The sequence below is a fragment of the Ochrobactrum sp. AN78 genome (assembly GCF_029909885.1).
GTDB lineage: Bacteria > Pseudomonadota > Alphaproteobacteria > Rhizobiales > Rhizobiaceae > Brucella > Brucella quorumnocens.
The window spans coordinates 1-115343 of record NZ_JASAMU010000014.1 but is presented as its reverse complement, the minus strand read 5'-3'; the positions used below and the strand labels follow the sequence as shown (position 1 = coordinate 115343).

Sequence of the window (115343 nt, the reverse complement as noted above, 5' to 3'; positions counted from 1 at the left end):
CTTTCGCCTGTGACAGTCGCCGCAATTTCAATGCGTGAGCCATCGGTGCGCTCAAAAAAACCGGTATCGCCCGGCTGACCGCCAGAAGTCGCATAGAAATTGGTCTTATCGAGAATAATTCCGCCCGTTTCGGTCAGGGCAACGACTGAACCCTCCGCGGTTTTAAGATATGCATCTTCGCGGAACAGAGCTTCAGTCTCGTATGCCATGATTATCCCTCGTACGGTATGTCGATCTCGGTTTTCGCTTCCAGCCAGCCCGGCACCGGTAAATCTTTGCCACGCAGGAAAGTCGGATTGAACAGCTTGGACTGGTAACGATTACCATAGTCGCACAGCACGGTCACGATGGTGTGGCCCGGCCCGAGATCTTTTGCAAGGCGGATTGCACCAGCAATATTGATGCCTGATGAGCCACCGAGGCAAAGCCCCTCCTCTTCGACCAGGTCAAACAGGATATCGAGTGCTTCGGCATCGGAAACGCGATAGGAAAAGTCTGGTGAGAAACCATCCAGATTGGCCGTTATGCGCCCTTGTCCGATGCCTTCAGTGATGGAATCACCTTCGGATATCAGCTCACCTGTCGTGTAAAACGAATGAAGTGCAGCGCCGTGCGGATCAGCAAGAGCGATTTTGATGCTCGTATTCTTCTCTTTTAGTCCGAAAGCTGTGCCTGCAAGCGTGCCACCGGAACCGACAGCCGATACAAAGCCATCAACCTTACCGCCGGTATCATGCCAGATTTCCTGCGCAGTGGTTTCGACATGCGCCAAGCGATTGGCGATATTGTCGAACTGATTGGCCCATATGGCACCATTCGGCTCGGTTTTGGCGAGCTGTTCTGCAAGGCGACCTGAGAGGCGCACGTAGTTGTTGGGATTGCGATAAGGAGCGGCGGGAACTTCGATCAGTTCCGCACCCAGAAGGCGCAAAGCGTCCTTCTTTTCCTGACTTTGCGTTTCCGGGATGACGATCACCGTTCGGTAGCCTAGCGCCTTGGCAACCATTGTAAGACCAATGCCTGTATTGCCCGCAGTGCCTTCGACGATTACGCCACCGAGCTTTAAAAGCCCGCGTTTCTCAGCATCGCGGATAATGTAAAGCGCCGCACGATCCTTAACCGATTGGCCGGGATTCAGAAATTCAGCTTTGCCGTAGATTTCGCAACCAGTGACTTCTGAAGCTTTCTTCAAACGGATCAGTGGCGTGTTGCCGATAGCGTCGAGTACCGAATTGAGCATAGCTTCTATCCCCTATGGTTGAGAGGAAACTATGAGGAAGCATGCTTATCTTCAAGCAAGTCTGAAATAATTTTCCATCAAGTTTTGCAACTGCAAACTCATAAACATGCCCATAACGAAAAAACCGCCCCGTTAAGGGCGGTTTTAAAGAAAAGTCGTACTTAGAGCGGTTGAAATTTCTCTAAATCAGGGAAAACGCTCCAACTATTTGTTCTTGAGCGCATCTTGTCCGAAAACCGATTCACACTTTTCGGGATGCGCTCTAAAAATTAAGCTACGCGCTGGCCACCACCGCCATCGCGACGCTTGCGATGGAATGGACGTTTTGGCTTTGCAGCGCCTTCACCAGCGGCTGGCTTGGCAGCAGGATTTGCACGATGTTCACCGGACTTTTGCGCCATCTTGCTTGCTGGACGACGGTGCTTCTGCGGCACGCTATGCGAACCGGGTCTGCGGTTCTGCTGTGGCTTCTGGTCGTCGTCAGCTCTTGCTGCCGGTGCTGGTGCAAGCTTAACCGGAGCTTCCTTGATCGTCAGCTTGTTACGCGTGACGCGTTCAACAGCACGGAGCTTCGAATCTTCCGTTGCCTGATCGTAAAGCGTGATCGAAGCGCCGCTTGCGCCGTTACGGCCAGTACGACCAATACGGTGCACATAGGTTTCCGGTTCGTCTGGCAGGTCGTAATTGACGACATGGCTGATACCCGGAACGTCGATGCCGCGTGCTGCAATGTCGGTTGCAACCAGAATGCGCAATGAGCCATCGCGGAAGCCATTCAGCGCACGCTGGCGGGCATTCTGCGATTTGTTGCCGTGAATAGCTGCGACATTAAAACCATCGCGTTCCAGATGGCGAACAACAGCATCGGCACCATGTTTGGTGCGTGTGAAGACGATAACCGACTTCAGAGTCTGATCCGACAACAGACCTGAGAGAAGACGACGCTTGTCCTTGGTAGGCACCGGATGCACGACCTGCGTGATTTCAGCAGCAGTTGTACCCTGTGGTGCAACTTCAACCCGTACAGGATCGCGCAGAAGGCTCTGTGCGAGCGTTGCGATTTCCTTTGGCATGGTTGCCGAGAACAGAGCTGTCTGGCGGTTCTTATGCGTGCCTTTGGCAATGCGCTTCACATCATTGATGAAGCCCATGTCGAGCATACGGTCGGCTTCATCGAGAACCAGCCAGCGGGTTTCTGACAGATCAACGCAATTTTCGCGTACGAGATCTGTCAAACGGCCTGGCGTTGCGATGAGAACGTCAACACCGCCCTGCATACGCTTGATCTGGCTCAGTCGCGACACACCGCCGAGAATAAGTGCAGTTGAAACATGCGCCTGCTTGGCAACCGTGCGGATCGTTTCTTCGATCTGCACAGCGAGTTCGCGTGTCGGTGCAAGGATCAGCGCGCGCGCAGTCTTGCCTTTGCGCTTGTCGCCAAGTGCAATGATCTTCTGGAGAATAGGCAGGCTGAATGCAGCGGTTTTGCCCGAGCCGGTCTGAGCAATACCCAGAATATCGCGGCCTTCCAGCTGATGCGGAATGGCCTGTGTCTGAATAGGCTTTGGTTCGGTCATGCCAGCGGCTTCAACGCCCTTAAGCAAAACGCCCGTGACACCCAGAGCGGCAAAGCCGCCGGTGTTTTCGCCAATAGTTTCGATAGTCAATTCAATCTCTTTCGGCGGCACCGCTTAATAGCAGTCCGCTTTAAAATTTCGGACAAGCGCAACTTGCCGAAGGGTAATTTTGTGATGATACGACGGGACGCCGGAAAACACCGGTCGACTTGCGCTGCCGTGCCCGAAACCAGCCGGGTCTCCCCTGCTCTCAGACCATTCTGATTGCAAGAGGCGAGACGCAACGAGTCCGATTCCGGGAGAGCTGAAATAGTTCAGCCCATGCGCCTAGGCCGCCATATGGGGTGCTTTTCCCAAAAAAGCAAATGATTTCTGTTTGAACACCAATCAGATGATGAAATCAGCAAGCACCTGATTGTCTGTAATATCCTGATAAGCCCAGCCTGCTTCTGCAAACTTCTTTTCCAAAATCTTGAAGTTGCCAGCGTCTTTGGTTTCGATGCCAATCAGCACTGAACCAAAATTGCGCGCAGACTTTTTCAAATATTCAAAGCGTGCAACGTCATCTTCAGGGCCAAGCAGATCGAGGAACGAACGAAGCGCACCCGGACGCTGCGGGAAGCGGAAAATGAAGTATTTCTTCAGGCCTTCATAGCGAAGTGCCCGTTCTTTAACATCTGGCAGGCGTTCAAAATCAAAATTTCCGCCCGACACGACAATGACAATACGCTTGCCTTTGAGTTCGCTTTTCTTGAAATCCTTCAGTGCATCAATTCCGAGCGCACCAGCAGGCTCCAGCACAACACCCTCGATGTTGAGCATCTCGATGATCGTTGAACACAAACGGTTTTCCGGAACTGTAATGACAACGTTTTTATCGAACTCTTTGAGAAGCTTGAAGTTTTCTTTTCCAAGTTCTGCAACAGCTGCACCATCGACGAAATTATCGACCTCAGTAAGCTTGATCCGTTTGCCAGCTTCAAGACTGCCTTTCAGGCTAGCCGCACCCTGTGGTTCGACAAAGCGATAAGCAGTCTTCCAGCCAAGCGCTGAAAAATATTGGGTTACGCCTGCAGACAGCCCCCCGCCACCAACGGGTAAGAATACAAAATCCGGCTTCTTATTGTCTGGCAGCTGTCGTTCGATTTCGAGTGCTACAGTCGCCTGCCCTTCGATGATGCCTGTATGGTCGAAGGGCGGCACCATCACGCCCTTATGGGCTTCAGCAAACTCTTGCGAGGCCGCATAGCAGACATCGAAAATATCGCCGATAAGCTTGATTTCGATAAACTCCGCACCGAATGCGCGGGTTTTGTCGATTTTCTGCTGTGGCGTTGTGACAGGCATGAAAACCACGCCCTTGCGGCCAAAATGGCGGCAGGCAAAGGCAAAGCCTTGCGCATGGTTGCCGGCCGAGGCGCATACGAACACAGCTTTTTCATCAGCTGTCTTTACGGCACGCGAAATGAAGTTGAAGGCTCCACGTATCTTATAAGAACGGACAGGTGTGAGGTCTTCGCGCTTGAGCCAAATTTCCGCACCGTACTTTCGCGAAAGATAGTCATTGAGCTGCAAAGGCGTCTCTGGAAAGAGCGCACGCATTGCACTTTCAGCTTGAGCTACGGCTTTAACGAAGGCGGTCATTGTTCAGCTTTCTGCATTTCCTGCGGTATTTGCGCATGGCTACATGGCTTTAACGCTGCAAACAAGCTTGAAACGCAAAACATGAGTAAAATAGTAGTGTTTTATACTCAAATGTATATACCGATAGGAATGGTGGTGCGGTCGGCGGGACTTGAACCCGCAAGCCTAAAAGGCGACGGATTTTAAGTCCGTTGCGTATACCAATTTCGCCACGACCGCAGCATGAGAGTTTCTATGTCATGATTTGTGAAGCAAATTCAAGCCGTTTCCAGCACTTGTAACAACTGGTTTTGATGACAGTGAAATTTATGAAAGAGCGTTCCCGAAAAATTCAACAAATCGCTGGCAACGAATTCGGCTCAAATAAGTTATTGCAAAACGAATAATCGCGCATCTCGCCTTGCAAGAGGATTCCAGCTTGAAACGCAGAGAAAATCAGTTGCAGCATGTGTCTGCCGGGGATTAACTGTGAAGACACAGAATGGAGTCCGGGCATGACGAATACCCCGCAGCGAGCCGTTACGGCTGCAATGCTTGCAATTGGCGATGAACTTCTCTCAGGACGCACGAAAGATAAGAATATTGGACATCTGGCTGATGTGCTGACTGCTGCTGGCATTGATCTCAAAGAAGTTCGCATTGTTCCAGACGATGAAGACGCCATAGTTACGGCTCTTAATGCTTTGCGCCCCGGTTTCGATTATGTTTTCACATCAGGCGGCATTGGCCCAACTCACGACGACATAACTGCAGACGCGGTGTCACGCGCTTTTGAAGTGCCTTGCATTTATGATGAAAAGGCAATGGAAATGCTTGCCGCGAATTACGCCAAGCGTGAGCTGGAGTTCACCGATTCACGCAAGCGTATGGCTCGCATGCCGCAAGGCTCCGAACATATTGATAACCCTGTCTCGACAGCTCCCGGTTTCCATATCGGCAATGTCTATGTCATGGCTGGCGTACCTTCAGTATTTCAGGCGATGCTCGATAATGTTCTGCCGACGCTTAAAACAGGGCGCAAACTTTTGTCGAAGGCTGTTCCCTGCCCGTTTGGCGAAGGCGTGATTGGTGCGCCGCTTACGGCGATCCAGAAGGAAAATCCTGAAACGATCATTGGTTCTTATCCGAAATTCGAGAACGGTAGATTTAGCACCGAGCTGGTTGTTCGGGGCAGCGATGAGACAAAAATCGATCTTGCTGTAAGTGCAATCGAAGCGATGATCATCACCTTGCAAACGCAGGGAGCAGCCTGAATTAAAACGGAGACCATGGAGCAGCTCTAACTATTTGTTTCTAGGCATTATCCAATGCAAAACCGCGAAACACTTTTGCCGGAAATGCTCTATATGATAAAATGGAAATATAGCCGGAAGGAGAACTGATATGTCCTACAAGACGGTGGTCGCCTATTCCCGCAGTGAAGCCGAGTTGAAGCGGGTTTTGTCAGCAGTTGCGCTTTTGATGCGCAGAATGCCTGACATGCACGTCATCGGACTTTACTCTGTTCCCTCTCCTGTTGTGTATGCCGATCCCAACGGATTCATTGATCCGGGCATGTTTGAGCTGCATGACAAGCAGCATAAGGAAATATCGGAGCGTCTAAAGCACCTTTTCGAAGAAGAGATGCGTCGTCAGGGTGCCAATCACGAATTTCGCGTTACCCGTTCCGAAACAGGGACCGCAGCTGATGGTGTTCTGACGTCATGTCTGGGTGCGGAATTGCTCGTGGCGGGTCAACCTGACCCAGACGATCCCGCAACCAACGATGAAACTGCCGATACACTGGTGTTTAACTCCAGCTGTCCAGTATTGTTGGTGCCCTATGCACCAGTTCACACGATGGAGGCGCTGGATCGCATCGTTGTGGCGTTTAATGGCAAGCGTGAGGCGGCGCGTGCGACTTTTGATGCTCTCCCTCTGATGAAGCATGCAAGGCGGACTGAAATTATCTGGGTCGATCCGCCAGAACGCGAAGGCGAAGACGAAGCACTTGCTGGAAGCGAGCTTGCCGAGGCTCTGTCGCGTCATGGGCTGGACATCAGTATAACTCCGCTTCCGTCGCATAATCGTTATGCACAGGATGTAGTGCGTGAGCATATTATTGCAGAACGTGCAGACCTTTTAGTCATGGGGGCTTATAGCCACTCCAGGCTCCGTGAACTCGTTTTTGGTGGCGTGACCCGTGCGATGCTTAATGATTTGCCGATCCTGACGCTTTTTTCGCGTTAAATCATTTTCTCGAAACGTCGGCCTGTTCCCGCAGGCCGACGTTTAGTTTCCAGCAATTATTTAGTTCAATTTTAGTTATTAGCGGGGGCTGCGATCACACGCCGCTCTTGCAAGATAGGCTTATTTGCGGTTATCAGCATTTCCCGGCGCTGAAATTGCCGGGCGGAAAGCCTTTCTATACTTGTGCTGCATGCATTTAGAGTGCTGTGCGCGCATGAAGGAAAGCTGCAGATCCAGACAGTTCAGCGCGACTGGCAACAGCCATCGCGCATTTTTGGTTTGACAGGTCCGGAGTGAAACTCCCGGATTTTCCATGGAGCGTTTCGATGTCGTTGCCCGATAAAGCCTTTCCCGTTTCCTGGGATCAGTTCCACCGTGATGCCCGCGCCCTCGCCTGGCGCATCGCCGATATGGACCGCGAATGGCGTGCCATTGTCGCGATCACGCGTGGTGGATTGGTCCCAGCCGCTATTGTTTGCCGCGAGCTTGGCATCCGTTTGATCGAAACGGTCTGCGTTGCATCTTATCATGATTATACATCGCAGGGCGAGATGGAGGTTCTCAAGGGAATCAGTGCTCCACTTCTCGAAAATGATGGTGAAGGCGTGATTGTCGTCGATGATCTGACGGACACAGGCAAGACCGCGGCTATCGTCCGAGAAATGATGCCAAAGGCGCATTTTGCGACTGTTTATGCGAAGCCAAAGGGTCGCCCGCTTGTCGATACATTCGTGACCGAAGTTTCGCAGGATACCTGGATTTATTTCCCATGGGATATGGGCTTTACCTATCAGGAACCAATTGCTGGCGGAAAACGCGGGTAAACGAAAACAAATGAAAGCGGATTGCGGTGGTAAAACCGCCGCAATCACACTATATTGAAAGTCTGCCGAAATCAGATGGAGGCGGACTGCACGGTACTGATTTGAAGCCGTGCGACCGTTAATTTCAGCAAGCCCTTAAAAATAAAAGCATTTTTCGCTTTTTATTGTGAGGCGTTGTCGAACAAATTCATTGTCATTTTGGCGAATCAATCCATTCTGTTTGGAAAATGGTGGGACTTTCGCAGTGAAAACACAGGCCAAAAAATTTGTTGCAACGGAAAAGCGTATTCTGACGCCTTCCGGTCGTTTGCAGCAAGTTGCGGCACTTGTGTACCGCTACGAAGCGCATGAATTGCAGGTTCTTGTCATTACCAGTCGCGGAACCGGCCGTTGGGTGATCCCTAAGGGATGGCCTCAAGTCGGTCGCACGCTGGCAGAAACAGCTGCTCGTGAGGCGTTCGAGGAAGCTGGCATACGCGGCGAGATAACATCTCAGCCTATTGGTAGCTTCGATTACTGCAAGAATGATCTACCGCCGGAATGCATCAACCAGTTTACGGTTGCTGTCTACGCCCTGCATTTTGCTGAGCGCGCTAAAGACTGGCCGGAACGTGATCAACGTGTTTGCGAGTGGGTTTCGCCGCGTGAGGCGGCTGAACGGGTGGATGAAGTTGATCTTAAGCGTATTCTGCTGGATTTTGATGGTTCGCGTATGGCCATTGCCGCTGAATAATACTCGCTATGCGGGGCTTGGACCGCTCTAATGATTATTCCAGACTATTCCCAAAACATATATTGGCGTTCCGGTGAGGTGTTTCTTACAGCGGTTCCAGTTAAGACTGAACCGCTGTAATTATTTATTTTGACGCATTATCCTACGCAAAACCGCTTCGCACTTTTTTGCTGGAAATGCTTTAAAACCAGAAAATAGAGCGCCGATTTGTTTCAATCAGATCGAAACTCGCTCCAGTGTTGCGGATCAGCATGTGTCTCCCAATAAACTGAGCTGTCTTTCATATAACTGTCATTCTCCCCGTTATCCACATTTCCCCGCAAAGCTTTCTCACAATATCTAGCGTCTGCCGCCTTATAGTAAACCAATGCTTGACGCTCATGGCCGAGTCGTTTTTTATGAAAGTGTCGTTGCGTAAGTAGCGTGGCCGAGCGTAAAGATTCAGTCGGTCTTTTCTTGAAATTTGTCGAGTTCAGAGCGGGCGTTGCGTCGAAGAGACGTGTATCGCGCGAGATTTTTTGCGTCGGAAATTCAGGACGTTAGCTCTGCAATAGGAATGAGTTTTGTTGGTGTCGATGTCGTATTAATACTAGATTTAGTATTTCCAATCATGATAACATACCAGATAGTGAAAACTTATCCGCAAGCTCATACAAGTTTGAATAAGCTGGCCAAATGGCTGGAATGTCAGACATGCTTCTCTCGAGGTATTATGTCTGAGTGAATTTTCGGGGAGCATATGCTCCTCAACCTGATTGCCCTCCCGCATGGGAGGACGTTCGAAACAAATATGCGAGACACATACCGTGGCTGGCGCGCCAGGGCTGAAATTTATCAGTCCAGCTACTATATATAGAACGTTTGGATGGGACAGATGAAGATCGAACGCCGTTTCACAAAAGAAAACCAGTCGGCCTATGCGGAGATCGAATTCCGCACGGCGACGAGTGAGATCAAGAATCCCGATGGCTCTGTCGTATTTCGCCTTGAGAACATCAATGTTCCGGCGCAGTTCAGTCAGGTGGCTGCAGACATTCTTGCCCAGAAATATTTCCGCAAAGCCGGTGTCCCTGCCCGTCTGAAAAAGGTTGAAGAGAACGATGTTCCATCGTGGCTCTGGCGCTCTGTTCCGGATGAAGACGCCCTGTCCAAGCTTCCTGAGAATGAGCGTTTCGGTTCTGAAATGGATGCGTGTCAGGTTTTCGATCGCTTGGCCGGCACCTGGACCTATTGGGGCTGGAAGGGCGGTTATTTCAATTCCGAAGAAGATGCGAACGCTTTCCGCGACGAGCTCGCTTATATGCTGGCAACGCAGCGTGTGGCACCAAACAGCCCGCAATGGTTCAATACGGGTCTGCATTGGGCTTATGGCATTGATGGCCCGGGTCAGGGGCACTTCTATGTTGACTGGCAGACCGGCAAGCTGACGAAATCGAAGTCCGCTTACGAACATCCACAGCCACATGCCTGCTTTATTCAGTCGGTTGGTGATGATCTCGTCAATGAAGGCGGCATCATGGATCTCTGGGTTCGAGAAGCACGTCTGTTCAAATATGGTTCCGGCACGGGTTCCAATTTCTCCCATCTGCGTGGCGAGGGCGAAAAGCTTTCAGGCGGCGGGAAGTCGTCGGGTCTTATGAGCTTCCTCAAGATCGGCGACCGCGCAGCGGGCGCGATCAAATCAGGCGGCACAACCCGCCGCGCCGCCAAGATGGTGGTTGTTGATGTCGACCATCCTGATATTGAAGACTATATCGACTGGAAGGTGAAGGAAGAGCAGAAGGTTGCTGCCCTCGTAACCGGTTCCAAGATCGTCAAGCTGCATCTGGCTGCGATCATGAAGGCTTGTGTCAATTGCGAAGCCGACAATGACGACTGCTTTGATGCTTCTAAGAACCCGGCTCTCAAGCGCGAAATCAAGGCTGCAAAGAAGAATCAGGTTCCTGAAAACTATGTGAAGCGTGTTATTCAGTTCGCGCGTCAGGGTTATACGGATATTCAGTTCAAGACCTACGACACAGACTGGGATTCAGAAGCCTATCTGACTGTTTCAGGCCAGAACTCGAACAACTCGGTATCGCTCAAGGATGAGTTCCTGCGCGCCGTTGAAAATGACAGCGATTGGAACCTGACCGCACGTCGCGATGGCCGCGTCATGAAGACCCTCAAGGCGCGCGATCTTTGGGAAAAGATTGGTTATGCCGCCTGGGCTTCGGCTGATCCGGGGCTTCACTTCAACACCACGATGAACGATTGGCACACTTGCCCTGCGGCTGGTCCAATCCGTGCGTCCAATCCGTGCTCGGAATATATGTTCCTTGATGACACGGCTTGTAATCTGGCGTCAATCAACCTGCTGACCTATCGCAACAAGGACGGCTCGTTCGACATTGCAGCGTATGAACACACTGCACGTCTCTGGACAATGGTTCTCGAAATTTCGGTGATGATGGCGCAGTTTCCTTCCAAGGAAATTGCTCGTCTCTCTTACGAATACCGCACGCTCGGCCTTGGCTATGCCAATATCGGCGGTTTGCTGATGACGTCTGGTATTCCTTACGACTCCGATGAAGGTCGTGCGATCTGCGGTGCCCTCACCGCTATCATGACTGGTGTGGCCTATGCCACTTCGGCTGAAATGGCCAAGGAACTGGGAACCTTCCCGAGCTATGAGCCAAATGCCGAAAGCATGTTGCGCGTCATTCGCAATCACCGCCGCGCGGCCTACGGCGAGAACGACGGTTATGAAGGTCTTGCTGTTAATCCGGTTGGCTTGATTGCTGAAGATTGTCCTGATCAGGACATGATCGCTCATGCACGCGCTGCATGGGACAAAGCGCTGGAACTTGGACAGCAACACGGCTACCGCAATGCACAGGCAACTGTTATCGCGCCAACTGGCACCATCGGCCTTGTCATGGATTGCGATACCACTGGTATTGAACCTGACTTTGCACTGGTGAAGTTCAAGAAGCTCGCTGGCGGCGGTTACTTCAAGATCATCAATCGTGCAGTTCCTGAAGCGCTACGCACGCTCGGCTATTCGGAAAGCCAGATTGCTGAAATCGAAGCTTATGCAGTTGGTCACGGCAACCTTAATCAGGCACCGGGCGTCAATCCTTCGACACTGAAGGCCAAGGGCTTTACTGACGAAAAGATTGAGACACTCAACGCAGCCCTCAAGAGTGCGTTCGACATCAAGTTCGCTTTCAATAAGTGGACGCTTGGCGAAGATTTCTGCAAGGACGTGTTGAAGCTTACCGATGAGCAGCTCAATGATTTCTCGTTTGAAATGCTTCCGGCACTCGGTTTTGCGAAGAAGGAAATCGAAGCAGCAAACGTTCATGTTTGCGGTGCGATGACGCTTGAAGGTGCCCCTTTCCTCAAGCAAGAGCATTATGCTGTGTTTGATTGCGCCAATCCTTGCGGCAAGATCGGCAAGCGCTATCTTTCGGTTGAAAGCCACATCTGGATGATGGCCGCAGCACAGCCGTTCATTTCCGGTGCGATTTCGAAGACGATCAACATGCCGAATGAAGCGACTGTTGAAGACTGCAAGAGCGCTTACATGCTCTCGTGGAAGCTCGCGCTCAAGGCCAATGCACTTTATCGCGACGGCTCCAAGCTTTCACAGCCGCTCAATGCATCGCTTATCGCTGACGACGAGGACGAAGATGATGCGGTTGAAGCACTGATCGAAGCACCTGCAGCTGCTCGTGCTGTTCAGATCACAGAGCGCGTTGTTGAAAAGGTTATCGAAAAAATCGTTCACGAGCGTGACAAGCTGCCGAACCGTCGTCAGGGTTATACGCAGAAGGCCGTTGTTGGTGGCCACAAGGTTTACCTGCGCACCGGTGAGTTTGGTGACGGTCGTCTTGGCGAAATCTTCATCGATATGCATAAGGAAGGCGCCGCTTTCCGTGCAATGATGAACAATTTTGCTATCGCCGTATCGCTCGGTCTTCAATATGGCGTGCCGCTCGAAGAATATGTCGAGGCATTTACCTTCACGAAGTTTGAGCCTGCTGGCATGGTCATCGGCAACGACGCGATCAAGACGGCAACGTCGATCATCGACTATGTCTTCCGCGAACTGGCTGTATCCTATCTTGGCCGAAACGATCTCGCTCATGTCGATACGAGTGATTTCTCCAACACGGCGCTTGGTAAGGGCATCCAGGAAGGTAAGACCAACCTCGTTTCAACTGGCTGGACGCGTGGCTACAAGCCGACCTTGGTATCAAACACTCAGCCGGGAAATGAATCGAAGGGGTCGGTTACATCTGCGCCACAAGGTTCGAATGTGACGACGTTGAAGTCCTCTTCTCCTCGCGCGGGCACTGTTGGTCTGGTGACAGACGGTGCAACGGCATTCAAGCGTGAGTTTGAAGAGCAGCCAACCCCAGCGGCCCAGCCAGAAAATCAGGCAGCGACTGAGCTGTTTTCTGACAAGGCGGCAGCTGATGCGGCATCTGCTCGCGCAGAAACGACAAACGCGGCCAAGAAGATTGAAGCTGATCGCCGTATTAAATCGATGATGCAGGGCTATACGGGTGACAGCTGCACGGAGTGCCAGAACTTCACAATGGTTCGTAACGGCACTTGCCTCAAGTGTGATACATGTGGTGCTACAAGTGGCTGCAGTTAATCTTCAGTTAGATTAAATATAAAAGGCAGGCCGGGTAAAACCGGCCTGTTTTGTTTCTATAGTATATTCTTTGCTGATTTATATTTCTCATCAACATCCCAATTTTTCATAAAATTTATAAAAATTTCGGAACTCAATGCACATCTCTACGTTCAACTAATGCAACCGAGCGTATAAAGGAGATGGTTATGCTTAGAACAACACTTCTGACAACGACGTGTGCACTGTTTATCGGTGGATCAGCTTTTGCACAGACTGCAACTCCGGCGCCGACAGAAGCAGCGCCTGCAGCAGCAGAGCTTCCTGTTTCATCTCAGAACATGTTTGGCAGTCCGCCTTCTGAAGGTGCCGATAAGGTCGGCTTTGTTGAGCCGAAGGATGGACAACTCCTTGTATCAAGCTTTATCGGTCAAACCGTTTATGAGAGCGACGCAGCCGATGCTGCCTCTGTTGGCAAGCTCAACGATTTGATCACCAGCCCTGAAGGTGAAATTCAGGCAGCTGTGATTGGTGTCGGTGGCTTCCTTGGTGTCGGCGAGAAGGACGTTGCCGTGAGCCCTGATCAGTTGCAGCTTGCAACGCGAAGCGACGGCAAAAAGTGGTTGGTTATCAAGGCCACGAAGGAGCAGCTGACCGAGGCACCGACTTTTGATCGTTCGGCACTCTTTGCCGACGGTGTAGCGGATAAAGCCGCAACAGGTGAGACAGAGACTCCGGCGACAGACGCGCCGACGGCTGATCCTGCTCCAGCGCCAGCAACACCTGCTCCTGCGCAGTAAAGCTATATCCTTGAGTACTGTATGGGTAAAAGTCCTGGCCTCTGGCCGGGGCTTTTATTTGAAATGAGGTACAAAGGTTGATTTCAGAAGTTCATCCAATTACCACTGTTTCACAATCACCAGATCATTTGGTTTAGCTCGTTCGGGAAAATCTATTGTCGGAATTCTTTATTGCCCATCCCTGGGCGCAGACGGTTGCGTCACTTGGCGGTCTTTTTCTTGCGGCGTTTGTCGCAAACTTCCTTATCAAAGCGATACTATTGAAGGTTCTAGATAGGATCGTTCAACGAACACCTTTCGGTCAGGACGAAGAACTCAAGAAAAACGGCGTGATTGGGCATCTGGCCAATATCGTTCCTGCGTTGATCATTTCGTCGGGCATCGCAGCTGTACCTGAATTGCCTCAAACTGCGCTGACGGTAATCAGCAATGTAGCGACTGCATTTATTATTCTGACGCTGGCTTTCACGGTAAGCGCTGTTCTGAGTGTGGTTGATACGCTTTATAGCCGCCGGGAAGAGTCTAAAGACCGACCGATCAAGGGCTATATTCAGGTTAGCAAGCTCGTAATCTACATTATTGCGATCGTGTTGATCATCGCGACGCTTCTTGATCGATCGCCTGTGATCCTGCTGTCTGGTGTGGGTGCCATGGCTGCGGTTCTTATTCTCGTGTTTCAGGATACGCTGCTCTCACTGGTTGCCAGTATGCAGATTGCTTCATCGAACATGGTTCGCGTCGGAGATTGGATTGAGATGAAAAATCTCGACGCCAATGGCGATGTGGTCGAGATCGCACTTTATACGGTGAAGGTGCAGAACTTCGATAAGACAATCACTACTATTCCCATCCGTAAACTCATCACTGAGCCGATGAAAAACTATCGCGGAATGCAGCAGTCTGGTGGCCGCCGTATCAAACGAGCGTTGTTTATCGATCAGGCAACCATACGCTTTCTAAGCGAAGGTGAACTTCAAAGCCTTACCTCCATCGATCAGCTCACAGGCTACCTGTCGAAGAAGGAAAAGGAAATTGCCGACTGGAATGCGAAGCTTGGCGACAAGGCAAAGAACCCGGTCAATACACGTCGCTTCACCAATATTGGCACGTTCCGCGCTTATGTAGAGACCTATCTGCGGAACCATCCCGGCGTTCACAACGGCATGACCCTGCTCGTGCGCCAGATGGACCCGACGCCGGATGGTTTGCCGCTCGAAATCTACTGTTTCACCAATACGACCGTCTGGGCATCTTACGAACAGATCCAGTCCGATATTTTCGACCATCTCTATGCAGTGATGCCGGAATTCGGCCTCTATCCGTTCCAGAATCCAAGCGGCGGCGATTTCCGCAAGCTCAGTCTTGCGGATTTGCCTGCAGTCACTGCAAAGCCTTCATGATAGCGGCCTGAAGTTCGGGAACCTTGTAACCCGTGCGCGACGGTGTGAGACCAAGGCGAATGATGGCCAGGTTCATCGAAGGTACAATGATCAGGCTCTGGCCATCATGGCCCGACATCCAGAAGGCATCTGCCGGGATGCCTTCTGTACCCGCTTGAATGCCAGCGCTTTGCAGCCATGTCTGAGCCGATCCGTAACGCCCCTGCGATGCTGGGGCTGGCGTCTGCATCAGGCGGACAAAATCCTCGCTCAAGAGCTGCTTGTCGCCGACTTTGCCCTTATCAAGCAGAAGGCGGGCGATGGAGAGCCAGTCACGCGCATTGGCATAAAGATAGGATGAGCCAACGAAGATACCGCTCGCATCCGCTTCCAGTGTAGCACTTGCAATACCCAATGGTTCAAAGAGTACTTTCTGCGCGTAGTTAAATGCTTCTTCAGGCGTGTCGAAGCTTTCCATATAGAGCTTTGACAGGATGTTCGCCGTGCCGCTCGAATAGTTGAACTTGGTTCCAGGTTGCGCTTCAAGCGGTAAAGAGGCAGCAAATTCTGTCATATTATTTTCGAGGAAAAGCATACGTGTTACGTCGGTAACGTTGCCATAGTCTTCATCGAATTTAAGGCCGCTCTGCATCCCAAGAAGATCGGCAAGCTTGATATTCGAACGGTCGTCACCTTCCCACTCTGGCAGAAGATGGTCGCGCTGAAGGTCCATTTTGGCTTCCGAAATGCGCATACCAATCAGTGTTGCCATAACGGATTTCGTCATGGACCAGCCCAAGAGAGGCGTATCGGCATCAAAGCCCTGCGCATAGGTTTCGGCGACGATCTGGCCGTCTTTCAGCACAGCGATGGCACGCATACCGGGGCCTGCAAATGCCGGGTTTTCGATGATGCTTTGAACTGCCGGGTTGATATTGATGTCGGCTATGAGAGCGGCCGCATCCATGGGCGCTGTCAGTTGAGGACGCAGATCCGTACCATGTACGTTGGCGCAGCCAAGGCCCGGACGATAGACGGCCTTGTTTGGCGCGAAGAAGCCAAAGATATGTGCAGTTACTGTCTCGCCGGCGTTATCGACCGAAACATCGACAAACTTCAGAAGCGGATGGCCGGGCGCCTGTACATCAAGTGCAAGCACTTCCTGCGGGTTGCGGTTTGCCAGAAACACATTGGAGCAGACGATTTTTGCGGCATAGCCGGTGCCGACTTTAAGAAGCTCCGGTGGCCGAAAGCCGAGCCATAAGACGACACCCAGCAGGCTTAAGAGGACAATGGAACCGGCAATCTTCAAAAAGCGTATCATATTCCCTCCCATGAGCCTGAATAGTGAGGCGTCTAACTGCCTCTTGAGAGCCAGTTATCCATGCCTTCTGCTGCGGCCTTCGCAATCGCAAAACATGCGGTGAGAAGATAGCCGCCCGTCGGTGCTTCCCAGTCGATCATCTCGCCAGCAACAAACATGCTGGGCAGTTTTTTGAGCATATAATGCTCATTGATTTCGCTCCATTCTATGCCGCCCGCAGAAGATATGGCTTCCTCAATGGGGCGTGGACGAAGGAGTGGCACTTCCAGTGACTTGATAGTCTGCGCCAGTTTGGCGGGGTCTTTTTCGCGCTGAAACTCAAGCACAAGTGCAGCTTTGACACCCTTAAGGCCAGCGCCCTTTCGCAATATATTACTAATACTTAGCTTCTTATCCTGGCGCGAAATATCAAGTGTCAGCCGTTCAAGCGTACGGCCCGGCGCAAGATCGAGAATGAGGTTGGCATGGCCGTCGCGTTCAAGGTCATCGCGCAAAGCAGCTGAATGTGTATAGACAAGGCTGCCTTCCACGCCGCCGCGCGTAATCACAAACTCGCCTTGTGTTATTCCTGCCTTGCTGGTGATCATCACCGACTTGACAGGCTCGCCTGCGAAGCGCTCGGAAAAGACGCCACTCCAGGCAACATCGAAACCGCAATTGGCCGGACGCATCGGCGTAATCCGGATGCCCTGCCCCTCGAATATTCCACTCCATGCGCCATTGGAACCCAGTTTGGGCCAGCTTGCGCCTCCGAAGGCAAACAGTGCGGCATCGCACGAAACAAGTTCAATTCCATTTGGCGTTTGCACGAGAGGCCTACCAGAATCGAAGCCTATCCATTTTTGCCGGGTCAGGATTTTAACGCCTTGTGCTTCCAATCGACGTACCCACGCGCGCAGCAAAGGCGAAGCTTTCATGGCTTTGGGAAATATGCGGCCGGAGGAGCCGACAAAAGTTTCTGCGCCGAGCGCATCGGCCCAGTCGCGTAAATTCTCCGGTGTGAACTGTTGTAAAGCTGGCAACAGGTGATCGTTGCTCATGCCGTAGCGCTGCGCGAATTGCGCAAATTCTTCGGAATGCGTGATGTTCAGACCGGATTTGCCTGCCAGCAAAAACTTGCGCCCAACGGTTGGCATCTGCTCATAAACCGTTACGGAATGTCCAAGTGCCGACAAGCGTTCGGCGGCGAATAACCCTGCAGGTCCGCCACCGAAAATCGCAATTATGCGTTCACGCATCGCTGTCCGCACCGCGCTCAAGCATCAATCTTCTTTCTCCAGCATTTCTTTAACAGCAGTTGCTAACTGTTTGAGAGAGAATGGCTTTGGCAAGAAGCCAAACTTGGCATCGGCTGGCAGATTGCGCGCAAATGCGTCTTCTGCATAACCTGAAACAAAGATGAACTTGATGTCCGGATGCGTCTTACGCAATTCGCGTAATAGCGTCGGTCCATCCATTTCAGGCATGACAACGTCGGAAACAACGATATCGACCTGTCCATTCAGTTCTTCAAGAACTTCAAGCGCTTCGACGCCTGATGCCGCTTCGTGGACTGTATAGCCACGCGACTGCAACGCGCGCACACCACCCATGCGAACCGCGTCTTCGTCCTCAACGAGCAGAACGGTCGCGGAGCCGGAAAGGTCAGTTGCCTTTTCGACCTTCTTCTCCTTGACCGCAATCGGTGCGTTATCTGCGCCCTTTTCTTCGATATGGCGCGGAAGGAAGATCTTGAAGGTTGTGCCCTTGCCGACTTCGGAATCGCAATAGATGAAGCCGCCGGTCTGCTTGATGATGCCATAGACCATAGAAAGGCCAAGACCGGTGCCTTTGCCGACTTCCTTGGTGGTGAAGAATGGTTCGAAGATTTTCTCAAGCACATCGGCAGGAATGCCAGTGCCATTGTCTGCAACTTCAAAGACGACATAATCGGCTTCAGGCAAGTCTCGATAGTTGAGCTTTGCGGCTTCTGAGGCTTTGACATTGCGCGTTCGCAAAGTGATCTCGCCACCTTCAGGCATGGCGTCACGAGCATTTACGGCCAGATTGACAGCAACCTGCTCGAACTGGCCCAGATCGGCCTTAACCGGCCAGACGTCGCGTCCATGTTCAATCTTAAGTCCAATATCCTTGCCAACGAGGCGTGCCAGAAGCATGCGCAAATCGGCCAACACATCGGTAAGGTCAAGAACTTCTGGGCGTAGCGTCTGACGGCGTGAGAATGCCAGTAGCTGACGCACGAGAGAAGCCGCACGATTTGCGTTCTGCTTGATGTTCATGATGTCCGGGAAGGACGGATCGGAAGCGCGATAATTGCTCAACAGCAAATCCGATGACATGATAATCGCGGTCAACACGTTGTTGAAGTCGTGGGCGATACCGCCTGCCAGTTGCCCCACTGCCTGCATCTTCTGGCTTTGCGCCATCTGATTTTCGAGCGCTTTCTGCTCGGTGGTTTCCACTGCAGAAATGATGGCAGCTTCTTCGCTGGTCTCGCGCAGATCGGTGACAGCACTTAAATAGAAACGAATATGACGCTCTTCATTACCCGGAAGAACAGTATCGACCGGCGAAATGCTGGCCTGACCCGCAAAAGCTGCGGCGAGTGCTTTGTTGAAAGTCTCGCGGTCACGTTCGTGAACGACATTCTCAAGCTTCATGCGGTTGTCGATGGCATCGCGATCAACCACAGGTGCAAAAATGTCAAGGAAGCGCGCATTGGTGCGCAGCGTATGCCCTTCAGCATCTACAGCAGCAATCGCCATCGGTGCCGAATTGAAGAAGCGCGTGAACCGCACTTCGGCAGAACGCAATGCTGCCGATGAATCTTCACCCTCGGCGCGATCAAGCACGATTGTGCGACTTGTGCCACGTGTTCCGTCGCGTGCAGCTTGAACGCGATGATAGAAGCGAACAGCAAGACTCTGGCCGTTACGCTTGATCAGATCAAGGTCGATGACCGTATTGCGACTGGTGCCCGGCTCCGCCTTGACGGCCTTGATGAGCGCCATCCCGCTACCCGCAACAATATCATTGAGTGTGAGTGAACCCGGGGTGAATTGGGTGAGGTCGACGCCAAGCCATTCGGCGAGCGTAGCATTGAGATAGATGATGCGACCCGACGGATCAGCCGAGAAAAATCCGGCAGGTGCATGATCAAGATGGTTGATCGCTTCCTGAAGTTCCTGAAAGAAGCGTTCCTGTTCGGCGCGTTCATCGGAAATATCCGCAATCTGCCAAGCAACCAACTGTCCCTTGAAGTCTGGCCCGCCATCAACCGGACGAGCCTTGATACGATACCAGACGGGGGCGGCAGAGCCGTGACCATCACGTGAAAGACCGCCAGATATGCGTACTTCTTCCTGTCCCGACAGGCCGTCACGGACCGCATTTGTCAGGCGATAGATGGCGTCGGAAGCAGCCGGTTCATTCGTCAGAATATTGTCGAGTGAGCGCACGCCGTCGGCAGTCGCAACGCCGGTCATGCCTGCATAGGAATTATTGGCGTAAACGATCTGGCCACGGGAATCCGAAATTACCGTTCCTTCGGGCAGCGTATCCATGAAGGTATGGGCCAGGTCCTGCCCGCCATGGCGCTGGCTGAACTGGATCAGACCTGTGGCAGCACCGAAAAGATAGAACACGCCGATCATGGACAGGATGCCCATCAGGACGATAGCAAAACCGTCACCTAGCTTGTCTCGAAACAGGAAATAGACAAGGGCTGCAACTGTCAGCACTATGCCGATGATCAGGAGCCTCAGTGCTGAGCTTGAGCCACGCTTCGGCATGACGAGCGGTTTCGGATAATTATTGTCCGTCTGTCGCGACATCAGGCCCACTGCCCTTTCATGCTGTTTGGCTGAACTGCATGGACGACAAATCGTCCGTTTGCTGTTACTTCCAGCTCAAGCGCTATCTTATTCATCAAGCAAAACCAATCACGTTCCCTGCATCGTTTTCCAGCTTCATGTCTTGTGCCAGATTTTGTCGCATATTGCAGGGTATATACGATTCGCAGAATGCGTTAATTGCCCGGCAGCACAAGCTTGCCGACCTCAAAACAGCATCAACTAAGCTGTTTTGCACTGTTTTGGCTGGGGATCATATGTTTCTCACAAATTGATGGAACATTCCCAAGCAGGGTAAATTGAACTAGTGTTCTATAGGACATGTGTTGTCACGTTGATTTGAAGCGCGGGGATTTGTGGTTTCCGTCAACCGGACATTATTCGTTTTAGTATGAGAGGGTTACCCGCATGAAGGAATGGCTCAGCGGTCTTGTTGGAGAAAGCGCGGCAAATATTGTCGGCTTCATCCTTATTTTTGCGATCATTTTAGGCGGAATTTTTGTTGTTCTGAGTATTATTCGTCGCTTCAGCGGTGGAACTTTTGCCACGAACGGTCGAACTGGACGCCAGCCAAGACTTTCAGTTATGGATGCAGCAGCAGTCGATAGCCGCCGCAAGCTGGTTCTGATCCGCCGTGACGACGTTGAACATCTGTTGCTGATCGGCGGCCCTACTGACGTTGTCGTTGAACAGAATATTGTCATGGAATCACGCGCGAATTCGCGTTCACAAAGCGTTCGTATCGAAGCAGAACATATCGAGCGTTTCCGGCAGCATGAGGCGAGCATTACGTCCGAGGTGACAGACCGCCCGGCTCTCACGCAACACACGACGCAGTCGGTGGAAAAAGGTGAAGCCATTCAGCTGAATTCCCCGATTGAAACACCGGTTCAGCGCAAACCTGAACCAGTACGGGAAACGCCAGCTCAGCAGGTGAGCCCTGAAACGCCGCAGTTTCGCGCTCCTCCACGCCCACCTGTCACGCCAGTTGCCCCTCAGGCACCAAAAACGGTTGAGGCACCTGCCTTTCAGGCGCGTACTCAGCCGCCACGCCCAGCTCCCAACTATCCGCCGCAGCCGCGCACTGTGCTTCCTGCTGAACGTCCGGCGGAACAGCCCCAGTCACCACGCCTGCATCCTGCCTACCCTCTCAGCCAGGTTTCTCGCGGAGTTCTGAGTTCAACCTCAGGCCTGGGTGCCAGTGCCGCTGCAGCAGCTGCAGCAACAGTTGCAGTATCCGATCTTGGTAGTGTTACGCCAGAACGTGAAGTGACGACGAGTGCAAAAGCACCTGCACCTGAAATCGGTGACATCTTGCAAAGCCCAGCGGTAACGACGTCATCGGCACCAGATTTCACGCCACCTGCCCTCAAGGCAGAGCAAGTTTCAGCTCCGTCAAATCCAGAGCCAGAAACTATAGATGATGATCTTGGTGATCTTGGTGGTGCTTTCCACGATGCCATCATGGCCAATCTTGAAACAGAAAGCCCGGCAGGCTCTACCAATAACGAACCTGAAATGCTGGAAGTTGATATTTTTGAAGAAGAGCTTCTGGGCTCACTCGATATCTCTCCAAATGGCGGGAAGCCGGATGACAGTATCGAGGATGAAATGGAAAAGCTTCTCGGTGAGCTTACCAAGAACGAGACCCGCAACTTTTAGGTAATTCTCATTGCGTGAAAGCGACGGTTACAGCGATTCCAGTTAATACCGGTTCCCACTTTTGCTGGAAGTGCTTTTAAATCAAGGGTATCAGTCAAACAGGCTGATACCCTTCTTTTCGCCTGATCAAAACATAAAGAAAAAAGGCTGCGGGAGCCGCAGCCTTTAAAGAATTTTCTAATCGACTTACCGCATAATTCCTTAAACCTTTAACAGTTTAAGGTAAAATTACGCAGCAAATTTAATCTGTTAGAGCTTCATTTGTGCGTCCAAATGGACGCATGGCGCTCTAATTAAGATCAATCGTCGCGATAGACCTTTTCGCGGCGCTCATGGCGCTCTTGTGCTTCAATAGAAAGCGTTGCGATTGGTCGTGCATCAAGTCGTTTCAAACTGATTGGATCGCCGGTTTCTTCACAGAAACCATAGGTTCCTTCGTCAATACGGCTTAAAGCTGCATCGATTTTGGAAATCAGTTTGCGCTGCCTGTCACGAGCGCGAAGTTCAATTGCCCGGTCCGTTTCGGAGGATGCCCTATCCGCCAGGTCCGGGTGATTTGCATTTTCCTGCTGCAGCGCTTCGAGCGTTTCGCGCGCTTCGCGCAGAATATCATTCCTCCATGCAACAAGTTTTGCACGAAAGTAAGACTTCTGCCGTTCATTCATGAACGGCTCGTCTTCAGTGGGCCTATAGTCAAGGTCGATCAATTCACTCATTCTGAATCACCCCACATCTAGGAGACGCGAGCGGTTATATAAGTCCATAGCAACAAGGACACAACATCAAACACACGCGTCTCGCTACTTTTTAATTCATCAAAATTGTATGATTTTGATGAAAAAATAAGCAATTTAATTTCAAAATGTAATTTATTCGGTTTTGTTTTTATAAAAGACTTCAAACTATTAGGTAGTCACCTGCTTAAGAAACATAATTACAAATGAAGAACAATCGATCCTGCTGATTATGCCCAATTATGCATCAAAACTATCTGTGAATATTCACACGCCACACCAGAAAGTTGCCCGAAACTGCATGTAGTCGGAGCAAACTTGCAGAAAATGTGGCATGAATTGAGCTGCAAGCGCATCAAAATGCAGTCAGGAGCCCTCAATGAGTCGCCTTTTTCTCCTCCGTCATGCCAAAGCAATATGGGCAAAGCCTGCAATGAAAGACTTTGACAGGCCGCTGGATGAAGAAGGTATTTCCTCATTAAACGAGTTGGCCGAAGCCATGAAGGCGTCAAAGCTATTCCCTGAAAAGGTTTTACTTTCGGCTTCCTGCCGCACGCGCGAAACTGCGTTTGGTTTGATTGAACGGCTCGGAATAGATGCAGAAATGATCATCGATGAGACGATCTATAGCGGCGGAGCTGGTGAATATATGCAGGCAATAAAGAAAAATGCAGATTCAGACCATTTGATTCTGGTTGGGCACAATCCAAGTATGGAAGATCTTGCATTGGCGCTTTGCGGCGATGGTGAACCCTCAAGTCTTTCAAGGCTTGAAGCTGGCTTCCCAACCGCAGCCCTCGCTACAATTACCTTTGATGGACCATTGTCGGATATTGCGCGCGGAAAGGGCTTTCTGGAAAGTTTTCCTCTGCCCTGTTGAGGACTATCGATTGAATCCGATGCTTCCTTGTTGATATGCCTCACGAGTTCCTATGTATGGCAGTGACAAGATGTAATTTTCACGAGGGAACAATTGGCAAAACTGACCAGTTTCGGCGATGAAGCAAGGATCGCACTCGACACGCTGACAGATCGGGCAACGGGTTTGATGTCTCCTTCGCTGAGGCTGGGTGTCACTGGTCTTTCCCGCGCTGGTAAGACGGTTTTCATAACCGCACTGGTGCACAATATGGTGCATGGCGGCCGCCTGCCCTTGTTTGAGGCATATAAGTCAGGCCGCATTTCACGTTCCATGCTCGAACCGCAGCCGGACGATGCAGTTCCGCGTTTTCAGTATGAAGAACACCTTTCAGCTTTGCTCGACGAACGTATCTGGCCGGATTCGACGCGTGCTATCTCGCAACTTCGTCTTACGATTGAATATGAAACCGCATCCGCATGGGGCCGCTGGTTTTCGCCGGGGCGACTGTCGGTTGATATTGTCGATTATCCCGGTGAGTGGTTGCTCGACCTTCCCTTGCTGGGAAAGACCTATAGCGAGTTCAGCGCGGATTCATTTGCTCTGGCCAATGAGCCAACGCATATCGATCTCGCACAGATGTGGTTGCACGACGCGCAAACCGTTTCGCCGTCCGACAATGCAGATGAATTGACCGCTCAGCGACTGGCCAGAAGCTTCACGGCTTATCTGCGTGCTGGCAAAGCTGATGAGCGCGCTCTGTCTACACTGCCGCCGGGACGTTTTCTGATGCCCGGTGATCTTGAAGGTTCGCCAGCCCTTACTTTTGCGCCCTTACCCGAGCTGAAGCCGGAAGATTTCAAAGCAGGCAGTTTGGCTGCAATGATGGAACGTCGTTACGAGGCCTACAAAACGCATGTGATCAAGCCATTCTTTCGCGAACATATTGCCCAGCTCGATCGCCAGATTATTCTCATTGACGCCATGCAGGCCATGAATGCAGGCGGGGCTGTGGTGGCCGATCTTGAGCGCGCACTGACTGATATTCTATCTTGCTTCCGTCCCGGACGTGCCAATCTGCTAACCGGCCTTATCCAGCGCCGTATTGGCCGTATTCTGGTTGCAGCCACCAAGGCTGATCACCTTCACCACGAGAGCCATGACAGGTTGCAGGCGATTGTTCGCCGTCTTGTCGAGCGGGCAATAGAACGCGCTGATTTCTCAGGTGCCGATATTGACGTGTTGGCGATGGCTGCTGTGCGTGCCACGCGTGAGGCGACGGTAAAGGAAGGCAAGGACACACTGCCTGTCATTATCGGAACACCGCTCAAAGGCGAACGAATTGATGCGGACGTATTAGATGGTGAAACAGAAACTGCTATATTTCCTGGTGATTTACCAAAGAATCCTAATGTAATATTCGAACCGTCAGTTTCGAGCGACGAACCAGCTATTCGCTTCGTGCGTTTTCGGCCTCCACGGCTTGAACGAACTGCCGAAGGTCTAACGCTTTCATTGCCACATATCAGGCTTGATCGCGCACTCCAGTTTCTCATCGGGGATCGTCTGGCATGAGCGAGCAGCCTCCACGCAAACCCGCAGCCTTTACCGTCAAAAAGCCAACTGAGACGGTTTCAATTTCCGAAGCGATGCAAGAAGCACCGCGTCGTCCGCGTGCCGTCACGGATCTGGACAAAGTCGTTCCAGAGATCGATGTCTTTGCCTTGAGCGATGAAGAAGCCGCTGAACTGGAAGTTTTGGACCCGTCATTTGAAGCGCCGCCTCGGCGACGCTGGTCTTTGAGCAAGATCTTGTTGGGTGCTCTGGGTATATTGGTTTCATTTGCCATTGGCATTTGGACCGAAGACCTTATTCAGGCGCTTTTCATGCGCGCTGACTGGCTTGGCTGGACGGCGCTAGGCGTCGCAATGATCGCGCTTGCTTCTTTCGTTGCAATTATCGTGCGTGAATTATTGGCTTTAAGGCGGCTGGCATCAGTGCAACATCTGCGCAAGGATGCCGCCGATGCGGCGGAGCGTGATGATATGGCCGCAGCCCGTAAAGCTGTTGACGCGCTGCGCACAATTGCGGCAGGCGTGCCTGAAACTGCGCGTGGACGACAGATGCTTGACGGTCTGACTGATGAAATCATTGATGGCCGCAATCTCATCCGCCTTGCTGAGACAGAAATATTGCGCCCTCTAGACCGAGAAGCACGCGCACTAATCCTCAATGCATCAAAACGCGTTTCAATCGTCACCGCGATCAGTCCACGCGCGCTCGTCGATATTGGCTATGTGATTTTTGAATCCGCCCGACTGATCCGGCGGCTGTCACAGCTTTACGGTGGGCGTCCGGGCACCTTGGGGTTTCTCAAACTTGCACGTCGGGTCGTGGCGCATCTGGCCGTGACTGGGACCCTCGCGATGGGTGATAGCGTCATTCAGCAGCTCATCGGCCACGGATTGGCATCGCGCCTTTCTGCGAAACTCGGTGAAGGTGTCGTCAATGGATTGATGACTGCCCGTATCGGTATCGCAGCGATGGATGTCGTGCGGCCCTTTCCGTTCAATTCGGAAAAACGCCCCGGTGTTGGGGACTTTATCGGCGACATTGCGCGCATAACCGGCGACAAAGGCGTGAAGCCGAAAAATAAGGATTAATGCTCTTCCCGAAAAAGATGAAGCTGTATTCGGACCAGGCGCACTTTTACGCAATTCAATGTCACACATTCCCGGAAATCTCGTTGACTTTAACAGTCGTGACAACGAAGCATTAACCATTCGCAACGAATATAAGATAGATGTATCGGGTGCTCGAATCTGTGATCCTTGCGCCGTAGAAATGCACTGATGCCCGATTGTGGGACATTCGGTTGCGGAGTGTTTACAGATAAATTATTGGAATGGTGCCTTAGGGTCGAGATTCCGGGACAGAGCTGAATATGAAAAACTACATCGCTGCATGCCTCACGCTACTGCCCGCATCGTTTTTTGCTGCGCCAGCTCTGGCCGCAGATAAGGATGAACAGTTTTTCCAGACGATTGAGGGCCAATGGTCCGGTCCGGGTGAAATTGTCGCCGGAAAATACAAGGGCACCAAGTTTGTATGCTCGCTGGCAGGCACAACGCCTAACGACGCAGTCGGTATGACGTTGGATGGCTCCTGCCGGGTGGGTGTTTTCTCTCAGCCGATGAAGGCGACGGTCACGCGCGTTGGCACCAGCTATTCCGGGAAGTTTAATGACGGCGCAGAAGGCAAGGGCCTGAATGTAACGTCAGGTTCCGTGACGGGAAACAAAGTGGTTCTTGGCTTAAACCGCAAGGAACTGAATGGTGCAATGCTCGCGCGCGTTGCCGATAAAAACACCATGAACGTCACGGTTTCGGTTCGCGTTGACAAGGAATTGGTTCCAGTGATCGGGATGAGCCTCAAGCGCATCGATAACATCGCTGTTGGCAGTATTGCCAAAAACTAATCAGTCCCGATTATATATTTATTCAATCCACCAGCCCGCATCAGTGCGGGCTTTTTCTATTTCAGAGCTGGCGCACGCAATTTCCCACTCAGAAACTCTTTTGCCTGCAATCTTAAGTGCTGGTGCAATATCGTTGAGTGGTACGAGGACGAATGCGCGTTCCTGAATACGCGGATGCGGTAACTCAAGTGCCGGTTCATTCATGATGACCGCCTCACCTGACTTTTCCATAGCAAGAATATCAATGTCGATAATGCGTGGTCCCCAACGCTCTAACCGCACCCGTTTAAGCGAACGTTCAACGTCGAGACATGTCTCAATAAGCTTTAATGGTTCAAGTGCGGTTTCGATCTCTGCGCAGGCATTGTGAAACCAGGCTTGATCGGTCTTACCCCATGGCGGCGTGCGATAGACATTTGAAACAGCGACGACCTTCGTGTCTGCACGAGCTTCAAGCAGTTTCAACGCCTTGGCCATGGAAGCGACTGGATCATCGATATTACCGCCTAGTCCAATCCAAGCGCGATAGGGCCAAGCGTGATAGATGACGGCATTACTCATCAGTGCGGATAAACCACTGTTACTTCCACATGGTCCAGAACGCCCGGAACCGGGGCATTCGGCTTGCGAACAGTGATTTCAGCGCGCTTGATCTGCGGAAAACGCGCGACCAGTGCCTTACCGACATCAAGTGCAAGCGTTTCGATGAGATAACGCTGACGACCGGTGATGATGTCTTGAATGACAGTAAAAGCGATCCCGTAATGGACTGTGCCTTCAATATCGTCATTGTCCAGCGAGGCGCCAGGATCGACGTCCAGTATCGCATCGACATAGAAACGCTGGCCGAGTTTATGTTCCTCGTCAAAGACGCCGTGGTGCGCGAAGAACGCGCAATTCATGATACGGATGGTGTACACGGCCATGTTTCCTATTTTGAATTTGCTTTGCTTTGCAGGATAGCATCGGCAACTGCAAGTGCGTCCCTATTAAAAGCGACATTGTGAACACGGAAGATGTCGGCTCCCGCCAAACGCATTGCAACTGATGTTGCAGCAGTTCCAACGTCGCGCATCATGGGATCGGCCTGTTCAGTAATTGCACCGATGAAGCGCTTGCGCGAGGTGCCGACAAGCAAAGGATAGCCGAACCGTTGCAACTCCTCCATGCGTGCCATCAGCGCAATGTCTTCGTCCTTGTCTTTGCCGAAACCAAAACCCGGATCAAGAACGATACGGGAGGCTTCAATGCCTGCCCTGCCCGCGATCTCGAGCGATACATCTAAAAATGCAAATTGATCGGCAATTACGTCAGGATCGGTGTTTCTATCGCGACTGGTGTGCATGATGACCAGTCCCGCGCCTGTCTCTTTCGCAATTTCTGCAATTTCAGGTTCACGTTGCAGCCCCCACACGTCATTGACGATATGCGCGCCCGCTTCCACTGCACGTCGTGCGGTTGAGGCGCGATAAGTATCAATTGAAACGATGCAGCCTAAACGCTGGGCAATCGCTTGAATAACCGGCACAACGCGCGCTGCCTCAGTTTCAGCATCAACTGCAGCGCTGCCCGGCCGTGTCGATTCACCACCAACATCGATAATCGTTGCCCCATCTGCGAGCATTGTTTCGGCAACCGCTAAGGCTTTATCGAGATCGTTATGGCGACCGCCATCGGAAAAGGAATCCGGTGTAACGTTGAGAATACCCATAACGACAGATTTTGCACCCAATTGGAGGTTACGACCATGGGCAAGTTGCCATTGTTTCATCATTGACGGATATTCCAATTGTCTTTTTTAGAACTTAGAGCGGTTCGAGTTAAAATTGAATCGTTGGAACCGCTCAAACTGTTTATTTTTAAGCATTTCCATTCCATACGCAAAACCGGTTCCCGATTTTGCTGGAAATGCTTTAATGCAGTCAAACAGGCACTATGTCATTTTGTGAGGGGCGTTATAGTTCTCTTGACGATTGCATGCCATGTTGCTCATCAATGAATTTACGAGTTTCTTTCTGGTTTTATGAAGAGGTGCCGGAACATGTCTTTGAAAAAACGGGTTCTGGCTCTGGGGTTAACGCTTGCTGTTGTTGCCCCGCATGCTGAAGCCGCATCCATTTTCCGAACGTTCAGCTATTACAATGTCAACGGAAAGACTGCCGAGGATCTCGACAAGGCATTGTCACGCAGCGGCCCGTTTCTCAAGAAAACTGGTCAGCATCATCCAGGTGCAGCTGAAATCCGCTTCGACGCCAAGGTGCGTTATGGTCGGGCTTCCGGTGATCGCGCGTGCAAAGTTCAGGGCGTTTATGTGAATGTCCATGCAAAGGTCATGTTGCCACGCTGGAAGCAACGCCGAAAAGCCTCTCCTGAGCTCGCGCTGATCTGGGATACGTTGTATCAGGATATCCGACGCCACGAAGAAAGCCATATCGTGATTGCCCGTAGTCACGCCAGTGATATGGAACGTCAGATACGCTCATTGCGTAGTCGTACAGATTGCGCAACCTTGCGTGCGGACATTGATAAGGTGACGGAACGCCTGATGGCAGCGCATGATAAGGCGCAAGAACGGTTCGACCGCGTCGAAACGATCAATTTTGAACGTCGCTTTGAACGCCTGCTGACCTATAAACTCGAAAAAATGGTCCAGTAGAATCTGAAGCTTATCTGGCTTGCTGAAATTCGCGCCTGATGGCTTGGGTCATCAGGGCGGCCTCGTGAAAACCGGAAAGTATGAGTTTCAGCTTTCCCGGATAATGACAAACGTCTCCAATAGCGTAAATTTTCCGTTGCGATGTGCGAAACGTCTCGGAACTGACGACGATTGCGTTTCCAAACCGCTCAACAGAATCCATAGCGCCAGTCGCAGCCAATGGATCGGGGCGCACGATCTGACCAGCAGATGTCAAAGCGCCGAGCCCTGAAGCGATTACCAGGGCTTTGGCATTGAAGGTGATGCCAGTGGCGGTCGTAAGCTGAACGCCCTGCTCACCAGCGGTGATGTCTGAGATCAGCTGACTAAATTCAAAGTCAGGATGATAGGGCTCGATCTGCTTAAGCAGACGATCAACCAACTCGTCACTCATAATTTCAGGGAAAGCCGGAATATCAAAGATGGGCTTGTCAGCATAAAGTGCTGTGCACTGGCCACCCGCCCGGCTCATGGAATCAAACAGCCGACATTTGAAACCGAACAACCCGAGCTGGAAGACAGAGAAAAGGGCGACAGGTCCGGCGCCGATGATTGCGATGTCAGACTGACGTTCGGCTACCATCGACGCTCCTTACATGTCACCACTCTACTTTAAAATATTAATTCTGACGTTCCGGAACTTGAACGACGAGGCCGTCAATCTTATCCGTCACGCGGATCTGGCAAGAAAGGCGCGAGTTAGGCTGCGGTTCATAAGCGAAATCCAGCATGTCCTCTTCCATCGCATCCGGACCGCCGACGATCTCAGTCCAGTCTTCATCGACATAGACATGGCAAGTCGCGCAGGCGCACGCGCCGCCGCATTCAGCATCAATGCCAGGAATGCCGTTGCGAATTGCAGCTTCCATTACGCTCGATCCGTTGTCAGCTTCAACTTCGGTGCGCGAAGCGCCATCAGCGGATACGAATACAATTTTTGTCATTTTAAGTTCCTGCACACGCCTTCCCGGCGCGATTGATATCTTGAAGAGGCAAATACGGCCTTATGCGCGCAGTTTCAACCACCGGAGCATATTCGGCAGATAACTGCGCCAATATGCCATTGTTTCCCAGCAAGTTTTGATCTGCAAATATAAGTATTTGCTGATGTACCCTTGTGGTGCGGGCTCAATAAGCATTAGTGTGGCTCGTGGAACAGTGCGTTTGAACGCTGTGCAGATTTCTCGCCTTATGAATCAAACCATCGGTAGAATAATAGTAACAGCTCTCCTTTAGCGCGTATTTTTGTTAACGATTTAGCGGAGATGAGTTAAGGTGCTTTATCGCATCGGTTTGATTTCCACAGAATGATCGTTAATGTCAAAACACCGGAAATCCGGCATTTTTTGCAAGTCTTCCCTTTTTTGTTAACCTTGTATTTAAAGTTTTAGACATCAGGCGCGGGTGCCTATTTCCTTAACAAGCCCGAGCCGATACGATGAAAAATGGCGGAATAAGTTTTGTAACGGCTCTATAATGATCCGGCCGTCGCAGTAATGAGTACGAGGTAGGCAAGGCTATGGCTTCTAAATCCAAGGCGCAAAAGCTCGACCATGAGGTCGAACAGGCACTTGAACAGGCACTCGATATCGATTTCGGTGACGATTTCGACATTGATATGGACCTGAGTGCGATTGGCGAAGAATTTTCAGTCGATGACCTGGAAGAGCAGATTTCGCGTGCGGCCGAAGAATTGGTTGCAGAGCAGAACACGAAAGTGGTCGATGCTGCGAAAGTCTCTCCCGTAGACATTACGACAGAAGGAACGGCAAAGGCCGAAACGATTGCTACCGTTTCCGTCATTGCAAGCCCTGCTGCACCGCCCGTGCCTCCAGTTGTCAATGCTGCATTCCCATCCGCCTCGCCTGAAGCTGCTAACGTTGCGCCGAAGCCAGCCAACAAAGCCAAGCCAGCAGTTCAGGAAGCCGCGCCAAAGCCTGTAACGCCATCTCCAGCGGTCGTAGCCGCCACGCCTGCGGCTGCCCTCACGCCTGCCAATGATGATTCCCGCAACGGCAGAGCTGTTGCCGCCGCACCGCGCCGTGTAACGGAACGTTCTTCCAAGCTCTATTGGACAACGACGGCCATGAGCGTGCTCTGGGCCGCAGGTGGCGTTGCGATTAGCAAGGCAATCAGCCCTGATGTCTTCTCCAGCTTTCAGGCAACCAAAGATTTCTTCACATCCCCCGCCGGTATTGGCGTAACTGCTGGCACAGTATTGCCTATCGTTATGTTCTGGGGATTTGCACATCTCGTCCGCCGTGCGCAGGAGATGCATGTCGCAGCGCGCAGCATGTCGGAAGCAGCTCTTAAGCTTCTGCAGCCAGAAGCCGCTGCTGGTGATCGTGTATCCACACTGAGCCAGGCTGTTCGCCGTGAAGTTGCTGCGATGAACGAAGGGATCGAGCGCACACTCGCACGCGCTGTTGAACTTGAGACGCTTGTTCAGTCCGAGGTTAATCAGCTTGAACGTGCATACAGCGACAACGAAGTCCGTATCCGTTCGCTCGTCAGCGATCTTGGCAATGAGCGCGAAGCCGTAGTCAGCCATGCTGAGCGCGTTCGTTCTTCGATCACAGGTGCTCATGAGCAGCTGAAAGAAGAATTGTCGAGTGCAGCCAATATCATACGCGACAATGTTGTCTCGGCCTCTGAGCAGCTTAGCTCGCTTCTCGGTGATTCTGGTGAACGTCTCATCGGCAGCATCAATGAAAGCGGTGGCGCAATTGCTGAGGCGATTGAAAAGCGTACCGGTGATATTGCGACACGCATCACCACTTCAGGTGAAGCTTTTGCAAACGAACTCGACACCCGTATCGCAACGCTCGATCAGCAGTCACGTGACATTTCGGAACGTGTAAGCTCTGCTCTCGATGAGCGTACCGCTGGCATTGCTACCCTGCTCGGCGGTGCTACCCAGTCGATGGTCAGCGAATTCGATGCACGTCTGATGCAGCTCGACACGACGCTCAATGAGCGTGGCCGTTCGCTGCTGACCGAGTTCGAAACACGCGCTCATGCGCTCGACAGCAGCACCGAAAAGCTGAATGCAGCTCTCGAAACCCGTTCGCGCCAGATCAATGAAAACCTCATTGCTCGCACCCGTGAGATTGCAGAAACCTTCTCCGGTGGCCGTACTGCCTTCAGCACCATGATCGATGAAACGAAGACGAAGATCAGCGATGATCTGACTTCGATCAGCGAAAGCGTGGGCAATATTCTCAATGAGAAGGCTTCGTCCTTCGCAGGCAAGCTCGCTGAAAGCCGCGATATTCTGGCTTCTTCGCTTGAAGGTGAAACAGAGCGCGTTTCCGCGGTCATCCGTGGTCATGCCGATACGCTCTCTGCACGCACAACCGACATCGAAAACGCAATCAACAACAGCTCTTCGGCTCTCAATTCTGCCGCCGAACAGCATGCAGCAATCCTTGCTGACAGAACCAGCATTCTGCAGGAAGAGATGGCTAACAACGCCTCGCGCCTTGATGCCACCTTTGCTGATCACGCCCGCTCGCTGGACGAACGCGCTGCTTCCTTGCACAGCGTCATTGCTGGAAATCAGGCAATGCTTGCTCAGCTGATGGATGAACGTACGACCGCACTGCGCGATAACTTCAACGAAAATCGCGAAGTTCTGGCGCGTACATTCGATGAGCGCGTGAACACTTTGACCGCGCTTATCGCTGATAATCAGCAGGAACTGGCACGCGTCTTCGACGAACGTTCGCAGGCAATCAGCGACACGATCGGCGCAAGCCGTGATGCATTCGAAGCGACATTCACTGATCACGTTCAACGTGTCGAGGAACGTACAAGCGGCCTCCGTTCAGTTCTGAACGATCATAACAACGCCCTAGCCCACATTCTTGATGGACATGAGCAGACTATTGAAGGTCGTACAGCTGCAATCCGTGAAACACTGACTGACAGCACCGCTTCGCTCAGCCAAACACTTCAGGATCACGGCGATATTCTTTCGCAGCGTACTGCAAACCTGCACAATGCGATTGAAAACAGCAGTGATGTAATCACCCGCGCATTCGAAGGCCAGACTGGCATTATCGAAGAACGCACCCAGACAATGGAAAAGGCGCTCACCATCGGCGTCGATAATGTTCGACGCGCACTTGAACAGAGTGCAGGTGTCGTTGCTGGCTCGCTGCGTGAGAAAATCACGGAAGCTGCAAGCATTCTGTCCGCAGAAGCGGCCAAGGCCGGTGAATCGCTCGACGGTTTTGGTCAGAGCTTCAGCGCCGATCTCACCACCAACCTCGCAGCTACTGAGGAACGCCTTGGTGAGCGTGCAAATGCAATTGCATCGCGTCTGGCACAGATTGAAAGCAGCATTGCTGACACAGCAAGCAAGACGAGCGAAACCCTCGCAGGTCATAGCGAAGCATTTGCTGCAAGCGTCGCCGACAATCTGGCCGGAACAGAAGCCCGCCTGAACGAACGTGCAAGCGCAATTGCTGGTGGACTTGAAGCAATCGAAAGCCGCCTCACCGGCGAACTGTCGGCAATCGAAGCCCGCATTGCCTACACTGCGACCAAGACTGGCGAAACACTGGCTGGTCATAGCGAGGCATTCTCGGCAAGCGTTGTTGATAATCTCGCTGGTACGGAAGCGCGTCTTGCAGAACGTGCGAGCGCGATTGCTGGTGGCCTTGAAGCTATCGAAAACCGCCTCACCGGTGAATTGTCGGCAATTGAAGCTCGTATCGCTGATACTGCGACCAAAACCAGTGAAACGCTGGCCGGTCACAGCGAAGCCTTCTCGTCGAGCGTTACTGAGAACCTGTCCGGCACAGAAGCACGTCTTGCTGAACGTGCAGATGCCATTGCAACCCGCCTTGGTGACATTGGTTCGCGTATCACGATGGAACTTGGTTCCGTTGAAGCACGCATCGCTCAGGTAACAGACACCACGGCTGTAACGCTTGAAGAGCGCACGCGTGAACTCAATGCAGTTCTTGCGGCCCGCTCGCAGGAAATCACGCAGATCCTCAACGATACTGCTGAGCCTCTCGTGCAGCGTCTGGCAGATAGTGGTCGCGGACTGGCAGAACAGCTGGAAGAAGCAACTCACGCAGCCACTGATCGTCTGCGTGCTGAAAATGCTGCGCTCGTTAACGCATTGGCCAACCGTACGGCAGAAACCATTGCAGCTGTTCAGCAGGCGAAGACCGGCCTTTCGGAAAATGTCAGCGAATTGATCGACCGTCTCGCCGCTTCAAATGGCGAACTTGGCAAGCTTATCGATGCTGCCGCTCGCAACCTGACGAATATCGATGGTCGCCTTGTCGAAACAACAAGCAGCTTCGTCGAAAACGCCAACCGTGCAGCGCAGATGTTCCAGGCTTCGACTGGCCTCATCGACAACAATATCGGCACGCTGCGTGCACTGTCCGACGGCACGCTGTCGCAGATCGCAGACATTGCTGAGCGCTTTGAAGAGCACGGTAAGGTTCTCTCCACTGCTTCGGACATGATCAACTCGGCACAGAATGGCCTCGCAGGCACACTTGAAGATCGTCATCTGGCGCTCGACAAGCTTGCCTCCGGCCTGGTTGAAAAGTCAGAAGGCATCGAGAAGTTGATGCAGTCGTTTGAAACCGTGGTTGCTTCGGCATTCCAGCGCGCTGAAGGCCAGACACGTTCTTCGGCTGAGAAGATGCGCGAGAGCGTTGCTGAAATCGTTGAACAGGCATCGCAAAGATTCTCTGCTGCGACTGACGACATTCGTCGCACTGCAACGGAAATCCGCAGCGAACTCGACACGACCCGTGGAGAACTCAAGCGCGGCGTTCTTGATATGCCAGCTGAAGCCAAAGAAACGACGAGCGCAATGCGCAAGGCCGTTGGTGAGCAGATCAATGCTCTTAAGGAGCTTGCTGAGATCGTCAACAAGTCGGGTCGTCTGGTCGACGTCGGTGAAAGTCGTGCAGATCGTCCAGTTTCGCGTCCGGTCCAGACGCAGCGTGCAGCGCCTACCCCGGTTCAGGCGCCGGCTGCGGCTCCGCGCCCCCAAACTCCGGCACAGGCCGAAGTTGCTGTTCGTGCCCGCCCGGCTGAAGCTCCAAAAGCTACTCAGCCTACTCAATCGGCTGAAAAGCCACGCGGTTGGGTTTCAGATCTTCTGGCACGCGCATCACGCGAAGACGAAGTTGCGGCACCTTCACAGGCACAGCCGACCCAAGCTCCACGTTCGCCAAGCCACGTGGTTGAATCGCTCAACTCGCTCTCGGTGGATATTGCTCGCGCAATCGACCATGAAGCATCGGTTGAACTTTGGGATCGCTATCGCCGCGGTGAACGCAATGTCTTCACGCGTCGCCTCTACACGCTGAAGGGTCAGCAGACCTTTGATGATATCAAGCGTAAGTACCAGACCGATGGTGAATTCCGCCGTGCAGTGGACCGTTACATGGATGACTTCCAGCGCCTGCTCGAAGACGTCGCCCGCAACGATCGCGACAACATGGTGACCCAGACTTATCTGACGTCGGATACCGGCAAGGTCTACACCATGCTCGCTCACGCAAGCGGACGCCTGCGATAGAGCATTTCCAGCAAAAGTGCGTAGCGGTTTTGTGTAGGATAATGCGAAAAAACAAATGCTTAGAGCGTTTCTTCTTATTCAATCAAAGTAGGAAGCGCTCTAAGCGCAGTCAGATGAACAAAAAGACGCGGCTTTCGGGCCGCGTTTTTTGTTGTTTGCTGTTCTGAGCGCTTCGATGTTTTGATGAGATGGACGGTAGTTGATCCGTCTGCAAGCTGCATAACAACGCATTTCATATTGAAGCGACATAGCGCATTTTTGGCTGGCGAACAGATCAGCCCAATAATCGCTTAGCGGGAACGCGGTTACAAAGGAGCTCAATAAAAAAAGCAGTCCGGAGCGGACCGGACTGCCTTGAAAAACCAGAAATTTTGAAGCGTAGAGCAGCCCCAGTTGAGATTAAATCGTTGGAACCGCTGTAACTATTTGTTTTTACGCATTTCCGAACGCAAACCGCTACGCACTTTTGCTGGAAATGCTTTACAGCGAGGATATCGTCCAGCTCACAATGTCACTTGCGGTGCGTTCGAACGCTGCATCAAGGGCTTTTACGTAGCCGCTATTGGTTGTGCCTGAAACAGGAACAGCCGAACGGAAGACGCGTGTTGCGCGGACTTCACCATTCTTGTCGTTCATAAGCTTGACGGCGATTTCAACAACCGCTGCCCTTTGCGCGCCATAGGCTTGAATGCTGAACACACGCAAGTCGGTCAGGATCTGGTAATTGATAGCCAGACCATCGCCAGGCCGTCCTACGCCGCCAAAGACGCCCGTATTTTCATAAGCCTGAACAAGGCGCGACTGAACGAGATTCGGCAGCCTGTCGCCCCATTGTGCGCCTTTGAGATACTCAATCGCACCGGGTGCTGTGTTGACGACGATATTCTCGCTATCCAGTGCTTTCAGCGCGCTCGGTGCAGGAACCAGAAGCTGAAGGCTCTTGCGGCTCGCGGATTCAGATTGCGTCTGTTGTGGCGCAGTCAGGCTGAAAGTATCGAGCGGCGTTGTCGTTCCGCATCCTGCCAACAAGGTTGCAAGCAGAAAGGGCGCAGTAATATTCCGGATCGAATTGCGGGGAAATTTGGTCACGACAGAACCTGTAATGGACATTAATGACGCGTCCTTCCGTTATACTGCGGAACACTACCTGGGCCACCAAACAGCAAACGCTGGGGATTGCGTTCGAGGTCTGTTACAGCCTGTTCTACACGCTGCACGGCACGGCGGCTATCACCAATCAGCGCTTGAACATCGCTCAGACCCTGTCCCGAAAAACGCTCAAGGTTGCTGGCGATTGGCGTAATGCGCTTATCCAAATTACTCGACATCTGGCGAATGGATTCAAGTGTAGCCTTAGCCTGCGCGACCACACCGTCTTTATCATCACTTGAGAGCAACTGGTCGGCTTTTGCAATAACGCTTTCAACACGCGAGGAGGCCGCATTCAAGCGCGACATCATCTCTTGTGCATCGGCAACGATCTTATTGATGTTGGCCGCGTTCGAACCAAGTTCGTCAATCACATCAGCATTTTTCGCAAGCGCATCTGTAAAGGTCTTGGTGTTGTGGATCGTATCGATCAGTGGTCCGCGCGCATCCTTTGCAAATCCTTCCAGCTCGCCAAGCACGGAATTCGCACGCGCGAAAATATCCTGAGCGGTTGCGAGGAGGTTGTTCACTGCTGACGGATCGGCATCAATACGTGCAACCGTATCTTCTTTGGCTGCTTCTGTAAGCAGGTTCGGTTCTTCCAGACTACCGCCGTTAAGTTCGATGTAAGCCTGACCAGTCAGTCCCTGAAAGCCAAGTGTCGCTTTGGTTGAGCGCGTAATAGGAGTAGTCGCATTCACGCGGGTTTGCACGATAACCATGCTCGGATTGGATTCGTCGAGATGTAGTCGGCGTACGTCACCGACTTTGATGCCGTTGAAAAGGACCTGACTACCAATGCTTAAGCCTGTGACGGATCCAGGAATACGCACATCGAGGATGACGGAATCCCGCGCTTCACCGAAACGGGCGATCCAGTACACGAAACCGAAAGCCAGCAGGCTGACGATCAGCGTGAAAACTCCTACCAGTACGTAATTGGCCTTCGTTTCCATATCTTATCCAGTCTGCAAGCGGCTGCCGGGCCGCCGTCTGCTCGGCGCGGATGTGTCGATCTGACGTGCGCGCTTGCCTCGAAAATAGGATTTTACCCATGGATCGTCTACAGTCAGCATGTCTTCAATGGAACCACTAACCAAAACTTTTTTGTTACCCAGGACAGCGATGCGATCACAGATCGCAAAAAGACTGTCGAGGTCGTGCGTCACCATGTAAACGGTGAGCCCCATCGTATCGCGCAGATTGGCGATCAGTTCATCGAAGTCTGCAGCGCCAATTGGATCGAGGCCAGATGTCGGCTCATCAAGGAAAACGATATCTGGATCGAGTGCCAGCGAACGAGCCAGTGCAGCGCGTTTGATCATGCCACCAGAAAGCTCAGACGGGAACTTCTCTGCTGTATCCGGCTTCAGTCCCACCAGATCGATTTTCAGACGCGCCAACTCGTCCATGAGCTTTGGTGACAGGTCCAGATATTCGCGCATTGGAACCTGAATGTTCTCAAGCACGTTGAGGGCAGAAAACAGCGCACCATGCTGAAACAGCACGCCCATGCGCATATCAATTGCCATTTTCTCAACGTCAGTCATCTTGTCGATATTGTTGCCCAATATCTCAATCTGGCCTGACTGCTTTTTGTTAAGGCCCAGAATGGTCCGCATCAGCACAGACTTACCTGCACCGGACGGGCCGATGAAGCCAAGGACTTCACCCTTATAAATATCGAGGGACAGATTATCGAGCACAGGAGCGCGACCGCCAAAACCAACGGTAACGTCACGCACCGACATGATCGGCAAAGGCTGATCGTTGGTCTCGGCATGCTGCGATTGCGGCTGATTATCGATACTCGTCTCCATCAATATTCTTTATCCGAGCTTACCATGCGACTAAACTGCAAGAAGCAGTTTCGCTTCAGTTTTATTCCAGACTGTGTCCGAAAGACCCCATCAAAATGTAGAAATAGGGGGTTAGAAGTCAATTGCCGCATAGAACATGGCAAACATTCCGTCGACGACAATCACAACGAAGATCGACTTCACCACAGAAGCCGTTACCCGGCGCCCCAGTGATTCTGCGCTACCGCCAACTTTCATACCTTCAACTGAAGCAAGAATGCCGATGATCATCGCCATAAACGGCGCTTTAATAAGGCCCGCAAAATAAGTGTTGAGTGCGACTGCATCATGCAAGCGGCTGATAAATGCTTCCGGCGAGATGTTTGAGTAGAAATAAGTAACAGCTGCAGCGCCAATCAATGCCGACAAATCGGCAATGATTGTAAGAAGCGGCAGAATCACAACCAGAGCGACAAGCCGTGGGAAAACAAGTACGCCAACTGGATTAAGTCCGATAACGGTGAGCGCGTCAGTTTCCTCGCGCATCTTCATTGAGCCAATTTCAGCGGTGATAGCACTGCCCGATCGACCGGCGATCATGATAGCCGTCAAAAGAACGCCGAGTTCGCGCAGAACCAGAATGCCGACCAGATCGACGACAAAGATTTCAGCCCCGAAGTAGCGAAGCTGGAAAGCGCCCTGCTGCGCAATAATGGCACCCACAATCGTTGACATGAGGACGATGATCGGGATTGCGCCCACCCCCATCCGGTCCATCTGCTTGACGATGGCTGGAATTGGAATGCCTGTTCCGCGCCCCGCTTTCAACTGCGCGCCACGAATGGTTGCGCCCAGAATATGCATCGCCATCAGGAAATCTTCATAGACTGAAACGACGCCACGACCGAGAGCATCCAGCATCGAGACGATGAAGAACGGCTTCTTCGTATGCGTCACATCCAAAGTGCGAACGACCGAATTGCCAACCTCTTCCATAAGAGGAAGCCAGGCCTGTTTTACACCTTCGAGACGAACATCTATCTCTTGAGACAATAGTCTCTGGCGTAGCCGCTCAATCAGCCATGCGCCGGCAGTATCAAGCCCCGCTACATCCGTTGCATCGATTATAACAGCTTGTGAACCACCGACTTTTTCAAGCTCGCGCATCTTCTTATCGACAATGCTGACGCTTTGCGAAATCCAGCGTCCACTCAAACTGATAAGACGTGCGCCATCATGCTCGGCCAAATCAATCTTTGGCGCAACATTAGCGGCAGCACTTGCTTTGTCGGCAGCGTCGGTCAACATGGCCTAACCTCTTATACGAGTCGTTACACGACCGAAATACTGCGTCCTAAAAGGCATATCCATGCACAATAGCTTGAAAATCATTCATGAACGCTATCCCATTGCCGGGAAATTCACAATCTCTCGCGGTTCCAAGACCGAAGCCTTAGTGGTTGTCTGCGAGATTGGCCAAGATGGCCAGTTAGGACGCGGTGAGTGCGTTCCTTATGCCCGTTATGGCGAATCGATCGAAAGCGTGAGTGAACAGATTGAATCCGTTCGTGGTGCGATCGAGAATGGTGCAACACGGCAGGATATTCAGACAATTATGCCAGCTGGTGCCGCACGCAATGCGGTTGATTGCGCGCTTTGGGATCTGGAAGCAAAGCTGTCAGGGAAAAGCGTGGCTGATATGCTCGGGACGCCAACGCGCGCACTTGAGACAGCGATAACGGTGTCGCTCGGAACACCTGGGGAAATGGCAGTCTCCACAGCTAAAGTCGCTCATTATCCGCTGATTAAGGTCAAGATGGGGGGCGATAACGATATCGAGCGCATCCATGCCGTTGCGAATGCTGCACCGAATAGCCGCATCATCATTGATGCCAATGAAGGCTGGACGGATGAGAATATCGAAGAAAACATGGCAGCAGCAGCCAAAGCCGGCGTGGTTTTGATCGAACAGCCCCTGCCCGCTGGAAATGACGATATTCTAAGCCGCATCGCTCGTCCGGTGATTATCTGTGCTGATGAAAGCGTACATACGTCAGTAGGCCTCGAAGACCTTGCAAAACGCTACGATGCTGTGAATATCAAGCTGGATAAGGCCGGTGGATTGACCGAAGGATTGGTCATGCGAGAGAAAGCAATTTCGCTTGGATTGCAGATCATGGTTGGCTGTATGGTCGGCACATCGCTCGGTATGGCGCCTGCAGTATTGCTCGCACAAAAAGCCAATGTTGTTGACCTTGATGGTCCGCTGCTTCTGGCGCAGGATCGCGTTCCTGGCCTTCATTACGATGGCGCTCTAGTTTATCCGCCGGAAGCCACCGTTTGGGGCTGATTATCTGGTTTACCCACTGGCTGTGCGACACTCTTTGTTGACGAGAGAACGTTTTCGAGAATGTCAGCACAGGCCTTCCAAGTGAAGGGCTTCAGTACTTCTGCAGGATCAAATGCTGGCATTTCGAGCGCTTCCAGACAAGCTTTGTGCAAATCATCAGAAAGAATGCCTGCTCCGGTAGCACCGACAACATCGGCAGAACCTGGCACGGGAAATGCTGCAACAGGTAGACCCGATGATATGGCTTCAAGGAGCACCAGCCCGAAGGTATCTGTTCTGCTTGGAAATACGAAAACATCTGCTGATGCGTAGATGCGCGCCAGATCTTTTCCCTCTTTTTTGCCAACGAACACAGTCTTGGGAAAACGCGATCTGAGGTCTTCTAAAGCTGGACCGTCTCCGACGATAAGCTTCGTTCCAGGCAGATCAAGTTCCAGAAATGCTGGCAGGTTCTTTTCAGTCGCCACACGGCCGACGCAGATAAAGACTGGCTGTGGTAATTCTCTCGTCACATCATCGCGCGGATGAAAAAGTGTGCGATCAACACCCCTTGTCCAGAGCTCCAGCCCAGTAAAGCCGCGTTCTTGTAAATCGTCCAGAATCGATTGGGTTGGGACCAGTGTGTGCGATGCCGCATTATGGAAACGACGCAAAAACGCATAAGTCCACTTTGGCGGGATTGGAAATCGGTCCTGAAGATATTCTGGGAACCGAGTGTGGAAACTTGTCGTGAAGCTCCAACCCATTTTAAGACAGGCGCGTCGTGCCATAAAGCCGAGCGGGCCTTCTGTTGCGATGTGCACATAGTCAGGGTTCAAACGCGCCAGCTTTCGCCGAAAGGCCGACGGCGTTGTCATTGCCAGACGAATTTCCGGATAAGTCGGGCATGGAACCGAACGGTAATCCTGTGGCGAGACGACAATCACCTCGTAACCACGTTCAGCCATCAGTTCACAGCATTTCGCCAGCGTTCTCACAACGCCATTTACTTGCGGATGCCAGGCGTCTGTGACGATGACCAGTTTCTTCATCGGCTTCCGTTCACCGCTTTGCGCGCCGCTCGTGGAAGTCTGATTATTCTGCTACCGGTATTGCCGTCTTGCACGACAGGAAGCGATGGTCGTTGACCAAGTCGTTCAGTCCATTCCAGCAACTCCATACGGCCATCGAAATGTTCGACAACTGCTGTGCAGCTTTCGACCCAATCGCCCGTATTGATATATTCAACACCATTCATCTTCTCGATGGTTGCATGATGAATATGGCCACAAATGACACCATCGACACCGATGCGCTGTGCTTCTTCCGAAACAACGTTTTCAAAATTACCGATGAAATTGACTGCTTTTTTGACTCGGAATTTGGCCCAGGCCGAAAATGACCAATATCGCAATCCAAACATGGCGCGGACGCGGCTCATTACTGTGTTGATCCAGATCGCCGTATCGTAAGCCCAGTCACCAAGATAAGCGATGAAGCGAGCATTGCGCACCACCACATCAAACTGATCACCATGGATGACAAGAAACTTGCGGCCATCTGCAGTTTCGTGGATAGCGCGGTTCATAACTTCAATGCCACCAAAATGCGTGCCTTGAAAGTTTCGAAGAAATTCGTCGTGATTGCCAGCGATGTAGATAATAGTTGCACCTTTGCGGCTTTTGCGCAGAAGCTTCTGAACGACGTCGTTGTGTTCTTGCGGCCAATGCCAGTTTCGCCGCAGGCGCCAACCGTCAACGATGTCTCCAACCAGATAGATCGTTTCCGCCTCATGGCAGCGCAGAAAATCCAGCAAAAGTTCGGCTTGAGCTGCCTTGGAGCCGAGATGCACATCCGAGATAAACAGAGTGCGGAATTGCTTTGGCTCAATCTGTTCTTCGCTCATTTGGTTGTCCTTCTGTTGGCAACCCGGATTTGAGCGCAGAAAACCCGATTCATGTCACAAACATATGACGAAGAAAAAAGAAGCGCGAAACGTCAGGTTTCGCGCTTAAGGGGAGAATCGAGAGAAACTATAAACATCCACTTCAATCGTTAAGGCGGATTATTTCCTTGGTATGATTAGACTGCCAGTTCCAGCTTTGGTCCAATGTAATGTGATTTGGGTCGAATGAGCTTGTTTTCCCTTATCTGCTCGCGACAATGCGCGGCCCAGCCCATCGCTCGTCCCATGGCAAATACGCAAGTAAAAGCCTCACGTGGGAAGTCCAACTGCTCAAGAAGAAGCGCGGTGTAGAATTCGACATTGGTTGCAAGCGAACGGTCTGGCTTATGGCTTGCCAATGCAGAAATTGCCGCAGCTTCAACGGCTTCAGCCAGCATTAGCCTGCTTTCATCTTTACTCTTGTTCTCTAGAACGTGCATGAGAGCTGCCTTGATGGCATCGGCACGCGGATCACGGACTTGATAAACGCGATGGCCAAATCCCATCAATCGTTCACCTCTGGATATTGCATCTTCCAACCATTGCTTGGCATTTTCCGCTTTACCTATAGCGTCCAACATATCAAGTACTGGAGCCGGAGCACCGCCATGCAATGGCCCCTTCAGTGCGCCAATGGCGGCAAGAATTGAAGATGTCATTCCGGCTTGGGTTGACGCTACGACACGCGCAGCAAAAGTCGACGCATTCAAGCCGTGGTCCGAAACAGAGACAAGATAGCTATCCAGAGCCTGAACATCGTATTCTTCAGGCATCCGGACATTCGCCATCCGCAGAATATCGACGCTATGTGGAAGTGAAGGATCCGGGGAAACCATCTGTCTGCCGCGCTTTGCACGGATAATAGCGGGTGTAAAAACTGCTGGTGCGGCGACCATATAAAGTGCCGCCGTAAGATCGTCGCCATCTGGGATTCTTGCTATGAGCGCACGAACCGCTTCGATGGGCTGCAAATCAAGAAGCTCATCATCAATGGCGTCGGTGTGATGGAAGACCTGAACCCGTGCTTCGCCTAATGCGCGCTGAAGCTCAGCCCCCTTGGGAAAGTCATCAAAAAAGCCATCCCACAATAATTCGATGCAATCCTCGACGCAGGTGTGAGGTACAAGACTATCGAGTGATCGCCCGCGAATTACTAGTTTCCCCAAAAGACCATCGACATCTGATAAAACCGTTTCAGTTGCGACCACATCTTCAAGACCGGCGTTCATGACACATACCTCTGCCTGTTTACTGAATTTTACTAAGTATAATCTTCTTAAAATTGAGCGAAACAGTTCAATATAGTTAGCTACTAAAGTATAGTCTTATATAAGAATTCTGATATTAGAGCTCATGCTCACGCGCTTTTTTGATATTTAGATAGGAGTAATGTTCCTCACAAAGTGAAGCCCGCCATCTCGTAGAGAGCACAAAACAAGCGGAACAGGTGGACATTTCCGCGCGTCAACCAAAATCCGGTTGATTGGTGGGATCGCTTGGTGGCATGTCTACCGCCATAAAAGAAGCGGCTTGATTTGAAATACCCTGTGGCTGCGGAATAACTGCTTCTTGAAATCGGACCTATAGTGATTTGATAGTTTGAGATAAGAACGATAATGGCTCAAAAGACGCAAATTGGCGTCACGGCGCGGTTTCCTCCCCCGGCTGCGCGTATGAACCGGAAAGCGATGCGATAATGACCAACAAAAAGACCCCCTCCACTTCCACGCGTTCAGATTTTGACGAAGCGGCGCTGTTTTTCCACCGCTATCCAAAGCCCGGCAAGCTGGAAATTCAGGCCACGAAGCCGCTCGGCAATCAGCGCGATCTTGCACTGGCCTATTCGCCAGGCGTTGCGGCCCCGTGCCTTGCTATCCATGAAGATCCTGCTGCTGCTGCCGAATATACGGCGCGTGGCAATCTGGTAGCGGTCGTTTCCAACGGCACTGCCGTTCTCGGTCTTGGTAACATTGGCGCACTCGCATCCAAGCCGGTAATGGAGGGCAAGGCTGTCCTCTTCAAGAAGTTCGCTGATATCGATGTTTTCGACATTGAAATCGATGCTCTTGAAATTGAACGTATTGTCGACGTGGTTTCGGCTCTGGAACCGACCTTTGGCGGCATCAACCTCGAAGACATCAAGGCACCTGAGTGCTTTGAAGTTGAAGAGCAGCTCCGCGCCAAGATGAACATCCCGGTTTTCCATGACGATCAGCATGGAACGGCGATCATCGTCGCAGCAGCCGTTCTCAATGGACTGGAACTTGCAGGCAAGAAAATCGAAGATGCGAAGATCGTGACATCAGGCGCTGGTGCAGCTGCACTTGCCTGTCTTAATCTTCTCGTTAATCTCGGTGCAAAGCGCGAGAATATCTGGGTCTGTGACCTTGAAGGTGTGGTCTATGAAGGCCGAAACACACTTATGGATCGCTGGAAGGAAGTGTATGCGCAGAAGACTGACGCGCGTGTACTCGCGGATGTCATTGGTGGCGCCGATGTATTCCTCGGACTTTCGGCTGCAGGTGTTCTGAAACCTGAATTACTCAAGCAGATGGCTGACAAACCGCTTATCATGGCGCTTGCAAATCCAAATCCTGAAATCATGCCGGAAGCAGCGCGTGAAGCACGCGCTGATGCTATGATTTGTACCGGACGTTCGGATTATCCGAACCAGGTCAACAACGTTCTTTGCTTCCCATATATTTTCCGCGGTGCACTTGATGTAGGTGCAACCGCAATCAATGAAGAAATGAAACTTGCAGCCGTTCGTGCCATTGCAGCACTTGCGCGCGAAGAGCCTTCAGATGTTGCGGCCCGTGCCTATTCAGGTGACACACCGACATTCGGGCCGGATCATATCATTCCGTCGCCGTTTGATCAGCGCCTGATCCTGCGCATCGCGCCTGCAGTTGCAAAAGCTGCGATGGAGAGTGGCGTCGCGACGCGCCCGATTGAAGACTGGGAAGCCTATATGGATAGGCTGAACCGCTTTGTTTTCCGCTCCGGCCTTATCATGAAGCCGGTCTTTGCGGCTGCGCGTGCACAGAGCAAGCCGATGCGCGTTATCTATGCCGACGGTGAGGATGAGCGCGTACTTCGTGCTGCACAGGTCGTGATTGAAGAAGGCATTGCCTCGCCTATTCTCGTTGGTCGCCCGCAAGTCGTGGAAACACGTCTGAGCCGCTACGGCCTTAAAATCCGTCAGGGCAAAGATTTTGAACTGATCAATCCAGAGGACGACCCGCGCTACCGCGACTATGTGGATCTCTATCTGTCCTATACGGGCCGCCAGGGCGTCACACCAGAAGCAGCGCGTACCATCGTTCGCACCAATTCCACCGCCATTGCTGCACTTGCCGTAATGCGCGACGAAGCTGAAGCCATGATCTGCGGTCTGGAAGGACGCTTTGAACGCCACTTGCGCGTTGTAAAGCAGATTATCGGCAAGCTGCCCGGTATCAGCGATTACTCGGCGTTGAGCCTGCTTATTTCTCAGCGCGGTGCACTGTTCCTCACCGACACCTATGTCAATGTGGAACCGGAAGCCAGTGAGATTGCCGAAATGGCGATACTGGCGGCGAAGGAAATCAGCCGCTTTGGCATTGAGCCAAAGGCCGCACTTGTTTCTCACTCGAACTTTGGCTCGAAAGAGTCAGCAAGTGCAGAGAAAATGCGTCGTGCGGCAGCAATCCTTGCTGAGAAGGCGCCAGAACTGGAATCGGACGGCGAAATGCATGGTGACTCGGCGCTGTCACAAGCCCTGCGTGATCGCGTATTCCCCAATTCCCGTCTCAAGGGCGAAGCCAATCTTCTGGTCTTTCCTAACCTCGATGCAGCAAATATTACCCTGAATGTCGTCAAGACCGTTACCGATGCACTGCATGTTGGTCCGATCTTGCTTGGCGCTGCGCGCCCTGCTCACATTCTCACACCATCGGTTACATCGCGCGGTGTGGTTAACATGACCGCGCTTGCGGTTGTTGAAGCACTTCAGCGCTCCGGTGAAGTAAAAATGCAAGGCTAAATAAGCTATTGCTTTAATATAAATAATACGCTTTAATAAAAAACGCCAAGTACGATTAATCATACTTGGCGTTTATGCTTTTTTAATCGCAATACACGACAATCGACACATACGAACAACAGAACGGGCTTGTTCTATGATGATTGCTTATAAGAATTTTCTTCGTGTATCTTCTTTGGCGACGCTAATGGCGACCGTAGTGCTGGTTGCTGGCTGCACGACAACGCAACCTATACAGCAATGTACTCCTAAAGAAAAAGCACGTTTAACGAGTAATTTGAATTCTACAAAAGCAAAGCTTGATCGCAATAAGGCCGAACTTTCCCGAAGTCGGACAGAGATGGCGAAACAGAGTTGTATTGGGATTTCGGCAAGTAAATCTTCAAGTTGCACACGCCTAAAGGCAAGAGCGAACAAGCTTCAAACAGAGATCAGGACACTAGAGAACCAACTCGCTGAGCTGAATGCTACAATTGCAGGTAGGTCTCATGCTGGCAGGTTTGTGCAAGCATGTTCCGCAAACTGGACGCCAGCTCGGAAGATGCAAAAGGCTGCACCAAAGAAATCATCTGCGAGCAAGACATCGAAACAAAGTCAAGCCAAAGTCGCGAACGCAGTGAGCGAGCCTGTTGAAGATTTCGTTGTACCGGCATATGAAACGCCCGAAACGAGCTATGCGCCAACTGACCAACCAAAGGTGCAGCCCACCGCGTATGTTGCTCCAGTAGCGACTACGCCGCCAACGGAGCGAACCTACACGGAAGGTTCGAAAGTCAGAGTAGTCGGCTCTTCGTTCTATCCGGACCAATCAAAACCAGTAGGTCCGCAAGCTCCGGACCATGCGCCTGCCCCGTAAGAGCAATACGCAGGGGCATGAAGAGTGTCTTGCCCTTGCGGCCTGTTGCTGCTTTCACAGCATCGGTCCAGCTTTTCCAGGTAAGTTTGTCCCAAGGTGCGGACGGAAGCATTGCCGACGCCTCACGCACGAAGACTTGATCTTCTTCAGATAGCTCAGGCTTTTCAGGCAAATCAGCATTGATAATCTGCCACCAATGAGCAGCATCATTAAATCGCTCAAGATTACCACGTACAGTCAGCCAGAATTGCTCAGCATTCTCACCATGAATACCCAATGCTTCGAGACGGCTTGCTGCCTTCTCGTATGGCATCTCGTGCAACAATGCCCGATTGAGCGTATCAAGTTCAGCTGGATCGAACTTCGCTGATGATTTCGAAATTGAAGCAAGGTCAAAACGTTCTGCAAGCGCATCCATATCGGTGGCTGCGGAAACAGACTCAGACGTTCCGATAAGCACCGCGAGAGACGCAACAGACATTGGCTCATATCCACTATCGCGAAGCGAACCGATAGACAGTGCACCAGAGCGCTTGGATAGTCCCTCGCCCGAAACCGTGGTGAGCAGGTTGTGATGGCCGAAGACTGGCGGCTCCGCGCCGAGCGCCTCGAAGATAGCAATTTGCACGCCTGAATTGGTGACGTGATCGTCGCCGCGAATGATATGCGTGATACCCAAATCAATATCATCGACAACCGATGGCAGTGTATAAAGATATGTGCCGTCTTCTCGAACGAGGACAGGATCTGACATTGATGCCAGATCGACAGTCTGCGGGCCGCGAACCAGATCATCCCAATGGACTTCGGTGCGTGTGGTTACAAATGGGTGGTTCTCGAAATTAGGCAGAAGAAAACGCCAGTGCGGCTTGCGCCCTTCTGCTTCAAAAGCAGCCTTTTCTTCATCGGTCAGCTTCAGTGCCTCACGACCATAAACAGGCGGAAGACGGCGTGCCAATCGCAACCGGCGTCGGCGTTCAAGTTCATCAGCTGTCTCATAGCAGGCATAGAGCAGGCCTGCCTCTTTCAGCTTTTCGACAGCCTTGGCATAAACGTGAAATCGCTTTGACTGGTATTCAACGCGGTCGGGCTTCACACCAAGCCAGTCAAGATCGACCGCAATGGCCTCAGCATATTCCTGCTTAGAACGTTCGACGTCTGTGTCGTCATAACGCAAGATGAAATTGCCGCCATTCTTTTTGGCATAAAGCCAATTCGAGAGCGCGGTACGCGTATTGCCAATATGAATATAACCCGTCGGAGACGGTGCAAAGCGAACAGTTACGGTCATTACAAAATCTTTCAGCGGTCGCGGAAGCGGTTCGTTATTGGATAACGACGATCACGTCCGAAATTCTTCTTGGTAATTTTTACACCTGGTGCAGATTGCCGGCGCTTGTATTCGGCCAAATTGAGCAGATGCTCAATACGTTGCACTGTTTCAAGCGCATGGCCCCGCGCGACGATCTCGGCGTTGCTCATCTCGTTTTCAACGAGGCATTCCAGAATATCGTCAAGCACGGGATAAGACGGCAGGCTGTCCTGATCTGTCTGGTTTTCGCGCAATTCAGCCGATGGTGCCTTCGCAATGATATTTTGCGGGATCACTTCGTCAGCGGGACCCAAACTGCCTACCGGAACATGATTGTTACGCCATTCGGACAGTGCATAGACCTGCATCTTATAGACATCTTTGATGGGGTTGAAGCCGCCATTCATATCACCATAAAGCGTTGCATAGCCCACCGACATTTCCGACTTGTTGCCCGTAGTCACAACCATCGAGCCAAACTTGTTGGAAATAGCCATCAGAATGGTGCCGCGGGCACGGCTTTGCAGGTTTTCTTCGGTCACACCGGTTTCTGTGCCTTCAAACAAAGGCTTGAGCGCGGATAGGAAACCCTCAACGGGCTCGGCAATCGGCACGATATCGTAACGCACACCGAGCGCCCTGGCACAGTCGGCAGCGTCTTTCAGCGACTCTTCCGACGTATATCGATAAGGCAACATCACACAACGCACGCGATCCTTACCGAGCGCATCGACGCCGAGCGCTGCGCAAATTGCAGAATCAATACCGCCTGAAAGACCAAGCACGACGTCCTTGAAGCCATTCTTGTTCACATAATCACGCAGACCCAGCATGCAGGCCGCATAATCAGCTTCAAGTCCTTCCGGCAATGTTGCTTTCTCGCTGTCTTCACAGCGCCAGCTGTCGCCTTCACGCTTCCAAACTGTCAGTGCGATTTTCTCCGCAAATTGCGGCATCTGCAGACTAAGGCTCTTGTCGGCGTTGAACGCAAATGAACCGCCATCGAAAACCAACTCATCCTGTCCGCCCATCTGGTTAGCATAGAGCATAGGCAATTCGGTTTCGATAACCTGTTTCAGAACGATCTGATAACGACGATCGATTTTGTCGCGATGATAGGGTGAACCGTTGGGAACCAGCAGGAACTCCGCACCGCTTTCAGCCAGAGTTTCCGCTACACCTAAATCACCCCAGATGTCTTCGCAGATCGGAATACCAATGCGAACCCCACGGAAATTAACTGGGCCGGGCATCGGGCCAGGCTGGAAAACGCGTTTTTCGTCAAACTCACCATAGTTCGGCAGATCAACTTTGAAGCGTTCGGCTATGATTTCACCGCCGTCGAGCACTGCAATCGAATTGTGTAAGCCGCTATCACGCTGCAAGGGGGTGCCGATGATAACGCCGGGACCGCCATCTGCAGTATCTTTAGCAAGCTCACGCACAGCCTTTTCGCAAGCAGCAACGAATGCTGATTTCAGAACCAGATCTTCAGGCGGATAGCCCGCGATGAACAGTTCTGTGAACATTACGAGGTCGGCGTTCATTTGGGCTGCTTCTGCGCGTGCAGCCCGTGCCTTGGCAAGATTTCCGGCAATGTCGCCCATAACAGGGTTGAGCTGTGCAACGGCAATACGAAGCATATCGAGATTCTCGCTAGCGCTGATCATGCCCAAGCTTTAGCGCGCTTGTGCAATTAATTGCAACGGATTGAGTTGAAGAACTGTTGTTCTTTATCAAACCATATAGGTTGTGAAGAGAATGTAGCCCCATGTGGTGGCTACAAAAACAATTGCGATCAATACCGCGAGCGATCCGCAATCTTTGGCAATCTGAATCTCTTTATGAAAATCGCGAGAAACTGCATCGCACGTTGCTTCAATACCAGTGTTCAACACTTCAACCAGAATGAGAAACAAGATCGACCCGGCCATCATCAGGAATGCAAGGCAGCTTGGGGCCAGGAAAAATGCAACGGGTAGTGATATCAGAAAAAGAACCAGTTCTTGTTGAACGGCCTTTTCATGTCGCGCCAAGTGCTTGAGAGCACGCATTGAATTGAGAAACGCCAGAATAATTCGCTTCATCGATGCCCCCAAAAGTGAGTTTTCGTCAAAATCAATAAGCGAGTTCAGCCGAAATACAACAGGGCGAAGGATGAATCCTCCGCCCTGTGTTCAGTTGAAGTGATTATACCCAATCAGGCGTTAACGGCCTGCTTTTCCGAACCCGAGTCACGTTCCTTCTTGAGCAGCTCCGCCAGAAGGAAGGCCAACTCAAGCGCCTGATCTGCATTCAGACGTGGATCGCAATGCGTGTGGTAACGGTCGTGCAAGTCTTCCGCAGAAATTGCGCGAGCACCGCCCGTGCATTCGGTGACATTTTTGCCGGTCATTTCGACATGGATACCACCTGGATGCGAGCCTTCGGCGCGATGAATTGCGAAGAAGGATTCGACTTCCTTGAGGATACGGTCGAAAGGACGTGTCTTGTAACCGCCAGCGGTGATCGTGTTGCCGTGCATCGGGTCGCAAGACCAGACGACCTTACGACCTTCACGTTCAACTGCGCGAATAAGCTGCGGCAGATGATCGCCAACTTTGTCGTAACCGAAACGAGCGATAAGCGTCAGGCGCCCTGCTTCGTTTTCAGGGTTGAGAAGGTCGATCAGACGGATGAGATCATCCGGCTGTAGCGATGGACCGCACTTCAGACCGAGAGGGTTCTTGATGCCACGGCAATATTCGATATGCGCATGATCAGCCTGACGCGTACGGTCGCCAATCCAGATCATGTGGCCGGAAGTCCCGTACCAGTCGCCCGATGTGGAATCAACGCGTGTCAAAGCTTCTTCATAGCCAAGCAGCAGAGCTTCATGACTGGTGTAGAAATCGGTCTCACGCAGCGAATGATTGCTATCGGAAGTGATACCGATAGCGCGCATGAAGTTCATCGTTTCCGAAATACGCTGAGCGAGAGCAGCATAACGTTCAGCCTGCGGGCTCTTGCCAACAAAGCCGAGCATCCACTGATGCACGTTCTCAAGATTGGCGTAACCACCCTGCGCGAATGCACGCAGCAGGTTCAGCGTCGCAGCAGACTGGCGGTAAGCCATGTCCTGACGCTGCGGATCAGGGATACGCGAAGCCTCATCGAAATCGATGCCGTTGATGATGTCGCCACGGTATGATGGCAGCTCGACACCATTGAGCGTTTCCATGTCGGAAGAACGCGGCTTGGCAAACTGACCAGCAATACGGCCAACCTTAACAACAGGCTTGGAGGCACCAAACGTCAGAACAACGGCCATCTGCAAAAAGACGCGGAAAAAGTCGCGAATATTATCCGCGCCATGTTCTGCGAAGCTTTCCGCACAATCGCCGCCCTGAAGCAGGAATGCCTTGCCTTCAGCTACGTCTGCAAGCTGTGATTTGAGCTTTCGCGCCTCGCCTGCAAAAACGAGCGGTGGATAGGTACGAAGGCGAGCCTCAACATCGGTCAGAGCCTGTGCGTCTGGATAAAACGGCACTTGCTTGATCGGTTTGTTTCTCCAGGAATTCGGGGTCCAGTTCTTCGTCATTTCACACCTGTTTAATTATCCGCGCGATTTCTCTCGGATTTCTTCCTCCTTAACACGAAAGCCGGCATCCGCTTCTGCCAGACAAATGAATGTCTGCGCACGGAAACCGGCACACGTGACCGCGTTGATATAATGCAGACGCTCGCTTTATACCAGCAAGAATCGTTAACAGGATCAGCTTGCGACGAAAGATTTAGCTGTCTATCTTTTCGCCGTTCAAAATGCGGTAGGTAGGCTTGTACATTGTGACCAGTTCTTCGGCCGCAGTTGGATGAACTGCCATGGTCCGATCGAAGTCATCCTTGGTTGCACCTGCCTTAAGCGAAATGCCGAGAAGCTGTGCCATTTCACCTGCATCCGGCCCCATTATATGTGCACCGATAACCCTGCGGCTCTTGGCGTCTACAATGAGCTTCATGAGCATTTTCTCGTTTCGGCCCGAAAGCGTATTCTTCATCGGGCGGAACAAGGCGCGATAGACTTCCAATTCAGGATATTTCTTTGCAGCCTCATCTTCCGGTAACCCAACAGTTCCAATTTCTGGCTGCGAGAAGACTGCTGTTGCAATCAGTTCATGATCAGGTTTTGTCGGATTATCCTTGAAGGCTGTTTCAAGGAAACACATGGCTTCATGAATGGCTACAGGCGTCAGTTGAACGCGATTGATGACATCGCCAACTGCCCAGATGTTGGAAACACTGGTGCGTGAATAGTCATCAACTTCGATTGCACCGAGAGCATCGGTCTTAACACCGGCTTTCTCCAACCCAAGGCCCTGCGTATTCGGCTTACGACCAATGGCCAGCATGGCCTGCCCGACATTAAGCGTTTCGCCGTTACTCAGTGAGACTTTGAGGCTGCCGTCTGGCTGCTTTTCGACATTCTCGAAAATCGCACCGCAAATAATGCGAATACCCTTTGCTTCCATTGTTTCATGAAGCAAGTTGCGGATATCGGGATCAAAGCGGGAGAGAATTTCCTTACCCCGATAAACAATCGTGGTTTCAACGCCGAGGCCATGGAAAATATTGGCAAATTCAACTGCGATATAACCACCACCAGCAATCACGATTGATTTCGGCAGCTCTTCAAGGTGAAAAGCTTCGTTGGAGCTGATGCAATATTCATTGCCTGGCAAGGCTTCGTGCGCGCTTGGGTGGCCACCTGTCGCGATCAGAATCTGATCAGCAGTGACGCGGCGTCCGTCTGCCTTCAGCTCGATTGTATGCTCATCGATCAGTTCGGCGCGGCTCGCAAAAATCTCAACCTTCGAATTTTCGAGCCCCTTACGATAGAGGCCTTCAAGACGGGTGATTTCCTTGTCCTTCGCATCAATAAGCTTTTTCCAATCAAAAGTGCTTTTGCCGACGTCCCAGCCATAGCCAGCAGCATCTTCAAAATGTTCTGGAAACTGGGAGGCATAGACAAAGAGTTTCTTTGGTACGCAGCCGCGAATGACGCAGGTGCCACCCATACGATATTCTTCGGCCAGTCCGACCTTTTTGCCCATGGCGCCAGCAAGACGCCCTGCCCGGACACCACCGGAACCACCACCGATAACAAAAAGATCATAATCGTAGCTGGCCATGGTGTTCTCCATTCAGAATCTGGAGCGCGTTTCAATCTGATTGAATCAGTTCGGCGCTCTAATGCTTTGTTTAAACGCGCATCTTTCCCGAAAACCGCTTCACACTTTTCGGGATGCACTCAAGTATTGAAACCTATGTAAGCAAAAGAAAAAGCCCGGCCAAGTGGCCGGGCTTTTAAAATCTGCGTTACAATAGCAAATTACTGCTGAGCTGGCTGTTCGGGAGCTGGGGCGGCGGTTGCGCCAGCCTGTGCTGCGAGAACTTCTGCAACTGACGTTGCGAGATCGCGCGCAATACCGTTCTGCCAGATGTTGGCAGCCTTAACGACTTCGCGCGTTACGATTGGGCCTTCTGCAAGAAGCTTCTTACCAGCGTCAGACGTATAGAAAGCAGCAATTGCCTTGAGCTCGTCTTCGCTGAATGCGTTTGCGTAAGCGCGCGCAGATTCGGTTTCGAGGTCTGCACGGCGAGCGGCGAGCGCCAGAGCTTTGTCATCAACCGTCTTGGTGATGAGTGCTTCAAGGTTAGGATCTTTCTGAATGAGCTCACCTTTGAGGGCGCGCGCAGCACTCGGCAGGATCTCGTCGAACTGCTCAGTGGCATTGATCGAGGAGATTGCTGCACGTGCAGCGTCCAGATGCGATGCAGAAATCTCCTGAGCAGAGGCCGCATGAACGCCTGTCATCAGGACGAGTGCGGAAAACGGTGCAATCAGACGGCGGAAGCCAGTTGCCGGGATCATATGGTCAGTACTCCGTTCAAACAATTCTTGTCGGCGTTTTAAGGCCGGTTCATGGTTCGGATGCCGTCAGCGCCTGCGATAACCGCGGCATTTGCCAGTCCGATGAAAAGTCCATGCTCAACAACACCCGGTATGGCGAAGAGAGCGTCAGATAGAATCTTTGGATCGGGAATGCGGCCAAAAGATGCATCCACGATATAATGTCCACCATCCGTTACAAACGGCGAGCCATCTTTTAACCGCAGGACTAGCGGACCTGCAAGGCCGCATTGCGCAGCAGCCATTTCAATAGCGCGCAAAGTTGCGCCAAGGCCGAATCGATTGACTTCAATCGGCAAAGGAAAACGGCCAAGTGTTTCAACAACTTTCGATCCGTCCGCAATGACAATCACTGAGTCGGAAGCAGCGGCAACAATCTTTTCGCGCAGCAAAGCGCCACCGCCACCCTTTATAAGGGTCAGGTTCACATCCAACTCGTCTGCACCATCGATAGTGAGATCAAGGTGTGGAGTTTCTTCGAGGGTGGTCAGAGGAACGCCGAGTTCAGTGCAAAGAGCAGCCGTGCGTTCAGAAGTCGGAACACCGATAACCTTGAAACCGCCACTTACTTTTTCAGCGAGCAACCGTACGAATTCTTCGGCTGTAGAACCGGTACCAATTCCCAGACGCATTCCGTCCCTGACGTGCGTCAATGCCTCTGCAGCGGCGGCGATTTTCAGCTTGCGTGCGTCATTCATGCCTGAATTCCTGATTTCCCAGCGGATTCTCATCCGGCTCCGAGAACGCCTCTAGCATGTGCGTGGAGCGCAACAAAGCTCTCAATACAAATTATCGCGATTTTTGCGTTAGGCCCTCGTTTCTGCGTTAAGTTTAGCCTATTTGAAACAACGGTTAGAAATGCGCTCGCAAGTCTCGTTGCTGAAGGAAGTCATATGTCCGCTGTAAATTCCAAGCCTATCATCGTTTTCGATCTCGACGGCACACTGGTTGAAACAGCACCGGACCTTTTGGACAGCTTAAATCATTGTCTCGCAATTTCAGGTTTGCAAACTGCTGACAAGGATTCCCTGCGCCGCTTTGTTGGACAAGGAGGTCGCGTCATGATCGAGCGCGCCTTTGCTGCACAGCAAAAGCAGGTTGACGATGCGAAACTCGATCATCTGGTCGAAGAATTCCGCGAGCATTATGCAGCACATATGCCAGGACATTCGACGTTTTATCCGGGCGTTCTCGAAGCTATGGATCGCTTCTCCGCAAACGGATATACACTCGCCGTATGTACAAATAAGTTTGAAGCCCTTTCCGTCAAACTTCTGACGTCAATGGGCGAAGCGCACCGCTTTGCTGCTATCTGCGGCGCAGACACATTTGCTTTCCGCAAACCCGATCCGCGTCATCTGACGGAGACTATCCTCAAAGCCAATGGCAACCGTGACCGCGCAGTGATGGTTGGAGACAGCCGCACCGATATCGATACAGCTAAAGCCGCAGGTATTCCTGTCGTCGCAGTTGATTTCGGTTATACTGATCTCCCAGTCCAGCATTATGAACCAAGCCGCGTTATCTCTCATTATGATGAGTTTACGCTTGAAATGGCCGAACAACTTTTGGAAGCCGTTGCAGACAGGGTGTGAAATAAGGCGAGATGATTATGAAGCGATTTCTTATATTTACCGCTGTTTTCTCAACGGCATTATCAGCAAACGCTTTTGCAAACGATCAGTCACCAACTGGTCTTCCCGGCGTAGAACCACAGAAGCCAATCGTTTCGGCTCCTCCGCCTGCGCCGGAACCTAACTCTCAGCCCGCCGGAACATGGAAGAATTTCCGCATCGGCAATACCGACGTTTCGATCTCCGGCAGTGTCACTGTTGACGTTGGAACCGGGGGCAGCCGCACTTCAGGGCGTTAGAGCGCTGCTCGATTTGATTGAATCAAATCGACGCTCTAATTGTCCAGTTTCACGCGTATCTTATCAGAAAACCGTTTCATACTTTTCAAGATACGCTCTAACCCTACTCATAATGATCCAAGCCAGACCAAACCGCAGGCAGCTGGTTTGGCAGATCTTCCGCGATAAGCCCATGACCAAAGCGTCGAGCGGCATCAGCGTGAACCCAAACGGCTGCACTTGCCGCCTCAAAAGCGGGCATTCCCTGCGAAAGCAATCCACAAACGATACCAGCAAGCACATCGCCCGATCCGGCAGTTGCCAGAAATGGTGTACCGTTCGCGTTGATAACGGCTCGCCCATCAGGAGCCGCTATCACCGTATCTGGACCTTTATAGATCAACACTGCATTCGCGCGCTTCGCTGCTTTACGTGCCTTGCCGGTCTTGGACAGATTGTTCTCAGCCGAAATATCAGGAAAAAGACGCCGAAATTCGCCTTCATGTGGTGTGAGAACGAGAGCTGTATGTGAACTGCGTTTCGCGTAAAAAAGCTGCTCAGGCTTGCTTTCAAATGCCGTGATGCCATCGGCATCCAGCACCAGTCCATTCAAATTTTCGGCGCGGCCATTAACGGCTGTCAGGAGCATCGAGGCGTGGTCGCGCGCGAATGACGGGCTGCTGTAGCCCGGCCCCAGCACACAGGCAGCAACCTTTCGGTCAATCGTGAACGCTTCAATATCTTTGATGCCGCGTGTTTCCCGCACCATGATGCTTGTTAAATGCGCTGCATTGACTGACAGCGCATCAGGCGGAGACAACAACGTTACCGCCCCTGCTCCGCTTCGTGCCGCTGCCATTGATGACAGGCGCGCAGCGCCAGTCGAATGCGCAGGCCCGGAAAATACTGCCGCATGACCACGGCTGTATTTATGTGCGTTCGTTGAAAGCGTAGGTAAGCTATCTCGCCAAAGCTGGGGCGCATTTTCAAAAGTGTTGGGTTTTATCTTGTTGAGCACATCGTCAGAAATACCGATGTCCGCGACATGCAGCACGCCGCAATGAGTTCGGCCAGGCTGCAACAGGTGTCCAGGTTTTTTCCGGAAAAACGTCACGGTCGCCCGCGCCTGAATTCCCGTTCCAAGAACCTGTCCACTTTCACCAGACACGCCGCTGGGTAAATCTATTGCGAGTACAGGAATATTTGATGCATTGACCGCTTCTATTACGCGAGCCTCAGCCCCTCCCACAGGACGCGCCAAGCCCGCCCCATAAACGGCATCAATAACACCGATGAAGTCGGCTGGTATCAAAGCGCTTATCCGGCGCACTTCGCCTTTATAAAAGAGAAGCGCGCGCATCGCATCGCTTCCCGGACGTGGCTGCGCTGTTCCGAAACAAATAACATCGCGTCCGGCTTCGAGCAGAAACTGCGCGGCAACATAGCCATCACCGCCATTGTTTCCCGGCCCACAGAGGATCGCGATCGGCCCTTCGCCGATAAACATGCGTTGCGCGACATCGGCAACGGCATGACCTGCGGCTAGCATTAGAGAAAAGCCATCCCGCTGTCCGGTGTCTATTGTCAGACTATCTGCACGTGCCATTTCTTCCGGTGTCAACAGTTCGAACATGACACACACTTCCCTTCTGATTGTCCGGGTGATTAATTACGCGGCAGTCGCCTCAATGCAAGATTGACTAACTTCTTTGCATTTTGTCTAATTTTTAATCACGTCTAACGAGATCGAAACCCTATTGAAAATCTTTCACACATACCGCCTTGTTTCCATGACAATAATAATGCCACTCTACCGCAAAGAAAGTTGCACTTCTGAAACTATTGAAAATGCGCTAGCCTCGGCTTTAGTGCCATTTTCACGGGGATTGACGGGATAACTTCGGGAAAATTTGCTTGAAAAAGTATGGAATGTAAAATTTTTGGTCAACACAGATCGAGTTGGCACAGTTCATGCTTCTATATCTGTGAAACGGGCACGATGCCCATTTCCGAACAAGAGCGGAGACCATTCTCTGATGAAAAAGATCGAAGCCATCATTAAGCCTTTCAAGCTCGATGAAGTGAAGGAAGCCCTTCAGGAAGTTGGTTTGCAGGGAATTACTGTAATTGAAGCCAAGGGCTTCGGCCGGCAGAAAGGCCACACCGAGCTTTACCGCGGTGCGGAATATGTCGTCGATTTTCTTCCCAAGGTGAAAGTCGAAGTTATCGTCGCCGACGAAACCGTCGATGGCGCCATTGAAGCTATTCGCAAGGCAGCCCAGACGGGTCGTATTGGCGACGGTAAGATTTTCGTCTCCAATATCGAAGAAGTTATCCGTATCCGTACCGGTGAATCCGGCGTGGATGCTATCTGATAAAACCAGCCTACCGACCATCGTCGTGCAAACAGGATACTAAAATGACGACTGCCAATGACATTCTGAAACAGATCAAAGACAACGACGTCAAGTTTGTTGATCTCCGCTTCACAGACCCAAAGGGCAAGCTGCATCATGTCACGATGGATATCGGCCTCGTAGACGAAGAAATGTTCGTTGATGGCGTCATGTTCGACGGCTCTTCGATTGCTGGCTGGAAGGCCATTAATGAATCCGACATGGTTCTCATGCCAGATCCGGAAACGGCTCATATTGACCCGTTCTTCGCTCAGTCCACGCTGGTTATTCTCTGCGACATTCTTGATCCTATTTCGGGTGAAGCTTATGGCCGCGACCCACGCACGACTGCAAAGAAGGCTGAAGCCTACATGAAGTCGCTCGGCATCGGCGACACCGTTTACGTCGGTCCAGAAGCTGAATTCTTTGTCTTTGACGACGTGAAGTACAAGGTTGATCCATTCAACACAGGCTTCAAGCTCGACTCGACCGAACTGCCATCGAATGACGACACCGATTACGAAACCGGCAACCTCGGTCATCGTCCACGCGTCAAGGGTGGTTATTTCCCTGTTCCGCCAATCGACAGCGCACAGGACATGCGTTCGGAAATGCTCACCGTTTTGACGGAAATGGGCGTGACCGTTGAAAAGCATCACCACGAAGTGGCTTCGGCCCAGCACGAACTCGGCGTCAAGTTCGATACGCTTGTTCGCAACGCCGACAAGATGCAGATCTACAAGTATGTTGTGCATCAGGTTGCCAACGCTTACGGCAAGACTGCAACCTTCATGCCGAAGCCAGTTTTCGGCGACAACGGTTCAGGTATGCACGTTCACTTCTCTATCTGGAAAGAAGGCAAGCCAACCTTTGCTGGCAACGAATATGCCGGTCTGTCGGAAAACTGCCTGTTCTTTATCGGTGGCGTTATCAAGCACGCCAAGGCTGTGAACGCATTCACCAACCCATCGACCAACTCCTACAAGCGTCTGGTCCCAGGTTATGAAGCTCCGGTTCTGCTGGCCTATTCGGCGCGTAACCGTTCGGCTTCCTGCCGTATTCCATTCGGCTCGTCTCCGAAGTCGAAGCGCCTTGAAGTTCGCTTCCCGGATCCAGCAGCGAACCCATACCTCTGCTTCGCAGCTCTGCTGATGGCTGGTCTTGACGGTATCAAGAACAAGATCCACCCAGGTCAGGCTATGGACAAGGACCTTTACGATCTGCCTGCAAAGGAACTCAAGAAGATCCCAACCGTCTGCGGTTCGCTTCGTGAAGCTCTGCAGTCGCTCGATAAGGATCGCGAGTTCCTCAAAGCTGGTGGCGTTTTCGAAGACGACCAGATCGATAGCTTCATCGAAATCAAGATGGCTGAAGTGCTGCGTTACGAAACAACGCCGCATCCAGTCGAGTTCGACATGTACTACTCGGTTTAACCTATTGTGCGGGTGGGCAACCACCCGCTCTGGTTACTTGTTTAAAGCGCACCTTATCCAAAATAGTTTCACACTTTTCAGGATGCGCTTGGATTACCGAGGGGAACGACGTGCTGAAGCACGCGAAAGAAAACCCGGCGTAAGCCGGGTTTTCTATTAATATCAATCTATTATGTTCATTAGTTGAATAAAAACTAGAGCGCCTGCAGCACCTGAGCGGCAACCATCATTTCGCCCTTGCGCGTCTTGCGGCGGGCCTGCGCTTCGGCATCTTCGCCCCAATGCTCAATGGTCCAGTCTTCATCAAGGTGCGCGCGTGTCCAACCGTCTTCGACGGATACCTCGCCCTTGGCAATTGCCAGCGCGATAAGTGCCGAGCCAGTTAGTGTCGTCATGGTATGGAGCGACGCAAGTGCAATTGGATTTTTGAATTCCGACAGATGAACGCCATAGGCAGTAATCGCTTCGCGTGATTGCTCGACATGCATCACACCTTCGGCCAGTGCGAAGCGTGCCCCCAGACTTTCAGCCCAGTCAATCAATGGGTCCCATTGTTCAGTCTGCCGGGCAACCAGTTCTTTCGGGGTCGCGGCACGATAACAAATCATGTCCGTACCGGCAAAGCGCAAGATATCTTCAAACACTGCCTGCGGATCCTGCGCGATACCATCGACGGCTGTGTTTACCAGACGTGTGGCTGGCATTTTGGAAGGGTCAATAACCTTTTCCTGCGAACGGAACTCTTCAGCGACGATTTCAGCAGCGGATGCGGTGGGCAAGAGCAGAACAGCACGTGCCGGAGTTTTGACCGGGCGGCCGTCCAGATGCACAGTAAAACCGCCTTCGACTTCCGCAACCTCAGCCTTTTCGTAAAAACGTTTCGGCAAAGGCGTCCGCATCAGCTCCTGCGAGCGGGCCACCGGGTCTTTCTGGGAAATCGGCATTTCGGCTTGTGGGTCGCTCAGAGTGTCGCGCATTATCATATATCCAGTTCTTACAGCTATCGTGTCGCAATCAATTATGAAACCAAGGCATCCATTTCATGCAGGATAGCATGGAGTTCTTCAGGCTTATTCAGGACGTGATGAGCGCCTGCTTCCACAAGTGAGGTTGGGCCATGATAGCCCCAGGAAACACCGGCAGCACGTGCGCCTGCTGAACGCGCCATTTGCATATCGTAGATTGCATCGCCAATTACGATCGTTTGGTCCGGTTCTATCCCCATTTCAGCGCAAGATTCAAGCACCATGGCTGGATGTGGTTTGGAAGGACAATCATCAGCAGTACGAATGACCGTAAAATGGTGTCCAATTCCGTGGCGCTCAAAGACCGAGCGTACGCCGCGTTGCGACTTACCTGTCACAATACCCAACAAAAGATCATCGCGACTGCCAAGCTCTGTCAGCAATGGCAAGATACCATCATAAAGTGGCTCTGCGAAATCTGGTGCCTGACGCAGCCGAACAAAGTTTTCCTTATAGCGCTGTGTAAGCCAGTTGACCTGCTCATCGACTTCACGACCAAGCAATTGCGCAATAGCCAATGGAAGCGAAAGACCAATGATTGAATGGGTCTGAGCAATTTCCGGCGGCTGCAATCCTGCATCGATAAAGCTTGCAGCCATGCAATGGTGAATCGTATCACCGCTATTGACAAGCGTACCGTCACAATCAAAGAGAACGAGTTTCATCGGGCAACTCCGGCTTTTGCTGGTCGATTGATGATAAGCAGGCCCAGCCCGATCAGGGCGAGTGCAGCAAAGATTTTCCAGCCAAGATGTTCGTTGAGCAATATTCCACTCAACAGCACACCGAAAGCGGGCGTGAGAAACGCAAAATTAGACAGTTTGGAAGCCGGATAGCGTCGTACCATCCAGAACCACAATGGATAGGACACAGCTACTACAAACACCGATTGAAACAGAAATGACAGAACCGAGAGCATATCCGGATCACGGATCAATGGACCACTCAGCGACATGAATGGTAATGGAACCAGAGCTGCCACTGCCAGCTGATAAAGAAGCGTCTTTTCGGGCGCAGCACTTGCAAGTTTCGTCCGCTTAATGACGAGCGTCGTCATTCCCCACAGCATTCCTGATATCAGTGCAAGCAAATCACCATAGACCGCATTGGGGCCAGGCCGACTGATATGGTCCGAAAAGACAACAAAGACACCGAGGAATGCCACACACATACCAATGAAGGCGCGCATGGACATGCGCTCACCCAAAAGAAAATGACTACCGATCGCCACCCAGAATGGCATCACGTTCATCATCAGAGTGACACGCCCGACGCTGGTGAGTTCCATGGCGAGAAAGATCAGGACAAATTCAACACCAAAGAGAAGGCCGGCCAGAATGCCGGGCTTTAAAGTGCCATCTCGTCCAAAAAGCGGAATACGTTTCCAGTAGCACCAGAGAAAAACACAAAGGCCACCCAATGCTGCACGACCTGCGGCCATGAGCATGGGGTTGAAACCGCGATTGCCGATCTTGATGGCAACCTGATTAAGCCCCCATGTGAACATGATGAACATGACAAGCGCGATAGCCAGTCCATCAAACGACACCCGGCCCTGAGCCGTTCCTCCCCCAGCACCCGACATTCTTATTCTTCCGCGTTTGCCTCATCGAAGCCAAGCAAGTTCCAAGACTGCACCATATGTGGTGGCAGAGGTGCCGTGACATCAATGATGCCGCCTGCAGGATTGGGAATACGAATGCGGCGCGCATGCAGATGCAGCTTTTTTTGAATGCCGCCCGGAAATTCCCAGTTCTGATCTGCTTCAAAATATTTCGGATCGCCGATGATCGGATGGCCGATGTGTGCTGCGTGGACACGAAGCTGGTGGGTACGGCCTGTATAAGGTTCCATCTCCAGCCAGGTCAGATTGTTACCAATCTTTTCGATGATCCGGTAATAAGAAACGGCGTGATCGGAATCCGGTTCACCATGCTGGCAAACGCGCATCTTATCGCCGTCAGGCGTCTGTTCTTTTACAAGCCATGTCGAAATCTTGTCTTCACGCTTGCGCGGAACGCCTTTCACCAAAGCCCAATAGGTCTTTTTGGTGTCGCGCTCCCTGAACGATGCAGTCAGCGCCTGTGCTGCTCCGCGTGTGCGGGCAACCACCAGAACGCCAGATGTGTCCCGGTCAATACGATGCACCAGACGTGGCTTTTCACCCCGCTTGTTGCGCCATGCTTCGAGCATGCCGTCAACATGGCGAACAAGGCCAGAACCGCCCTGCACTGCCAGACCCGCAGGCTTGTTAAAAACAAATACCTTCGGATCTTCATAGATCAGCATCTGTTTGAGAACATCACCATCCTGCTGGCTGCGGATGGTTTTTGCTGTCATTGGTCCAGCGGCCTTTTCATCGACCTCCAGCGGCGGAATGCGCACCATCTGGCCTGCCTGCAAACGTGTGTCTGACTTGGCACGACCGCCGTCGACGCGGACCTGACCGGAACGCAGCAATTTTTGCAGATGTCCGAACCCAAGTCCGGGAAAATGGACCTTGAACCAGCGATCAAGACGCATACCCGTCTCGTCTGCAGCCACACTTTTCTGTTCAACGCCTGCCATGAAAAACCCGATCAATACTTTTTTGGGCACGAACCAGCGTGCCTGACTTTTTATGCGTCTTATATCCGAGAGCCTGTTTCCGTCTTTCGAGATGCGCTTTAAATCAGTCAATAGACGCGCCAACGGCGGATTGCTAGGCTAAATTGGGGAAAACAACAATCTGCCGCTGTTTTGCTAAAGCAGGAATGCTCTGCAAAGAATAGGAATGCGGCTATGAATCTTCACGCTCGGTTACATGCATTTTTAATTTATGGTCAATCTTAACACGTATTCGCCACTTCTTGCCTTCATTGCATATTGATAGAACAACGGGACTGCACCATTTAGTCCTGTGAAATAGAACGAGCGGGAGTGCGAAGGTGTCATTGCTCAAAATCTACTGGCGTGCCATGGAATATCTTGCGGCTGAGAAGGCTGCAACGATAACCATGTGTATTGCAAGCGTACTGGTTGCCCTTGTCATGTTGGCCGAACCGATCCTTTTTGGTCGCGTTATTCAGGCTATCTCAGATAAAGGTGATATCTTTACGCAGCTCGCCATGTGGGCCGCACTTGGTGCGTTTAACATCGTCGCAGCGGTGTTTGTTGCGCGCGGTGCAGACCGCCTCGCCCATCGCCGTCGTCTCGGCGTAATGATCGACTCTTATGAGCGCATCATTACCATGCCGCTTTCGTGGCACCAGAAGCGCGGTACATCAAACGCACTGCACACGTTGATCCGCGCGACCGACTCCCTTTTCACGCTCTGGCTTGAATTCATGCGTCAGCACCTGACCACAGTTGTGGCTCTGGTCGCGCTTATTCCAGTCGCAATGAGCATGGATATGCGCATGTCCATGGTGCTAATCGTGCTTGGTGTCATCTATGTGATGATTGGCCAGCTCGTCATGCGCAAGACAAAGGATGGCCAGACGGCCGTTGAAAAACACCACCACAAGCTGTTCGAGCATGTCAGCGATACCATCAGCAACGTTTCGGTCGTGCAGAGCTATAACCGCATCGCTTCTGAAACACAGTCGCTGCGCCAATATGCAAAGAATCTGGAAAACGTCCAGTTTCCGGTTCTCAACTGGTGGGCGCTTGCCAGCGGTCTGAACCGAATGGCTTCGACGCTCTCGATGGTTATCGTGCTGATGCTTGGTGCGTATTTCGTGACCAAGGGCCAGATGCGCGTTGGTGATGTTATTGCCTTTATCGGTTTCGCTCAACTTATGATCGGTCGTCTTGACCAGATCAGCGCGTTCATCAACCAGACTGTAACAGCCCGCGCAAAGCTGGAAGAGTTCTTCGAAATGGAAGACGCGACAGCTGACCGTCAGGAACCACAGGATGCAACCGATCTTGAAGATGTGAAGGGTGGCATTGTTTTCGATAATGTAACCTTCGAATTTCCGAATTCGGGTCAGGGCGTCTACGACGTGTCGTTCGAAGTCAAGCCTGGACAGACAGTGGCTATCGTTGGCCCAACGGGTGCTGGCAAGACAACACTGATCAATATTCTCCAGCGTGTGTTCGACCCTGCTGCAGGTCGCATTATGATCGACGGCACCGATACACGTACTGTCAGCCGCCGCTCGTTGCGTCATGCAATTGCAACCGTGTTCCAGGATGCAGGTTTGTTCAACCGTTCGGTCGAAGATAACATTCGTGTCGGTGACGAGAATGCGTCTAACGAAATGGTTCATGCTGCTGCAAAAGCTGCTGCCGCGCACGACTTCATTCTTGCAAAGGGCAACGGTTATGACACGGTCGTTGGTGAACGTGGTTCGCAGCTTTCAGGTGGTGAACGTCAGCGTCTCGCTATTGCTCGCGCTATCCTCAAGGATTCTCCGATCCTGGTGCTCGACGAGGCGACAAGTGCGCTTGACGTTGAGACAGAAGAAAAGGTCAAACAGGCTGTTGATGATCTGAGCCACAATCGCACGACCTTCATCATTGCGCACCGTCTGTCTACTGTTCGCTCTGCTGATATTGTCCTGTTCATGGATAAGGGACATCTTGTTGAACGCGGCAGCTTCGACGAACTGGCTGCACGCGGTGGCCGCTTCTCCGACCTGCTCCGCGCTGGTGGACTGCAGCTTGAAGACAAGTCTGAAAAGGCTAAAGACGAAAGCAGTAATGTCATGCCGTTCCCGGTCAAGGGTTCAGCTGCCTGATCAACGACTACAGCCCAAAGAGAAAAGCCCGCTGCAAATACCCGCAGCGGGCTTTTTCAGATGGAAACTTCAAAGCGCAACCCATCATAGCCAGGCTCAACGTTATCGGGTGTTTCCCGCATGACTGTCTCGTAATCGAGAGGTATGTGCATGTGAGTCAGTATCGCGCGCTTAGGTCCAAAAAACTCAATCCATTCGAGCGCTTGCTCAAGTGAAAAGTGGCTTGGGTGAGGACGATACTGCAGTGCGCCGATAATCAGAATATCTGCATGGCGGATATATTTCAGGCTTTCATCTGGAAATGCGCTGACATCTGTGCAGTAAGCGACATTGCCGATGCGGAAGCCGAGCGATTCAATATCACCGTGAACCTGCGTGAATGGTTCAAACCGGATCGATCCGCCTGCTCCTGTAATCGTAAAAGCCGTTTCAGCGACGATGTCATGCATGGAGAGGATCGGCGGATAACTCGACCCTGCTGGCGTCTCGAAACAATAGCCAAAGGCATCAAACAGCCGATTGCGCGTCAGCCGGTTGGCGTACACATCCATCAGGCGCCTGTTTTCGACCACGTAGGTACGAAGATCATCGATCCCATGAATATGATCGGCATGTGGATGTGTGTAAACAGCTGCATCCAGCGACGGCACATCCGCATCGATCATCTGCGCTCGAAAATCCGGTCCTGTGTCGATCACGACAACGGTGCTGTTTCCTTCACCGTCGAACCGCTCCACAAGGAGTGCGGCGCGGCGACGCCGGTTTTTCGGATTTTCAGGATCACAATTGCCCCAATCACCATTGATACGTGGCACACCGGGGGACGATCCGCACCCCAGAATTGTGAAACGCAAACAATTGCGGGAAGCTGCCACGATGATTATTCTCCAGCAGGCTTTGGCATTTTGGAGAAAAGCCGGAAGACGTTTTCACTTGTGATGTCGGCTATCTCATCGCTGCTCACACCAATTGTGTCAGCTAAAACGGCTGCCGTGTGCTGCACAAATGACGGCTCATTGCGTTTACCGCGATGCGGCATCGGTGCGAGATATGGCGCATCTGTCTCGACCAGCAGACGATCACGCGGAACAATGCTTGCAACTTCGCGAATATCGGCTGAGTTCTTGAAGGTCAGAATGCCGGAGAATGACACATAACCGCCAAGCTCAATGCCCTTCTCAGCCAATGCCCGACCGGACGAGAAACAGTGCAGGATAAAGGGAAACGCGCCCTTCGCCGTCTCAGATTCCAGAATGTTGGCCATATCCTGATCCGCGCTGCGCGCGTGAATCACGAGCGGCAACTGTGTGCGACGTGCAGCTTCGATATGCGTGAGGAAGCCCTGACGCTGGGCTTCCGGCGGCGCATAATCATAATGATAGTCCAAACCCGCCTCGCCTATGGCGACAACTTTCGGATGCTCAGCCAGACGCACCAGATCATCGGCCGTGACATCGAGTTCCTCATGCGCATTGTTCGGGTGTGTTCCAACAGAACAATAGACGGACTCGTAATTCTCAGCGAGTGTCAGGATCGTATCGAACTTGCGTACACGCGTGCAAATTGTGACCATGCGCTTGATGCCAGCATTGAGCGCGCGCGCCACAACAGCATCGCGCTCTGGCTCGAAATCCGCAAAGTCGAGATGGCAGTGACTATCAACCAGCATATTCAGCTCAGTTCTGCTCTTCCGCTTCCACAAAGCGCGGGAAGACCGGCTGTGGTGCTGGTAGTTCGGCTCCACCGACAAGCGGGCTTGCAGTTACGTCAGAGAACTGACGCTTATCTGCCGGGATTGCCAGAGTATCGAGGAGCTTTTCAGCCGACTGCGGAATGAACGGCTGCACCATGATGCCGACGCGGCGGATCACTTCCGCGGTTACATAAAGCACCGTACCCATACGCGCAGGATCAGTCTTGCGCAGTGCCCACGGCTCCTGTCCCGCAAAGTAACGGTTTGCTTCCGCAACCACGGCAAAAATTGCACCAAGAGCAATATGCAGCGCCTGATCACCGACTGCCTTACGCGCAGTTTCCAGTGCCGCATCGGCCTGATCCAGAATAGCCGTGTCAGCATCCGAAAACTCACCAGGAACAGGAACCTTGCCTTCGCAGTTCTTGGCAATCATCGACAGCGAGCGCTGTGCAAGATTGCCCAGATCGTTGGCAAGATCGGCATTGGTGCGATTGACGATCGCATCATGGCTGTAGCTGCCATCCTGACCAAATGGTACTTCACGCATCAGGAAGTAGCGCAGCTGATCAAGACCATAACGCTCTACCAGTTCAAACGGATCGATGACGTTGCCAAGCGACTTCGACATCTTTTCACCGCGGTTGAACAGGAAGCCATGCGCAAACACGCGCTTTGGCAGCGGAACTCCCGCCGACATCAGGAATGCTGGCCAGTAGACTGCATGGAACCGCGAAATGTCCTTACCGATGATATGAGCATCGGCAGGCCAGTAGCCCCACTTTTCATCGGTTGTATCAGGATATCCAACTGCCGTGATGTAATTCGTCAGGGCGTCAACCCAGACATACATGACGTGCTTTTCATCACCCGGAACCGGAATACCCCAGTCGAATGTCGTGCGCGAAATCGAAAGGTCTTTCAGACCAGACTTTACGAAGCTCACGATCTCGTTGCGACGTTCCGCAGGCATGATAAAGCCGGGATTCTTTTCGTAAAGTTCAAGAAGCTTGTCCTGATAATTGGACAGACGGAAGAAGTAGCTTTCTTCTTCAACCCACTCAAGAGGGGTGCCCTGAGGACCGTAGCGAACATTATCCGCACGGACTTCCGTTTCCTCTTCGCCATAATAGGCTTCGTCACGAACCGAATACCAGCCCGCATAGCCGCCTTTATAGATATCGCCATTGGCGGCCATTGCCTGCCAGATTGCCTGACTGGCCTTGTAATGGCGCTCTTCGGAGGTGCGAATATAATCGTCGTGCGAGCTGTTCAGAAACTCGCCCATGCGCTGGAAAGCAGCTGTGTTGCGATCTGCGAGTTCGCGTGGCGCAATGCCTTCCTTACGCGCACTCTGCAGCATCTTAATGCCGTGTTCGTCCGAGCCGGTCAGGAAGTGAACATCCTTGCCATCCAGACGCTGGAAACGCGCCATGGCATCAGTCGCAATCAATTCATAAGCATGACCGATATGCGGCTTGCCATTTGGGTAAGCGATTGCGGTGGTGATATAGAATTTTTCGCGGCTCATCAGAAATCCGGCTTCTTCAAGTGTGATGTTTAAAAAACGTTAGCGGTGACATAACGCAAGTGAAGCATCATGTCACGTAAGCGGAGGCGTGCCAGATCGAAAAGCGCGATGCGTTTTTTCCAAAAGGATCATAACTGCCTGCTTCCGGTCGAGATTATAGGTCTCGGCATTCGAAATTTCACGAACAAGTTCGCTCCAGAAACGCGACCACTGATCGGCTTCACGCAACTGACCCGAATCTGCATAGCGTCGAGCTTCGTCTGCAATCCGGCCCATGAGGTAATCACGGAACAGTTCATATTGAACTTCTGCCTCACGCCCATTCAGAACACCTGAAAGCGTTTGAGCTTTTGGAAGATCAAACGCCTGCCCCTGCAATATGGCATCAACGGCATTCGATATTTCAAGGCCTCCATGGGCCACGAGAAGCAGCGCCTTGCGCACGCTGCCTTCAGAGCGAGTCAGAAGCGATTGTGTGATGCCGTCGGCATCAAGCCCGACGCTAGGTCCAATGTGCTCCAATGCATCTGTAAGCGCATCATCTCCGAGAGGCTTAAACTGGATGCTCTGGCAGCGTGAACGGATGGTTGGCAGAAGCCGTCCCGACGAATGCGATATCAGAATGAACATCGCGCGTGCCGGTGGCTCCTCCAGAGTTTTGAGAAGCGCATTCGCAGCATTACGGTTCATATCATCGGCAGGATCGACAATGACAATTCGCCATGCGCCGTCCGATGCCGTGCGGGTCAGAAAATGAGTGACGCGACGAATTTCCTCTACAGGAATACCAGTCCTGAACTTGCCGGTTTTCTGATCGAAGGGCCGATTAATATGCAACACGGCCGGATGCATACCACCTGCGATCTGTCGCCAGAGTGGTTTGCTGAAATCAGGCATTCCGATCGTTTCAGGTGCAAAGGTCTGATCTCCAAACGCAAGCATGTGGCCTGCGAGATGAAAGGCCAGTGTCGCCTTGCCAACACCCTGAGCGCCCTCAAAAAGCAGCGCATGATGCATACGACCTTCACGATAGGCCTGTGCCAGGAAAGCTACTACTTCGCCATGACCGGTGAGATAATCACTGGCAGATGGTTCAGCTACGCCTTCAATGGAATCATGGGCTTTTGGGACATCAAGTTCTTCGATCACAGAAGTCCCTTTTTCTTCAAAATTTCGTCTGCAATGGCTACGATATCGGCTGATATCTCATCCTGTGAACGGTCGGCGTTGACCACCATACAGCGATCGGGTTCGGCATTCGCAATTTCTAGAAACGCCTGACGCCGGGCTTCGTGCACGGCAATGGCTTCTTTCTCGAAACGATCGGCAATGTCAGTCCCTCGACGCTTCACTGCGCGAGAAAGACCTTTTTCTGCAGGAATATCAAGAATGATCGTAAGATCTGGCATTGCACCATCGATAGCAATACGTTCGATAGCAGCCATATAAGTGGCATTGAGATTTCCTGTCACGCCCTGATAGGCACGGCTCGAATCGATGAAACGGTCACAAAGCACAACGCGACCTTCAGATAATGCCGGACGGATCAGCTGGTCGACATGATCAGCTCGAGCAGCCGCGAAAAGCAGCGCTTCCATTGCAGGACCGTAGCTTTCGGCATTACCACTCAGAATCACGTGACGAACTGCTTCAGCACCCGCAGAACCACCGGGTTCACGCGTGATCAGCGGATCAAAACCAAGGCTACGCAGATGCTCCGCCAGCAAGGCAATCTGGGTTGATTTACCCGCACCTTCCCCACCCTCGAATGTAATAAACAATCCGGTCACACTGGCTTCCGCAAAATTGAGTTCAGCTTAAAACAAGCTCTCTATTGTTTATCGGCGTTTGCGCGTGAGGTCGAGGAGGGTTTAGAGATATTTCCTTAGCCAACCCGTGGAAAGCTCCAGCGCTGCGCCCATTGCTCGCTGTGAGAGAGTGCCAACCGAAACCGATTGAGCGGTATAGAGCGGCATTTGCTGTACTACATTCCCATTGAGTTCGAACCGCAAAGTTCCAACTTGCGTGTCTGTCTCGATGGGAGCGTTTAACGGCCCCTCGTATGAAATACGTGCTTTGAGCTTGTCGCGCCCTTCCTTTGGAAGCAGCAGTTCAACATCGTCTTTAACTTTCAGAGAAACGCTGGAGGCGGAGCCGCCGAAAACCTGCGCAGTGCTGATCTCTTCGTTAGCCGAATAAATACTTATAGTATCGAATGAAGTCATCCCCCATTGGATAAGTTTCTTTGCTTCTTCCTCGCGTTCTTTGATGCTGGTCAAACCACTCATTGCAAGAAACAGCCTGCGTCCGTTCTGTTCTGCAGAGGCGACCAAAGCATAACCGGATGCTTCAGTGTAGCCCGTTCCCATGCCGTCTGCGCCAATATCAAGCCGCAAAAGCGGGTTGCGATTGCGCTGCATGATGTTGTTCCAAGTGAATGCCGGCTGGGCATAATAGACGTAACGTTCGGGATGAGCGCTATGAATATGGCGCGCGAGTTTTATGAGATCGGACAGCGTTACCGTTTGTCCTTCGGCGGGCAGTCCGGTCGCGTTCACGAAATTCGAGCCTATGAGGCCCAAATCTTTCGCACGCTCATTCATCTTTTGCGCGAAAGCCACTTCGCTGCCAGACAGCCCTTCAGCGAGAATGATGGCACCGTCATTTGCAGCCTGCACAATCATGCCTTGCAGCAGATCAGCAACCGTTGGCGTCGACTTGATCTTAGCAAACATCGTTGACGTGCCAGAAGGTGCACCGCCGGTGCGCCACGCATACTCAGTGACAGGGTAGCTGGTTTCGAGCGTCGTCTGGCCTTTTTCAAGTGCTTCAAAGACAACTTCAGCCGTCATCAACTTGGCAAGCGACGCGGGTGGCACTTTCATGTCCGGATTTTTGGATAAAAGGACGGTGCCGCTCTTATCGTCCAGTAACAGGACTTGGGGAGCCTTCGTAGCGAATGCAGCTTGCACAGTCTGCGCATATCCCGGCACGGTCATTGAAGCCGCAACGGAAAATGCTGCCGCAAGCCTTACGCTATTTGAAGAAAGCCCCATGATTCACCCGTCCGCTTAGAGCGATTCCAGTTAATATTGAATCGTGGAAATTGCTCTATCTATCTGTTTTAAAGCATTATCTTACGCAAAATCGCTCCACACTATTGCTGGAAATGCTTTAAACTTCCGACGAGCCTATGCAGCCTTTCCGGCCAAAATCAGTCGGCACGAACAACAAAGGCGTCTGTTGCTCCGACTTTCCACGCCGCACGAAGCAAATCGTCGTTATTGCCCTTTTCGGCAAATGCCGTCAGCTCATAAACGTCGCCCTGCTCCGTAGGTATCTTGGTGCGTGTCACACGTGCAGTGCGCGGCAGAGATTTTTCCAGTTTCGTCACATCGTCCAGCGAGTTAAAAACACCGATCTCGACATATTCACGCTGTTCTTCTGCATTTCTACGCTTCCAGGCGTCCGAAACCGCACTTGCGGTCAAGATACTGCCATAGGTGCGCTCTTCGGCGAAGGCAGAGGCTGCCATACGGTCGGAAGCATAACCAAGCCCGCCAATACGAGCCGCAGTCGCAACGCCGAAACTGCCAGCTGGTCGCTGTGAAGGAACCGGAACATTTGCAGGAAGCAACGGTGTCTCGCCATCGCCATAAGCCGGATTGACCTCAAATGGAGAAGACGGTGGAACCGGCATCGCCGCAATTCCGGCTGGTGTCGGCGTTGGCGCATTCATGGCCATCATGACGCCGGTCGCTGGCTGTCCAATCGGATCCCCATTTCCTGGACGATAGGATGCCATCAGATACGCATCGTCCTGTCCATCAAGAGGCGCACGCCCTACATATTCAACCTTCACATCGGCCGTGCCGTGATGCTGATAATCCAGCAACTCAGCAGCCTTCTGCGATAGATCAATCACGCGATCACGCTCGAATGGCCCACGATCATTCACTCGAACGATAATTGAACTGCCGTTGTAAGTGTTGGTGACACGCGCATAACTTGGCAGCGGCATCGTTGGATGCGCTGCCGTCAGATGCGTCATGTCATAGATTTCGCCATTGGCGGTCAACCGACCGTGGAAAGCACTGCCATACCAGGAAGCACGACCCGTTGAGGCGTAATTCTTGTTTTCTTTTGGATAATACCAGCGGCCCTTGACCTGATAAGGTTTACCGACCTGATCGCGGCCACCACCACGTGGCAATGGCTTGCCTTGAAGGTTGGTGACACGTGGGCTGGCTTTCACGCCATATTTGGATTCGGCAAAATATTCTTTGGGGTGCTTTTTCTTCGACGATTTCGGCTGCGGGGCGCTTGCGCAACCCGCCAAAACCACAGCCAGCGCCATGAATGTCAACATAGCAGTCGATCCGCGCTTTTGACGCATCATCGATAGATCTGCATTCTTAGCACGGTTTCGCCACCCGTTTGAACTCATACGCCACACGCCCGCAATACACTAACTATGACCGTAAGGCCGATCGTATCTTTTAGAAATTAGTGATGTCACTGAATTATTGACGGATCATTAAAGTTTTTGCAAATCCCCTGAAATGAGTCGAACCGAAGCAGTTGTGAACATAATCATTATGGGAACCAATTTCCTGCCAGATCGTTGAAATTACAACATGAAGGAGAGACAATATGTTCCGTGCACTAATCCTTTGGCTTCTCGGCGTACCATTCATCGCTGTTCTGTTTATCTGGTACTTTTTCTTCTGATGATGGAACGATTGGGCTCCTCGCCCGTTTCATCTATGGCTCTTTTGACCTCCGAGCCAGTCACCTAACGTCATGAATTGGGCCCGTTCTTTAAAGAGCGGGCCATTTTTTATCAGAATGAGAATGGCCTGTAAGCGTTGACCGCTTCACGATGCAGGCGAAAGTGAGCTGGGGTCCAGGTTGAAAGTTCACCGTCTGTGTTTACTGGCCTTGGCTTCTTGGTGCGAATGATAACTTCAGTCGTGGGAAATGCACGAACGTCGTCCCACTTTGACTGTGTTCCCTGACGCAAACTGGGTAACAGACGCAACAATTTCCACCAATGGTCAACTTCGAGGCTATAAAAGTCGAGCTTGCCGTCGTCTATGGCTGCATCTTTTTCGACGGCCATGCCGCCGCCGTAAAACTTGCCATTTCCGACCGAAACTTGCAGCGTCTTTATCTGCTCTGTAATGCCATCATGTTCGAGATAGGCAGTGAACAACTCTGAACGCATCAGAATACGGCCAGCCGCAATGGCGTAGCCGAGTTTACCCCACTTTTTCTTGGCCTCAGCACTCAGTTTCTGCGCGAGTTCAGCACTAAAGCCGATGCTCGCCACATTGAAATAGAGGTGGCCATTCACTTCACCAAGATCGATGGGATGCTGTTCATAAGTGAGCAGCTGCCGCGTGGCTTCTGTGGGGTCGGCGGGAATGCCGATTGTGCGAGCAAAGTCGTTCGCCGTGCCAAGCGGCAATATGGCAAGCGGCACCTTCGTTTCGACGAGGCCAGGTGCGGCTGCGTTCAATGTACCGTCGCCGCCACCGACAATCACCAAATCGACTTCGCTATTGGAACGGATGACATCAGAAATGGTTTCATCCCCCTTCGCAGTCTTCTCAATGAGAGAAATGCCGCCGCGCTCGAGTATCCCGCGCATGTCGGCATTGAACCCTTTGCCGTTGCGGGCTTTTGGATTGACGATCAGCAATGCTCGGCGCTTGGAAGATGTGGCCATAGGTACCTGTTGGAAATTTCGGTTTAAATATTGAGTACCGCAAATGGCGACGGATTTACGGATATCAATGGGAACCGCGATGAAATCTTCTTACGCCTATTAATGATTGGAACCGATAAGGATAAGATTGCGGCGCTAGTATTCCAACAGCACTGGCGTGCTGACCTGCGTCTTGCTAGGATAGGTTATACTGGGCGGGTATGATGTAATGGTAGCCTGCTAGCTTCCCAAGCTGAATGCGCGGGTTCGATTCCCGCTACCCGCTCCATTTATTTTCATGCTGTTATAGACGGAGAACACCATGGCGCGACTGAAATTAGCTCTCGGCACTCTCTCCCTGCTTCTCATCACCACCAGTTCACAAGCAGCACTTGCTCCGAACTATCAACGTGCAAAAGAGCTAACCGCTGTCATTGAGGCCGCCGCAGCCGCGCTTCCGCAGTATCCGATAAGCAAAGTAATCTATCAGAAGGAAGATCAATATCAGATCATTGCCGGACCTTGTTCTCTCAGAGCGAATATTGTCCCCAAACCGATGAAAAATGGAATGGTTGGACCTCGCCAGTTTGAGGTGAAACTCAGTCAATCTCGCTGTCGCTAGATAGGTTTGCGCGGATTAAAAATTAGCGACTGCTTGCATTTTCCCACATTTCTGGCTTCATGAGTTTGTTGAACTTAAAACTCATATTTGGAGAAACTGATGGCAGAACCAAGCTCGCTCAATAAATATCAACCCTATGCTATTGGCATCCTACGTATCGTGACCGCGCTGCTCTATTTTGAGCACGGGACACAGAAGGCGTTCAGCTTCCCAATCGCGGGCCCTGACAGCCTGTCTGCTATTCAGCTTGCATCTGCGCTGCTGGAAATTGTTGGCGGCGCGTTGATTTTCCTGGGCTGGTTCACACGTCCCGTCGCCTTTATTCTTTCAGGCCATATGGCCTTTGCATATTTCATGGCACACTTCCCAAAGAGCTTCTTCCCTGTCGCCAATGGCGGCGATGCAGCCATTCTTTTCTGCTTCGTATTCCTGACACTGGTAGCGACCGGTGCTGGCGCATTTTCGGTCGATAATCGTAACCGTTGATCGAAATCATTTCCTGAAACCGATCAATCTGACAGGTTCAGATCACATACAGTTTTCTTGTATGTGATCTGAACAATGCGGATGATCAAAAAATGAAAATACTCTTGATCGCCCTGGCCATATTGGCCTTCCTCGTGTTTGGCTGCTTTTTGCAGACACACTTTGGCTCGTGGCAATAAGAGTCTTTGGCGAAGCACCACCTTGATATGTGCGTTTCAGGCTTTACCTAGAAACTATATCAATCGAAGGGAGTTCTTCATGCGCACCATGCTCGCAGCCATTCTTCTCACAGCAACTTCTGCCGGCGCTTTCGCCGCGGCTCCAGAGGGTGCAAAGCTCTCTGAAATCATTGCCAAGATCGAACAGACCGCCGATGTGCAATATATCGATGAAGTCGATTGGAATGATCGCGGCTATTATGAAATCGAATATTTCATGAAGAATGGCGCGAAGGTCGAAATCAAAATCGATCCTAAGACCGGCGAATCCGTCAAGTAGCAGCGAATCTCATTTAAGCGGCACACACTTTGGGGTGCCGCTTTTGCTTAAATTCAGTACCAGATGATCATTTACCCGTGACCTGAGGGAGCGGATTTCAGGTGTTTTCCACAAATGCAGACCTAAATTAGAATTATCCGAACTTTTTTATGGTCTTAAGCGTAGAAACGATTGACGCTGCTCCACTTCCCGAATACATGAGCAGCGTTCCTGATTGAAAAACATCAGAACAATGCGCGGGTGTAGCTCAGTTGGTTAGAGTGCCGGCCTGTCACGCCGGAGGTCGCGGGTTCGAGCCCCGTCACTCGCGCCATTCTTCTCTCAAGAGAAGAATGTTTGGAAACGAAGTTTCGTTTATTATTAGTCATATAGATTAATTAGATAATGTGAACGTGAAACTTCCGATTCGCCGTTCCCGTTGACTTATGTTCGCAAAAATGGCGGGCCTTTCGACCCGCCAACGTATCAAATGTCGAATTATTCTTGCGTGATATTCAGCATAGGGATTGAACCGTTCGGCAGCATGGTCGTCGGTAGCTGGCCATTCCACCGCTCAGCTTGCGTGAGAGACACCAGACCTGGATTGTCCCGCAATGCATCACCGCGTGCTTTGATAGCCTGTGCCTCTGCGTCACCCTTCAAGCGAATTGCTTCTGCATCGGCCTGTGCCTGCAAACGTACGGAATCAGCCTGTGCTTGAGCATCGGCACGCCGTGCATCTGCCTGCGCATTGGCCTGCGTAACGGTGATTTCTGCCTGTACTTTTTCACGCTCAGCATTCTGGCGAAGGCGCTGAACTTCCACTTCGGCCAGCATACGCTGCTCGATGCTTGCTTCATATGCATCAGAAAAATCGATGTTTTCGATCTGTACGCTGTCGATAATGACTGGACCGCTCACACTCTTCTGGATCGCATCTGCGATTTCCTGATTAAGCCGACCACGTTCCTGGATAGCCGTCATGGCAGCAAAGCGACCAAAAACCGTTTTACTTTCTTCAAATACGCGACGCTCCACCAGACGAGACAAGAGCCCATCTTCGCCACCATAGGTGGCATAGACTTCTTCCACACGATCTGGCGGAATACGGTAATTTACCGAAAGGTTCATCGTGGCAGGCTGCTGATCCCGGCTATAAGCTTCCATACCGTTATAAATTGCGGCCTTGGACTGCACAGAAACCCGGACTACGGAGTCAATCAAGGGAATCTTGAAGCCAAGTCCCGGCTGGGCAACGCCAGCAACTGCTCCATAACGGAGAATAACGCCTCGTTCACCTTCATCGACAGTATACCAGGACCCTAGAATGACACTCAAAATGGCTAAGCCAATAAAACCGGCAATAGCTGTTGGAATATGACGCATATCATCTCCTCATACGCTTAATTAATAGATGCTCAATAAGCGCAAAAGTCAGATATTAAAAACGAAACAAAGCTGAATAGTCGAGTATCGACAATTATTTTGATCTATTTAGATTTACTCTCTTTCTGATGGATATTGAGGTATCCGAATATTCGCACAACCCTCATAGCGCATCCCGATGGATGATCGCAGGTTTATTGTTAATCTCGCACATACTATGTGATTTTCAGCTTATTTCACTTTTATATTCAGGCCATTATACGGGATTGTCTAATATAACTTTGACTAGTCACGAGGAACGAACAATGAAAGCATACCTTCTTGCCATCACTGTTGTAATGGCCGCTGCTTCACCTTCGCTCGCTTGCACAGCTGAAGAAGTAAGTGCAAAGGCAACAGAGTTTGCCACGAAGATGCAGGAACTCGCTGCCAAGGATCCACAGAAAGCGTCCGAAGTAGCACAGAAGCTTTCCGGTGCGCAGTCGCAGCTCACAACAGATCCTGAAAGCGCCTGCAAGGTCTATGACCATATTCTCGCTGACCTGAAATAATTTTTTAAATGGCGGCGTTCGCAATTCGAGCGCCGCTACCAATATATCTTGTATCAATGATTAGAAGGTCAGCTGCACATCGAGCGCCTTTTCGCACTCGGTAAGATCAGCACCCAGTTTGGTCAGAGCGGAATCATATTCCGGCTCTTGAGTGCTGTCGCTTTTGATGTAACCTGCAATGATCTTCACAATATTCTGAAGCGAACTGGCTGCTGTATCGCACATCTTATACGCCTCATATGCGCCAGCATCGGAGCTATTCTTCGCAATTTCCTGCCATTCATACTGTGCTTTGGCAACAGGTACCTGCACCTTCTCTTCCATCGCAATGCCGAGCGCCTTCGAACGCCCGTCAGAATTCTCACCCAGTTCGATATAGGTAAACAACCCTTCAACTACGGATTTCCTGAGTTGAAGTGAATCCGTCTTTGCATCCGCAAGTGCAGGAGAAACCATCAGAGTAGCAATCGCACTGGCTATGGCTACCTTGCCTAAAGAATGCACATTTAGCTCCCGTATAAACTTCGTGCCTTCTTTAAGCACATTCAAACCAAGGCAGGAACCCGTTTTGCGCATACCCGCCTCGCCTGACAGTCAGTGGTCAAATGCCGACTTCAAGTGCAGCTGGCATTTATTGATAGATTTTAGCCAAGCTTTCTAGCGCGAGACAGGCCAAAAAGTCCTGAAATCAAAAGTGCGATGCCCACGCCCATGAGCCCATAACCCAAAGCGCCTGAACCGATTTCAGACTGATTAGCCGAAGCTATTGCTGCCGCTGCGTCGAATGCGCCTGATCCGTTTGCCTTTGCATCCATCATGGCAACAACGCCTGGCTCATTGCATGTTGGCATCAGTGTTTGTTGCGCCTCGGCACTGTCTTTGTAGAGATTTTTGACATTCTGCTCACAACGCATCTGATCAGCCGAAGAAACCCCTGATGCGCTAAACTGGAGATAAAAGCCACCAATTAAGAATATTACTCCTGCAACAGCCATCATAGCTGGAGCTTTAACTGCACTTTTCTGAGCCATATCACCTTGTCCTGTATAATTTCTGCGTAATAGATCGTGAGTCTTGTAACGAGACAAGGCGGGTGCCCTCGTCATTAACGATAAACAACGTAGGACACTTAAATAGCACCTATAAATAGCTGGAATTGTCGTGATTCTTCACGAATAGCGCGGCTTCTACCTCAAAATTTTAGGTTTACCTGAACCTGTGAGCAGTGGAAGAAGCAATTATAAGTCATTGATTTTATGGCGCACCCGACAGGATTCGAACCTGTGACCTCTGCCTTCGGAGGGCAGCACTCTATCCAGCTGAGCTACGGGTGCATCGCTGGGAGGCTTAAAGCCTCAATCCAGCCGTTTCTAACTGAACCACGTCATTGCTTCAATGGTCTATTTGGCAAAATAACCATGAAAAATCCGCGTGTTCCGTTTGTGTGCTTTTATGGCGGGCTTATTGTCCTACCTGCGCCTAACGTGGGAAGGAAACCATATCACCATAAAGTTCGTGGAGCTTAGCTTTCACTGCAGATGAGTTCTGATAAATCTCAATAAATTGCTTCAAGCGAGGATCATCACGCAATTCAGGACGTGTCACGAATTGAAACGCATAAATCGGTTCATTTTCGAATATCAGCCCTGATGATGCTTCCAGCCCCGCGAGCTTGGCAAAAGTTGGGTAAGTTGCCGCAGCATCCACATCATCCAATGATCGTGCGATCTGCGGACCATCCAGCTGCACGATCTTAAGTGGCTTCTTCCAGGTCAATACATCTTCAAGGCTGGCGCGTTGATCTTTACCGGGCTTGAGATCCAGAAAACCTGCCTGTTGCAACAGAAGCAAAGAGCGTCCTGTGTTGATCACATCTCCAGAGAAGGCGATCTGGGCGTTATCCGGGAGATCCGCAAGCTTTGAATATTTCTTGGAGTAAAGTCCGAATGGCGTGCTGAAAGCCGGTGCAACGGGAACGAGTCCATTACCTGTATTCGAATTTGTGTAATTCAAATAGGGAATATGCTGGAAGAGATTGGCATCGACTGTCTTGTCTGCAACGGCAGTGTTTGGCGTGTTCCAGTCGCTGAACTCTACCAATTCCACATTCAATCCCTGCTCTTTTGCTTCAGCAACGGCTATTTCAACAGCCTGATTGGAGATGCTCGTGGCAAGAGCAATCCGCAACGTGCCCTTATCTTTAGCATGAACAGCAATAGGCAATGATAATCCGAAGAGCATTGCTACTGAAAGAAGCAAAAAACGACGACGGTGCGGCTTACCCAAAACGTTCTGAACAAGAGATTGACGGAGGACGATCATGACATGCCTAAAAGTTGATATTTTTTATCCAGTATATAGATTGACGTCGGCATTAAGAAGCTAAATCTAAGGTTTGAGTGCAAATCAGAGAACACTTGATCACGATCAATGAAGCCGGTGTTAGCTACCTCTAATTGTCTTATTAACGTCATCGGTCAGTAACAACTTTGCGGTTTATACCGATGTTAAGAGCATAAACGCCCCCCCCCACTTAACAGCAGAAAAGGACACATCATGTCAAACACAGCTAAGGTTGCATTGGTAACAGGTGCGGCACAGGGTATCGGACGCGGCATCGCTCTCCGTCTCGCCAAAGATGGCTTTGATATTGCACTGGTCGACCTGAAAGCAGACAAGCTTGAAGCAGTTAAGAAGGAAGTCGAAGCGCTTGGGCGTAAGGCATCGACCTTCTCCGCCGATGTCAGCAAACGCGATGAGGTGTATGCTGCAATCGACTATGCCGAGAAAGAACTGGGCGGGTTTGATGTCATTATCAACAATGCAGGCATCGCGCAGGTTCAGCCGATTTCTGATGTCATGCCTGAAGAAGTTGATCGTATCCTGAAAATCAATATTGAAGGCGTGTTGTGGGGCATTCAGGCAGCAGCAACCAAATTCAAAGCCCGCGGACACAAAGGCAAAATCATTAATGCTTCGTCGATCGCTGGTCATGATGGCTTTGCTATGCTCGGTGTTTATTCGGCTACCAAGTTTGCCGTGCGCGCACTGACGCAGGCGGCTGCGAAGGAATACGCAAGCTCGGGCATCACCGTAAATGCCTATTGCCCTGGAATCGTCGGAACAGACATGTGGGTCGAAATCGACGAACGCTTCTCAGAACTGACCGGCGCACCAAAGGGAGAAACCTATAAGAAGTATGTTGAGGGCATCGCACTTGGCCGCGCCCAGACGCCGGAAGATGTGGCTTCGCTGGTATCGTTCCTCTCCAGCGCGGATTCAGATTACATCACTGGACAGGCCATTCTTACCGATGGCGGTATCGTGTACCGATAGGGTTTAGACAAAAGAAAAGGCGGGAAACTCCCGCCTTCTCATTATCCAACATGCAGCCCCGGCGCTTCCTGACCGGTGCTTTCAACATATTCGCTGTAGCCACCGCCGTATTGCTGAATGCCATCCGGCGTAAGTTCCAGAACGCGATTGGAAAGTGCTGCCAGAAAACGACGATCATGCGATACAAAAAGCATCGTGCCTTCATAAGCAGAAAGCGCCTTGATCAACATTTCCTTGGTGTCAAGATCCAGATGGTTCGTCGGCTCATCAAGTACGAGGAAGTTCGGCGGATCAAACAGCATTGCGGCCATGACAAGTCGGGCTTTCTCACCGCCGGACAACACACGGCACTTTTTTTCGATATCATCGCCTGAGAAACCAAAGCAGCCTGCCAAAGCGCGTAAAGGCGCCTGCCCTGCTTTTGGAAAGCGCTGTTCGAGCCATTCAAGAATGGTGCTGTCGCCATCGAGAATATCCATGGCGTGCTGCGCGAAATAGCCAAGCTTCACACTGGCGCCAAGGTTCACAATGCCCTGATCTGGTTCAGTCGCGCCGGTGACAAGCTTGAGCAAAGTCGATTTGCCTGCGCCATTCACACCCATGATGCACCAGCGTTCGCGGCGGCGAACCATGAAGTCCAGACCATCATAAATCGTACGGCTACCATAGGTCTTGTTGACGCCTTTGAGGCTGACCACATCTTCGCCAGAACGTGGAGCTGGCGCGAAATCAAAGGCAACAGTCTGGCGGCGACGTGGTGGCTCGACCCGGTCGATTTTCTCAAGCTTCTTCACGCGGCTCTGCACCTGCGAGGCATGTGACGCACGCGCCTTGAAACGCTCAATGAACTTGATTTCCTTGGCCAGCATCGCCTGCTGACGCTCGAACTGGGCCTGCTGCTGCTTTTCATTAAGCGCACGCTGCCCCTCATAGAAACCATAATCACCGTTGTAGGAATTAAGCGAACCACCGTCGATTTCGATGATCTTGGTCACAATCCGGTTCATGAATTCGCGGTCATGCGAGGTCATGAGCAACGCGCCGTCATAATTCTTGAGGAAAGCTTCAAGCCATATAAGGCTTTCAAGATCTAGATGGTTGCTTGGTTCGTCGAGCAGCATCACATCAGGACGCATCAGAAGAATGCGGGCAAGCGCCACGCGCATCTTCCAGCCGCCGGACAGTTTGCCAACGTCACCATCCATCATTTCCTGGCTGAAACTGAGACCTGCCAGAACTTCGCGCGCGCGTCCATCGAGACCATAACCATCCAGCTCTTCGTAGCGTCCCTGAACCTCGCCATAACGTTCAATGATTGCATCCATCTCGTCGAGACGATCAGGATCACACATGGCGGCTTCAAGTTCACGGAGTTCGGCGGCAACAACACTAACCGGCCCTGCTCCATCCATCACCTCAGCAACGGCCGAACGCCCGCCCATTTCGCCCACATTCTGGTTGAAATAGCCAATCGTCACGCCTTTTTCGACAGTGACCTGTCCTTCATCGGGCAATTCTTCGCCGGTAATCATACGGAAAAGCGTTGTCTTGCCAGCACCATTCGGACCAACAAGGCCAATCTTCTCGCCACGGTTCAGGGCGGCGGAAGTTTCGATAAAGAGAATACGGTGGCTATTGGACTTACTGATATTGTCGATACGGATCATTTGCGTGGGAGGCCTTGTGATAACTTGGCCTCCCTATGGCATGGCTTGCCCGCGCTGTCACGCGGCGCGATGGTCGTTGCAGCCATTCTTTGCTTATGGGATGTGGTGCAGCCACTTTTCGGTTGCGAATTTCTCCTCAACAAGCTGTTCGGCGGCTGCAAATTCCTCAGGCGTGATTGATCCGCTCACCCCGCCATTTAATGATATGAACATTTCCGTCATGCGGTCGATGACTTCGCGGCGCGGCAAGCCGGTCTGGCTACGCACAGGGTCGACACGCTTGACCGCACTGGCTGTACCTTTATCCGAAAGTTTTTCTCGCCCAATGCGCAGAACTTTCACCATTTTCTCGGCGTCCATATCATAAGCCATGGTGACGTGATGCAAAACGGTTCCGCCCGAATAACGTTTTTGTGCCGCGCCGCCGATCTTGCCCTTTGAACTCGAAATATCGTTGAGCGGCTTATAGAAAGCATCAATACCGAGAGAGTTCAGCGATTTTAGCACCCATTCATCGAGGAATGCATAGGAATCGGCGAAACTCATATCGCGGACCAGATCGCCCGGCGCATAAAGCGAATAGGTAATCGAGTTACCCGGCTCTACAAACATCGCACCGCCGCCCGTTACACGGCGCACCGTTTCCACGCCCAACTCCTTGGTTGCTTCCATATCCACTTCATTGCGCAGCGACTGAAACGCACCGATAATGATCGACGGGCGTTCCCACTCCCAAAAACGCAGCGTCGGCGCACGGCGTCCTGCAGCCACTTCGCGCGCCAAAACTTCGTCCAATGCCAAATGCATTGTCGGCGTAAGCGGCGGAATATCGATGATCTGCCATTCGTAGTCGCGCCATGTACGAGCAACACCAAGCGCCCGACGAACAGCAATTGCCACAGCTTCCGGGCTAAACCCGATCATGAATGCATCAGGGCGAAGTTCCTTACGGACAGCGTCTGCAATCTCTTCGGATGAAGCGGTTGCAGGCAAACCATTCAGTGCATCGCGAATATCATCTAGCGCTTCTGCTGGCTCGAGGAAAAAGTCACCTGCAACCTGAACCTCGCTCAGTTTGTTATCCTGAACTTCCAGATCAATAACGACCAGCTTGCCACCGTGGACCTTGTATTCACCATGCATTTTCTTACGACCTTGCTGACGAGAAACATCAGACCGCACTCTTGCGGATTCAATAAAAAAAGGGAACTATCTAACTGGAATTTTACACGATTTGCGTTCAATTAAAGCATTTCCAGCAAAAAGTGCGAAGCGGTTTTGCGTAGGATAGTGCGTAAAAACAAATAGTTACAACAGTTCCAACGATTCAGTCTTAGCTGGAACCGCTGTAATCGCACGTGATTGAGATTTCGATCCGTTGAAACACGCGTCGCTGTTCATTCTATATTCAAGAACTAAATTCTATAAGAACTCATCAGACATTCAAACAATGGTGTTAGCCATGACAGCTCTTCTGTCCAATAAATTAAGCCTCATCGCAGGCCTCTCAGCTTTCGTTGCATCTATGTATGCTCTTGCACCTGCACCAGCCGAGGCCGCACAATTGCAGCGCTGTGCCGGTGAAAACGAAACATGCAGGCTTCCCTACCCAACCGAAGTCATCTACGGCGCGAATGGCCGTGGAACGTCTCAGTTCATCGACGGTCCGAACGTGCGTTGCTCCAACCAGGTTTTTGGTGATCCAGCCCCTGGTGCGCGGAAAAGCTGCTCTTTTGTCGTCCGTGATCGTTATGAAGATCGACGTGATGATCGACGCAACGACTGGCGTGACGATCGTCGCGATGATCGCCGTAATGACTGGCGTGATAACAGACGTGATGATCGAGGTCGCGGCGATTGGCAACAATGCGCGAAAGAAAACGGCTTCTGCGATTTTTATGGTCGTAAGGTCGTACGCTACGGAGCCAAAGGGCGTTTTGTAGAACGGGTATTCCGTGACGGTGTCCGCTGTGACAATCGTACTTTCGGTGATCCTGCACACGGTCAGGGAAAAGCTTGTTACGTTCAGAATTAAAATAGAAAAGCGGGCTTTAAGCCCGCTTTTTTTGTTCTTGATGCTGTTTGTCTATGCATACAGCACTATTCGTTGAAATCACTCGTAAGCCGGATAAGCACTAACCGTTCAAAGAGCGGCCAAACGAGATTCGGCAGTTTTGTCGAACGCCTTCTGTAAGCCTGAATCGCGGTCGTAGATATCATTGAAGAAACGAACATTGCCGTTCGCATCCGGCCAGGCCGTGAAATAGGCAATGTAAACCGGAACCGGATTTGCCACCTTGAGGCCGCGTTCGTCCTTGCCAAAATATTTACCCAGCTCTTCGACTGGCTTACCCAAAACGGCAGCTGCCATGTCGCGTGGGCGCTCCAGACGAATACAACCATGGCTCAAGGCACGCATGTCACGGTTGAAATAAGACTTCGCCGGAGTATCGTGCATGTAGATGTCGTGGGCATTCGGGAACAAAATCTTCAACTCGCCCAATGCGTTATCAAGGCTAGGCTTCTGGCGGATGCCAACATGGGCTTTACCGGCAGCAACTGCGCTCCAGTTTACAGCGCTCGCTGAAACCTTCTTACCACCGACATAGACTTCATAGCCATTGCGATCGAGATAACTGGTATCGCGCATTACCTTGGGTAGCATTTCGTTCAAAATGATCGAGCGCGGAACGCCCCAGGACGGATTAAAAACAACTGTCTGAACTTTGTTATAGAAAAAATAGGTCTGATGGGTTGGCGAACCGATGACCACATTCATAGCTAGCTTTTCTTTGCCGTCTTCGAAATATTCAGCCCGATAGGATGGCTGATTGACCATCACATAGCGCGAACCAAAATCATGCGGAAGCCAGCGCAAACGCTCCATCGAATAGAGAATACGATCACGCTTGACCGAATCCTGCTCACCTTGAAGAGCTGCAATCGTGTTCTTGCCGATTATGCCATCTGGCGTGCTACCGGACAGCTTCTGATAGTCCTTAATGGCAACTGCCAACTCAGGATCATATAGGCTGGCATCGGCATGGGTCTGCAACACATCGCGATGCAGTTCGAGATAGCTGGCAGGCGCGTGTCGCGTGATTAGCGCCACGACTTTGCCAAGCTGATCGTTGGTGTCGCCGGGCCGGATCGGCTTATCAAGCGAAATTCGGATAGGTTCACCTGCTGGTGCTTCGGTCTGCGCCAGTTCGCGCTTCAATGAAGCGTAAGCCTCATTATTGGGCTGGAAACTCTTAAGATAAGCGACTGGATCGCTTTCGGATGCGAGCCGCGCCAACACCGCCTTTGGATCAACGCGACCACGCGGCAGATCATGGAACCCACTCAACCTGTCGGCAACGACACGGCCCTCACCGGCATCGATTGCATAACGTAAAGCCCGCGCAGACATGCGGATTTCAAAGTCGGCAAGTTTCTGTTGGCGTTCTGCCTGCTGTGTTTCATCAAAATGATCGCCCGGAATAACCACAGCATATTCTTCGGGATTCAAACCGTCATCATCAGCCTGTGCAAAGAAAGCTGCAACGTTCCGCGCCTTATCGAGTGCTTTGCTATCTGATGACCAAAGGAATGTGCGCTTTTCCGAATAGAAACTGACAATCGCTTCGGCGATCTGCTTCTCAGCTTTGACATCGACGGTTTTTAGATAATCCGTTGCCGCATCAAAAGCGCGTTCGCCTTGCGTTTCGTCAACCTTTTTCGAGGGACCAATCGGGGACATGCCTGACGTCAAAGGATCGACACGAGCAGGATCAACTGCAGCCGTCACCTGCATATCGACGGCTGAGAAATCGATCTTTATCAGCGTGTCCGGCTTGTAGTTATAGATTTGCGGCCCCTTAACCGTAACACGCTGCGCCGGTGGGACAGCAGCTCTTGGTACGGAAACAGGTTTCGCTGTTCGCTGTGCTGGAGCCGCTGGCGCGGACTGAACGGGAGGTTGAGCAGGCTGAGCCTGCTGCTGGCGACGCTGCTGAAACAGCTCCAGCAATGAATTTGCTGCCTGCGCCTGCGCTGTTGAGAACAACGTCGATGCTGCTAGCGCTAAAACAAGCGCATTACGGACATAAGGACCGCTCTTGCGACTATCTTTAATGTCCCGATTCAAATGTCTGGAGAACTGCATTCTAACCGCCCATTCAATGCAATCGCTAAAAAGCGAATCCGCTTCAATCTTTGCCCATAGAATTGATGAATGTCGTATAGAATCTTTTAACGTTAACGCATCCTCCAATAATTTTGGTCCCAACTCTATCAATTTTTCTTGAAAAGCGCTTTTGCGGTCACACTGCCTGTCTCTTTACTGTGCGGCTGAACAATGTGCCGCAGTGGATTCCGCCCTGCATCGCGATAAAAGCCCCGCAGAATATGCCCTGACTTTGGTTTGGGCTGAATAACGGAGCGCATCTTACGAGATGCCGCAGGCAAGCAAGCGAGGTACCACAATGGCAGAAGCAAGCGCCGCCGATCTTTTCCCTCTTGGCGAAGATAAAACCCCTTATCGCAAACTGACTTCGGAACACGTGTCGGTCGACACGTTCAAGGGACAGGAAATCCTGAGCGTTGACGCTGAAGGCCTGCGCATTCTTTCGGAAGCGGCATTTGCTGATATCAATCACCTGTTACGCCCCGGCCATTTGCAGCAGCTTGCCAATATTATGGAAGATCCCGAAGCAACCGATAATGACCGCTTCGTCGCTTATGATCTTTTGAAGAACGCCAATATTGCCGCTGGTGGTGTTTTGCCGATGTGTCAGGATACTGGCACTGCTATCATAATGGGCAAGAAAGGCCGTCGCGTCTGGACGGAAGGCGGCGACGCAGATGCGCTTGGTGCCGGCGTTCTTGATGCCTATAACAAGAAGAACCTGCGTTATTCGCAGCTTGCCCCACTTTCGATGTTCGAGGAAAAGAACACCAAGAACAATCTGCCTGCTCAGATCGACATCTATGAAGAAGGCGAAGACGCTTACAAGTTCCTGTTTGTAGCCAAGGGCGGCGGTTCGGCCAACAAGACGTTCTTGTTTCAGGGGACGCCTTCTCTGTTGACCCACGATCGCATGATCGACTTTCTGAAGGACAAGATCCTCAGCCTCGGCACGGCAGCCTGCCCGCCTTATCATCTGGCAATCGTTATCGGCGGTACGTCTGCTGAAATGAACCTGAAGACGGTGAAACTGGCATCAACACGCTATCTCGATAGTCTGCCAACGCAAGGTTCCGAGACGGGCCATGCTTTCCGTGATCTGGAAATGGAAGCTGAGATTCACAAACTGACCCAGTCGCTTGGTGTCGGCGCGCAGTTCGGCGGCAAGTATTTCTGCCACGACGTTCGTGTTATCCGTTTGCCACGCCACGGTGCATCGCTGCCTATTGGCCTGGGTGTTTCCTGCTCTGCCGACCGTCAGGCCAAAGGAAAGATCACCAGAGAGGGCATCTTCCTTGAACAGCTTGAAACAAATCCGGTACAATATATGCCTGAGATTGACGAGGAAAAGCTGTCATCGCATGTGGTCAAGATCGACCTCAATCAGCCGATGGAAAACATCCTCAAGGAACTGTCAAAGCATCCTGTAAAGACGCAGCTCTCGCTGACCGGTTCGATTATCGTCGCACGCGATCTGGCGCATGCGAAAATCCGTGAGCGCCTGGAAAATGGCGAAGCGATGCCCGAATACTTCAAGAACCATCCGATCTATTATGCGGGTCCGGCAAAAACTCCAGCTGGTTACGCCTCGGGTTCTTTCGGCCCGACAACGGCTGGCCGAATGGATTCCTACGTTGATCAGTTCCAGTCGTTTGGTGGCTCGATGGTGATGCTCGCCAAGGGCAATCGCTCGCGACAGGTGCGCGAAGCCTGCGGCACTCACGGCGGCTTCTACCTTGGATCGATTGGCGGCCCGGCCGCTCGTCTTGCGCAGGATTGCATTAAAAAGGTCGAAGTTGTCGAGTATCCAGAACTTGGCATGGAAGCCATCTGGCGTATTGAAGTGGTCGACTTCCCCGCCTTTATCGTCATCGATGACAAGGGCAACGACTTCTTCAAGGAACTCAATCTCGGTTGAGATAAAAACCTGATTGAAAATAAAGGGCGGGAAACCGCCCTTTTTTTATCTCGGATCGCGTTTCAGACCTTTTCCCGCAAGTTCATCCAGATAAGTCTGCCAAAGCGTGTCTTTCTCAGTGCCGAGCTTGTGGAGATAGGTCCATGAGAACAGGCCCGTATCGTGCATATCGTCGAAGGTGATGCGGACGGCATAATTGCCAATAGGGTCCATGCGCATAATTTCTACATTACGCTTGCCACCAACGGTCACACGCTGCTCCGGTGAGTGTCCCTGCACTTCCGCAGATGGAGACAAGACACGCAGAAGCTCCGCAGTCAGCTCAAACCGTTCACCGCTTTCAAACGCCACTGTCAGAAGCTTGCGGTCTTTCGAGACACGCAATTCGGTTGGCCAGACATCACTCATAATTGTTCTCCGTCATTCCAGCGGCTGTTCATTCTGCAGCATATGAAGGCTGACATATAAAATATGCTCCCGACGCTCTGAATTTCGCCAAATCAAAGAGATATTGATGTTCAGTCTCGAAGAGAAGAGACAAAAAGACTGACGCGTCAGATTAATGCCTTATCACTTGAAGGTGCTTAGCAAACGCGTAAACTGGACAAAGCGTTCGAGGCCACTTATCTAGAACTAAGATGCAGAATGGGTTCTGCATCGTGTGGAAACAATGGCTTACTCTATGCAAGGTTCTCAAGTTCTGCCTGTTGTTTCTCCCACCGGACAAATGATTGATCCGTTTGGGCGCGCGGTTACCTATTTGCGCGTTTCAGTGACTGATCGTTGCGACTTCCGCTGCACATATTGCATGGCGGAGCATATGACTTTCCTGCCGAAGAAAGACCTGCTGACGCTCGAAGAACTTGATCGCATCTGCAGTGCATTCATCGACAAGGGCGTCCGCAAGTTGCGACTGACAGGCGGAGAACCACTTGTCCGCAAAAATATCATGCATCTTATTCGCGGACTATCGCGTCACCTTAAAACAGGTGCACTGGACGAATTGACACTCACCACCAATGGTTCCCAGCTGGCCCGATATGCGGATGAGCTGGCGGATTGCGGCGTGCGGCGTATCAACGTTTCGATGGATACGCTCAACCCCGATAAATTCCGTACCATCACACGTTGGGGCGATCTTGATCGCGTCATAGAGGGTATCGATGCGGCCCAAAAGGCTGGGATTCGCGTTAAAATCAATGCGGTTGCGTTAAAGAACTTCAATGAATACGAAATTCCGGAACTGATCCGCTGGGCGCATGACCGCGACATGGACATGACCTTGATCGAAACCATGCCCATGGGCGAAATCGAGTTCGATCGCACCGATCAGTATCTGCCACTTTCACAGCTGCGCGCCGATCTAAGCCAGCAGTTTACGTTGTCCGACATTCCTTACCGCACGGGCGGCCCTGCCCGTTATGTCACTATTGCTGAAACCGGCGGGCGACTTGGTTTCATTACGCCTCTCACACATAATTTCTGCGAAAGCTGCAATCGTGTACGCCTCACTTGTACTGGCATGCTCTATATGTGTCTGGGGCAGAACGACGATGCAGATTTGCGTGTTGCGGTCCGTGCAAGTGAGAGCGACACCATACTAAACGATGCCATTGATGAAGCCATCTCTCGCAAGCCCAAAGGCCATGATTTCATCATTGACCGTGACCACAACCGCCCGGCCGTAGCGCGCCATATGAGCCTTACGGGCGGATAAATAATTTAAATACATATGCAACAAGTATAAATTGGACCGAATCCAATTGATGCGATAGCGATATACATTCCTAAACCGGATTCTATATCGTGCCGCAGTCAGCTAATTTTCGTGCAAGTATATTTATGCTCCTCGCCATGGGTACATTCACCATCGGCGATACTATGACGAAATATCTGCTGACGCAGATGAACAGCGGTCAGTATATGTTTATCCGCGGGATATTCGCGACAATTGCGATAGGCCTGCTCGCCTGGCGCAACGGCGCATTGCGCCATTTGTCAATGGACTTGATGACGGTTTTGCGCGTCTTGGGCGAAGTGCTGGCGACCGTCACTTATATCTTCTCTCTCGGCCATCTTTCACAGGCATTTTGCTCAGCGGTATTTCAAGCAACGCCGCTGGTCGTCACCCTTGGCGCCGTGCTATTCCTCAATGAAAAAGTTGGCTGGCGGCGCTGGATGTGTATCTCCTTCGGGCTTGTCGGCGTTATCATCATCATTCGTCCCGGCACCGATAGTTCGGCGAGTCTTGCTACCGTAGGCATTTTGCTATCCAGCGTCTGCTTTGCCGCCATGCGTGATATCGCAACCCGTCGTGTGCCCGCACATGTCCCGACACTTTATCTGTCCACGCTGACCGCCGGTGCCATAGCTATCACTGGCGGTGGCCTCATCCTGCCTATGGGTGGCTGGCAGCCCGTTGGTCTTGCGCCAGTTCTTATCATGGCTTTGGCTGCGGGACTTCTGCTGGTCGGATATCACTTCATCATCATGGCCATGCGGGAAGGTGAGATCTCGTTTGTCTCGCCCTTCCGTTATTCGAGCCTGCTTTGGGCGATCCTGTTGAGCACGGTAGTCTTCAACGAAGCTCCAGATTCCTATACAATTGCCGGGTCAATTCTCGTCGTCGGAAGCGGCATCTATATGGTCTATCGCGAGAATGTTCGCAAAAAGCGTGAGCAGAATAAAAGCACGTTGGCCGCGACGCCAACCGGAGTGGAACCTTCGTAATGAGGGATATGATCCGCATCGCAGGCGCGATTATTGCGGGCGGTCAATCCAGTCGCATGCAAGCGGGAGGTGTGGCGGGAGACAAATTCCTGCAAAAACTCGGCTCAACGATGATCGTCGAGCATGTTGCAGAGCGGCTTTCGCCACAAGTCGATCATGTTTTTCTCAATGCAAATGGCGATCCTGAACGTCTACCGGAGCTGAATATTCCGGTAATCCGAGATAAGCCCTCTTCACACGGTGGACCGCTTGTCGGGTTAAAAACCGCTCTTGAATATGCTCATGACTACCCATTCGTGGTGAGCGTTGCAGCCGACGGCCCGTTCTTTCCCCGCGATCTGGCGTCCCGACTACATGAGCAGCAAAAGAATACCGTTGCTCGCATTGTGCTGGCGAGCTCGAATGGGCGTGTGCATCCGATTTTCGGACTGTGGAAGACAGACCTTTTGCAGCCACTCGACGAATGGCTTGCACATACTGACAAAGCCAGCGTCCTCGCCTTCGCACACCATATCGGCTTTGAAGTGGTTGAATTTTCCCTTATGCAGCTCGCCGATAGCGAGACTTGTGACCCCTTCTTCAACATCAACAAACCTGATGACCTGATTGAAGCGACCCGTCTGAACGAGGCCATGAAATGACCCATAAGCTGTTCGGTATTACTGGCTGGAAAAATTCCGGCAAAACCACGCTGACCGAGAAGCTCGTTCAGGAACTGACCAAACGCGGCTACCGAATCTCCACTGTGAAACATGCACACCATAATTTTGATATCGATCACGTCGGCACAGATTCATGGCGACACAGAAATGCAGGTGCCGCAGAAGTCGCAATTGTATCCTCAGCGCGCTATGCAATCATGCATGAAAATCTGGGCGAAGAAGAACCGTCGTTAGCAGCAATTGCGAGCAAACTCGCCCCGTGTGATCTGGTTTTGATCGAAGGTTATAAGCGCGAATCTCATAAGAAAATCGAGCTGCAACGCTCCCTCGGACATGACGGTCCGCCACTATACGAGGACGATCCAAGCATTGTTGCAATTGCAAGCGACCACATGGTTCAACATGAAAAATTGCCCGTGTTTAGTCTGGATGCAGTGGAAGAAATTGCCGACTTCGTTGTGCAATTGATGAAGCTTTGAGGATTTCTCCATTAGTTGAGATAATATCCGTAAAAAACACGGTCATATCGCCATATTCTATAGAAAACCCTTTTGAAACCCCTTTCTGCATGCACAATTAAATTACGCCAACCGTCTTGCAAAGACATGGAAAATGGTGGGATTATCAAAGCCTGGGCGGATGATTGGGCATAAGTGCGAAAAAATATTGCGCGTTGTCAGCTCTGACATCTATTTGTAGTGAACGGGGGATCCACTGTCAGGCTTACTACTTAAGGTTTTATGTCGACAGCATCTCTTGAAGCGGCTGAACCAGAAAAAGAATCAGGGAACCAGCCACAACTAAACGAGAGGACTAAGAATGCGCGTTATTAAGCGTATCGCTGCGGCGACATCAGTTGCAGTACTTGCCATCACACTCGGCAGCATGAGCGCCGGTATTGCCAATGCTCAGGAACCCCTGAAGCTTAAGATTGGCACGGAGGGTGCCTACCCTCCATTCAACTTCATCAAGCCAGATGGCACGCTTTCCGGCTTTGACGTCGATATTGCCAGAGCGCTCTGCGACGAAATGAAAGCTGAATGCGAGTTCGTGACGCAGGAGTGGGACGGTGCTATCCCTGCCCTTCAATCCGGCAAGTTCGATGCCTTCATCGCGTCCATGTCCATTACTGACGAACGCAAGAAGCAGGTCGACTTCTCAAACAAATATTACAACACGCCTCCCGGTGTTGCAGCACCTAAGGACACCGACATCAAGGGTGTGACTAAAGAAGATCTCGCAGGCAAGACGATTGGCGTACAGGTTTCGACCACGCATGCCAACTATTCGGAAAAGACCTTCACCGACAGCACGATCAAGGCTTATCCGACTGCAGAAGAATATCGTCTCGATCTAGCCAATGGCCGTCTGGACGCCGTCAACGACGATAGCGTGACGCTGGCCGAATGGCTGAAAACGCCAGATGGCGCTTGTTGCAAGATGGTTGGTACTTTCCCACCAGTTATCGAAATTCACGGTCCTGGTGCTGGCGTTGCCTTCAAAAAGGGCCGTCCTGAGCTGGTTGAAAAGTTCAACGAAGCGATCAAGGCAATCCGCGCCAACGGTAAGTACAAAGAAGTCAATGACAAGTACTTTGATTTCGACGCTTACGGTGCAGAAAACTAAGATATTTTAACATTGAAACGCCGGTTTACTTCCAAGTAAACCGGCGTAACTATTTGGGCTATAAAGAGAAAATTCAAAATCTATCAGGTCTAGTTTCACCACAGACTTGAAGCCCTTAGGAAGAGATTAGGCGCATGGAACATTACGCCACCTTGTTAAGTTTTGGCCCCGACGGCTGGGGTAAAAGTATCGCATGGGGACTTGTCGTCACGATTTCCTTGGCCCTTGCGACATTGCCCGTAGGCCTGGTGCTTGGTTTCATTGTTGCTCTGGGTAAGCAATCGAGCGAACCTTCGATACGCCTCGCAAGCAACATTTACACCACTATTTTCCGTGGACTTCCGGAGTTATTGACGCTCTTCCTTGTCTATTTTGGCGCGTCTTTGCTGCTTCAACAACTGCTCAGTTTTTTCAATATCAACGCAAATGTTGAAATCAATGCCTTCGTGGCAGGCATGATTGCGCTCGGTTTTGTGTTTTCATCATATTCCAGCGAAGTCTTTTTGTCTGCTTTTCGAGCTATTCCGCGTGGACAATATGAAGGCGGCTATGCGGTCGGTCTTTCGTATTGGCAGACCATGCGCAAAATCATCCTGCCGCAATTGATCAAGATCGCGCTTCCCGGCCTTGCTAATCTCTGGCTGGTTTTGCTGAAAGATACGTCACTCGTATCGGTTATTACACTCTCGGATATCCTGCGCCAAACGTCGATTGCCGCGCGCGTCACGAAAGAGCCATTCCTGTTCTTCGGCGTCGCCTGCTTGCTCTATCTCGCGCTTGCGATCATCTCCTCATATTTCATCAACCGCATCGCTCGATGGGCCGATGCGGGCAATAGCGCGTCGCGGGGTGCATGATTATGAGTGAAGGTACAACACATGGCGCAGCAACGGTATTAGCCCCACCGCCAGTTGTCAGAAGTTGGACGGGCGCTCGAATTGCCGGGCATATCATCGTGGTATTCTGGGGCCTGCTCTTCATCGGACTTGCGCTATATCTCTATAATGTGTGGCGTATTGATCTGTTTGAAACCTACGCACCGCGCTATTGGTCTGGTCTGCTGGTTACTTTGCGGCTCGTAGCGATTTCGATTGTTATTGGCGCGCTCCTGTCTCTGCCGATCACGGCGGCTCGCATGTCAAAGAACCGTTGGCTGCGTGGCATCGCTTTTGGCTATGTCTATTTCTTCCGTGGCACACCGCTGCTCGCTCAGACCTTCCTGATCTATTACGGCTTCGGAACGTTTCGTCCGTTCCTTGAAAGTGTTGGTCTTTGGGTTTTCTTCCGCGATGCATGGAACTGCGCAATTCTGGCCTTCTCGCTCAACACAGCGGCATATCAGGCAGAAATCCTGCGTGGCGCTATTCAGAGCGTTGCTGCTGGGCAATGGGAAGGTGCGGCGGCTCTTGGTATCTCCAAGCGTGTGACGTTCTGGAAAGTAATCCTGCCTCAGGCCTTGATCGTGGCTTTGCGTCCGTATGGCAACGAAATCATTCTGATGATCAAAGGATCGGCTATCGTCGCAATCATCACCGTGCTTGATCTCATGGGGGAAACCCGCCGTGCCTATTCAAGGACGTTCGATTTCCAGACCTACATCTGGGCAGCGGTTATCTACTTGCTGATTGTCGAATGTCTGCGACACGTCTGGGACTTCCTTGAACGGCGATTGACAAGGCATTTGATCCGCTGAACTGACGAATAAAAGAAAATTTATCGCCCCCGTTAGCCTTGCAGCTACCGGGGGCGATCTGCTTTAAATGCATACCTCTCTGAAGCGCATCTCGCGTTTTTTAATCGCAAATCGATAGGCTCAATCATGTTGAAAATCTGGGGTCGAACCAATTCCACCAATGTAAAAAAGGTGCTTTGGATAGCTGAAGAACTCGGGCTCAAATATGAGCAGATCGATGTGGGTGGACAGTTTGGCGGCCTGCAGGATGAAAGTTTTCTTGCTCGGAACCCCAATGGCCTCATCCCGCTTCTTGAAGATGGTGACACCACACTTTGGGAATCGAATGTAATCGTTCGTTATCTCGCCGCAACGCATGCAAAGAGCGGCCTTTGGATTGAACCCCCTGCAGAACGTGCTCAAGCAGAAAAATGGATGGATTGGGCTCCCTCCACGCTCTATGCCAACTTTCGCGATGTGATCACCAATTTGATCCGGCTTCCCGAAGATAAGCGCGACGAGGCAGTAGTACAGCGCGGGATTGAAGGCATGACGCGATCGCTCAAAATTGCCGATCAAGCACTTGCCAACCAGCCATGGTTATCAGGCGACGATTTCGGCGTTGGTGACATTCCGTTGGGTTGTTATGCCTACGCATGGTTCAAGTTTCCTATAGAGCGCCCATCAACCCCTCATCTTGAAGACTGGTATAACCGTCTCACGCAGCGTCCCGCCTATCGCAAGGCGGTCATGACGCCACTCACCTGATCCACCAATTTCTCTCTGGAGGGACAAAGAATGACAGCAATAAAAGTGGCCTTCCTCGGCCTCGGCGTAATGGGCTATCCGATGGCCGGCCATTTGAAAACCAAAGGCGGCTATGACGTTACGGTCTATAATCGCACCAGTGCAAAGGCTGCCAAATGGGCTGAACAGTTCGGCGGAAAACATGCAGCCACTCCTGCTGAAGCCGCGCGCGATGCGGATTTCGTTTTTTGCTGCGTTGGCAATGACAACGATTTGCGTGAAGTGACGACTGGTTCAGATGGCGCTTTTTCGACAATGAAAAAGGATGCTGTTTTCATCGACAACACCACGGCATCCGCAGAAGTCGCACGTGAACTCGACGGCGAAGCGCAGCAGCGTGGCTTTCATTTCATTGATGCGCCTGTGTCTGGTGGCCAGGCTGGCGCAGAAAACGGTGTTCTGACCGTGATGGTCGGCGCGTCGGAAGCGGTGTTTGAAACGGCCAAACCTGTTATCGAAGCCTATGCGCGTTCGGTCGGGCTGATGGGCCCCGTTGGATCGGGCCAGCTCGCCAAGATGGTCAACCAGATTTGCATTGCGGGCCTGGTTCAGGGCCTCGCCGAAGGCATCCACTTCGGCAAGAAAGCTGGTCTGGATATCGAGAAGCTGATTGGCGTTATCTCCAAGGGTGCTGCAGGTTCCTGGCAGATGGAGAACCGGCACAGCACGATGAATGAAGGCAATTATGAGTTTGGTTTTGCTGTCGACTGGATGCGCAAGGATCTCGGTATCTGTCTTGAGGAAGCTGACCGCAATGGCGCGCTACTGCCTGTAACCGCACTGGTCGATCAGTTCTACAAGGAAGTGCAGAAGATAGGCGGTGGCCGCTGGGATACGTCTTCCCTGCTTGCTCGCCTTGAACAGTAAAATCTTTACTCTTAGATGAAAAAGCCCGGCTTAGAGCCGGGCTTTTTGTTACTTCTCTTAAAAGATCAGAACTTGACCTTAGCTGTCAGCGACAAAGCGCCAACGAAGTCGTTTCCGAATTCACCTTTGGAGCCGGTTGGGTTTGGCTTACCGTTGATTACAGTGTCGTCCATCTCACCAGATGTCAGCCAGCCAGCAGCACCTGCAAGACGAACTTCAAAGTTTTGGGTTGCCTTATAGTTCGTGCCCAGACCGAAGAGCCAGATGTCGGTTTGAGACGTCAAGCCTGTTGTCGTTCCACGGTCCCAAGTGACAGTTGCTGCAGCAGACCACTGATCGTTGAACTTGTGTCCAACGCCACCGCTGACAGTCCAGCCATCCTGATAATAAAGGTTCAGGTTGGTGATATTCGTTCCCTTAGGAACGATCGCACCGGGAGCAAGCTGTAGATTGGAAGAAGAGTTGAATGCAACCATTTCAACGCTCGACCAATCAGTCCACTTGACCGAACCGAAAGCGAGCCAATCCGGAGCAATACCTGTTTGGAACTTGAATTCGACCGACTGCGGTGTGGCAACATCGCCAGCAACGCTAATCGGAAGTGCGCGGCCAGTGATTGGGCTCAGAGCCAGATTATCAATGGTGCCTTCAAGATTGTATTTGACTTCAGACTGATAGACGACCGTTGCGCGGATCGCATATTCTGGGAGTTCATAGGCAGCACCGATACGCCAGCCAAATGCCTTGTCTTCAACGTCAAGCGAAGCGACACGGAACGAACCGCCGAAAGCTGAGCCCGGAGGAATCATACGGGTCTGTTCACCCTTCAGCTCCTGATAGCTGACGCCGCCGAGAAGACGGAAGTAACCTTTTTCACCCGCGTTGAAACGATAAGAACAGTTCAAGCCATAATCATTGGATGAAATCTTCTGTTCGATAGCAGTGAACATGCGAATGTTATCAGTGCCGACATCCGTGTGAATGCCCCATGGCTGACGATACTGTGCCGCACAAGCCAGATCGTCCGTAAGATCAACCTTGGCTGAGAACTTCGGTACCCAATAGCTTTTTGCTTCGTCCACATCATTGGAATAAGGACGACCGTTCAGCGGATTGATGCCACCTGTCGCAGCGCCAATCGGGCCGCGGATATTTTTCAGCTTACGCTGTGGTGAAACGTAGGTGCCCGTTGTATCGATCACGGTGCCCTGCTCGAACAGGATATCAAAATCCTGCGAACTCCGCTCCAGACCGCCCGCATGTGCAGTAACGGCACTCCCCAACAGGCCGACTGCGATCCCGACAGCTTTCATGCGCTGCAGCTTCATAAAATGTCCTCCCAAACAGAATGCAATGAACTTCAGCAATTTACTTTGACGCAAACGTAAATCAGGAAGGATTCAGCCTGCAAGATGCATAAATTGGGAGGCCCGCGAGTAGCGAAGATTTGTTTTGACGAAAAGCTTAAAATAAGCGCGCTAATTGCTAATTCTTCTGATGTTTGCAGGGCGATTAGCACCCAAAACCGCCAAATTTTGCCATTTTTTAGCCCAATTCGAGCCTTGTTGCTAAAGCGCAACAGAGCTGAAAAACAATCGAAACGGCGGTTCGATGAACTTTAGAACGCCTTGAAAGGCTAAAATTACAGCCTCTTTGAAAGCAAAAGCCCGGCAACTAGAAGCTGCCGGACTAATGATTCGAAATGAGGCAGATCTGAACGGACGAAATCAGCCTGCTTCGCGGATACGCGCTTCTGCGGTCGCCACGCGTGCCGCCGCATCTTTGAGTTCTGCCAAACGCTCACGTTCCGCCTGAACGACCTCTTCCTTTGCGTTCGCTACGAACTTTTCGTTCGAGAGCTTCTTTTCGATCTTCTCCATCTCAGCAGCGATCTTGCCTGCTTCCTTGGCCATACGGGCGGCTTCGGCCTTCAGGTCAATCAGGCTGCCCAAAGGCAGGCAAATGGTAGCTTCGCCGTGCACCAGCTGCGCTGAACCCTTTGACGCTTCCTCTTCAAAGGAAACTGATTCCACACGTGCCAGACGCTTGATTGCAGCATCATGACGCGCAAAGCGGTCGATAGTTGCAGCATTTGCCTCAAGCACCACGATCGGAGCCACAGCACCAGCAGGCACGTTCATCTCCGCACGAACAGAGCGAATGCCCATGACAAGATCAACCAGCCAATTGATGTCAGCAGCTGATTCTTCATCTTCAAATGACAATTCAGGCCATTGCGCCAAAGCGAGAACCGTATCGCGCTTTGCACCTTCACCTGCGGTCAAGGTCCAGAGCTCTTCGGTCATGAATGGCATGAACGGGTGCAGGATCTTGTAGATCTCATCCAGGCAGTAAGCAGCGGTTGCCTGCGCTTCAGCCTTAGCAAGCTCATCGTCGCCCATGAAGATTGGCTTGAGCAGTTCCAGATACCAATCACAGAACTGGTTCCAGACAAAACGATATGCCGCGCTTGCCGCTTCATTGAAGCGATAGTTCGCAATGCCTTCCGTGACAGCGCGCGCCGCCTTGGTCAGTTCCGTCAGAATCCAGCGATTGACAGCAAGCTTTGCATCATCAGGCTTGAAGTTTGGATCAAGCTTCACGCCGTTCATCTGAGCAAAACGTGTCGCATTCCAAAGCTTCGTACCGAAATTGCGATAGCCAGCAATACGCGCCGGGTCGAGCTTAACATCGCGGCCCTGTGCGGCCATGATGGCAAGCGTGAAGCGCAGAGCATCCGCGCCATACTCGTCCATCAGCTCAAGCGGATCGATGACATTGCCTTTGGATTTCGACATCTTCGCGCCGTGCTTGTCGCGCACGAGTGCATGGAGATAAACCGTATGGAACGGAATTTCTTCCATGAAATGCATACCCATCATCATCATCCGGGCAACCCAGAAGAACAGAATGTCGAAACCCGTTACCAGAACACTCGTCGGATAATAGATGCCAAGTTCCGGCGTCTTGTCTGGCCAGCCCAGCGTTGAGAACGGCCACAGGCCCGATGAGAACCACGTATCCAGAACATCGGTGTCACGTTCCAGAGCGACCTCTTCGCCGTAGTGAGCGTGTGCGGCAGCTTTCGCTTCCTCTTCGCTTTTTTCAACGAAACAATGACCATCCGGGCCGTACCATGCAGGGATCTGATGTCCCCACCACAGCTGACGGGAAACACACCATGGCTGAATGTTTTCCATCCAGTCGAAGTAGGTCTTTTCCCAATTCTTCGGCACGATCTGTGTGCGTCCATCACGAACCGCAGCCATGGCTGGCTTTGCGAGTTGGGCTGCGTTCACATACCACTGGTCAGTCAGATATGGCTCGATTGGCACACCACCGCGATCGCCGTGCGGGACAGCGTGGGTGTGATCCTCGATCTTTTCCAGATAACCCTGCTCGTCAAGCATTTCGACGAGGCGCTTGCGTGCAGCAAAACGATCCAGACCTTCGAACTCTTTGATAAGCGCTATCAGATCAGGTGTCAGTTCCAGACCTTCGAGGAAATCAACGTTGTCCTTGAGCGTAATCGCTGCCGACGGCGTCAGAATATTGATTGCGCGAAGATCGTTGCGCTTGCCAACTTCAAAGTCGTTGAAGTCGTGCGCAGGTGTGATCTTCACAGCACCGGAACCGGCTTCCGGGTCAGCATAATCGTCCGCGACAATCGGTATGCGGCGTCCAACGAGCGGAAGAACGATGTTGTTGCCGACCGACGCGTGATAGCGCTCGTCCTTCGGGTTAACAGCAACACCCGTATCACCAAGCATGGTTTCAGGACGTGTCGTTGCAACAACGATGAAGGTATGCGGGTTTTCTGGATCGAACGGAATGTTTTCCAGCGGATAGCGCAGATGCCAGAGATTGCCCTTAATCTCACGTGATTCGACTTCAATGTCGGAAATCGCGGTGAGAAGCTTCGGGTCCCAGTTCACGAGACGCTTGTCGCGGTACATCAGTCCCTGCTTGTAAAGCGAGACGAAGACTTCGAGAACGGCCCGCGACAGACCTTCGTCCATCGTGAAACGTTCACGTGACCAATCGCATGATGCGCCGAGACGACGGAGCTGATTGGAGATCATCCCGCCTGATTCAGACTTCCATTGCCAGATGCGCTCAATAAACTTCTCGCGGCCCATGATATGACGCGTTGGCTCCTGGCGTTCAGCAAGCTGACGCTCAACAACCATCTGCGTGGCAATGCCCGCATGGTCCAAACCCGGTTGCCAGAGAACATTCTTGCCGCGCATGCGCTCGAAACGGACCATGATGTCCTGAATCGTATTATTAAGCGCGTGACCCATGTGCAGCGAACCGGTCACATTCGGCGGAGGAATGACAACAGCAAAGGGATCAGCGCCAGGCTTTGAGCCTGCACCCGCCTTGAACGCGCCGGCTTCTTCCCAGCGTTCAGCGATTTTCGGCTCTACAGCCGCGGCGTCATAAGTCTTCTCAAGCATGGAAACGTCCGGTCTTTATGCGGAATGAATTGATTGACGGCTCAATAGCAACTAACAGCCGACAAATCATCCTAAAAGTGAAAACCCGCCTGGGAGACAGACGGGTCAAGAAGTTCAATCTGGCGTTAAACCAGCTCCAGTCAGGATTGAATCACTGGAACCGATTTACCAATTATCATTAGCATTATCCTACGCAAAACCGCTTCGCACTTTTGCTGGAAATGCTTTAGATACTTAGCGTTCGCCTCGCACCACACGTTCGATTTCTTCGCGAACGAGTCGTTCAACAAGAGGCGGCAGATTATCATCAAGCCAGCTCTGCAGCATCGGGCGCAAAAGGTCAGAAGCGATTTCATCGAAAGAACGACGCGGTTCCGAGTGAACAGCGTGGTTCAGATCCTGAAATGCAGCAGCCACTTTCCGTTCGGTGCCCTCTGACAAAATATGTGCTGAGCCCTGCACTTTCAAGTCAGCGGGTTGAGCTTCAGCAGCGGGCGTTGCTTCAACTTCCGGCTCCGAAGTCTCATCAGGTTGTGCAGTGTCAAGCTCAACGGCAATCTTGGCTTCCAACGAGGGAGCAGTGTCAACTTCGGCTACTGGTTCAACAACTTCGCCGCGATGATCATCATTTTGTGCGTCGAGAACGAAATCGTCTTCTTCCTCATCCGCATCAGGAATTTCATCTGCAATAGTTACTGCAGACGGGGTTTCTGAAAGTGGACCACGCAAAACGGTGTCATCTAAGAACGCATCGCTCTTGAGAGCTGGTTTATCTGCTGCTTCAGGCTGAGATTCCTGAGCAGTAACAGGCTTACGAAACTTGGCGACTTCTCCCCGCGACGGAAAAGCGGACGCGGCAGGCATCGGATGACGCGAAACATCGCTATCTTCGATAATCCGGCGAATGGAAGCGAGAATCTCTTCCATTGACGGTTCGCGTGCTGCGCTGGATGTTTGTGCCATTGCTGTCCGTCTTTCCCTTATTGCCAATTACTCACACAGGCAGAGAATCATTGGATTAAGGGTACCGGACCTTGGTCGGTTTGAGAATCCCTCCACAGACACATGCAATCCGAACCCACAGCTTTATCATTTTGTTAAGAATTGCAGTTCCCACGACGAATCAAACAAAAACGGCGCCAACGGCGCCGTTTCAGTAACTCATATTTTTAAGGTTTACCGGCCATCTGGTGTACGTAGGCCGAACCACTTGTCCTTTACAGCATTGTAGTGCTCTTCAGGCTTATACTGAGCGACCTGCAACTGCATGTCCTGTGCCGTCATACGACCGCTTGCATTCAGAAGCGCATAGCTTGCAACAATCGAGTCATGCTCAGCCTGAACAAGCGCGATTTGAACCTTCACCAGTTCATTCTGTGCATTCAACACGTCGAGCGTGGTGCGCTGTCCGACCTTGCGTTCTTCAATAACGCCATCAAGAGCCAGCTGAGCTGCCGCGATGCCATCGCGGTTTGCCTTGACGGATGCACGAGCTGCTTCGAGTTGAGACCAGGCAGAGCTGATCGCCTGACGAACCCTGTCTTGAATGATATCAACTTCGATACGTGCCTGGCCGAGTTGTTCCTTAGCCTGACGTATCTGCGCTGAAGTACGGCCGCCGGTATAGATCGGAATGCTTACACCGACGCCAACCGATGCGGAGTTGCCATCACCAGCATTGGTGCCAGCATAGGTGTCGAGGTGGCTTGCACTTGCAGTCAAACCAACAGTCGGCAGCAAAGCACCTTCCTTGGCCTTGACGTTGTAGCCCTGCGCGTTAACTGCATACTGGGTAGCCAGAATACCCGGATGCACAGTAACAGCATTTGCATAGGCAGCATCTGGCGTGCGCGGAAGGTTCTTGGCAGCAGGTGCTGCAGCAAGACGGTCGGGCTGTGAACCAACAACCTGAACATAAGTCGCTTCGGCTGTCTTCACGTCTGCGCGGGCAGAATTGAGCTCCGCGATGGCGGTCGAGCGCTGCGATTCTGACTGAGCAACATCGGTACGTGTGCCTTCACCAACATCTAGGCGCGCACGCGAAGCGCGGACCTGCTCGTTCATAGCAGCGAGATTCTTTTCGCGAAGCGCTGCGATCTGACGAAGCTGATACACACTCATATAAGCCTGAACGGCTTCCAGAAGTGTATTCTGTTCGTCGTTGCGGAGATTTTCGCGCTGCGCAAACACACTGGTTTCAGCTGCGGCAACGTTGTTCTTGGTCTGAAAACCATCGAACAGCATCTGGTTCAACTCAATACCGTAGGTACCTGTCGTGCGCGTGCCGGCTGTCGGCGTCTTTCCGCGACCGATATTATACGAACCTGTCACCTGCGGACGGTAGCCGGATTTCGCAATCGCGACATTCTCGTCCTCGATACGCACGCCTGCTCTGGAAGAGTTCAGGGTCGCGTTGTTCTTATAGGCTTTCATGAGAGCGCCATTCAGCGTCTCTGACAAAGCGGCCTGTCCCGATAAAACGGTGCCAGACAGGAGTATTGCCGCCGCCATAAGTCCTTTGCACGCTTTGAACACCGTATACCTCATATCAGAACAAACGAATCTATAATCGAACCGATCGGTTCGGGAAGACTTAATAACGTGTAAATTCCGCTATTTCCATCTTTCCCGCCAGTGCTTTCACAAACAATTTCCGCATCGTTGCAGAATTGCCCCACGCGCTGGATTAAAACTCGAACTGCTCAATACGCTCAAAACCAGGAAGCGGACGAACTGCTGTATTGAAAACGCTGCGTCCCGAAGCAACACCGTTTTCTTTCACGTAAAGTCGCGCAATTCCGGCATTTCCACGCCCTTCGACGACAACCAGACGGCCGCCTTCTTTAAGCTGATTGAAAAGTACTTCCGGCACAAAATCAACTGCACCCTCGATGAAAATCACATCGTAAGGCGCTTCCGATGGATAGCCTGCATTCAAATCGCCTGAAACGATCACAACATTGTCATGGCCAAGTTCCTGCAAACGAGCCGTCGCAACGGCCGCCAGTGCGGAATCACTTTCAAGGCCAATGACCGATCCAGCCAACTCAGAAAAGATTGCAGACGAATAACCAGTGCCGCAACCGACATCGAGAACGACGTCGTCCTTGTTAACTTTCGCAAGCTGCACGAGCTTCGCAAAAGGTGACGGTTCCATGAGATAACGTGGCGCAGTGCCTTCGCTTTCAAGAAGCTGATCTTCGTCGATATAAGCAAGCACCTGACGGTTTGCCGGAACAAAAGCTTCGCGTGGAACAGTCAGAAAAGCGTCGATGACCCTGAGGTCCGTTACATCCGTGGTACGGATCTGGTTATCGACCATCTTCGTGCGAAGATCCTGGAAATCGGCTGCCATAGCCATGCCCTACATCCTTCTTTATCGCGATCACGCGATGATTATGCCTTTTGGCACCCATTTCGAACAGAGCCCGGACCATACGGCAAATCCGTGACAATCGCGGTTCACTATCGTTATGGAGCACCATAAACGAGATTTGCCGCTGGTGTGGCAAAAATCGGTCTCCCAGTCAATCAGACACAAAATTTGCCAAACACAAGATTTGCAGATGTAAGCGCCGCACTTTGTCACTGCGATCTGCAATCTTATGAACCAGCCCACAAAAATGCCGGGCGTTTCAGCCCGGCAATTATGCTTTGGATCGATATCTTGCAAGCGGCGCGCCATCACAACGCGCAGAATAGCGATCACATTATTGCGCAATCGTCGCGGGATAACCCGCAGCAGACAAGGCATGAAGCGCTTCATCCTGCGATGCGTTGCCATCAAACTCGACCTCTTTCTTATCGAGATCGATCTTAACAGTGGCCTTTTCGTCAAGCTTACGTAGAGCGCCAGTGACACTATCGGCGCAACCACCGCATTTCATCTTCGGTACAGAAAAAGTCACCATTCAACTCACTCCTTGCTCTTAAGCGGTCCAGTTGGGATTGGATACCCGAAACGCTCTATCCGGTTGTTTTAAAGTATCTACCTCAGAGGAAAATCGCTTCACACTTTTGATTTAAATGCTTTAACTGACACCACTGTGCAGCTTCCCATCGTGGCAAGGTCAAGCGTGAATTTTCGTTACGGGGCCTCGCAGTTTTCCGGCACGCTCTTTTCGATGGCCAACGGCGATTTCGTCAACGAGCCCGTCATGATCTGCATCGGCTTGTAAGGTGGCTCTTCCTGCATACCAGGATTGGTGAGACGGATCGTATAACAGCCTGTAAATACTTCCTTTTTGCCATCGTCACCCTCAGATTCGATTGCTATCGGAAGGCTCCAGTAAATCTGCCCCGCCCCCGGATCGGGATCAATCTTCCGAACCGCAACCTTTACGCTTTTTGTGCCTTCGTAACCTTTGGCAAATGTCTTGAAATCAGGCTCCCGCCCCTCTTCCGAATAATAGCTGTAAGCGCGAGAATATTCCTTGCGATTGATCGCATTGTAATAGGATTCCATCAGCGCCTGAGGGGTCGAGCGGTCATCACGGTAATCAGGAACCGTTATGCCGTCACTGGCATCCTGAGTCTGCTCAGACGGTTTGGTTTCCTCGACGGGCTTTTCCTGCTTCTGAGTTTGGGCTTGGGCCGGAGCGACTTTCTTGGGCGCTTCCTGGGCTTGCGCGCCAGACGTCAAGACACCGGACATCAAAACAATGGTGCTGAACACGCCAGCGACCCCAGCAAGTATCAAAGGCTTCATGCGCTCAATCGACATTCGCTTCTCCTCTTCCAGCAATTCTTTGTTTGCAGCGCACCGAGGTGTGCACGCTCGTTGTGGCTGTGCTCCCGATTTGGTGTCTTGCAGTAATGATGTTACAACACTAACTATAGTAAAAACGTGGCAATCCCGCAGAAAAGCATATTGCTTCGAACAAACTGGATGATTCTCCAGCTGCAGACCAGCATAACACCGGAAGAGATGAAAAATGGGCCGTTTCTCAGTCTTGACGCTTACCGATGCAGCAGCAGCTCGCGTTAGTGAAATCATGGCGTCGCGTGACGGTGCGCTTGGCATTCGCGTCGGCGTCAAAAAAGGCGGCTGCGCTGGCATGGAATATACGATTGACCTCGTCACTGAGCCGAAAGCCGGTGATGATTCCGTCGAAAAAGATGGGGCAAAAGTTTATATCGCACCTGAAGCTGTGCTATTCCTGCTTGGCACACAGATGGATTTCGAAGTCACCACGCTACGCACTGGATTCGTATTCAACAATCCAAATCAGACATCGGCTTGTGGTTGCGGTGAATCTGTTGAGCTGACTGCAGCGTCCTCAGAAAGCCTGCGCCAGATGCAGGGAGCAGCTTAAATACCCGGCGTTCCAAATGGATGATCAATCCTTACGTGACTTGTTTGAAGGCTTAGGAGCGATCAGCATTCGTCGCATGTTCGGCGGCAAAGGTATCTACCATCAGGGATTGATTATAGCGCTCGTTGTTCAGGACGAGCTGTTGTTGAAAGCCGATTCCCAGACGGCCGCTGCCTTCATCGAAGCTGGGTCCAGACAATGGGCTTACGATAGTCGGAAGAGTGGCAAGCCTGTCGCCATGCCTTATTGGAGTGTACCAGACGAGGCTTACGACGACCCTGAAATCATGGCTGATTGGGCGCGACTGGCCTTTGCAGCAAGTCTTAGGACTGCTCCCGCTAAAGCGAAGTCACAGAAATCGCTCTAAAAATTCGTTCTTACCTAAAGCATGTCGCAGTTAAATGGATTCATTTAACGTTCGCGAACATGCGACAATTAAAGGAATGTAGAGCGAGCATCATGGGTGCAATTAAACGCGACACGCTCTAGAGCGTTTCCAGTTCAAATTGAATCATTGGAAATGCTCTATCTCCTTGTTTTTACGTGCATATTATTCCGAATAAGTGCCTCACATTTTCGTGATGCGCTCTAACTATCCGCATTCAATATAAAACGCCGGCCTGTTTCAATCAGACCGGCGTTTTCAATTTGCAACAACCTAAATTCAAACCCCAGTCGGGATCAGCATGAAGGCTGGAATGTCATTACCGAAACCAACTGGCACCGGACCATCATCATCGTCGCGATCACGGCGACGCTTGTGGTTGTCGTGCTGAGGCTTGTTACGACGCTCGTCATTTGACGTGCGGATCGCATCACGACGCTCTTTGATCTCGTTGATTACCGGCTGCGGCTCATCTGCCTGAACAATCACAAGTGTCTCGACCTTCTGCTTATCTTTCGATCTACCCTTGGCATCTTTACCTTTGCCTCGAGCATTTTTGCCCTTACGTGCCGTATCTTCAGATTCGTCAGACGCTGGCAAGGTTGAAAGATCGCCATCGAGCCATTCAATCTTTTCACCAATCATGGATTCGATTGCCGTCAGATATTTCGTGTCAGACGGCGTAACGAGCGTGAACGCCTTACCGGAACGTCCAGCGCGACCTGTGCGACCGATGCGGTGCACATAGTCTTCCGAATGGATCGGAATGTCGTAGTTGAACACGTGGCTGACATCAGGAATATCGAGGCCGCGCGCTGCTACATCGGAAGCAACCAGAAGCCGCAGCTTGCCATCTTTGAAATTGGCAAGCATCGCCATGCGTGCGCGCTGGTCCATATCGCCGTGCAATGCGCCAGCATCAAATTCATGACGCACCAACGAGCGGAAAAGCTCGGATACGTCCTTCTTGCGGTTGCAGAAAATGATCGCATTCTTGAGCGTATCACCTTCAGCACGGATGAGATCGCGCAGCACAGCGCGCTTGTCCCAATCCTTTTTACCCGACTTTACCAGACACTGTGTGACTGTCTTTGCGGTCGAGGATGCTTTCGCGACTTCAATACGTGTCGGCGAATGCAAAAACTGTTCGGTCAGCTTGGTGATTTCCGGCGGCATTGTCGCCGAGAAGAACAGCGTCTGACGCGTGAACGGGATCAGCTTGCAGATACGCTCGATATCGGGGATGAACCCCATGTCGAGCATGCGATCGGCTTCATCGATAACGAGAATTTCAACACCGGTCAGTAGAAGTTTACCGCGTTCGAAATGATCTAGAAGACGACCAGGCGTCGCGATAAGCACATCTGCGCCGCGTTCGAGCTTGCGTTCCTGCTCATCGAACGAAACGCCACCGATCAGCAGTGCAACGTTAAGACGCTGATTAACGCCATACTTTACGAAATTTTCTTCAACCTGTGCAGCAAGTTCGCGCGTCGGCTCAAGAATGAGCGTGCGCGGCATACGAGCACGCGCCCGGCCCTTTTCAAGAAGATGGAGCATCGGCAAAACGAAAGACGCAGTCTTACCCGTGCCTGTCTGAGCGATGCCAAGGACATCTCGACGCTCCAGTGCAGGTGGAATAGCACCAGCCTGAATTGGTGTAGGCGCGGTGTATCCCGCAGCTTCAACAGCAGCGAGCACTTTCGGGGAAAGACCGAGTTCGGCAAATGTCGTCAATGGAGGCGCAGCTCTCTTTTTGGAAATGAATTCCACCCATCCTGTCATTGCAGCCGCGTCAATCGGCGCAGGAACCAAGGCAGAAAAGGCGTCTGCAACGCAATAAGCGTCTTCGTGCAGCATCGCCTACGTCCGTAGCGTGCAAAAGTCAACTAAAATACCGCGTCAGAATATAAAAATGCTTATTTATTTGTATTTTATTGTGTTTCACTCAAAACTAATGCGGTATTTTACTAAAATCATAGCCAACTAATGTCTAAATTGTTCTGTTAGAATTCGCTCATCCCAAGAATGATTTTGATCAAATAAGATGGCAACCTGGCTATCGGGGTCTTCGCGGACTGTGACTGACCTTACCGACTTGACTTCGTTATTGTCAGCAACCGCATTGACTGGCCGCTTTTCTGTTTCCAGCAAATCCATTCGTACAGTTACATGCTTTGGTAAAAGGGCCCCGCCCCAACGTCTTGGGCGAAACGGACTCACAGGCGTCAGAGCCAGCAGTGGGGCCTCAAGCGGCAAAATGGGCCCCTGTGCAGACAGATTATAGGCGGTGGAACCTGCAGGCGTCGCTACCATGACGCCATCACAGACCAGTTCCTCGAGCCGTACCTTGCCGTCAATGGTAATGCGAACCTTGGCTGCCTGGTAGGACTGCCTGAAAAGCGAGACTTCATTGATCGCAAGCGCCTTGAACGGCGCAGCATTTGCGGTTTCGGCAATCATCTCCAGCGGACGGATTGTTTCTTTCTGCGCCGCATAAATGCGCGCAGGCAAATCTTCCACGCTGAATTCATTCATGAGGAACCCGACCGAGCCACGGTTCATACCGTAAATCGGTATGCCGCTGTTCATAAAATCGCGCAAAGCCTGCAGCATAGTGCCGTCACCGCCGAGAGCAACGACTGTATCCGCATCTTCGGCGGCAACATGGCCGTAACGCTTCACGAGCTCTTTCTGAGCCGCAAGTGATTCCTCTGTTCCCGACGAGAGGAAGTGAAGCGCCAAGGATTTATCGTCCATATCATCCATTCCAATGCGCTAGCTCGTGGTCCCATTCCGATATTCGCATCCCTTGAATATAGGCATTGAGCAAATGTCGGAATCAAAAGACCGCGAGTAACTTTATGAATCGAGTGAATTTATCGAATTTGACGTCTGAAACAGCGTGAATGTCAGCCGGGATTCAAACGTCAAATTCAATCCACTCGTGCAGTTTCCACAGTTAGATGGCTATCATATGCAAAACTTGCTTACCATCACCCACTTAATGTGAATTTTCGCTTTACACGCGCTGGAAATATGCTAATTCGACGCCAGTGCCCTTATAGCTCAGTTGGTAGAGCACCTGATTTGTAATCAGGGGGTCGGGAGTTCGAGTCTCTCTGGGGGCACCACTAAATTCTCAATGTTTTCAATAGCTTGATCGTTTAGTTGGCGCTGCACTTTCTTAAATCCATGTTGCAACGTGTTGCGAACTACTCATAAGCATTATCAATAGGTTAGAATGAGTCGCGGCTCGTAGACGCGACATGAAACGCAACATGCGCCCTGCCCGTTCCCACTGCAATCAAAGAACAATCAATGTCTTAAACCGTCTGAGTAAGACGCTTTTCAGACCGTGAAACGTTTCGGATGCGTTACAAATCGTTACGCATAACGTCACGTGACAGGCACCATGTCGCGCTCATGTTGCGTGAAATCGCGAGATAGTTTCATTTTGCCATGGCAAAAACTTAGCATTTGCTAGGAGCGGATCGTTTAAAAACAACAACTTGAAATAGCCGTGGCTTTCCCAAGTTTGCCTCCCGATACACTGGTGCTGTAGCAATGCCTTAAGCTAGTAGCATGCAGAAATGTGAGTCGCACGGTAGCGATCCGCTAATGGAGGTTTGAGTGGCCGAGATCGGTGAAGTTCTTAATTCCTTGAATGATCGCTTATGCGCTCTCGAAGGCAAGTCAGTCGCCTTTGAAAAACTGATTACCTATCAAATGATAATGTTTCTCGCCGAGAGTGAACAATTTCGGATGGCGTGGGACAAAGGTCTAGAAGCGAGCATAAAAAGCTTCAGAGAAATCATGGAAGGTTCAGATAAACCAACGGCGACTCTCTTGGGTGCAGCGATAGACACTTTAGATAGATTTCGATCAATAGACCTGTCTGATCCAAACCCTGCTTTTCCTTTCACAGTTATAAAAGGCGGAGTTGAAGATTGATAAGAGCTTCAACCATATTCACCCAACTACAGCGGCCAACACCTTTTTGCCAAAACAAGAATAACCCCTTTGCGCCACCATGGCGCAAATTCCAATCGCGGGACGACATGGCAAGAGATGCGCGCAAATCTGCTCACATCTGAGCACATTAGGTCTACCCAAACCTGGACACACCTCTTGACCACCCGCCGCGCCTCGACATGGAGCAGCAATCTTTTTCCACGATATTGCCGAGAGCTTGTGGAAGAGTGTGAATCGTTTGGATACTCAATTCAAACAGCTGGCAAACAGGGAGTAGTTCACATCAATATACCAAATGCCTTTGAAACGCTTCAATCACTACGCCAAATTGGCAGAATTAACTCAAAAACGCATGCAAAAGAACGGGTTCAATGATTCTGGTATAAAGCTGTGGACTGAAGACGAGATCAGCCTTTTGCGTGAGCACAGAAACGATATTGATCGCCTATGCGCGTTACTTCCGCATCGGACCCGCTGCGCCATTCAAAGTCAGTGCCGAAAAAAAGTAAGTTCACGCCAAATTCATTCTTGGACGGCTAAAGAAATTTCTCAGTTGCGCAAGCTATATCCGACCGCCGACGCAAAGGAGATTTCTGCCGTTTTCTCATACTCTTCATGGACGAACATACAACAGGTTGCGCGGTATCACGGCTTTCGACGTCAACGAAAACCTTATAAATTGACGGGTTTCAATGTGTTGGACCAGCTTCGAGCAAAGTGTTTTGAAATTCGCTGGTCCATGGCTGACTTGGATCGAGCTAGTAGAACCAAGAAATATTTCCAGAGCATGGGTTGGCGGCGCAACAAACCAAGCATCCAAGCAGTAGGAAAAGCGGTCCGCGCGCTCGACGGAGAAATCCAGATCGAGTGGAAAGATTAATGGCTTTTGCCATGCGTCCCATGTGTCCTCTCAATCATATAACACCGCGAACAAGCTCGACTTAAAGTAGCGACTCAGCTTTGATGTTCCCGGGCAAATCATCGGGGCTAGAAATGTCGAATATCACTGTAAATTCGCGCCACTTGAAATCGATCAGAGCAGGCAAACTTCAAGCAAAATACAGCGCGGATGGCTCTCGAATACTAAGATACTTTATCGACTTCTGGCACGATGGGCTCAGCACACATAAAGATTTAAGTGCTCCAGAGCTCTATCTGCTTCAAGGAAAAGTGGATGCGCTTATCGCATCATGGGATAAGAAATACGATATAAACTTGGCTAAATCTCAGGTTCTAGCCGGTAAAGACGCCGCAGACGCAGCCACAATTGACGCGCAGAACAGTCTTGATCAGCTCAGCTCCATTCTAGCGCATACGCTGAAGGTCGATGACCGTGTGGATTGGGAAGCACTTAAGAAAAAGGGCGCATATCCAAGAAAGCGCTTCACCGATCCCGCACCCCGACAATCCTTGATCGATCGACCGGTTGAAAGACAGCCTGTGATTTCGATTTGGGATCGCATTTTCGGCCAAGCAAAGAAAAAGATTGCGGCGGTAAACGAAACCAACCGATCAGCGTTAGATCGTTGGCAAGCGCGTGTCGCCGAGAATGACGTTCAACATCAAGTAGCAGTGAAAAATTGGGAAGCAACACAATCAGCCTTTGAAGCCACAGAGACAAAACTAGAAGCAACATTCAAGGCGGAGCAGGCCAGTCACAATGCGAAGGTCGACGCACTCGCAGCAGGGGTAATTGCTGGCGAACCGGATTCTGTTATCGAGCACGCATCGCTCGTATTAGAACGCTCGAATTACGCGGATTTATTCGAAAAGTCGTTCCAGATGGAATATCAAGCGGAAGGAAAAGTTCTCCTGCTTGAATATTCACTCCCTTCCCCCGACCAAATGCCGACATTAAAGCAGGTCCGGTTTGTCTCAAGCACTGGTGAGATGAAAGAAACGCACATCTCCGATCGTGAGAAGAAGGCAAACTTTGATCTCGTTTGTTATCAAATTTGCCTGCGAACTATTCACGAGTTGTTTGAAGCCGACGAAGCTCACAACATTGAACAGATCCTGTTCAATGGCACCACCAGCTACATTGATCGCAGTAGCGGACAAGACGTTACATCCTGCATCATGTCTGTTCTCGTAGAGCGCGAGAGATTTATGAGCATCGGCCTCAATCGTATTGAGCCAAAAGCTTGTTTTAAAAGCCTCAAAGGCGTGTCCGCTGCTTCTCTGTCTTCATTGGCTGTGTTTCGGCGTGGAATATTGACCCCACTAGCGGGCGAATACTTATTCAATTTTGACCCCTGCTAGATTTCATCCGAGTATCTGACTTTTAGTC

The 115343-nt window shown here is 51.5% G+C and carries 97 protein-coding genes, 5 tRNA genes and 2 pseudogenes (1 of these 104 running past the window's edge); 45 read left to right on the top strand and 59 right to left on the bottom strand.

What is annotated here, in order from left to right; translation table 11 throughout:
- The 5 genes and pseudogenes from QBD00_RS20645 to QBD00_RS20625 form a co-directional block, all read right to left on the bottom strand.
- Positions 1–209: the beginning of an alanyl-tRNA editing protein gene (locus QBD00_RS20645; RefSeq protein WP_095446668.1), read on the bottom strand. It extends 535 nt beyond the left edge of the window; only the first 209 of its 744 coding nucleotides appear in the window; the start codon lies at positions 207–209; its stop codon lies beyond the left edge, outside the window.
- Between the two features lie 2 nt (positions 210–211).
- On the bottom strand, positions 212–1240 hold the full coding sequence (locus QBD00_RS20640) for a cysteine synthase A (RefSeq protein WP_318580423.1): 1029 nt from the start codon (positions 1238–1240) through the stop codon (positions 212–214).
- Between the two features lie 269 nt (positions 1241–1509).
- Positions 1510–3135: pseudogene (locus tag QBD00_RS20635) on the bottom strand (DEAD/DEAH box helicase).
- Between the two features lie 69 nt (positions 3136–3204).
- Positions 3205–4461: a threonine ammonia-lyase IlvA gene (gene ilvA / locus QBD00_RS20630; RefSeq protein ID WP_318580422.1), complete on the bottom strand. Its 1257-nt coding sequence runs from the start codon at positions 4459–4461 to the stop codon at positions 3205–3207.
- A gap of 133 nt (positions 4462–4594) precedes the next feature.
- Positions 4595–4680 (bottom strand) — tRNA-Leu (locus tag QBD00_RS20625).
- 275 nt (positions 4681–4955) lie between these two features.
- Here QBD00_RS20625 and QBD00_RS20620 point away from each other — a divergent pair.
- From QBD00_RS20620 to QBD00_RS20590, 7 genes are all read left to right on the top strand, one after another.
- Positions 4956–5714: a competence/damage-inducible protein A gene (locus QBD00_RS20620; RefSeq protein ID WP_095446664.1), complete on the top strand. Its 759-nt coding sequence runs from the start codon at positions 4956–4958 to the stop codon at positions 5712–5714.
- Between the two features lie 130 nt (positions 5715–5844).
- A complete protein-coding gene (locus QBD00_RS20615) occupies positions 5845–6690 on the top strand; it encodes a universal stress protein (protein ID WP_095446663.1) in 846 nt (281 codons plus the stop codon).
- Positions 6691–7016: 326 nt separating this feature from the next.
- Complete coding sequence (gene gpt / locus QBD00_RS20610) at positions 7017–7514, top strand: xanthine phosphoribosyltransferase (protein WP_095446661.1); 498 nt, start codon at positions 7017–7019, stop codon at positions 7512–7514.
- A 244-nt stretch (positions 7515–7758) separates the two neighbouring features.
- A complete protein-coding gene (locus tag QBD00_RS20605) occupies positions 7759–8247 on the top strand; it encodes an NUDIX hydrolase (RefSeq protein WP_151094852.1) in 489 nt (162 codons plus the stop codon).
- Between the two features lie 874 nt (positions 8248–9121).
- Positions 9122–12895, top strand: a complete 3774-nt coding sequence (locus tag QBD00_RS20600; protein ID WP_318580421.1) for a vitamin B12-dependent ribonucleotide reductase — start codon at positions 9122–9124, stop codon at positions 12893–12895.
- Between the two features lie 188 nt (positions 12896–13083).
- Positions 13084–13674: a PRC-barrel domain-containing protein gene (locus QBD00_RS20595; protein ID WP_318580420.1), complete on the top strand. Its 591-nt coding sequence runs from the start codon at positions 13084–13086 to the stop codon at positions 13672–13674.
- Between the two features lie 155 nt (positions 13675–13829).
- On the top strand, positions 13830–15074 hold the full coding sequence (locus tag QBD00_RS20590; protein ID WP_151094858.1) for a mechanosensitive ion channel family protein: 1245 nt from the start codon (positions 13830–13832) through the stop codon (positions 15072–15074).
- On the opposite strand, the gene QBD00_RS20585 is transcribed toward QBD00_RS20590, so the two are convergent.
- From QBD00_RS20585 to cckA, 3 genes are read right to left on the bottom strand one after another with little or no spacing between them, the layout of a single operon-like run.
- Positions 15055–16377 carry a serine hydrolase gene (locus tag QBD00_RS20585; protein WP_318580419.1) on the bottom strand — a complete coding sequence of 441 codons (1323 nt, stop codon included), beginning with the start codon at positions 16375–16377 and terminating at the stop codon, positions 15055–15057. The genes QBD00_RS20590 and QBD00_RS20585 overlap by 20 nt on opposite strands.
- 32 nt (positions 16378–16409) lie before the next feature.
- Positions 16410–17615 (bottom strand): TIGR03862 family flavoprotein, encoded by a 1206-nt coding sequence (locus tag QBD00_RS20580; protein WP_318580418.1) that lies wholly within the window; start codon positions 17613–17615, stop codon positions 16410–16412.
- 24 nt (positions 17616–17639) lie between these two features.
- Positions 17640–20210, bottom strand: coding sequence for a cell cycle histidine kinase CckA (gene cckA, locus QBD00_RS20575; RefSeq protein ID WP_095446655.1), 2571 nt, complete (start codon positions 20208–20210; stop codon positions 17640–17642).
- A gap of 426 nt (positions 20211–20636) precedes the next feature.
- Here cckA and QBD00_RS20570 point away from each other — a divergent pair, with 426 nt between their 5' ends.
- Entirely contained in the window at positions 20637–21890 is a 1254-nt protein-coding gene (locus QBD00_RS20570) for a flagellar biosynthetic protein FliO (RefSeq protein WP_318580417.1), read from the top strand.
- 299 nt (positions 21891–22189) lie between these two features.
- Here the strand turns inward: QBD00_RS20570 and dksA are convergent, their stop codons facing one another.
- A complete protein-coding gene (gene dksA, locus QBD00_RS20565) occupies positions 22190–22606 on the bottom strand; it encodes an RNA polymerase-binding protein DksA (protein WP_024898699.1) in 417 nt (138 codons plus the stop codon).
- Between the two features lie 397 nt (positions 22607–23003).
- Here dksA and QBD00_RS20560 point away from each other — a divergent pair, with 397 nt between their 5' ends.
- The 4 genes from QBD00_RS20560 (at position 23004) to QBD00_RS20545 (ending at position 26961) form a co-directional block, all read left to right on the top strand.
- Entirely contained in the window at positions 23004–23504 is a 501-nt protein-coding gene (locus tag QBD00_RS20560) for a histidine phosphatase family protein (RefSeq protein ID WP_318580416.1), read from the top strand.
- 93 nt (positions 23505–23597) lie between these two features.
- The gene (locus QBD00_RS20555) at positions 23598–25058 is read left to right on the top strand and encodes a YcjX family protein (protein ID WP_318580415.1); all 1461 of its coding nucleotides are present in this window, start codon (positions 23598–23600) and stop codon (positions 25056–25058) included.
- Positions 25055–26146, top strand: a complete 1092-nt coding sequence (locus QBD00_RS20550; RefSeq protein ID WP_318580414.1) for a TIGR01620 family protein — start codon at positions 25055–25057, stop codon at positions 26144–26146. Before QBD00_RS20555 ends, QBD00_RS20550 begins: the two co-directional genes overlap by 4 nt.
- Before the next feature lie 281 nt (positions 26147–26427).
- Entirely contained in the window at positions 26428–26961 is a 534-nt protein-coding gene (locus QBD00_RS20545; RefSeq protein ID WP_095446650.1) for a hypothetical protein, read from the top strand.
- Positions 26962–26979: 18 nt separating this feature from the next.
- Here the strand turns inward: QBD00_RS20545 and folK are convergent, their stop codons facing one another.
- Genes folK through folP form a run of 3 tightly spaced genes read right to left on the bottom strand, consistent with a single transcriptional unit; the run spans position 26980 to position 28735 of the window.
- Positions 26980–27522: a 2-amino-4-hydroxy-6-hydroxymethyldihydropteridine diphosphokinase gene (folK, locus tag QBD00_RS20540; protein WP_151094872.1), complete on the bottom strand. Its 543-nt coding sequence runs from the start codon at positions 27520–27522 to the stop codon at positions 26980–26982.
- A complete protein-coding gene (folB, locus tag QBD00_RS20535; protein WP_318580428.1) occupies positions 27522–27881 on the bottom strand; it encodes a dihydroneopterin aldolase in 360 nt (119 codons plus the stop codon). Before folB ends, folK begins: the two co-directional genes overlap by 1 nt.
- Before the next feature lie 11 nt (positions 27882–27892).
- The gene (gene folP, locus QBD00_RS20530; RefSeq protein WP_318580413.1) at positions 27893–28735 is read right to left on the bottom strand and encodes a dihydropteroate synthase; all 843 of its coding nucleotides are present in this window, start codon (positions 28733–28735) and stop codon (positions 27893–27895) included.
- A 267-nt stretch (positions 28736–29002) separates the two neighbouring features.
- Here folP and QBD00_RS20525 point away from each other — a divergent pair, with 267 nt between their 5' ends.
- Positions 29003–29617 carry a DUF922 domain-containing Zn-dependent protease gene (locus QBD00_RS20525; RefSeq protein WP_318580412.1) on the top strand — a complete coding sequence of 205 codons (615 nt, stop codon included), beginning with the start codon at positions 29003–29005 and terminating at the stop codon, positions 29615–29617.
- A 10-nt stretch (positions 29618–29627) separates the two neighbouring features.
- Here the strand turns inward: QBD00_RS20525 and QBD00_RS20520 are convergent, their stop codons facing one another.
- Together QBD00_RS20520 and QBD00_RS20515 are read right to left on the bottom strand one after the other, a co-directional pair.
- The gene (locus tag QBD00_RS20520) at positions 29628–30239 is read right to left on the bottom strand and encodes an NAD(P)/FAD-dependent oxidoreductase (protein ID WP_318580411.1); all 612 of its coding nucleotides are present in this window, start codon (positions 30237–30239) and stop codon (positions 29628–29630) included.
- 37 nt (positions 30240–30276) lie between these two features.
- Positions 30277–30600, bottom strand: coding sequence for a 2Fe-2S iron-sulfur cluster-binding protein (locus tag QBD00_RS20515; protein WP_318580410.1), 324 nt, complete (start codon positions 30598–30600; stop codon positions 30277–30279).
- A 575-nt stretch (positions 30601–31175) separates the two neighbouring features.
- Here QBD00_RS20515 and QBD00_RS20510 point away from each other — a divergent pair.
- Positions 31176–36119: pseudogene (locus tag QBD00_RS20510) on the top strand (hypothetical protein); the annotation flags it as partial.
- A 576-nt stretch (positions 36120–36695) separates the two neighbouring features.
- Here the strand turns inward: QBD00_RS20510 and QBD00_RS20505 are convergent.
- From QBD00_RS20505 to QBD00_RS20490, 4 genes are all read right to left on the bottom strand, one after another.
- Positions 36696–37325 carry an ABC-type transport auxiliary lipoprotein family protein gene (locus QBD00_RS20505; RefSeq protein WP_318580409.1) on the bottom strand — a complete coding sequence of 210 codons (630 nt, stop codon included), beginning with the start codon at positions 37323–37325 and terminating at the stop codon, positions 36696–36698.
- Positions 37325–38320 carry an MlaD family protein gene (locus tag QBD00_RS20500; protein WP_318580408.1) on the bottom strand — a complete coding sequence of 332 codons (996 nt, stop codon included), beginning with the start codon at positions 38318–38320 and terminating at the stop codon, positions 37325–37327. The genes QBD00_RS20505 and QBD00_RS20500 overlap by 1 nt, the downstream gene beginning before the upstream one ends.
- A 3-nt stretch (positions 38321–38323) precedes the next feature.
- On the bottom strand, positions 38324–39184 hold the full coding sequence (locus QBD00_RS20495; protein ID WP_318580407.1) for an ABC transporter ATP-binding protein: 861 nt from the start codon (positions 39182–39184) through the stop codon (positions 38324–38326).
- Between the two features lie 111 nt (positions 39185–39295).
- Positions 39296–40471, bottom strand: coding sequence for an ABC transporter permease (locus QBD00_RS20490; protein WP_318580406.1), 1176 nt, complete (start codon positions 40469–40471; stop codon positions 39296–39298).
- 61 nt (positions 40472–40532) lie between these two features.
- On the opposite strand from QBD00_RS20490, the gene dgcA reads away from it, so the two are divergent.
- Positions 40533–41513 carry an N-acetyl-D-Glu racemase DgcA gene (gene dgcA, locus QBD00_RS20485; RefSeq protein ID WP_318580405.1) on the top strand — a complete coding sequence of 327 codons (981 nt, stop codon included), beginning with the start codon at positions 40533–40535 and terminating at the stop codon, positions 41511–41513.
- Here dgcA and QBD00_RS20480 read toward each other — a convergent pair.
- From QBD00_RS20480 to QBD00_RS20470, 3 genes are all read right to left on the bottom strand, one after another.
- On the bottom strand, positions 41483–42544 hold the full coding sequence (locus QBD00_RS20480; RefSeq protein ID WP_151094885.1) for a glycosyltransferase family 4 protein: 1062 nt from the start codon (positions 42542–42544) through the stop codon (positions 41483–41485). The two genes, dgcA and QBD00_RS20480, sit on opposite strands and share 31 nt — an antisense overlap.
- A complete protein-coding gene (locus QBD00_RS20475; protein ID WP_095446639.1) occupies positions 42541–43398 on the bottom strand; it encodes a UDP-2,3-diacylglucosamine diphosphatase in 858 nt (285 codons plus the stop codon). Before QBD00_RS20475 ends, QBD00_RS20480 begins: the two co-directional genes overlap by 4 nt.
- 176 nt (positions 43399–43574) lie before the next feature.
- A complete protein-coding gene (locus QBD00_RS20470; protein WP_318580404.1) occupies positions 43575–44666 on the bottom strand; it encodes a citrate synthase/methylcitrate synthase in 1092 nt (363 codons plus the stop codon).
- 467 nt (positions 44667–45133) lie between these two features.
- On the opposite strand from QBD00_RS20470, the gene QBD00_RS20465 reads away from it, so the two are divergent.
- On the top strand, positions 45134–47461 hold the full coding sequence (locus tag QBD00_RS20465; RefSeq protein ID WP_318580403.1) for an NADP-dependent malic enzyme: 2328 nt from the start codon (positions 45134–45136) through the stop codon (positions 47459–47461).
- A 773-nt stretch (positions 47462–48234) separates the two neighbouring features.
- Here QBD00_RS20465 and gltX read toward each other — a convergent pair.
- From gltX to rpiA, 7 genes are all read right to left on the bottom strand, one after another.
- Positions 48235–49608, bottom strand: a complete 1374-nt coding sequence (gene gltX / locus QBD00_RS20460; protein ID WP_318580402.1) for a glutamate--tRNA ligase — start codon at positions 49606–49608, stop codon at positions 48235–48237.
- Positions 49609–49619: 11 nt separating this feature from the next.
- Positions 49620–51299 carry an NAD+ synthase gene (locus QBD00_RS20455; RefSeq protein ID WP_318580401.1) on the bottom strand — a complete coding sequence of 560 codons (1680 nt, stop codon included), beginning with the start codon at positions 51297–51299 and terminating at the stop codon, positions 49620–49622.
- 66 nt (positions 51300–51365) lie between these two features.
- Complete coding sequence (locus tag QBD00_RS20450) at positions 51366–51716, bottom strand: diacylglycerol kinase (protein WP_318580400.1); 351 nt, start codon at positions 51714–51716, stop codon at positions 51366–51368.
- 113 nt (positions 51717–51829) lie between these two features.
- The gene (locus tag QBD00_RS20445; protein ID WP_095446633.1) at positions 51830–53209 is read right to left on the bottom strand and encodes a class II 3-deoxy-7-phosphoheptulonate synthase; all 1380 of its coding nucleotides are present in this window, start codon (positions 53207–53209) and stop codon (positions 51830–51832) included.
- A gap of 193 nt (positions 53210–53402) precedes the next feature.
- Positions 53403–54797, bottom strand: coding sequence for a glutathione-disulfide reductase (gene gor, locus QBD00_RS20440; protein ID WP_318580399.1), 1395 nt, complete (start codon positions 54795–54797; stop codon positions 53403–53405).
- Between the two features lie 200 nt (positions 54798–54997).
- On the bottom strand, positions 54998–55540 hold the full coding sequence (locus tag QBD00_RS20435) for a DUF2059 domain-containing protein (protein ID WP_095446631.1): 543 nt from the start codon (positions 55538–55540) through the stop codon (positions 54998–55000).
- A 38-nt stretch (positions 55541–55578) separates the two neighbouring features.
- Entirely contained in the window at positions 55579–56277 is a 699-nt protein-coding gene (gene rpiA, locus QBD00_RS20430; protein ID WP_095446630.1) for a ribose-5-phosphate isomerase RpiA, read from the bottom strand.
- A gap of 195 nt (positions 56278–56472) precedes the next feature.
- Between rpiA and QBD00_RS20425 the strand changes: the two genes are divergently transcribed.
- Together QBD00_RS20425 and QBD00_RS20420 are read left to right on the top strand one after the other, a co-directional pair.
- On the top strand, positions 56473–57174 hold the full coding sequence (locus tag QBD00_RS20425) for an HAD family hydrolase (protein WP_095446629.1): 702 nt from the start codon (positions 56473–56475) through the stop codon (positions 57172–57174).
- Positions 57175–57185: 11 nt separating this feature from the next.
- Positions 57186–57452, top strand: coding sequence for a hypothetical protein (locus QBD00_RS20420; RefSeq protein WP_095446628.1), 267 nt, complete (start codon positions 57186–57188; stop codon positions 57450–57452).
- Positions 57453–57555: 103 nt separating this feature from the next.
- Here the strand turns inward: QBD00_RS20420 and QBD00_RS20415 are convergent, their stop codons facing one another.
- Positions 57556–59064 carry an NAD(P)H-hydrate dehydratase gene (locus QBD00_RS20415; protein WP_318580398.1) on the bottom strand — a complete coding sequence of 503 codons (1509 nt, stop codon included), beginning with the start codon at positions 59062–59064 and terminating at the stop codon, positions 57556–57558.
- A gap of 403 nt (positions 59065–59467) precedes the next feature.
- Between QBD00_RS20415 and QBD00_RS20410 the strand changes: the two genes are divergently transcribed.
- Together QBD00_RS20410 and glnA are read left to right on the top strand one after the other, a co-directional pair.
- Complete coding sequence (locus QBD00_RS20410; protein WP_007874909.1) at positions 59468–59806, top strand: P-II family nitrogen regulator; 339 nt, start codon at positions 59468–59470, stop codon at positions 59804–59806.
- Positions 59807–59850: 44 nt separating this feature from the next.
- Positions 59851–61260 carry a type I glutamate--ammonia ligase gene (gene glnA / locus QBD00_RS20405; protein WP_095446626.1) on the top strand — a complete coding sequence of 470 codons (1410 nt, stop codon included), beginning with the start codon at positions 59851–59853 and terminating at the stop codon, positions 61258–61260.
- Between the two features lie 194 nt (positions 61261–61454).
- Here glnA and QBD00_RS20400 read toward each other — a convergent pair whose 3' ends face one another.
- From QBD00_RS20400 to QBD00_RS20385, 4 genes are read right to left on the bottom strand one after another with little or no spacing between them, the layout of a single operon-like run.
- Complete coding sequence (locus QBD00_RS20400) at positions 61455–62237, bottom strand: ATP12 family chaperone protein (protein ID WP_318580397.1); 783 nt, start codon at positions 62235–62237, stop codon at positions 61455–61457.
- A 41-nt stretch (positions 62238–62278) separates the two neighbouring features.
- Positions 62279–62950 (bottom strand): HAD-IA family hydrolase, encoded by a 672-nt coding sequence (locus QBD00_RS20395; protein ID WP_318580396.1) that lies wholly within the window; start codon positions 62948–62950, stop codon positions 62279–62281.
- Positions 62947–63870: a DMT family transporter gene (locus tag QBD00_RS20390; protein ID WP_318580395.1), complete on the bottom strand. Its 924-nt coding sequence runs from the start codon at positions 63868–63870 to the stop codon at positions 62947–62949. Before QBD00_RS20390 ends, QBD00_RS20395 begins: the two co-directional genes overlap by 4 nt.
- A 2-nt stretch (positions 63871–63872) precedes the next feature.
- The gene (locus tag QBD00_RS20385; protein ID WP_095447901.1) at positions 63873–64853 is read right to left on the bottom strand and encodes an RluA family pseudouridine synthase; all 981 of its coding nucleotides are present in this window, start codon (positions 64851–64853) and stop codon (positions 63873–63875) included.
- Positions 64854–65212: 359 nt separating this feature from the next.
- Between QBD00_RS20385 and QBD00_RS20380 the strand changes: the two genes are divergently transcribed.
- Positions 65213–67009 (top strand): glucan ABC transporter ATP-binding protein/ permease, encoded by a 1797-nt coding sequence (locus QBD00_RS20380; protein WP_318580394.1) that lies wholly within the window; start codon positions 65213–65215, stop codon positions 67007–67009.
- A gap of 56 nt (positions 67010–67065) precedes the next feature.
- Here the strand turns inward: QBD00_RS20380 and QBD00_RS20375 are convergent, their stop codons facing one another.
- From QBD00_RS20375 to QBD00_RS20340, 8 genes are all read right to left on the bottom strand, one after another.
- Entirely contained in the window at positions 67066–67884 is an 819-nt protein-coding gene (locus QBD00_RS20375; protein ID WP_264231021.1) for an MBL fold metallo-hydrolase, read from the bottom strand.
- 5 nt (positions 67885–67889) lie between these two features.
- Positions 67890–68678, bottom strand: coding sequence for a TatD family hydrolase (locus tag QBD00_RS20370; protein ID WP_318580393.1), 789 nt, complete (start codon positions 68676–68678; stop codon positions 67890–67892).
- A gap of 7 nt (positions 68679–68685) precedes the next feature.
- Positions 68686–70233 (bottom strand): methionine--tRNA ligase, encoded by a 1548-nt coding sequence (metG, locus tag QBD00_RS20365; protein ID WP_318580392.1) that lies wholly within the window; start codon positions 70231–70233, stop codon positions 68686–68688.
- A 72-nt stretch (positions 70234–70305) separates the two neighbouring features.
- Positions 70306–71382: a DNA polymerase III subunit delta' gene (locus QBD00_RS20360; protein ID WP_318580391.1), complete on the bottom strand. Its 1077-nt coding sequence runs from the start codon at positions 71380–71382 to the stop codon at positions 70306–70308.
- Positions 71379–72023 (bottom strand): dTMP kinase, encoded by a 645-nt coding sequence (gene tmk / locus QBD00_RS20355; protein WP_318580390.1) that lies wholly within the window; start codon positions 72021–72023, stop codon positions 71379–71381. The genes QBD00_RS20360 and tmk overlap by 4 nt, the downstream gene beginning before the upstream one ends.
- An 81-nt stretch (positions 72024–72104) precedes the next feature.
- Positions 72105–73232, bottom strand: a complete 1128-nt coding sequence (locus QBD00_RS20350; RefSeq protein WP_412535051.1) for a D-alanyl-D-alanine carboxypeptidase family protein — start codon at positions 73230–73232, stop codon at positions 72105–72107.
- Between the two features lie 215 nt (positions 73233–73447).
- Positions 73448–74632, bottom strand: coding sequence for a septal ring lytic transglycosylase RlpA family protein (locus QBD00_RS20345; protein WP_264231017.1), 1185 nt, complete (start codon positions 74630–74632; stop codon positions 73448–73450).
- A gap of 444 nt (positions 74633–75076) precedes the next feature.
- Positions 75077–75964: a lipid kinase gene (locus QBD00_RS20340; RefSeq protein ID WP_151094915.1), complete on the bottom strand. Its 888-nt coding sequence runs from the start codon at positions 75962–75964 to the stop codon at positions 75077–75079.
- Positions 75965–76158: 194 nt separating this feature from the next.
- Between QBD00_RS20340 and QBD00_RS20335 the strand changes: the two genes are divergently transcribed.
- From QBD00_RS20335 to QBD00_RS20315, 5 genes are all read left to right on the top strand, one after another.
- A tRNA-Gly gene (locus QBD00_RS20335) sits at positions 76159–76232 on the top strand.
- A gap of 33 nt (positions 76233–76265) precedes the next feature.
- On the top strand, positions 76266–76565 hold the full coding sequence (locus QBD00_RS20330) for a hypothetical protein (protein WP_318580388.1): 300 nt from the start codon (positions 76266–76268) through the stop codon (positions 76563–76565).
- A gap of 99 nt (positions 76566–76664) precedes the next feature.
- Positions 76665–77051, top strand: coding sequence for a DoxX family protein (locus QBD00_RS20325; protein WP_095446612.1), 387 nt, complete (start codon positions 76665–76667; stop codon positions 77049–77051).
- 258 nt (positions 77052–77309) lie between these two features.
- On the top strand, positions 77310–77549 hold the full coding sequence (locus tag QBD00_RS20320; protein WP_095446611.1) for a PepSY domain-containing protein: 240 nt from the start codon (positions 77310–77312) through the stop codon (positions 77547–77549).
- A 236-nt stretch (positions 77550–77785) separates the two neighbouring features.
- Positions 77786–77862 (top strand) — tRNA-Asp (locus QBD00_RS20315).
- Positions 77863–78026: 164 nt separating this feature from the next.
- Here the strand turns inward: QBD00_RS20315 and QBD00_RS20310 are convergent.
- Positions 78027–78914, bottom strand: coding sequence for a prohibitin family protein (locus tag QBD00_RS20310; protein ID WP_264231016.1), 888 nt, complete (start codon positions 78912–78914; stop codon positions 78027–78029).
- A gap of 305 nt (positions 78915–79219) precedes the next feature.
- Here QBD00_RS20310 and QBD00_RS20305 point away from each other — a divergent pair, with 305 nt between their 5' ends.
- The gene (locus QBD00_RS20305) at positions 79220–79465 is read left to right on the top strand and encodes a hypothetical protein (protein ID WP_318580387.1); all 246 of its coding nucleotides are present in this window, start codon (positions 79220–79222) and stop codon (positions 79463–79465) included.
- Between the two features lie 60 nt (positions 79466–79525).
- On the opposite strand, the gene QBD00_RS20300 is transcribed toward QBD00_RS20305, so the two are convergent.
- From QBD00_RS20300 to QBD00_RS20285, 4 genes are all read right to left on the bottom strand, one after another.
- Positions 79526–80041 (bottom strand): hypothetical protein, encoded by a 516-nt coding sequence (locus QBD00_RS20300; RefSeq protein WP_318580386.1) that lies wholly within the window; start codon positions 80039–80041, stop codon positions 79526–79528.
- 68 nt (positions 80042–80109) lie between these two features.
- Positions 80110–80553 (bottom strand): hypothetical protein, encoded by a 444-nt coding sequence (locus QBD00_RS20295; RefSeq protein ID WP_318580385.1) that lies wholly within the window; start codon positions 80551–80553, stop codon positions 80110–80112.
- 169 nt (positions 80554–80722) lie between these two features.
- A tRNA-Arg gene (locus QBD00_RS20290) sits at positions 80723–80799 on the bottom strand.
- Positions 80800–80944: 145 nt separating this feature from the next.
- Positions 80945–81787 carry a MetQ/NlpA family ABC transporter substrate-binding protein gene (locus tag QBD00_RS20285; RefSeq protein WP_318580384.1) on the bottom strand — a complete coding sequence of 281 codons (843 nt, stop codon included), beginning with the start codon at positions 81785–81787 and terminating at the stop codon, positions 80945–80947.
- A gap of 234 nt (positions 81788–82021) precedes the next feature.
- Between QBD00_RS20285 and QBD00_RS20280 the strand changes: the two genes are divergently transcribed.
- Positions 82022–82801: an acetoin reductase gene (locus QBD00_RS20280; protein ID WP_318580383.1), complete on the top strand. Its 780-nt coding sequence runs from the start codon at positions 82022–82024 to the stop codon at positions 82799–82801.
- A 41-nt stretch (positions 82802–82842) separates the two neighbouring features.
- Here the strand turns inward: QBD00_RS20280 and QBD00_RS20275 are convergent, their stop codons facing one another.
- Positions 82843–84468: an ABC-F family ATP-binding cassette domain-containing protein gene (locus QBD00_RS20275; RefSeq protein ID WP_264230986.1), complete on the bottom strand. Its 1626-nt coding sequence runs from the start codon at positions 84466–84468 to the stop codon at positions 82843–82845.
- A 93-nt stretch (positions 84469–84561) separates the two neighbouring features.
- Entirely contained in the window at positions 84562–85611 is a 1050-nt protein-coding gene (locus tag QBD00_RS20270; protein WP_095446558.1) for a biotin/lipoate A/B protein ligase family protein, read from the bottom strand.
- A gap of 319 nt (positions 85612–85930) precedes the next feature.
- On the opposite strand from QBD00_RS20270, the gene QBD00_RS20265 reads away from it, so the two are divergent.
- A complete protein-coding gene (locus QBD00_RS20265) occupies positions 85931–86503 on the top strand; it encodes a hypothetical protein (protein WP_318580382.1) in 573 nt (190 codons plus the stop codon).
- A gap of 108 nt (positions 86504–86611) precedes the next feature.
- On the opposite strand, the gene QBD00_RS20260 is transcribed toward QBD00_RS20265, so the two are convergent.
- Positions 86612–88615, bottom strand: a complete 2004-nt coding sequence (locus tag QBD00_RS20260; RefSeq protein ID WP_318580381.1) for a L,D-transpeptidase family protein — start codon at positions 88613–88615, stop codon at positions 86612–86614.
- A 319-nt stretch (positions 88616–88934) separates the two neighbouring features.
- Here QBD00_RS20260 and QBD00_RS20255 point away from each other — a divergent pair, with 319 nt between their 5' ends.
- Complete coding sequence (locus tag QBD00_RS20255; protein WP_318580380.1) at positions 88935–90554, top strand: fumarate hydratase; 1620 nt, start codon at positions 88935–88937, stop codon at positions 90552–90554.
- 45 nt (positions 90555–90599) lie between these two features.
- Here the strand turns inward: QBD00_RS20255 and QBD00_RS20250 are convergent, their stop codons facing one another.
- The gene (locus QBD00_RS20250) at positions 90600–90962 is read right to left on the bottom strand and encodes a DUF971 domain-containing protein (RefSeq protein ID WP_264230983.1); all 363 of its coding nucleotides are present in this window, start codon (positions 90960–90962) and stop codon (positions 90600–90602) included.
- Positions 90963–91236: 274 nt separating this feature from the next.
- Between QBD00_RS20250 and moaA the strand changes: the two genes are divergently transcribed.
- The 9 genes from moaA to QBD00_RS20205 all read left to right on the top strand — a co-directional run bounded on the left by moaA (position 91237) and on the right by QBD00_RS20205 (position 98918).
- Positions 91237–92271, top strand: coding sequence for a GTP 3',8-cyclase MoaA (gene moaA, locus QBD00_RS20245; RefSeq protein WP_095446555.1), 1035 nt, complete (start codon positions 91237–91239; stop codon positions 92269–92271).
- 125 nt (positions 92272–92396) lie between these two features.
- On the top strand, positions 92397–93284 hold the full coding sequence (locus tag QBD00_RS20240) for a DMT family transporter (RefSeq protein WP_318580379.1): 888 nt from the start codon (positions 92397–92399) through the stop codon (positions 93282–93284).
- Positions 93284–93925, top strand: coding sequence for a molybdenum cofactor guanylyltransferase MobA (mobA, locus tag QBD00_RS20235; protein ID WP_318580378.1), 642 nt, complete (start codon positions 93284–93286; stop codon positions 93923–93925). The genes QBD00_RS20240 and mobA overlap by 1 nt, the downstream gene beginning before the upstream one ends.
- A complete protein-coding gene (gene mobB / locus QBD00_RS20230; RefSeq protein WP_318580377.1) occupies positions 93922–94425 on the top strand; it encodes a molybdopterin-guanine dinucleotide biosynthesis protein B in 504 nt (167 codons plus the stop codon). The genes mobA and mobB overlap by 4 nt, the downstream gene beginning before the upstream one ends.
- A 340-nt stretch (positions 94426–94765) precedes the next feature.
- Complete coding sequence (locus QBD00_RS20225) at positions 94766–95572, top strand: ABC transporter substrate-binding protein (RefSeq protein WP_095446552.1); 807 nt, start codon at positions 94766–94768, stop codon at positions 95570–95572.
- 134 nt (positions 95573–95706) lie between these two features.
- Entirely contained in the window at positions 95707–96429 is a 723-nt protein-coding gene (locus QBD00_RS20220) for an ABC transporter permease (protein ID WP_095446551.1), read from the top strand.
- A 2-nt stretch (positions 96430–96431) separates the two neighbouring features.
- Entirely contained in the window at positions 96432–97265 is an 834-nt protein-coding gene (locus QBD00_RS20215) for an ABC transporter permease (RefSeq protein WP_318580376.1), read from the top strand.
- Positions 97266–97391: 126 nt separating this feature from the next.
- Positions 97392–98012 carry a glutathione S-transferase gene (locus tag QBD00_RS20210; RefSeq protein WP_318580375.1) on the top strand — a complete coding sequence of 207 codons (621 nt, stop codon included), beginning with the start codon at positions 97392–97394 and terminating at the stop codon, positions 98010–98012.
- A 30-nt stretch (positions 98013–98042) separates the two neighbouring features.
- On the top strand, positions 98043–98918 hold the full coding sequence (locus QBD00_RS20205; protein ID WP_095446549.1) for an NAD(P)-dependent oxidoreductase: 876 nt from the start codon (positions 98043–98045) through the stop codon (positions 98916–98918).
- 65 nt (positions 98919–98983) lie between these two features.
- Here QBD00_RS20205 and QBD00_RS20200 read toward each other — a convergent pair whose 3' ends face one another.
- The 7 genes from QBD00_RS20200 to QBD00_RS20170 form a co-directional block, all read right to left on the bottom strand.
- On the bottom strand, positions 98984–100231 hold the full coding sequence (locus QBD00_RS20200; RefSeq protein WP_264231147.1) for an OmpP1/FadL family transporter: 1248 nt from the start codon (positions 100229–100231) through the stop codon (positions 98984–98986).
- Positions 100232–100645: 414 nt separating this feature from the next.
- Entirely contained in the window at positions 100646–103378 is a 2733-nt protein-coding gene (locus QBD00_RS20195; RefSeq protein ID WP_318580374.1) for a valine--tRNA ligase, read from the bottom strand.
- A 234-nt stretch (positions 103379–103612) separates the two neighbouring features.
- Positions 103613–104341 (bottom strand): PopZ family protein, encoded by a 729-nt coding sequence (locus tag QBD00_RS20190; protein ID WP_318580373.1) that lies wholly within the window; start codon positions 104339–104341, stop codon positions 103613–103615.
- Between the two features lie 213 nt (positions 104342–104554).
- Positions 104555–105925, bottom strand: a complete 1371-nt coding sequence (locus QBD00_RS20185; RefSeq protein ID WP_151094929.1) for a TolC family outer membrane protein — start codon at positions 105923–105925, stop codon at positions 104555–104557.
- Positions 105926–106064: 139 nt separating this feature from the next.
- The gene (locus QBD00_RS20180; protein ID WP_095447890.1) at positions 106065–106733 is read right to left on the bottom strand and encodes a protein-L-isoaspartate O-methyltransferase family protein; all 669 of its coding nucleotides are present in this window, start codon (positions 106731–106733) and stop codon (positions 106065–106067) included.
- A gap of 355 nt (positions 106734–107088) precedes the next feature.
- Entirely contained in the window at positions 107089–107289 is a 201-nt protein-coding gene (locus QBD00_RS20175; RefSeq protein ID WP_095446545.1) for a heavy-metal-associated domain-containing protein, read from the bottom strand.
- A 176-nt stretch (positions 107290–107465) separates the two neighbouring features.
- On the bottom strand, positions 107466–108101 hold the full coding sequence (locus QBD00_RS20170; RefSeq protein WP_318580372.1) for a hypothetical protein: 636 nt from the start codon (positions 108099–108101) through the stop codon (positions 107466–107468).
- A 211-nt stretch (positions 108102–108312) separates the two neighbouring features.
- Here QBD00_RS20170 and sufA point away from each other — a divergent pair, with 211 nt between their 5' ends.
- Positions 108313–108693, top strand: coding sequence for a Fe-S cluster assembly scaffold SufA (gene sufA / locus QBD00_RS20165; protein ID WP_095446543.1), 381 nt, complete (start codon positions 108313–108315; stop codon positions 108691–108693).
- A 16-nt stretch (positions 108694–108709) separates the two neighbouring features.
- Positions 108710–109060 carry a TfoX/Sxy family protein gene (locus tag QBD00_RS20160; protein WP_095446542.1) on the top strand — a complete coding sequence of 117 codons (351 nt, stop codon included), beginning with the start codon at positions 108710–108712 and terminating at the stop codon, positions 109058–109060.
- Between the two features lie 297 nt (positions 109061–109357).
- On the opposite strand, the gene QBD00_RS20155 is transcribed toward QBD00_RS20160, so the two are convergent.
- Together QBD00_RS20155 and QBD00_RS20150 are read right to left on the bottom strand one after the other, a co-directional pair.
- Positions 109358–110815, bottom strand: coding sequence for a DEAD/DEAH box helicase (locus QBD00_RS20155; RefSeq protein ID WP_318580427.1), 1458 nt, complete (start codon positions 110813–110815; stop codon positions 109358–109360).
- Positions 110816–111064: 249 nt separating this feature from the next.
- Positions 111065–111838, bottom strand: a complete 774-nt coding sequence (locus tag QBD00_RS20150) for an NAD kinase (RefSeq protein WP_095447888.1) — start codon at positions 111836–111838, stop codon at positions 111065–111067.
- Between the two features lie 298 nt (positions 111839–112136).
- On the opposite strand from QBD00_RS20150, the gene QBD00_RS20145 reads away from it, so the two are divergent.
- From QBD00_RS20145 to QBD00_RS20130, 4 genes are all read left to right on the top strand, one after another.
- A tRNA-Thr gene (locus tag QBD00_RS20145) sits at positions 112137–112212 on the top strand.
- Between the two features lie 499 nt (positions 112213–112711).
- A complete protein-coding gene (locus QBD00_RS20140; RefSeq protein WP_318580371.1) occupies positions 112712–113032 on the top strand; it encodes a hypothetical protein in 321 nt (106 codons plus the stop codon).
- 316 nt (positions 113033–113348) lie between these two features.
- Positions 113349–113933, top strand: a complete 585-nt coding sequence (locus QBD00_RS20135; RefSeq protein ID WP_318580370.1) for a hypothetical protein — start codon at positions 113349–113351, stop codon at positions 113931–113933.
- 113 nt (positions 113934–114046) lie between these two features.
- Positions 114047–115315 (top strand): hypothetical protein, encoded by a 1269-nt coding sequence (locus QBD00_RS20130; RefSeq protein WP_318580369.1) that lies wholly within the window; start codon positions 114047–114049, stop codon positions 115313–115315.
- Positions 115316–115343 lie beyond the last annotated feature (28 nt).

Bases quoted from the DNA above. Each gene is read 5' to 3' on its own strand.
- QBD00_RS20585 (WP_318580419.1), bottom strand. From the start codon at position 16,377: ATGATACGCTTTTTGAAGATTGCCGGTTCCATTGTCCTCTTAAGCCTG.
- dgcA (WP_318580405.1), top strand. From the start codon at position 40,533: ATGCACAATAGCTTGAAAATCATTCATGAACGCTATCCCATTGCCGGG.
- QBD00_RS20400 (WP_318580397.1), bottom strand. From the start codon at position 62,237: ATGCGCGACACTCTGAGCGACCCACAAGCCGAAATGCCGATTTCCCAG.
- QBD00_RS20445 (WP_095446633.1), bottom strand. From the start codon at position 53,209: ATGACGAAGAACTGGACCCCGAATTCCTGGAGAAACAAACCGATCAAG.
- QBD00_RS20225 (WP_095446552.1), top strand. From the start codon at position 94,766: ATGCGCGTTATTAAGCGTATCGCTGCGGCGACATCAGTTGCAGTACTT.
- QBD00_RS20600 (WP_318580421.1), top strand. From the start codon at position 9,122: ATGAAGATCGAACGCCGTTTCACAAAAGAAAACCAGTCGGCCTATGCG.
- cckA (WP_095446655.1), bottom strand. From the start codon at position 20,210: ATGTCGCGACAGACGGACAATAATTATCCGAAACCGCTCGTCATGCCG.
- QBD00_RS20420 (WP_095446628.1), top strand. From the start codon at position 57,186: ATGATTATGAAGCGATTTCTTATATTTACCGCTGTTTTCTCAACGGCA.
- QBD00_RS20495 (WP_318580407.1), bottom strand. From the start codon at position 39,184: ATGGAGACGAGTATCGATAATCAGCCGCAATCGCAGCATGCCGAGACC.
- QBD00_RS20415 (WP_318580398.1), bottom strand. From the start codon at position 59,064: ATGTTCGAACTGTTGACACCGGAAGAAATGGCACGTGCAGATAGTCTG.
- QBD00_RS20185 (WP_151094929.1), bottom strand. From the start codon at position 105,925: ATGAGGTATACGGTGTTCAAAGCGTGCAAAGGACTTATGGCGGCGGCA.
- QBD00_RS20580 (WP_318580418.1), bottom strand. From the start codon at position 17,615: ATGCGTGAACGCATAATTGCGATTTTCGGTGGCGGACCTGCAGGGTTA.
- QBD00_RS20250 (WP_264230983.1), bottom strand. From the start codon at position 90,962: ATGAGTGATGTCTGGCCAACCGAATTGCGTGTCTCGAAAGACCGCAAG.
- QBD00_RS20545 (WP_095446650.1), top strand. From the start codon at position 26,428: ATGAAAAACTACATCGCTGCATGCCTCACGCTACTGCCCGCATCGTTT.
- gor (WP_318580399.1), bottom strand. From the start codon at position 54,797: ATGGCCAGCTACGATTATGATCTTTTTGTTATCGGTGGTGGTTCCGGT.
- QBD00_RS20470 (WP_318580404.1), bottom strand. From the start codon at position 44,666: ATGAACGCCGGTCTTGAAGATGTGGTCGCAACTGAAACGGTTTTATCA.
- ilvA (WP_318580422.1), bottom strand. From the start codon at position 4,461: ATGACCGCCTTCGTTAAAGCCGTAGCTCAAGCTGAAAGTGCAATGCGT.
- QBD00_RS20345 (WP_264231017.1), bottom strand. From the start codon at position 74,632: ATGATGCGTCAAAAGCGCGGATCGACTGCTATGTTGACATTCATGGCG.
- QBD00_RS20550 (WP_318580414.1), top strand. From the start codon at position 25,055: ATGAGCGAGCAGCCTCCACGCAAACCCGCAGCCTTTACCGTCAAAAAG.
- QBD00_RS20340 (WP_151094915.1), bottom strand. From the start codon at position 75,964: ATGGCCACATCTTCCAAGCGCCGAGCATTGCTGATCGTCAATCCAAAA.
- moaA (WP_095446555.1), top strand. From the start codon at position 91,237: ATGCAAGGTTCTCAAGTTCTGCCTGTTGTTTCTCCCACCGGACAAATG.
- mobB (WP_318580377.1), top strand. From the start codon at position 93,922: ATGACCCATAAGCTGTTCGGTATTACTGGCTGGAAAAATTCCGGCAAA.
- QBD00_RS20270 (WP_095446558.1), bottom strand. From the start codon at position 85,611: ATGCATGGTGAATACAAGGTCCACGGTGGCAAGCTGGTCGTTATTGAT.
- QBD00_RS20520 (WP_318580411.1), bottom strand. From the start codon at position 30,239: ATGGTAGCCGAACGTCAGTCTGACATCGCAATCATCGGCGCCGGACCT.
- QBD00_RS20390 (WP_318580395.1), bottom strand. From the start codon at position 63,870: ATGTCGGGTGCTGGGGGAGGAACGGCTCAGGGCCGGGTGTCGTTTGAT.
- QBD00_RS20205 (WP_095446549.1), top strand. From the start codon at position 98,043: ATGACAGCAATAAAAGTGGCCTTCCTCGGCCTCGGCGTAATGGGCTAT.
- QBD00_RS20285 (WP_318580384.1), bottom strand. From the start codon at position 81,787: ATGATCGTCCTCCGTCAATCTCTTGTTCAGAACGTTTTGGGTAAGCCG.
- QBD00_RS20195 (WP_318580374.1), bottom strand. From the start codon at position 103,378: ATGCTTGAGAAGACTTATGACGCCGCGGCTGTAGAGCCGAAAATCGCT.
- QBD00_RS20385 (WP_095447901.1), bottom strand. From the start codon at position 64,853: ATGGCAGGCGTTGAACAGAAAAGTGTGGCTGCAGACGAGACGGGTATG.
- folK (WP_151094872.1), bottom strand. From the start codon at position 27,522: ATGAGTAATGCCGTCATCTATCACGCTTGGCCCTATCGCGCTTGGATT.
- QBD00_RS20475 (WP_095446639.1), bottom strand. From the start codon at position 43,398: ATGAGCGAAGAACAGATTGAGCCAAAGCAATTCCGCACTCTGTTTATC.
- metG (WP_318580392.1), bottom strand. From the start codon at position 70,233: ATGAGCCGCGAAAAATTCTATATCACCACCGCAATCGCTTACCCAAAT.
- QBD00_RS20215 (WP_318580376.1), top strand. From the start codon at position 96,432: ATGAGTGAAGGTACAACACATGGCGCAGCAACGGTATTAGCCCCACCG.
- QBD00_RS20570 (WP_318580417.1), top strand. From the start codon at position 20,637: ATGAAGGAATGGCTCAGCGGTCTTGTTGGAGAAAGCGCGGCAAATATT.
- QBD00_RS20455 (WP_318580401.1), bottom strand. From the start codon at position 51,299: ATGATCAGCGCTAGCGAGAATCTCGATATGCTTCGTATTGCCGTTGCA.
- glnA (WP_095446626.1), top strand. From the start codon at position 59,851: ATGACGACTGCCAATGACATTCTGAAACAGATCAAAGACAACGACGTC.
- QBD00_RS20280 (WP_318580383.1), top strand. From the start codon at position 82,022: ATGTCAAACACAGCTAAGGTTGCATTGGTAACAGGTGCGGCACAGGGT.
- QBD00_RS20410 (WP_007874909.1), top strand. From the start codon at position 59,468: ATGAAAAAGATCGAAGCCATCATTAAGCCTTTCAAGCTCGATGAAGTG.
- QBD00_RS20525 (WP_318580412.1), top strand. From the start codon at position 29,003: ATGTCTTTGAAAAAACGGGTTCTGGCTCTGGGGTTAACGCTTGCTGTT.
- folP (WP_318580413.1), bottom strand. From the start codon at position 28,735: ATGATGAAACAATGGCAACTTGCCCATGGTCGTAACCTCCAATTGGGT.
- QBD00_RS20135 (WP_318580370.1), top strand. From the start codon at position 113,349: ATGCCTTTGAAACGCTTCAATCACTACGCCAAATTGGCAGAATTAACT.
- QBD00_RS20465 (WP_318580403.1), top strand. From the start codon at position 45,134: ATGACCAACAAAAAGACCCCCTCCACTTCCACGCGTTCAGATTTTGAC.
- QBD00_RS20300 (WP_318580386.1), bottom strand. From the start codon at position 80,041: ATGCGCAAAACGGGTTCCTGCCTTGGTTTGAATGTGCTTAAAGAAGGC.
- QBD00_RS20480 (WP_151094885.1), bottom strand. From the start codon at position 42,544: ATGAAGAAACTGGTCATCGTCACAGACGCCTGGCATCCGCAAGTAAAT.
- QBD00_RS20170 (WP_318580372.1), bottom strand. From the start codon at position 108,101: ATGTCGATTGAGCGCATGAAGCCTTTGATACTTGCTGGGGTCGCTGGC.
- QBD00_RS20500 (WP_318580408.1), bottom strand. From the start codon at position 38,320: ATGGAAACGAAGGCCAATTACGTACTGGTAGGAGTTTTCACGCTGATC.
- QBD00_RS20350 (WP_412535051.1), bottom strand. From the start codon at position 73,232: ATGACCGTGCCGGGATATGCGCAGACTGTGCAAGCTGCATTCGCTACG.
- QBD00_RS20210 (WP_318580375.1), top strand. From the start codon at position 97,392: ATGTTGAAAATCTGGGGTCGAACCAATTCCACCAATGTAAAAAAGGTG.
- QBD00_RS20560 (WP_318580416.1), top strand. From the start codon at position 23,004: ATGAGTCGCCTTTTTCTCCTCCGTCATGCCAAAGCAATATGGGCAAAG.
- dksA (WP_024898699.1), bottom strand. From the start codon at position 22,606: ATGAGTGAATTGATCGACCTTGACTATAGGCCCACTGAAGACGAGCCG.
- QBD00_RS20160 (WP_095446542.1), top strand. From the start codon at position 108,710: ATGGATGATCAATCCTTACGTGACTTGTTTGAAGGCTTAGGAGCGATC.
- QBD00_RS20330 (WP_318580388.1), top strand. From the start codon at position 76,266: ATGGCGCGACTGAAATTAGCTCTCGGCACTCTCTCCCTGCTTCTCATC.
- QBD00_RS20320 (WP_095446611.1), top strand. From the start codon at position 77,310: ATGCGCACCATGCTCGCAGCCATTCTTCTCACAGCAACTTCTGCCGGC.
- QBD00_RS20310 (WP_264231016.1), bottom strand. From the start codon at position 78,914: ATGCGTCATATTCCAACAGCTATTGCCGGTTTTATTGGCTTAGCCATT.
- rpiA (WP_095446630.1), bottom strand. From the start codon at position 56,277: ATGAATGACGCACGCAAGCTGAAAATCGCCGCCGCTGCAGAGGCATTG.
- QBD00_RS20305 (WP_318580387.1), top strand. From the start codon at position 79,220: ATGAAAGCATACCTTCTTGCCATCACTGTTGTAATGGCCGCTGCTTCA.
- QBD00_RS20615 (WP_095446663.1), top strand. From the start codon at position 5,845: ATGTCCTACAAGACGGTGGTCGCCTATTCCCGCAGTGAAGCCGAGTTG.
- QBD00_RS20450 (WP_318580400.1), bottom strand. From the start codon at position 51,716: ATGAAGCGAATTATTCTGGCGTTTCTCAATTCAATGCGTGCTCTCAAG.
- QBD00_RS20260 (WP_318580381.1), bottom strand. From the start codon at position 88,615: ATGCAGTTCTCCAGACATTTGAATCGGGACATTAAAGATAGTCGCAAG.
- QBD00_RS20255 (WP_318580380.1), top strand. From the start codon at position 88,935: ATGGCAGAAGCAAGCGCCGCCGATCTTTTCCCTCTTGGCGAAGATAAA.
- gpt (WP_095446661.1), top strand. From the start codon at position 7,017: ATGTCGTTGCCCGATAAAGCCTTTCCCGTTTCCTGGGATCAGTTCCAC.
- mobA (WP_318580378.1), top strand. From the start codon at position 93,284: ATGAGGGATATGATCCGCATCGCAGGCGCGATTATTGCGGGCGGTCAA.
- QBD00_RS20640 (WP_318580423.1), bottom strand. From the start codon at position 1,240: ATGCTCAATTCGGTACTCGACGCTATCGGCAACACGCCACTGATCCGT.
- QBD00_RS20435 (WP_095446631.1), bottom strand. From the start codon at position 55,540: ATGATCCCGGCAACTGGCTTCCGCCGTCTGATTGCACCGTTTTCCGCA.
- QBD00_RS20220 (WP_095446551.1), top strand. From the start codon at position 95,707: ATGGAACATTACGCCACCTTGTTAAGTTTTGGCCCCGACGGCTGGGGT.
- QBD00_RS20490 (WP_318580406.1), bottom strand. From the start codon at position 40,471: ATGTTGACCGACGCTGCCGACAAAGCAAGTGCTGCCGCTAATGTTGCG.
- QBD00_RS20325 (WP_095446612.1), top strand. From the start codon at position 76,665: ATGGCAGAACCAAGCTCGCTCAATAAATATCAACCCTATGCTATTGGC.
- QBD00_RS20175 (WP_095446545.1), bottom strand. From the start codon at position 107,289: ATGGTGACTTTTTCTGTACCGAAGATGAAATGCGGTGGTTGCGCCGAT.
- QBD00_RS20395 (WP_318580396.1), bottom strand. From the start codon at position 62,950: ATGAAACTCGTTCTCTTTGATTGTGACGGTACGCTTGTCAATAGCGGT.
- QBD00_RS20180 (WP_095447890.1), bottom strand. From the start codon at position 106,733: ATGGCAGCCGATTTCCAGGATCTTCGCACGAAGATGGTCGATAACCAG.
- QBD00_RS20370 (WP_318580393.1), bottom strand. From the start codon at position 68,678: ATGCTGGTTGATAGTCACTGCCATCTCGACTTTGCGGATTTCGAGCCA.
- QBD00_RS20240 (WP_318580379.1), top strand. From the start codon at position 92,397: ATGCTCCTCGCCATGGGTACATTCACCATCGGCGATACTATGACGAAA.
- QBD00_RS20130 (WP_318580369.1), top strand. From the start codon at position 114,047: ATGTCGAATATCACTGTAAATTCGCGCCACTTGAAATCGATCAGAGCA.
- gltX (WP_318580402.1), bottom strand. From the start codon at position 49,608: ATGACCGTAACTGTTCGCTTTGCACCGTCTCCGACGGGTTATATTCAT.
- QBD00_RS20595 (WP_318580420.1), top strand. From the start codon at position 13,084: ATGCTTAGAACAACACTTCTGACAACGACGTGTGCACTGTTTATCGGT.
- QBD00_RS20620 (WP_095446664.1), top strand. From the start codon at position 4,956: ATGACGAATACCCCGCAGCGAGCCGTTACGGCTGCAATGCTTGCAATT.
- QBD00_RS20425 (WP_095446629.1), top strand. From the start codon at position 56,473: ATGTCCGCTGTAAATTCCAAGCCTATCATCGTTTTCGATCTCGACGGC.
- sufA (WP_095446543.1), top strand. From the start codon at position 108,313: ATGGGCCGTTTCTCAGTCTTGACGCTTACCGATGCAGCAGCAGCTCGC.
- QBD00_RS20150 (WP_095447888.1), bottom strand. From the start codon at position 111,838: ATGGACGATAAATCCTTGGCGCTTCACTTCCTCTCGTCGGGAACAGAG.
- QBD00_RS20265 (WP_318580382.1), top strand. From the start codon at position 85,931: ATGACAGCTCTTCTGTCCAATAAATTAAGCCTCATCGCAGGCCTCTCA.
- QBD00_RS20505 (WP_318580409.1), bottom strand. From the start codon at position 37,325: ATGTCCATTACAGGTTCTGTCGTGACCAAATTTCCCCGCAATTCGATC.
- QBD00_RS20275 (WP_264230986.1), bottom strand. From the start codon at position 84,468: ATGATCCGTATCGACAATATCAGTAAGTCCAATAGCCACCGTATTCTC.
- QBD00_RS20200 (WP_264231147.1), bottom strand. From the start codon at position 100,231: ATGAAAGCTGTCGGGATCGCAGTCGGCCTGTTGGGGAGTGCCGTTACT.
- QBD00_RS20190 (WP_318580373.1), bottom strand. From the start codon at position 104,341: ATGGCACAAACATCCAGCGCAGCACGCGAACCGTCAATGGAAGAGATT.
- QBD00_RS20515 (WP_318580410.1), bottom strand. From the start codon at position 30,600: ATGACAAAAATTGTATTCGTATCCGCTGATGGCGCTTCGCGCACCGAA.